Here is a 112,925-nt window from a genome sequence, read left to right on the forward strand (position 1 = left end):
GGTTGAACTCCTCGGCACAGCGCTTCCAGCCGTCGACGGTGGAGCCGTAGCGCCACGGCCCGGAGGCGGTGCCGATGTGGGGCAGGCCCAGGGCGGCGGCGTCGTCGAGGACCTGGTCGAGGTTCTGGGCGAAGGTGTACGCGGCGGGGTCGCTCGCGTAGTAGCCGACGTGACTGCCGATGGCCCGCAGCCCGTGGTCGCGGGTGAGCCTCTTCAGCTCGGCGAGGGTCAGCGCGCCGACGGCGCCCTGGCTGTAGCCGGCGTACTCGACCTCGTCGTAGCCGTACTTCTGGAGCTCCGCGAAGACGGCGGCGAAGCCGAGGGTGGCGACCTTGTCGCGCAGCGAGTACAGCTGGATGCCGAGCCGCCCGGGCGGCAGGACGGGGCGCCCGTGCCCCTGCCCCCGGGACGCGGGGTCGGCGGTGGCGGCCGCTGCGGCGGGGGCCGCGGCACCGAGGAGGGCGGCGGCGGTCGCGCCGGCGGCGACGCCGAGCATGTTGCGCCGGCTGAGCCGGTGGACGAGCTCGGGATCGGCGGCAGTGTCGGTACGGCCGGTGCGACGGATGCGACTCATCTGTGGATAACTCCTTGGCTGTCGTCGGGGTCTGCTTCACTGGAATCCGGTCGGGGCCTCACGCGACTCCGGCCAGCCTGAGCAGCAGGTTCTTCACATCGGTGGCCGCGACGCGGCCGCTTACGGCGCGGGGGGTGGAGCACAGAATGAGCGGACTTTCGTCCTCGCTCGTGGGGAGGCGGCCATGGCTGCCGCGAAGAGGTGACGGGTCGAGAGGGACGACCGCGAGCCGGTAGCGCATACCGAGCTTCTTGCGCGCGATCTCCTTGGCCGCCCTGATCCGGACGTACGGGTCGAGCGGGTCCATGAGCAGCTCGGCGGGGTCGTAGCCGGGCTTGCGGTGGATCTCGACGAGCTGCGCGAAGTCGGGGGCGCGGGCATCGTCCAGCCAGTAGTAGTACGTGAACCAGGCGTCGGGCTCGGCGAGGGCGACCAGCTCCCCCGAGCGCGGGTGGTCGAGGCCGTACTCCTTCTTGCCGTCGTCGTCGAGGAGCGCTTCGAGACCGGGGAGGTCCGCGAGCGCCTCCCGGACGGCCGGCAGGTCGCCGGGGCGCCGGACGTACACATGGGCGATCTGGTGGTCGGCCACGGCGAACGCCCGGGAGGCCATGGGGTCCAGGTACTCCATGCCGTCCTGGGTGTGGACCTCCAGGAGCCCTGCGCGGCGCAGTGCCCGGTTGATGTCGACGGGCCGGTGGACACGGGTGATGCCGTACTCGGAGAGGGCGACGACCGTGCGGCCCTCGGCCCGGGCGTCGGCGAGGAGCGGGGCGAGCACGGCGTCGAGCTCGGCGGCGGCGCGGAAGGAGCGCGGATCGTCGGGGCCGTGACGCTGGAGGTCGTAGTCGAGGTGCGGGACGTAGCAGAGGGCGAGGTCGGGGCGGCGGGTGCGCAGGATGTGACGGGTCGCGTCGACGATCCACCGGCTCGATTCGAGGTCGGCGCCGGGGCCCCAGAAGTGGAAGAGGGGGAAGGTGCCGAACTTCTCGGTGAGCTCGTCGTGGAGGGCGGGGGGCCGGGTGTAGCAGTCGGGTTCCTTGCGTCCGTCGGCGTAGTAGACGGGCCGGGGGGTGACGGTGATGTCGGTGTCGGCGCCCATGGCGTACCACCAGCAGATGTTGGCGACGGTGTAGCCGGGGTGGGAGCGGCGGGCGGCGTCCCAGAGACGGTCGCCGGAGACGAGGCCGTTGTGCTGGCGCCACAGCAGGACGTCGCCGAGTTCGCGGAAGTACCAGCCGTTGCCGACGATGCCGTGCTCGGCGGGGAGGGTGCCGGTGAGGAAGGTGGTCTGGGCGGTGCAGGTGACGGCGGGCAGGACGGTGGAGAGCGGGGCCTGGGACCCGGCGCGGGCGAGGGCGGACAGGTGCGGCATGTGCGGGAGGAGTCGTGGGGTGAGACCGACGACGTCCAGGACCAGGAGGGGGGTGGGCCGCTTGTCGGTCATGGCAGTTCCTTGAGGCCGAGGTCGGTCAGCAGGTCGCGGGCCAGGGTCAGTTCGGCGGCGATGCCGTCCGCGAGCCGGGCCCGGGTGCGGGGGCGCCGGTCGGGAGGGAGGGCCTGCCAGGTGTAGGTCTCGACCTCCAGGTGGCGGGTGCGCGGGTGCGGGCCGCCGACGAGGAGGGCGAGCGTGTCCCGGAGGACGGGCAGCGTGGAGGCGAGCGGAGGAGCGGGGGGAGCATGCAGGGGTACGTGGAAGTGGGCGCGCCAGGGCGTCGCGTCGGGGAGCCCGGGGGTGTCTCCGGGGTCGGGGCCGGGAGGTCGGGCGGGGCTCGCGCCCGAGGCTTGGGCGGGGCTCGCGCCGGGGGATTCGGCAGGGCTCGCGCCGGGGGATGCGGTGGGACTCTCGCCGGAGGTTGCGGCGGGGCCGTGGCTCCGGGTGGCGAGGGCTTCGGGGAGGTCGTCGGTGCCGCGCAGTCCGGCGGCGGTCCGGGTACGGGTCTGGTGGAGGAAGCGGGGTTCCGCGAAGGCGGCGAGCGCGGCCCTGACCTCGGGGAGATGCGGGTGCTCGGCGTGGAGCGCGGCGGAGAGCTGGGCCTTGGGGACGGCGATGCCGGCGGCGGCGAGCGACTCCAGGGCGGTGCGCGGGTCCTCGAACGAGGTCGCGAGATGGCAGGTGTCGAGGCAGACACCGATCCGGGGGCTGCGGAGGCCCGGTGGGGAGGTCAGGGCGGCGACGGCGTCGGCGACGGTCTCGACGGTGCAGCCGGGTTCCGGTTCGAGACCGATCCGGATGCTCTTCCCGGTGAGTTCCTCCAGGGCGTCGAGGCGCGCGGCGAGGGTGGACAGGGCGGTGCGGGCGGTGGCGGCGGCCGTGGCCGTCCAAGGGGTTCGCCAGCCGAGCGGCAGGGTGGAGACGGAGCCTTCGGTGACGTCCTCGGGAAGCAGCGCGGCGAGGAGCCGGGCCAGGTCGGTGGTGTGGGCGAGGCGTTCGGGGCGGGTCCAGTCGGGCTGGTAGACCCGGTACTTGACCTCGTCGGCGCCGAAGCCCTCGTAGGGGAAGCCGTTCAGGGTGACCACTTCGAGGCCCCGGCGGTCGAGCTCGGCGCGCAGCGCCCGGAGGGAGGCCGGGTCGGCGGTCAGGGAGTGCGCGGCGTCCCGGGCGAGCCAGAGGCCGATGCCGAGGCGGTCGCGGCCGAGCCGGCGGCGGACCGGCTCGCAGTGGTCGCGGAGCTGGGCGAGGACGCCGTCGAGGGTCTCGGCCGGGTGCACGTTGGTGCAGTAGGCGAGGTGGACGGTGGAGCCGTCGGGGTGCCGGAAGCGCATCCGTGGCGCCTCATTCCCCGCCGCGAAGGACCGAGTTGCCCTCGTGCAGGTCCGGTGGGGTGGGGAGGTCGAGGTGGAGGCGTCCGCTGAGGCCGTAGAAGGCGACGGGGTTGCGCCACAGGACCTGGTCGACGTCGTCGTCCGTGAAGCCGGCGACGAGCATGGCGTCGGCGACCGCCCGGGTCCTGAGGGGGTCGCTTCTCCCCCAGTCGGCGGCCGAGTTCACGAGAATGCGTCCGGTGCCGTACTCCTTCAGGATCGCGACCGTCCGGTGCTCGTCCATCTTGGTGTCGGGGTAGACGGAGAAGCCGAGCCAGGCGCCGCTGTCGGCGGCTTCCTTGACGGTCGTCTCGTTGAGGTGGTCGAGGAGGACACGGTCCGGGGGCAGGACGGACTCGCGGACGACGTCGATCGTGCGGCGCAGACCGGTGAGCTTGTCGCGGTGCGGGGTGTGGACGAGGGCGGGCAGACCGTGGTCGGCGGCGAGCTGGAGCTGGGCGGCGAGGGCCGTGTCCTCGGCGGGGGTCAGGGAGTCGTAGCCGATCTCGCCGACGGCGACGACGCCGTCCTTGGCGAGATACCGCGGCAGTTCGTCCAGGACGGGGACGCAGCGGGGGTCGTTGGCCTCCTTGGGGTTGAGGGCGAGGGCGCAGTGGTGGGTGATGCCGTGCTGGGCGGCCCGGAAGGGTTCCCAGCCGAGGAGGGAGTCGAAGTGGTCGAGGAAGGTGGCGGGCGAGGTGCGGGGCTGGCCGAGCCAGAAGGAGGGTTCGACGAGGGCGCGGACACCGGCGTCGTACATCGCCCGGTAGTCGTCCGTGGTGCGCGAGGTCATGTGGATGTGCGGGTCGAAGATGCGCATCAGGACTCCTCGGCGGGGGTGGTGAGGGCGAGGACGCGGGACAGACCGTCGGGGAGGGGACGGCCGGCGGCGGTGCGTTCGGCGGCGTGGTCGATGAGCATGCGGGCGAGTTCGGTGTCACCGGCGGCGCGCTCGGCGAGACCGGCGACGGCGGTGACGGGCACTCCGGTGAACAGGCACTTGAGGAGGGCGTGGCGCCAGGCGTGGGCGGGGAGGTGGGTGGCGGCGTAGGGGCCGAGGGCGGCGGCGATGAGGGTGGTGTCGTGGGTGCGCAGGGCGTCCTCGACGAGGGGCAGGGCCTCGGGGCCGGGGACGAGAGCGGGGAGGGCCAGGAGGACGGCGCGGCGTTCGGCCGCGGTGCCGTGGTGGTAGAGGCGGGCGAGGGTGTCGGGTCCGGCACCGGCGGCCCTGAGGAGTCGGGTGCGGGCCTCGTCCGCGTGCGCGGGGCCGCAGTGCCGTCCGGCGGCCACGAAGTACGGCTCCCATGCGGGGGTGCCGGTGGCGGCCTCGCCGAGGGCGGAGTCCAGCCAGGCGCGGGTGGGTTCGGTCAGCATGCCGGGGTCTCCTGGCGCAGGAAGGAGAGGGAGGAGCGGGCGAGTTCGGGGCCGGCGTGGGAGTGCCGGGGCAGTTCGACGACCGTCAGCCCCGGGTAGCCGGCGGCGGTGAGTTCCGCGAGGGCGGCCAGGACGGGCGGGAAGTCGATCTCTCCGTCACCGAACGGGAGGTGTTCGTGGACTCCGCGTCGCATGTCCTCGATCTGGACGTGGTGGATCCAGGGAGCGGCGGCGCGGACGCAGTCGGCGGGAGGGAGGGGTTCGAGGCACTGGCAGTGGCCGATGTCGAGGGTGAGACCGAGAACGGCGGGCGGGGGTTCGCCGAGGAGACCGCGCAGCTGGTGGAAGTCGTCGAGGGTGGAGAGGAGATGACCGGGTTCGGGTTCGACGGCGAGGGGCACGCGGGCGGCTTCCGCGGCTTCCAGTACGGGGGACAGTGAGGTGACGAGCCGCTTCCAGGCCTCGTCGGGCGGGGTGCCGGCGGGGAGGGTGCCGCTGAAGCAGTGCACGGCGTGCGCGCCGAGGTCGGCGGCCACCCGCACGGCCCGCAGGAGGAGGCGCACGCGGGCCGCGCGGTCCTCCGGGTCCGGGTCGAGCAGGGACGGCCCGTGCTTGCGGCGCGGGTCCAGGACGTAGCGGGCCCCGGTCTCGACGGTCACACCGAGCCCGAGCTCGCCCAGGCGCCGGGCGACCCGGGCGGTGCGGGCGACCAGGTCGGGCGCGAGGGGGTCGAGGTGCATGTGGTCGAGGGTCAGCCCGACCCCGTCGTAGCCGAGATCGGCGAGGAGCCCGAGGGCCTCGTCGAGGCGGAGGTCGCCGAGGCCGTTGGTGCCGTAGCCGAGGCGGAGGGCCGCCGGGCCGCCGCTGCCGTGATCGCCCCGGAAGGCGGTGCGGTCGGCCGGGCCCGAGTAGGGGGCCGTTCGGCTGTCGGCGCGGCCGGACGTGCCGAAGAGGGGGTGGGCTTGGACGTCGGCGCGGTCGGCCGGGCCCGAGCGGGGGGCCGTTCGGCTGTCGGCTCGGGCGGCCGGGCCCGAGCGGGGGTGGGCTGGGACGTCGGTGCGGGAGTGGGGGTGGGCGTGGGTCATGTCGGGCTCACCTTCCGGGCGAGGGCGCGGGCGGCCGGGATCAGACCGAGCAGCGCGAGCGCGGTCCCCGGCGCCCCGCCTCGGGCGGCGAGCGCGGCCTGGAGCGGGATCGTCGCCCGGATCCCGCCCCCGACTGCCCGCTCGGTGAGCGGCGCCGAGGGGTTGAGCGCGGCATGCAGGAGGAGGGTGGCGGGGGTACGGGCGTAGGCGAGGGCGAGCAACGGCCCGAGCCGACGGGAGAGGGGGGAGGCGGGCACGGGGAGGGTGGGGCGGGGGCGGGGGGCGGGGCGGGGGCCCCCGGGGGGAGGGGGTTCCGGGGTGGCATCGGTGCCGGGGGCCTTCGAGCCTCCCGAGGTCGCTCCGGCCACCGCCAGGGTCACGGCGAGTGCCGCGAGTGGAGCGCGGGTGGATCCGCCCCGGGTCTCGTGGCGGGAGACGGCGGTCACGGCGTAGGTGTGGGCGCCGAGCAGGGCGGCGGAGGGGAGGGCCCGGGCGGCGTGGAGGCCCGGTCGCGGTGTGGCGGTCGTCGAGGCGATCGCGCCGAGGAGGAGGTCGAGGGCGCGGGCGGTGGCCATGGTGGCGGGGCCGGCGGGGGTGTGCTTGAGGCCGAGGTCGTAGGCCCAGACCGTGGTGGCGAGGGCGGTGGCCGTCGCGAGGGCGGGGCGGCCCGCGCGGGAGGCGAGGCCGAGGCCGGTGAGGGTCAGGGCCGCCGAGGCGGCCAGGGCGGCGCGGGGTGTGATGCGGCCGGAGGGAAGGGGCCGGTGGGGGCGTTCGAGGGCGTCCTCCTCGCGGTCGGCCCAGTCGTTGAGGGCCATGCCCGCCTCGTACAGGCAGAGGGAGGCTCCGATGGCGCGGAGGGTGCCACGGTCGGGGCGGGCCCCGGCGGCGGCGGCTCCGGCGAGGGCGTCGCCGGGTACGGAGAGGAGTGCGGAGACGCGGAGCAGTTCCGCCCAGGCGTGTGACCTGCCGGTGGCACGGCCGCTGCTCGGGCGCCCGCTCCCCACGGTTCGCCCACTCCCCACGGTTCGCCCGCTCCCCACGGTTCGCCCACTCCCCACGGTTCGGCCTGTCCCCACGGTTCGGCCGCTCGTCGTGCCCCCGCTCCCTGCGGTTCGCCCACTCCCCGCGGTTCGGGCGGTCATCGGGGCTGGTCCTTCGGGGTGTGGTCGCTCAGTGTTCGACCGAAGGCGAGGAGCCGGTGGTACTGGTCGGCGAGGGAGGCCGGTGGGGTGCCTTCGGGGTCCTTGAAGTAGAAGGCGAGGTCGTGGAGGGGGCCGGTGAGGCCGGTTTCGTGGGCGCGGGCGGTGAGGCGTGCGAGGTCGAGGACGAGGGGTGCGGCGAGGGCCGAGTCACAGCCCTGCCAGAGGGTCTGGAGGATCATGCGGGTGCCGAGGAAGCCGTCGAAGGCGATGTGGTCCCAGGCGGTCTTCCACTCCCCCAGGGCGGGGACGTCGTCGATGTGGACCTGGCCCTCGACGGTGGTGCCGAGGGTGTCGGTGAGGACGCGTTCCTTGCCGGCGTTCTTCGCGGCGGCCGCGGCCGGGTCGGCGAGGGCTGCTCCGTCGCCGCCGCCGAGGAGGTTGCTGCCGGACCAGGCGCGTACGGTCAGGGCGCGCTGGCGGAACATCGGGGCGAGTACGGCGCGGAGGAGGGTCTGCCCGGTCTTGCCGTCGCGGCCCGCGTGGGGCAGTCGGCTCGTGGCGAGGGGTGCGGCGAGGGCGGGGTGGCGCAGGCCGGTGGAGGGGGTGAAGTTGATGTACGGGCAGCCGGCGCGGAGTGCCGCGGCGGCGTAGAGGGTGCTGGGTGGGAGCCCGGCGCCCCCCGACGCCGGCTCCGTGGAGGCCACATTGACGACCACGACGCGGTCCAGGCCAATCCTTCGGCGGAAGTCCGTCAGGTCGGCGGTGAAGGTGGTGATGAGCTGTTCGTCGGTGCGGGGGTCGCCGGGGACGGGTCCGCCGGGGCGGATCTCGCGGTCGGCGGCTTCGAGTTCGGTGGCGAGGGTGTGGGAGAGGCCGTGGGGGAGGACTCCGGCGGTGGTGAGCTGTTCGGCGCGCTTGGGGAGGGGGCAGTCGGTGGTGTCGTGGCCGCCGAAGACGAGGGAGGCGAGTGGGGGGAGGCCGGCGTCGGCGAGTTCGGGGGTTTCGGTGGCCATGCCGGTGGGTGGGTGGAGTCCGGCGACGAGGGCGGCGCAGCCGGCCACGGTGGTGGTGGCGACGGAGCCTCTCGCGCCGATGAGCCAGATTCCGGTGCGTGGTGTGGTGGTCACGTCGTCGGCCTCCCTCGGGGGAAAGGTGGGGTGGTGGCGGTGGGCGGGGGGTACGGCGCCTCCCCGCCCACCGCCGGCTGGTGGGGCTCCCGTCAGGAGGGGAGTTCCTTGATCCGGATGTCGCGGAAGGCGGCCTGGTCTGCGGCTCCGTGGTTCTGGATGCCGATGTGGCCGTCGGTGAGGCTGCGGGCCGGGTCGGTGTTGGTGAAGTCGTTGATCTTGATGCCGTTGAGGAAGACCTGGAGGCGTTCGCCCGTGACACGGATTTCGTAGGTGTTCCATTGGCCGGGCGGGCGGAGGGCCTGGTCGCGGGCCTTGAGGTTGGCGGACTTGAAGCCGTAGACGGCTCCGGTGGTGCGGTCGGGGGTGTCGGTGGCGTCGATCTGGATCTCGTAGCCGTTGTTCACGGCGGACCAGGGGTCGTCGCTGGCGGGGAAGCCGACGAAGATGCCGGAGTTGGAGTCGCCGGTGAGTTTCCAGTCGAGGGTGAGGGAGTAGGAGTGGAACTCCTTTGCCTGGTACCAGAGGAGGCCCATGCCGCCGGTGGAGCGGAGTTCGCCGTCGGTGACGTCGAAGGTTCCCGGTCCGGCCTGCTTCCAGCCTTCGCGGGTCTCGCCGTTGAAGAGGCTGCGGGTGCCGGTCTGGGGCCGGCAGTCGGCCTTGGTCCGGCCGGTGGCGTACTGGAGGCCGCCGAGGAGGTGCTGCCGGAAGGCGGGTTCGGTGTAGGACTCCTTGGTGTGGCCGCCTCCGGTGTAGAAGGAGCGGCCGCCGCCGTAGGTCTGGCACCAGGCGATGGGGTGGTCGCCCTTCATGGTGCCGCCCGTGTAGGTGGTCTCGTCGAGGGTGGCGAGGACGCGGGCCTGTCCGCGGGGGTTGGTGCGGTAGTTGTACCACTCGTCGGTGCGCTGCCAGGGGCCGTCGAGGTGGGCGGTGGCGGGGTGGTCGTGGTCTTCGGCGCGGACGGTGGCGGGCTGGATCTGGGGGTGGGACTGGAAGTAGGCGCCGACGAGTCCGCCGTAGAAGCCCCAGTCGTATTCGGTGTCGGCGGCCGCGTGGATGCCCATGTAGCCGCCGCCGGTGGAGACGTAGTTCTCGAAGGCGGTCTGCTGGTCGGTGTCGAGGACGTCGCCGGTGGTGGAGAGGAAGACGACGGCGTCGTAGCGGGCGAGGTTGGCGGTGGTGAACTGGCGGGGTTCTTCGGTGGCGTCGACGACGATGTCGTTGGCTGCGCCGAGTTCCTTGAGGGCGGTGACTCCGCTGGGGATGGAGTCGTGGCGGAAGCCGGCGGTCTTGGAGAAGACGAGGACGCGCTTGGTGGTGCGGTTGACCGGGGTGCTGGAGAAGGTGAAGTCGTCGAGGTCGTAGAGGGCGCCGGTGCCGCCCTTGAAGACGAGGAAGAGTTCGGTGGTCTTGCGGGGGAGGTTCCGCAGGGGGACGTCGATGTCCTGGAAGGTCTCCCAGCTTCCGGTGACGGGGACGGGTGCGGAGCCGTGGAGGGGGCCGGTGGGTGAGCCGGTGCGGACTTCGAGGAAGCCGCCGTTGCCGCCGGAGGAGATGCGGGCGGTGAGTTTGGTGGCTCCGTTGATGTTGTAGGGCTTGAAGGAGATCCAGTCGCCGTCGTTGATGTCACCTACGGTGCGTCCGCCGTTGGCCTGGGTCTTGTCGAAGAGGTTGACGCCGTTCTGGGCGTCGAAGTGCTCGGCCTGGCGGTGGCGGGGCTGGAGTTTGGCCTGGTCGTTGCCGGTGAGGGCGGCCTGTCCGCCGCCTCCGCCGTCGGTGTATTCGGCGTTGAAGACGGCGAAGATGTTGGCGTCGTCGTCGTGGCCTCCGTCGGCGGAGGTCTTGATGGTGCCGGTGCAGCCGTTGGCGGTGGTGACGGGGTGGCCGTGGCTGTCGTGGCCGAGGACGTAGGTGACCTTGACCTTGGCGCAGTCGATGGTGCCGTCTTCGGGGTCGGTCACCTTGACGGTGAAGGGGATGTCGTCGCCGAAGGAGAAGAGGGCTCCTTCTGCGGGGAGTTCGAGGGTGACCTTGGGTGCGGTGTTGCCGACGACGAGGTGGACGGAGGCGGAGCCGGTGCGGCCGCTCGCGTCCTTCGCGGTGACGGTCGCCGTGTAGGTGCCGTTCTCGCGGTACGTGTGGGTGGGGTTGGCGGCTGTGGAGGTGCTGCCGTCGCCGAAGTCCCAGGTGTAGGTGAGGGTGTCGCCGTCGCCGTCGGTGGTGCCGGCGGAGGAGAAGGCGACCTTCAGCGGGGCGGTGCCGGAGGTCTTGTCGGCGGCGGCCTCGGCGACCGGGGAGCGTCCGCCGGTGGCGTTCTCGATGCGGTAGAGGCCGGAGTTGTGGTCGCCGCCGAACCAGGCGGTGCCGTAGTCGAGGACGTAGAGGGCGCCGTCGGGTCCGAAGGCCATGTCCATGATCTGGGTGCCGGTCCAGGGGACGTCGTTGATGGAGGCGACGGTGCCGTCGGCGTCCTGGTCGATGCGCTTGATCCAGCGGCGGCCGAATTCGCCGGCGAAGAAGTCGCCGTCGTAGGCCTCGGGGAATTTGACGGGGGAGGTGTTGGCGGGGTCGTAGCGGTAGACGGGGCCGCCCATGGGTGATTCGGATCCGGTGCCGAACTCGGGTACGGAGCCGCCGTTGTAGGGGATCCAGGCGGGTTCGGCCGGGGGCAGGTCGACGAGTCCGGTGTTGTACGGGGATTCGTTCTTCAGTGCGGCGCAGTCGAAGGTGGCGCCGGAGGTCTTGGTGGCGAAGTCGTAGGCGACGTAGGGGTCGTTGTCGCCGGTGCAGAAGGGCCAGCCGAAGTTGCCGGGCTTGGTGACGCGGGCGAATTCGACCTGTCCGGCGGGGCCGCGCCGGGGGTCGGCGGCGCCTGCGTCGGGGCCGTAGTCGCCGACGTAGAGGATGCCGGTGGCCTTGTCGACGCTGAAGCGGAAGGGGTTGCGGAAGCCCATGGCGTAGATCTCGGGGCGGGTCTTCGCGGTGCCGGGGGCGAAGAGGTTGCCGTCGGGGACGGTGTAGGTGCCGTCGTCGGCGACCTTGATGCGGAGGATCTTGCCGCGGAGGTCGTTGGTGTTGCCGGAGGTGCGGCGGGCGTCGAAGGCGGGGTTGCGGCCGGGGCGGTCGTCCATGGGGGTGAAGCCGTCGGAGGCGAAGGGGTTGGAGTCGTCGCCGGTCGACAGGTAGAGGTTGCCCTGGGCGTCGAAGTCGATGTCGCCGCCGACGTGGCAGCAGATGCCGCGGGTGGCGGGGATGTCGAGGACCTTCTTCTCGCTGCTGTTGTCGAGGGTGAGGTCGGCGTTGAGTGTGAAGCGGGAGAGGCGGTTGACGCCGTCGTAGGGGGCGAGCTGTTCGGGGGTGCCGTTCTCGGGGGCGTCGCCTGCGGGGGTGTTCAGGGGTGGGGCGTAGTAGAGGTAGATGGCTCTGTTGTGGGCGAAGTCGGGGTCGAGGCCGATGCCCTGGAGGCCTTCTTCGTCGTGGGAGTAGACGGGGACGGTTCCGATGACGGTGGTGTTGCCGGCGGCGTCGGTGCGGCGGAGTTCGCCGCCGCGGTCGGTGTGGAGGACGCTGCGGTCGGGGAGTACGGCGAGGGACATGGGTTCGCCGACTTCTTCGCCGCCCTTGGCGAGGGTGACCTGCTGGAATGCCTCGTCGGCCGAGGCGGCCGAGGAGACCGAGGCGGCCGAAGCGCCCGGGGAGGCCGGGGCGGCGGGGGCGGCGTGGTCTTCCGGTTCGGCCGCGAGGCCCTGGGGGGCGCCGAGGGCGAGGAGTCCGATCGTGAGGAGGGCGAGGGTCTTCCTGGCTCGGAGTCGTTGTCTGTGCACGGATGTCCTCCGGAGTAGGGGTGTGCGGGTGTCCGGGGACCGGCGTGCGCCGTCACGCTGGTCGAGTGGGCCAGTTACGCCATGTACACATCAGGGACCGTAGCGAGGTTCGTCCACTCCGTGAACCCCTTGTGCACGCTTCCATCGAACTTTCCACCGCGAGAGGACAAAGACTCCCGCGGTGGTAGCGGGGGACGTCAGTCACCCCTCCCGAAGGCGGCGTCGAACGAGGCCGCCGGGGGGTCGAAGTCGTACTTCTTGAGGAAGGCGAGCGCCTCGGGCGCGCCCGTCAGCCGGTCCATGCCGGCGTCCTCCCACTCCACCGAGACCGGTCCGCCGTAGCCGATGGAGCGCAGCATCCGGAAGACGTCCTCCCAGGGCACGTCGCCGTGCCCGGCGGAGACGAAGTCCCAGCCGCGCCGGGGGTCGCCCCAGGGCAGGTGGGAGCCGAGCCGCCCGTTGCGCCCGTCGAGCCGCCTGCGGGCCTCCTTGCAGTCCACGTGGTAGATCCGGTCGCGGAAGTCCCACAGGAAGCCGACGGGGTCGAGGTCCTGCCAGACGAAGTGGCTCGGGTCGAAGTTGAGCCCGAAGGCGGGGCGTCTCCCGACGGCGTCCAGGGCCCGCTGGGTGGTCCAGTAGTCGTAGGCGATCTCGCTGGGGTGCACCTCGTGGGCGAACCGCACGCCCTCGGCGTCGAAGACGTCGAGGATCGGGTTCCACCGTGCGGCGAAGTCCTCGAAGCCGCGCTCGATCATGCGCTCGGGGACGGGTGGGAACATCGCCACGAGGTGCCAGATCGAGGAGCCGGTGAAGCCGACGACGGTGTCGACGCCGAGCGCCGCGGCGGCGCGCGCGGTGTCCGCGAGCTCGCGGGCGGCCCGCCGGCGTACCCCTTCGGCGTCGCCGTCGCCCCAGATCCGGGCGGGCACGATCGCCTGGTGGCGTTCGTCGATCGGATGGTCGCAGACGGCCTGCCCCACCAGGTGGTTGGAGATCGCCCAGCACTTCAGGCCGTAGGCGTCGAGGAGTTCGCGTCTGCCCTTGACGTACGCGGGGTCGGCGAGGGCCTTGTCGATCTCGAAGTGATCTCCCCAGCATGCGAGTTCGAGTCCGTCGTAGCCGAAGTCGCGGGCGAGCCGGCAGACCTCCTCCAGGGGGAGGTCGGCCCATTGGCCGGTGAAGAGCGTGAAGGGTCGTGGCACGGTCGGGCGCCTCCTAGCCGGATACGGGGATGGCGGGTACGGGGGTGTAGACGGCGCTGTTCCGGGCGCTGTCCTCCACGGCGGCCAGGACCCGCTGGACCTGGAGGCCGTCGGCGAAGGAGGGCGCCGGGGCGGTGCCGGTCGCGATGGCGTGGACCAGGTCGCGGGCCTGGTGGGCGAAGGTGTGCTCGTAGCCGAGTCCGTGACCGGGCGGCCACCAGCCCTCCAGGTACGGGTGGGCGGGCTCGGTCACGAGGATGCGGCGGAAGCCGGCGGAGACGGCGGGCTCGGTGTGGTCGTGGAAGGAGAGTTCGTTGAGCCGCTCCAGGTCGAAGGCGAGGGAGCCCTTCTCTCCGTTGATCTCCAGGCGCAGCGCGTTCTTGCGTCCGGAGGCCATGCGGGTGGCCTCGAAGGAGGCGAGGGCCCCGGAGGCGAGGCGCCCGGTGAACAGGGCGGCGTCGTCGACCGTGACCTGCCCGTACGCCTCCGATCCCGCTCCCCCGCCGAGACCGCCCGTGGTGGCGCCCGCGAGCCGCGGCCGTTTCCGTACGAAGGTCTCGGTGAGTGCCGAGACGCCGACGAGCGGCTCCCCCGCGAGGTGCTGGGCGAGGTCGACGGCGTGGGCGCCCAGGTCCCCGAGCGCGCCCGAGCCCGCGTGCTCGCGCTCCAGGCGCCAGGTCAGCGGGAAGTCGGGGTCGACGAGCCAGTCCTGGAGGTACGTGACGCGGACGTGCCGCAGTGCGCCGAGGCGGCCGTCCGCGACGAGGCTCCGGGCGTACGCGAGGGCGGGCACCCTGCGGTAGTTGAAGCCGACCATGGCGATCTGGCCTCGGGCGGCGGCGGCCTCGGCGGCCGCCGCCATCGTCTCGGCCTCGGCCACCGAGTTCGCGAGCGGTTTCTCGCACAGCACGTGCTTGCCGGCCTCCAGGGCGGCGACGGCGATCTCCGCATGGCTGTCGCCCGGGGTGCAGACGTCGACGAGCTGGACGTCCTCGCGGGAGATCAGGGCCCGCCAGTCGGTCTCCGCGGCGGCCCAGCCGTGCCGGCGGGCGGCGGCCCGGACGGCTGTGGCGTCGCGGCCGGCGACGGCGGCGAGGACGGGCCGCAGCGGGAGGTCGAAGGCGCGGCCCGCGGTGCGCCAGCCCTGTGAGTGGGCGGCGCCCATGAACGCGTAGCCGACCATGCCGACGCCGAGTGTCGGCGGTGCGGCCCCGCTCTCCGTCTGTTCCATACGGTTCCTCCGTTTCGTGGTGCGCGACGGGTCGTTCCCTGGGCCGGCGAGGTCAGTTGAAGCCGGTGGGGAGGTACTCGTCGACGTTCTCCTTGGTGACGACGGCCGAGTAGAGGGTGATCGAGGCGGGGATCTCCAGCTCGGCCATGCCGCCGATCCCCTTCTTCTGGCCGAGGGCGCGCGCGAGGTCGATCGCGGAGGCGGCCATGGTCGGCGGGTAGAGGACGGTGGCCTTGAGGACGCTGTCGTCGGCCTTGATGGCGTCCATGGCGGACTTGGCCCCGGCGCCGCCGACCATCAGGAAGTCCTTGCGGCCGGCCTGGGCGATGGCGCGGAGCGCGCCGACGCCCTGGTCGTCGTCGTGGTTCCACAGGGCGTCGAACTTCGGCTGCGCCTGCAGGAGTTGTGCCATCTTCGCCTGGCCGGACTCGACGGTGAAGTCGGCGGCCTGGCGGGCGACCTTGCGGATGTTGGGGTAGTTCTTGAGGGCGTCGTCGAAGCCCTGGGTGCGCTGCTTGGTGAGTTCCAGGCTGTCCATGCCGGCGAGTTCGACGACGGTGGCGTTCGGCTTGTCCTTGAGCTGTTCGCCGATGAAGCGGCCGGCGTTGAGGCCCATGCCGTAGTTGTCGCCGCCGATCCAGCAGCGGTAGGCCTGCGGGGAGGCGAAGATCCGGTCGAGGTTGACGACGGGGATGCCGGCCTTCATGGCCTGGAGGCCGACCTGGGTGAGGGCCTTGCCGTCGGCGGGGAGGACGACGAGGACGTCGACCTTCTTGTTGATGAGGGTCTGGACCTGGCCGATCTGGGCGGCGGTGTCGTTGGAGCCCTCGGTGATCTCCAGGGTGACGTCGCTGTACTTCTTCGCGCGCCGTTCGGCGTTCTCGTTGATGGCGTTGAGCCAGCCGTGGTCGGCCTGCGGTCCGGCGAAGCCGATGGTGACGGGGGTGCCGGGCTTGTCGTCGGCGGCGGGGGCGGCGCTCGCGACGGGGGCCTGGTTCTTGGGATCGTTGCTCGTACAGGCGGTGAGGAGGGCTCCGGCGGAGACGGCGGCGCCGCCGAGGAGGAGGTGTCTGCGGCTGGTTTCGGGCATGGCGGATCAACCCTTCGGGGGGGAGCTGCGGGGTGGGAGGCTCAGGCTTCGCTGTCGCGGACCGTGCGGCGCTGGACCAGGACGGCGGCGACGATGATCGCGCCCTTGGCGATCTGCTGGACGTCGCTCTGCAGGTTGTTGAGGGCGAAGATGTTGGTGATCGTGGTGAAGACGAGGACGCCGAGGACGGAGCCGACGATGGTGCCGCGGCCGCCGCTGAGGAGGGTGCCGCCGATGATGGCGGCGGCGATGGCGTCGAGTTCGTACAGGTTGCCGTTGGTGTTCTGGCCCGATCCCGCGAGCACGATCAGGAGGAAGGCGGCGATGCCGCAGCACAGGCCGGAGAGGAGGTAGAGGAGGAGGCGCTGGCGGCGGACGTCGATGCCGGCGAGGCGGGCGGCCTCGGGGTTGCCGCCGACGGCGATCGTGCGGCGGCCGAAGGTGGTGCGGTTGAGCAGGAGCCATCCGGCGGCGGTGACGGCGGCGAAGACGAGGACGAGCGGGGGGATTCCGAGGACGTAGGCGTCGGGGACGCCGAGGTCGAGGACGGACGGGACGGTGACGATCTGCGTCCTGCCGTCGGTGATCTGGAGGGCGAGGCCGCGGGCGGAGGCGAGCATCGCGAGGGTGGCGATGAAGGGGACCATCCCGCCGTACGCGACGAGGACGCCGTTCACCAGGCCGCAGCCGAGGCCGACGGCGACCGCGGTGAAGAGGATCCCGGCGAAGCCGAACTCCTGGGTGGCGAGGGTGGTGGCCCAGACGGAGGCGAGGGCGACGATCGCGCCGACGGAGAGGTCGATGCCGCCGCTGGTGATGACGAAGGTCATGCCGACGGTGACGACGCCGATGACGGAGGCCTGGGTGAGGACGAGTTGGAGGTTGGAGCCGGCGAGGAACTCGGCGGGCCGGGTGAGGCCGCCGACGGCGACCAGGGCGGCGAGGACACCGAGGAGGGACAGGTTGCGGACGTCGGCCCTGAGGCCCAGTGCGCGCCGGCGGCCGTCCCGGGCCGGTGCCTCGGCGGGGGTGGTGAGCGTCATGCCGTCGGGCTCCCTTCCATCACGAGGTCGAGTACGCGGTGTTCGTCGAGGTCGCGGGCGGGCGCCTCGTGGACGACCCGGCCCTCGCGCAGGACGAGGACGCGGTCGGCGAGGCCGAGGACTTCGGGGACCTCGCTGGAGACGAGGAGGACGGCGAGGCCGTCGTCGGCGAGGCGGCGGATGACGGCGTACAGCTCGGCGCGGGCGCCGACGTCGACGCCGCGGGTGGGTTCGTCGAGGAGGAGGACGCGGCAGCCGCGGAGCAGCCAGCGGGCGAGGACGGCCTTCTGCTGGTTGCCGCCGGAGAGGGTGCGGACGCGGGCGTCGGGGTGGTCGGGGCGGAGGGACAGTGCGCGGGTCGCGGTCCTGGCGGTGTCGCGTTCGGCGGTGCGGTCGATCCAGCCGGCGCGGGAGAAGCGGGCGAGGGAGGAGACGGAGACGTTGCGGGTGACGGATTCGAGGAGGAGCAGGCCCTGGGCCTTGCGTTCCTCGGGGGCGAGGCCGAGGCCGGCGCGGACGGCGGCGGGGACGCTGCCGGGCCGCAGGGGCCGGCCGTCGACGAGGACCCGGCCGGCGGTGGGTCTCCGGGCTCCGTAGACGGTCTCCAGGATCTCGGAGCGTCCGGAGCCGACGAGCCCGGCGAGGCCGACGATCTCCCCGGGGCGGAGTTCGAGGTCGAGTGCCTCGAACTCCCCTTTTCTGGCGAGGCCCTGGACGCGGAGGACGGGTTCGGCGGCGGGGGGTGCGGCGGGCCTGTCGGGGAAGACGTACGGGACGTCCCGGCCGGTCATGAGGGCGACGACCTCGCGGGTGGGGGTGGCCGCGGCGGGCAGTCCGCGGGCGACGGCGCGGCCGTCCTTGAGGACGGTGACGCGGTCGCCGATGCGGCGGATCTCCTCCAGGCGGTGGGAGATGTAGACGACGGCGACGCCGTCGGCGGTGAGGTCGGCGACGATCCGGAAGAGGTTGGCGACCTCGTCGGGGTCGAGGGCGGCGGAGGGTTCGTCCATGACGATGAGGCGGACGTCGTGGGAGAGGGCGCGGGCCATGGAGACGATCTGCCGTTGGGCGGCGGAGAGTTCGCCGACGCGGCGGGCGGGGTCGATCTCGGGGTGACCGAGCCGTTTCAGGAGGGCGGTGGTGGTGTCGTGTGCGGCGCGGGTGCGGACGAAGCCGGCGGTGGTGGGCTCGTGTCCGAGGTGGACGTTCTCGGCGACGGAGAGGCCTTCGACGAGGTCGAGTTCCTGGTAGATGGTGGCGATGCCGAGGCGGACGGCGGCGCTCGGGGAGCGGAGCCGGACGGGTTCGCCGTTCCAGGTGATGCGGCCGTCGTCGGGTTGGTGGGCGCCGGCGAGGACCTTGATGAGGGTGGATTTGCCGGCGCCGTTCTGGCCGAGGAGGCAGTGGACTTCGCCGGGGGCGACGTCGAGGTCCACGCCGTCGAGGGCGCGGACGCCGGGGAAGGTCTTGGTGATGCCTTCCATGGTGAGCAGGGGTGGTGGTTGTTCTGGGGCCATGACGAAGTTCCCCTCGGCGGGTGCGGGCGGCCGGCCGCACGGGTGCGGGCGGCGCCTGGGCGAGTGGGGTGGCGACGTGGGCGGGCGGGGTGCGGCCCGGGTGGGCGCGCACCACCGGGCCGGGCCGGCGGACTACACGGAGGTGTTACGCCGGGGAGAAGAGGTGGTCGCTGATGAGGCGGGCCGCGCCGGTGACGCCGGCGGTCTGGCCGAGTTCTCCGAGGACGATGGGGAGGTTGCCGGTGGCCAGGGGCAGTGACTGCCGGTAGACCTGGGTGCGGACACTGGCGAGGAGGTTGTGACCGAGGCCGGTGACGCCGCCGCCGATCACCACCAGACCGGGGTTGAAGAAGCTGACGAGTCCGGCGATGACCTGCCCGACCCGGTTGCCGCCCTCGCGGATGAGGGCGAGTGAGGTGGCGTCGCCGGCGGCGGCGGCCGCGGCGACGTCGGCGGCGGTGAGGTGTCCGGCCGCCGTGAGGCGGGCGGCGAGTTCCTCGGAGCGGCCCGCGCGGGCCGCGTCCTCGGCGTCGCGGGCCAGGGCGGCGCCGCTGAAGTGGGCTTCCAGGCAGCCGTTGTTGCCGCAGGCGCAGGGGCGGCCGTCGGGTTGGACCTGGATGTGTCCGATGTCGCCGGCGCTGCCCGTCGTGCCGCGGTAGACCTCGCCGCCGACGACGATGCCGCAGCCGATGCCGGTTCCGATCTTGACGCAGAGGAAGTCGCCGACGGAGCGGGCGACTCCGGCGTGCTGCTCCCCCATGGCCATGAGGTTCACGTCGTTGTCGACCATGACGGGGCAGCCGAGTTCCTGGCTGAGTGCCTCCCGTACGGGGAAACCGTCCCAGCCGGGCATGATCGGGGGTGCGACGGGGACGCCCTCGGGGAAGCGGACGGGTCCGGGGACGCCGATGCCGGCGCCGTCGAATCCTTCCGCAATGCCCGTGGAGCGGAGTTTCGCGGCCATCGACAGGGCCTGTTCGAAGACGGCGACGGGGCCCTCGCGGACGTCCATGGGGTGGTTGAGGTGCCCGAGCACCTCCAACTCGGCGTTGGTGACGGCGACGTCGATGGAGGTGGCGCCGATGTCGATGCCGAGGAAGCGGAGTTCGGGCGCGAGGCGGATGTTGTGCGAGCGGCGTCCGCCCCGGGAGGCGGCGAGGCCGTCGGCGACGACGAGGCCGGTCTCCAGGAGCCGGTCGACCTCGACGGCGAGCTTGGAGCGCGAGAGGTCGATCTGGTCTCCCAGCTGTGCGCGGGAGTTGGGTCCTCCGTCGCGCAACAGCCGGAGGAGCCGCGCCTGGTGCCGGTTGGCAGGTCGTGCCGTCATGCGCCTCACGCGCCCCTCCCTCTCGCACACGCTCGTGTTCGGGCTTTCGAGGGGAACGTAGCAGCGGCGTACCGGGGTGGGAAGAAGTTGAGCAGGAATCCACCCCGACTTTTTCCCGGTTGGGGACAAAGGCGGGGGCGTGGCGGGAGAAGGGGGTGGTCAGCGCACGTCGACGAGGCGGGCCGAGACCACCACGTTCCCCGCGTAGCCGTTCTCCTGGGTGAAGGTGCCGCCGCAGGTGATGAGCCGCAGTTCGGGGACGCCGGTGCCGCCGTAGACGCGTTCGGCGGGGAAGCCCTCCTTGGGGACGACCTCGACCCCGTACACGGCGAAGACGGCGGTCCTGCCGTCGCGGCGGGCGATCTCGACGCGGTGCCCCTTGGCGAGGGCGCCGAGGTCGTAGAAGACGGCGGGGCCGCCCGGGGTGTCGACGTGGCCGACGACGACGGCGGTGCCGCGCTCGCCGGGGGTGACGGCGCCGGTGAACCAGCCCGCGAGCCGGTCGTCCTCGGGCGGCGGGGCCTCGATCCAGCCGTCGGCGTCGAGCCCGACCGCGGTGACGGGCGCGTCGACGCGGACGGCGGGGACGCGGACGCGGACCGGGGGCGAGGCGGGCAGCGGATCGGGTACGGAGAGGGGGGCGAGGGCGGAGACGTCGGCCCGGGTCCCGTCGGGCGCGGCCGCGGCGAGCGGCTGCGGCGGGCCGTCGGCCCGGAACTCCTCCGCGCCGCCGCGCACGAGGTGCACGCCGACGAGCAGGACGACGGCGATGACGCCCCAGGCGCCGCGCCGTCCGGTGCCGTCCGGGCGCCCCGTGGCCTCGGCGCGTCCGGTGTCCTCCGCCCGTCCCGCCGGGTCCTCCGCGCGTCCCGTACCGTCCGAACGCCCCACGTCCTCCGCCCTCCTCGCTCCCCTGCGGTACCTCCCGTCGCGCTGCCCCGCACGTGCTGGCGCCCCTCCGCCCCGGACCTCGTCACACCGGGGCGGAGGGGCCGTTTCAGGGCCCCCGGGTCCCGGCCGTCAGGCGCGGCCGCCGGCGCGGCGGCGGGTGAGCACGACGGCGGCGCCGAGCGCTCCGGCGATGAGCAGGACGCCCGTGACCACCTCGGTGGTGCCGAGCCCGTCGGTGTCGGTGCCGGAGGCGGCGGTGGTTCCGTAACCCGCCTTCACGCCCTTGTGGGCTCCGGTGTGCGTGCCGGTGTCGCCGCCCTGGGCGATGGTGAGCGGGGTGGTGCCCCGCTCGCCCTTGCAGTCGAAGGTGATCTCGTACTGGGCTCCGGCCTTGGCGTCGACGTCGACGGTCGCGGTGCCCGGGCGGCCCTCGGTGAGGGTCACGGTGTCGAACACGCCGGAGGTGACGGTCACGGACGGCACTTCGCAGCCGTCGGAGGTGAGGGTGACGGTGCCGCCGGGGGTGATCGTCGCGGGGGTGACGGAGAAACCGAACGACGTGATGTTGTTGTTGCCGTCACCGGCCAGGGCCAGGGGCGCGGCCGACATGAGGGCGACGGCGCTGAGCAGGGCGGCGGAAGCGGCGCGTATCGCGCGCATGGCGGTCCTCCAGATCGCGCGAGGGCCCGGTCGCGGAGCGATTCCGCGTCCGGAAAGGGACGACCCTCACCGCGATCGAAGCTAGGTCCGCCCCCGGCGCGCCGCCACCGGGCTCCGCCGAACGGGTCACGGGGCCGGCCGTCCGGCGGACCGGGCGGCCTTGCTCCCGGCGGACCTTACGGGACGCGGACGACCTGTCCGGCGTACGAGAGGTTGCCGCCGAAGCCGAAGAGGAGGACGGGGGCGCCGGAGGGCAGTTCGCCGCGTTCGACCAGCTTGGCCAGGGCCAGCGGGATGGAGGCGGCCGAGGTGTTGCCGGAGTCGACGACGTCCCGGGCGACGACCGCGTTGACGGCGCCGATCTTCGCGGCGAGCGGCTCGATGATCCGCAGGTTGGCCTGGTGCAGGACGACGCCCGCGAGCTCCTCGGGGGCGATGCCGGAGCGCTCGCAGGTCTGCCGGGCGAGGGCGGGCAGCTGCTGGGTGGCCCAGCGGTAGACGGACTGGCCCTCCTGGGCGAAGCGGGGCGGGGTGCCCTCGATGCGGACGGCGTGGCCCATCTCCGGGACCGAGCCCCACAGGACGGGGCCGATGGCGCCGGTGTCGGTCTCGGTGGCCTCGACGATCGCGGCGCCGGCCCCGTCACCCGTGAGGACGCAGGTGGTGCGGTCGGTCCAGTCGGTGATCTCGGTCATCTTGTCGGCGCCGATGACGAGGGCGCGGCGGGCCGCCCCGGCCCGGACCGCGTGGTCGGCGGTGGCGAGCGCGTGGGTGAAGCCGGCGCAGACCACGTTGAGGTCCATGGTGGCGGGCGAGCCCATGCCGAGGCGGGCGGCGACCCGGGCGGCGGTGTTGGGCGAGCGGTCGATCGCGGTGGAGGTGGCGACGAGGACGAGGTCGATGTCGCCGGCGGCGAGGCCGGCGGCGGCGAGGGCCTTGCCGCCCGCGTGGGCGGCGAGCTCGTCGACGGGCTCGTCGGGCCCGGCGACGTGCCGGGTGCGGATGCCGACCCGGCTGAGGATCCACTCGTCGCTCGTGTCGACCAGCTCGGCCAGGTCGTGGTTGGTCAGCACCTTGGCGGGCTGGTAGTGCCCGAGCGCGGCAATGCGAGTGCCCGTCATACTCGGGACCCCCTAGGTGGTTCGTTCGTCCGGCAGGATCCCCCAGTCTTGCCAGCGACTGATCAGTAACAGGTGACGTAAACCACCAACATTCACCCGTACCGCTTGGCCGACCGTGACAAGGCCCCGGGCCCCGCACGGGTTCCCCGGCCGGCCCCGGACGCGCGTTCGGAGGAGGAGTGTGGCGGAGAATGGGGCGGTCAGGGCCTTCCCGGCCTTCCCTGCGGAGAGAATCGAGTGCGGTCACGATGGGACGGGTCACCGAGCGACGGCGTGTCCTGCGGATCAGGGGCGGTGCGGTCAACAGCCGGCCGGACACCCTGGTGGCGGAGGAGCCGCTGGAGATCCGGCTGAACGGGCGGCCGATCGCGATCACCATGCGCACACCGGGCGACGACTTCGCCCTCGCGGCCGGTTTCCTGGTGAGCGAAGGGGTCCTGGCGGCGGCGTCGGACGTGCGGAACATCGTGTACTGCGCGGGCGCCACGGACGACGGCCGGAACACGTACAACGTGGTGGACGTGCAGCTGGCCCCCGGGGTGACGGTCCCGGACATCACGCTGGAGCGGAACGTCTACACGACGTCCTCGTGCGGGCTGTGCGGCAAGGCGAGCCTGGACGCGGTCCGCACCACGGCCCGCTTCCCGATCGCCGACACTCCCCCGGTCCGGCTGACCCCCGAGCTGCTCTCGCTGCTCCCGGAGCGGCTGCGGGCCGCGCAGCGGGTCTTCGACTCGACCGGCGGGCTGCACGCGGCGGCGCTGTTCACGGAGGACGGCGAGCTGCTCGACGTACGGGAGGACGTCGGCCGGCACAACGCCGTGGACAAGCTCGTCGGGCGGGCGCTGCGCGAGGGGCTGCTGCCGCTGGAGCGGGCAGTGCTGCTCGTGTCGGGGCGGGCCTCGTTCGAGCTGGCGCAGAAGGCGGTGATGGCGGGGATCCCGGTGCTCGCCGCGGTGTCCGCGCCGTCCTCGCTCGCCGTGGACCTGGCCGCCGAGACGGGCCTGACGCTGGTCGGCTTCCTGCGCGGGCCGGACATGAACGTGTACGCGGGCGAGCACCGGATCGACGTGAAGGCTCCCTAGTTCTTCGGCGGGTCGATCATCTGGAGGGCGAGGGTGGCCGGTGGCGGGCTGACGCCGGGGCCGCCGGCCTCGGTCCAGGCGAGGACCTCGTCGAGGCAGTCGTCGTCCGCGCTCCAGCCGATCCAGGCGGCCCGGCCGCCCCGGCGCCGTCCCTCGGTGGAGGGCTGGACGACGAGGACGTTGGCCTGGGCGCAGGGACCGAGACAGTCGCTGGTACGGACGAGCAGGCGGCCCCCGGAGGCCGCGGCGGCCGCGCGCAGGCGGGCCAGCTGGCCCGCGTGGTCCATGCCCGGGTTCTTGCGGGGGTCGCCGCAGCAGCAGCCCCGGCAGACGACCAGGGAGCAGGGGCGGGCCCCGTACCGTATCGGGACCGGGGTCACTCGGGGCCGCCCAGGGTGATCGCGGAGGCGGCGGCGACCGTGCCGAGGCGCGGGAAGTCGAGGTCGACGGAGGCGCGGTGCTCGTCGGCGGTGAGGGCGGCCATGGCGTCCTCGGCGAAGACCAGCTCGTAGCCCAGGTCGCAGGCGGCGCGGGCCGTGGACTCCACGCCGAGGTTGGTGGCGATGCCGCCGAGGACCAGGGTGGTCGCGCCGAGTCCGGCGAGCAGCTCGTGGAGGCCGGTGTCCTGGAAGCCGCCGATGGTGCGCTTGACGACGACGTGGTCACCGTCCCGGACGAGGTCGGGGACGAGCTCGCTGCCGGGCGGCTGGGTGTCGACGTGGGGCCGCTCGACGCGGATGTGGACGACGGGCGCGCCGGCGTCCCGGAAGGCGTCGGCGAGGCGGGCGGACGCGGCGAGGACGTCGGTGCCGGGACGGGGGGCGAGGGGCAGCGCGACGATGCGTTCCATCAGGTCGACGAGGACCAGCGCGGTGCTGCCGGGATCGAGTGCGGGCATGGGAGCACCGTAGCGGCCCGGATGATCATCACGGGTGGGGCGTGGGCGTGATCCGGCCGACAGACCGCACCGGGGTCACGTGCCGGTCGACGGGACCTCGGGGGCGGGTACGGCTCCGGGGGCGGCGGCCGCCGCGGGCGTCCCCGGGATCCCGGCGGGCTCCGGATCGCGCGAACGGCGCTTCGCGATGACCGCGCAGACCATCAGCTGCATCTGGTGGAAGAGCATCAGCGGGAGCACGGCGAGGGAGGCCTGGGGGCCGAAGAGGACGCTCGCCATCGGCAGCCCGGCGGCCAGGCTCTTCTTGGAGCCGGCGAACTGGATGGCGATCCGGTCGGCCCGGCCGAAGCCGAGACGCCCGGCCCCGTACCAGGTCAGGGCCAGCATCAAAGCGAGGAGCACGGCCTCGACGGCGAGCAGCGTGCCGAGCCGCGCGGGGGTCACCAGGTGCCAGATGCCGGCGACCATGCCCTGGCTGAAGGCGGTGTGGACGACGAGGAGGATCGACCCCCGGTCGACGTGTCCGAGGACCTTCTTGTGGCGGACCAGGAAGGCTCCGACCCAGCGGCGCAGGATCTGCCCGGCCAGGAACGGCACGAGGAGTTGGAGCACGATCTTCAGGAGCGCGTCGGCGGAGAGGCCGCCCGCGCTGTTCCCGAGGAGCAGGGCCGCGAGCAGCGGGGTGAGGACGATGCCGGCGAGCGAGGAGAACGAGCCGGCACAGATCGCGGCGGGCACGTTGCCCCGGGCGATCGACGTGAACGCGATGGAGGACTGGATGGTGGACGGCACCAGACAGAGGAAGAGGAAGCCGCTGTAGAGCTGGGGGGTGAGGACGCCGGGCACGAGGCCGCGCGCGGCGAGGCCGAGGAGCGGGAAGAGCAGGAAGGTGGCGCCGAGGACGGTGAGGTGGAGCCGCCAGTGCTTGAGGCCGTCGAGGGCCTCGCGGGTGGAGAGCCGGGCCCCGTAGAGGAAGAAGAGCAGGGCGACGGCCCCGGTCGACGCGCCTTCCGTGACGCTCGCGGCGGCCCCGGAGGCGGGGAGGAGCGCGGCGAGGGCGACCGTGCCGAGCAGGGCGAGGACGTACCCGTCGACGGGCAGCCGGGACGGCAGGCGGAGGGGACGGCGGGCGGTGCGGCCGGTCGTGCGGGGGGTCATGGGCTCCACTGCTCTGTGTACTGCGGGGTGGGTCGCGCCCGTCCATCCTGCTCCACGGGCCGGTGATCGGGAATCCCGTACAGTGCTCTGACTGTCATCACGGTTCGCGATAGCCTCGGGGGGTGTACGAGCCCACCCAGCTGCGCACCTTCCTCGCCGTGGCCCAGACGCTGAGCTTCACGCGGGCCGCGGACCGTCTCGGGCTGCGCCAGTCCACCGTCAGCCAGCACGTGCGGCGCCTGGAGGAGGCGACGGGCCGTCCGCTGTTCGCCCGGGACACGCACCGCGTGGAGCTGACGGAGGACGGCGAGGCGATGCTCGGCTTCGCGCGCACGATCCTCCAGGCGCACGAGCGGGCGGCGGCCTTCTTCGGCGGGACGCGGCTGCGGGGGCGGCTGCGGTTCGGCGCGTCGGAGGACTTCGTGACGACGCGGCTGCCGGAGATCCTGGAGTCCTTCCGGCGCGAGCACCCGGAGGTCGACCTGGAGCTGACGGTCGAACTGTCCGGGACGCTCCAGGCCCGGCTGGCGGCCGGCCGGCTGGATCTGATCCTGGCCAAGCGGCGCGGGACGGAGAGCGAGGGCCGGCTCGTGTGGGAGGACACGCTCGTCTGGATCGGGGCGCCGGGGCTGCGGCTCGACCCGGACCGTCCGGTGCCGCTGATCCTGTACCCGCCGCCGGGGATCACCCGGGCGCGGGCCCTGGAGGCCCTGGAGGCGCAGGGCAGGGCGTGGCGGATCGCGTGCACGAGTTCCAGCCTGAGCGCGAACGTGGCGGCGGCCCGCGCGGGGCTCGGGGTCATGGCGCACACACGGGGCCTGGTGCCGCCGGGGCTCGTGCCGGTGCCGGCCCGCGCGGGGCTTCCGGAGCTCGGGGACGTGGGTTTCGTGCTCCGCAGGGGGCGCCGGGGCGGGGAGACCCAGGAGGCGGCGGACGCCCTCGCGGAGGCGATCCTGGCGGGCGGCGACCGGCTGCACCGCCCCCGCTGAGCGGACGGCGAGAAGGCGCCACCGGGGCGCTTCGGGTGCGGGGCGTGAGCGGCCGGTACAGATTCCGTGGAGATTCGCGCCCGCCGGACGTACCGTCCGGTCGGCAACGACCCCGGGACACCCTCGACTTGGCCGCCTCACCAGTCCTGACCTGTGAGAACGCGGAATGTCCCGGCTTGGTGAAGGCCCTCCCGCCGACCGGTCCCGTGGGGTACCGTCACCGGCGCCGTACGGAGTGCGACAACGGGCTTTTCCAGCCACCGGGCCGTCGAAGCCACCGAGCCGTCGAGGAGCAGGTCAGTGCGCGAGTTCACCGTGCCGCCCGTCGAGGCGGCGCCTCAGGTCGGCGGTCTGGCGGACGCCGTGTTCGAGCACGCCCTCGCCGATCCGGGCCGGATCGCCTTCGGCCGGAAGGGCCCGGACGGGGAGTGGCGCGACGTGACCGCGGCGCGGTTCCGGGACGAGGTCCTGGGCCTCGCGAAGGGACTGATCGCGGAGGGCGTGCGGTTCGGCGACCGGGTCGCGATCATGGCCCGGACCCGGTACGAGTGGACGCTCTTCGACTTCGCGCTGTGGACGCTGGGCGCGCAGCCCGTGCCGATCTATCCGACCTCCTCCGCCGAGCAGGTCTTCTGGATGCTGCACGACGCCGAGGTCACGGCGTGCGTGGTGGAGCACGAGGACCACGCGATGACGATCGGCTCGGTGATCGACCGGCTGCCCCGGCTCCAGCGGCTGTGGCAGCTGGACGCGGACGCGGTGGGCGAGCTGACGGCGGCGGGCACGGAGATCGACGAGGAGGTCGTGCACCGGCACCGGCGGGCGGTCACCCCGGAGACGGTGGCGACGATCATCTACACCTCGGGGACGACCGGCCGCCCCAAGGGCTGTGTGATCAGCCACGCGAACCTGATGTTCGAGACGGACATGGTGATGGGCCGCTGGGAGCCGGTGTTCCGCTCCCGGTCCGACGAGCCGGCCTCGACGCTGCTGTTCCTGCCGCTGGCGCACGTCTTCGGGCGGATGGTGGAGGTGGCCGCGGTCCGGGGCGGGGTGAAGCTGGGGCACCAGCCGGTGATGGCGGCGGCCGAGCTGCTGCCGGACCTGGTGTCGTTCCGGCCGAGTTTCGTGCTCGCCGTGCCGTACGTCTTCGAGAAGGTCTTCCGCGCGGCCCGCCGCAAGGCGGAGAGCGAGGGGAAGGCGGGCCCCTTCGACAAGGCCGTGGAGGTGGCGGTCGCGTACGCGGAGGCGCTGGAGCAGAAGGTCTTCGGGACGGGTCCGGGGCCCTCGGCGGCGCTGCGCGTGCAGCACCAGTTCTTCGAGAAGACGGTGTACGGCAAGGTGCGGGCGGCCCTGGGCGGGCGGGTGCGGCACGCGATGTCGGGCGGTTCGGCCATGGACCGCAGGCAGGGGCTGTTCTTCGCGGGCGCGGGGATCACGGTCTTCGAGGGGTACGGGCTGACCGAGTCCTCGGCCGCCGCCACGGCGAATCCGCCCGGGCGGACCAAGTACGGCACCGTGGGCCAGCCGGTCCCCGGGACGACGGTCCACATCGCGGAGGACGGCGAGGTGTGGCTGCACGGCGGCCAGGTCTTCTCCGGCTATCTGAACGCTCCGGAGGCGACGGCCGCCGTCCTCAACGACGGCTGGCTGGCCACCGGGGACATCGGCGCCCTCGACGCGGACGGCTATCTGACGATCACCGGGCGGAAGAAGGAGATCCTGGTGACCTCGGGCGGCAAGAGCGTCTCGCCCACCGCCCTGGAGGAGCGGGTGCGGGCGCATCCGCTGATCGCCCAGTGCATCGTGGTCGGCAACGACCGGCCGTACATCGCGGCTCTCGTGACGGTCGACCAGGAGGCGGTGGAGCACTGGCTCGCGATGCAGGGGCGGGCGCCGCTGTCCCCGGCCGAGCTGGTGCGCGATCCGGCTCTGGAGACGGAGATCCGGCGGGGGGTCGTGGCGGCGAACACGCTGGTCTCGCAGGCGGAGTCGATCCGGACGTTCCGGATCCTGGCCCATCCGTTCAGCGAGGAGCACGGGCTGCTCACCCCGTCGCTGAAGCTGAAGCGGAAGGCGATCGAGCGAGCGTACGCGACGGAGGTCGCGGCGCTGTACGGCTGAGGGAAGGCGGTGCGGGGGCCGGAGGACGGCGTGGCGGGGGCCGGAGGACGCGGGGCGGCACCGGAGGAGCGCGGCGCGGGGCGGGAGGGACGCGGTGGGGGCCGGAGGAATTCCGGGCGGTCCGTGATCGTTGACCGAGAGTACCCGGGTACCCGTATGCCCGGTACGACTCGTACGACCCGCGACGACGTAAGGATCCACCCGACGTGAGCACGGACAGCAACGTTCCCTCGGTCACCCTGAACAACGGCGTGAGCATGCCGCAGCTGGGCTTCGGTGTCTGGCAGGTGCCGGACGACGAGGCGACGGCGGCCGTGACGACGGCCCTGGAGGCCGGGTACCGCTCGATCGACACCGCCGCGATCTACGCGAACGAGCGGGGCACGGGCCGTGCCGTCGCCGACTCGGGGATCGCCCGCGAGGAGCTGTTCGTCACCACGAAGCTGTGGAACAGCGAGCAGGGCCACGACTCGACCCTCCGCGCCTTCGACGCCTCGCTCGACAAGCTGGGGCTCGACTACGTCGACCTGTACCTGATCCACTGGCCGGTGCCGGCGAAGGACGCGTACGTCGACACGTACCGGGCCTTCGAGAAGATCCTCGCGGACGGGCGCGCGAAGGCGATCGGCGTCTCGAACTTCCTCCCGGAGCACCTGGAGCGGCTGATCGGCGAGACCTCGGTCGTGCCGGCCGTCAACCAGATCGAGCTGCACCCGCAGCTGTCCCAGGCCGCGTCGCGCGAGGCGCACGCCCGGTACGGCATCGCGACCGAGGCGTGGTCGCCGCTCGGCCAGGGCAAGGGGCTCCTGGACGTCCCGGCGATCGTCGCGATCGGCCGCAAGCACGGGCGGACGCCGGCCCAGGTGGTGCTGCGCTGGCACCTCCAGCTGGGGAACGTGGTGATCCCGAAGTCGGTCACCCCCTCGCGCATCCGCGAGAACATCGACGTCTTCGGCTTCGAGCTGGACGCCGAGGACCTGGCGGCGATCGCCGCCCTCGACGAGAGCCGCCGTCTGGGCCCGAACCCGGCGGAGTTCAACGTCGGCGCCTGAAGGAGGCGGAGGGGGTGGGGCCGGCGCGGCGCGTCGGCGGTGCGCCGGCTCAGTAACCGTCCACGCCGAGCTCGGTGATCGAGGCGAAGAGGTGCTCCCACACCCCGGCGCCGGGCGCACCGTCGGTCAGCGGCCCGGCGTCCACCTCGGTCATCGCCCGGAGGAACGTCTTCACGCCCTCCTCCCCCGGGTACGGGTCCCAGCAGACGCCCATGTGACGGCGGACGCCCTCGAGGAACCGGACGAAGGACTCCAGGTCGCGAACGAGCGGGAAGACGGCGTCGCCGCCGGGGCCGTGGCTGCCGTCCGGCTGGCGCAGGCCGACGGCGCCGGTCCCGGGGTGGACGAGGACCTCCCCGGGGTCGCAGTACCCGAGGTCGAACTCCCCCACGCGCAACAGGCCCTCGGGGCCCGGGGCCAGCAGCTCGGCGGCGAGCGCGAAGGACGTGACGCCGGCCGCCCAGTGGCGGGGCAGTCCGGCCTCGGTGAGCAGCTCCCTGGTCGGTGCGTGCGTGAGGGCGGCGGGCAGCTCGGCCGCCGGGACGCGGAGCACCCCGGAGGGGCCGAAGACCCCGTCGAGCCGGGCCGCGGTGAGCGGTCCGTCCGTGTTCCTCGTGCCGGGCCGGAACCACGGACCGCCGTCCGTCGGTGCCGGGCCCGAGGAATCGGCCCCGCCCGTCGGCCAGTCGGCGAGAGCCGTGTCGTTCCGCTCCACCACCGCCACTCCGCGCGCGTCGAGAAAGACGTGGCGGCCGCCGTCCAGTGGGATCGGCTCCTCCCAGCCGTCGGGGCCGCGCAGCGCCCAGGACGCGTCGTCGGCGTCGAACAGCCAGGGCCCGTCCGGCTCGTGCTCCTCGTACGGTTCGGCCGTGCCCTCGGCGGGGGCGGGCCGGGGCCGGCCGGTGGCGAGGTCGAACCAGGCGTCCTCGCACCACAGGGCCCAGACCTTCAGGAGCGGGGTGCCCCCGGCCTCGTACACCTCGGCGGAGCGGTCGCCGCTGAGGTTCGGCGCGGCCTCGTGGGCGCCGACCGGCCGCCACCAGGCCCACACCGTCCGCCACGGCAGCCCCGGTTCGGCGGCGGCCACACGCTCGGCGTACTCCCGGTGGCCGAGGACGGTCGCCGCGAACTGCAGCCAGGAGGCGAACTCGGCGGAGGTCACCGGGGCGCTCCCGAACACCGCCTCGGCCTGGGTGAACACCTCGCGGCCGACGCCGCCTTGCTCCTCCGGCAGGGCGTCGATGCGGGCACGGAGCTCGGCGCGGTCGTGGCGCAGGACCTCGGCGGGGTCGTCGAGCAGGGTACGGAGATCGGGTTCGGTCACCCGCCCATCGTGCCGGCCGGCCGGGCCGGGAGGGGCGGCGGCCGGGGCCGTTGTCGTACCCGGGACGTAGGGTCGAGGACGGCCCCCGAGGGGTGCGGCGCGGTGCTGAGGACCGCGCGGCGCGGCTGCGCGGCGAGATGAAGGAGTCGGTACGGTGAGCGGTGCCCCGGAGCCCGTCGAGGCGGGCCTCTACCGGGTACGGAACGTGGCGAGCGGGCTGCTCCTGGAGGTGTACCAGGGGTCGGGCCGCAGCGGCGCGAAGGTGCAGCAGGGCACCGGGAACGGAACTCCCGGGCAGCACTGGCACATCACGCCCGTGCCGAACGGCGGCGGGCTCCACCACCTGGTCAACGCGGCGAGCGGCAAGCGGCTCGACGTCGCGAACGCGTCCACGGAGAACGGCGCCCCCGTCCAGCAGTGGAGGGCGAACAACTTCGGCGCGCAGGAGTGGATCATCGAGCAGGACCTCCAGTCGCCGGGGACCGTGGCCCTGGTGAGCTTCGTCAGCGGCCTCCTCCTGGAGGTCGCCGACGAGTCGACGGAGGACGGGGGCGGCGTCCGGCAGTGGGAGGACACCGACTCGCCGTTCCAGTGGTGGCGGCTGGAGCCGGTGTCCTGACCCGGACGGCTCGGGGGCTCAGCCCTTGCGGGCGGTGTGGACCGTGTGCGCGGTGAGGTGGAACAGGTCCGTGCGGTGGTGCAGGGAGAGCGGGTCGGCCGGGTCGAGCAGCCGGTCGAGCGTCTCCTTGTCGTCGGCGTCGAGCCGGGCCGCCAGACCGTCGCGCAGGCGACCGTAGTGGGCGAGGGCCAGCTCCCGGACGGCCGGGGCGACCGGCGCGGGAACGTCGACGAGGAACGTGCGGGTGCCGGCCGGGGTGAGGCCGGCGCCGGCGAGCAGGGCCCGCCAGTCGTCCGGCTCGTCCTTGGCCTCCGGGAGCTCGGCGCGCATCTCGCCGAACCAGGTGGCGTGGGCGGCGTCGAGCCGGGCTTCCAGGCCGGGCCTGCCGATCCCGATGTGCTGGGGCAGGTGCCGCCGGGGCAGACCGCCCTCGACGAGGACCATCAGGCCGCCGGGGTTCAGGAGGCCGGCGAACTCCGCGAGGGCGGCGCCCTGGTCGCCTATGTGGTGCAGGGAGTTGCCGGCCCAGATGAGGTCGGCGTTCCCCAGGGTGCCGATGTCCGCGGGGAGTTCGGCGTGGAGGGTGGAGACGCGGGCTCCGAGGCCGCGGGCCTCGGCGCGGGCCCGGGCCCGGGCGAGGAGCTCGGGGGCGCCGTCGACGGCGACGGTCTCGGCGGCCGGGAACGCCTCGGCGAGCAGGCCGGTCACCACACCGGGTCCGCTGCCGACGTCGAGGATCCGGCGGACGCCCTGGACCGGCGCGAGGGTGCCGAGCCAGGCGGCGGCCTCCCCGTAGGCGGGGCTCGCGATCTCGGCCTGCCGCTCCAGGAGCGAGGCCAAGTCGCTCCAGTCGAGGTGGGTGCCGTCGTGGTGGTGGCCGTGGCCCTGCTGGTGGCCGTGGCCCTCGCCGTGCGAGTGGCCGGGGTGGGACGCGTGATGCTGGCTCATGGCTCCCAGGGTGCGACGGGACGGCCGGAAGCGCGAGAAATGTTGCCGGTCTGGCAACAATGCACGGCACCCTCGCCCGACGTGATCTCCCGGTGCCGTCAGCCGCGCCCCCGGTGTTCCTGCGGGCTGATGCCCCGTACGCGTTTGAAGGCGGCGCTCAGGGCGAAGGCGCCGCTGTAGCCGACCTGGCGGGCGACGGACTCGACGGTGGCGTCGGTCTCGCGGAGCAGGTCGGCGGCGAGCGCGAGCCGCCATCCGGTGAGGTACGCCATCGGGGGCTCCCCGACGAGTTCGGTGAACCGGCGGGCGAGCGCGGCCCGGGAGACTCCCGACTTCGTGGCGAGCGAGGCGACGGTCCACGGGTGGGCGGGGTCGTTCTGGAGCAGCCGGAGGGCCCGGCCGACCACGGGGTCGCCCATCGCGCGGTACCAGGCGGGGGCCTCGGCGCCCGGCCGGGAGAACCAGGCGCGGACGGCGGCGATGAGGAGCAGGTCGAGGACCCGGTCGAGGACGACGCTCTGGCCGGGTTCGTCGCGGGAGATCTCCTCGTCGAGGAAGGGCATGAGGGGGCAGTTCCACACCTCGGCGGGCAGGTGCACCAGGCGCGGCAGGGCGTCGAGGAGTCTGCGGCCGACCTCGCCGTCCATGAGGTAGGTGCCGACGAGGACCGTGGTGCCGCCGTCGGGGGCGTTGCCCCAGGTGCGGACGCCGAGGCGCATGGACTGGGAGAGCGGCTCCCCGGAGAGGGTGGTGCATCCGCCGTCGGGGCCGATCCTGGCGTGGGGCGGGGCCTCGGGGGTGTGGGCGACGGTGTACGGCTCGGGGCCGCGGGCGATGGCGATGTCCCCGGGGCGGAGCAGGACGGGTGTCCCGGTGTCGGGGACGATCCAGGCCTCGCCGTCGGTCACGCACATGAGGCAGATCGGGGCCTCGTCCTCGATGCGCACGGACCACGGCGGCTCCATGATCATGCGGAGCAGGAAGGCGCCCTTGGCGCGTGGCCCGTCGAGGAGTCCGGCGAGTGCGTCCATGGTGGGCAAGCGTAGGGCGTCGGCGGGGAGTTCCTGAGACGGATGCGTAGGCGGGTGAGACGGCAGAGCATGGGCGGGCGGGGCTCCGGGCGGGAGTCTTGAGCCATGACGACGCACACGGACAACACCCAGAACCCGCTGAACACGACGATCCTGGTGACGAGCGCCACCGGCAAGACCGGGCGGCGGGTGGCCGAGCGGCTGGCCGCCCGCGGAGTGCCGGTCCGGGCCGGGTCCCGGACCGGGGCTACGGTCTTCGACTGGGAGGCCCCGGAGACCTGGGCGCCCGCGCTGCGGGGCGCGGACGCCGCGTACGTGGCCTACTACCCGGACCTGGCGGCCCCCGGCGCGGTCGAGGCGATGGACGCCTTCGGCCGGCTGGCCGCGGAGAACGGGGTCCGGCGGCTCACCCTTCTCTCCGGGCGCGGGGAGCCGGAGGCGGTCCTGGCGGAGGAGGCCCTGCGGGCGGCGGCGTCCGGGGTCGAACTGACCGTCGTGCGGGCCTCGTTCTTCGCGCAGAACTTCTCCGAGGGGCTGCTGGCGGAGGGCGTCGCGGAGGGTGCGGTGGTCTTCCCCGCCGGTGACACGGCCGAGCCGTTCATCGACGCGGACGACCTGGCGGACGTCGTCGTGGAGACCCTGACGGCGGACGGGCACGCGGGGCGGGTGCACGAGGTGACGGGGCCCCGGCCGGTGGGGTTCGCGGAGGTGGCGGCGGCGATCTCCCGCGCCTCGGGCCGTCCGGTGGTCTACCAGGCGGTGTCCCCTGCCGAGTACGCCGGGCTGCTCGCCGGGTTCGGGCTCCCGGCCGGCGAGGCGGAGTGGCTCGCGGCGCTGTTCGCGACGCTCCTCGACGGGCACAACGCCTCGGCGACGGACGGGGTGAAGCGGATCCTGGGCCGCGAGCCGCGCTCCTTCGCCGACTTCGCGGCGGAGGCCTGGGGCGGGCCGGAGGCCTGACGGTTCCGGTCAGGCGTACCGGCGCGCCAGGGTCCGTACGGTCGCGGCGATGCGGTCGCGGAGGTCCTCGGGGGCGAGGACCTCCACCTCGGCGCCGAGTCCGAGGAAGGTGTCGTGGGCGTGTTCGGGCGATTCGACGGGGAGGACGGCGCGGGTCCAGCCGTCGGGTTCGGGGGTGCCGGTGGCGGCGAGTGCCCGGGCGGCTGCGCCGGTGAGCCGGGCGGCGCCGCGCGCGGAGATCCGTACGACGGCCTCGCCCTGGTGGAGCCGCCGGTGGAAGTCGGTCCGGCTCGCCCGCCAGTGCGCGGCGAGGTCGAAGTCCTCGGGGAGGACGGCCTCCTCGTCGGTGACGGTGAGGGCGAGGATCTGGTCGACGCGGTAGGTGCGGGGTCCGGGCCCGGCGACCAGGTACCAGCGGCCCGCCTTGAGGACGAGACCGTACGGTTCGAGGCGCCGGTCGACGTCGGTCGGTTCCTTCCAGCGCCGGTAGCGGACCTCCAGGACGCGTCCGGTGCGGACCGCGTCGGCGACCTCGGGCAGGAACGGGGCCTCGGCGCCCTCGTCGTACCAGCCGGGGGCGTCGATGTGGAAGCGGGCGGCGAGACGGTCGACGTGTTCGCGCAGGGCGGCCGGGAGGGCCGCGCGGAGTTTCAGCCGGGCGTCGGCGAAGTGCGGGCCGAGTCCGAGTCCTTCGGCGGCCCCGGGCATGCCGGCGAGGACCAGCGCCTCGGCCTCCTGGGCGAAGAGGCCGGTGAGGCGGGTGCGGCTGCCGGGCAGGAGGCGGTAGCCGCCGCGGTGTCCGGCGTCGCCGTAGAGGGGCACCCCGGCGGCGTGCAGTGCCTCGACGTCGCGGTAGACGGTGCGGACGGAGACCCCGAGCTCCTCGGCGAGCCGTCCGGCGGTCATCCGGCCGCCGGTCTGGAGCAGGAGCAGGATCGAGAGGAGACGGCTGGACTTCACTGACACAAGGTGTCAGTGAAGGGTTCCTACAGTCCAGCCATGGCTTTCGCAGAGAAGAATCTCCTCGCGCTGCCGCCGGTCGAGATCGGCGGGCGGCACCTCAAGCGCTACCACGTCACCGCCGGTTCCGCGGGCATCGAACCGGAGGTGGAGGAGGCGGCGTACGCGCTGCTTCCGGAGCTGTTGCCGGAGCCGGACGGCACCCCGGCGGCGGGCTTCGTGGTGCTGCACCGGGGCGGTGACAGCGGCGCGTACCTCAATGTGTACAGCTGGGTGTGGGACAACGTGCTCCACTTCGGCGGCGGGGCCGCCGGCCAGCCCGCCCTGGACTGCCCGGACACCGATCCGACGCACTTCGTCCGGGTCGACCGGTCGTGGATCGGCTGTGTGTGGGAGCTCGATCCGCTCGGGCACGAACGGAACGCCTGGGTGCGGCACATGCTGTCCCCGGAGACGCCGGATCTGGCCGGCTACCTCGGGGACGCGCTGCCCTCCGGTCCGACGGGGGCGGGCGCGTGACACACCGCGGTTTCGACTTCCTCGACGGCGCGCGACGTGTGGGTGACGAACCGGGTGACGGAGTTCAGCCGCGCCTGACGAAGCTCGCGAGCCGGTAGCGGGGGTCGGCTCGGGGGCGGTCCTGGTCCGGGAGGGCGGCCAGCTCGGCGGCGAGCGTCTCGACGGTCGCCGGGTCGCCGTCGAACCAGGAGGCGAAGTAGCCGGCGCGCAGCTTCCGGACGGTGTCGCGCGGGGTGCTGCCCTGTCCGTAGCCGGTGAAGCGGGTGCCGGGGGCGGGGTCGAGGCCGTGGGCGGCCGCGGACGCGGCGATCAGGTCGCCCCGGTCGGAGGCCGCGGCGGACGAGCGGTACGGGCCGAGGACCGCGTCGATGTCGCTGCCGACGTCGTGGGCCGCGTCCTTGTCGACGGTGGCGACGAGGACGCCGCCGGGGCGCAGCACCCGGGCGGCCTCGGCGACGATGTCCGCCGCGAAGGGGACGAGGTGCAGCAGCCAGACGGCCGCGACGGCGTCCAGGGAGGCTTCGGGCAGCGGCAGCCGCCGGGCGTCGGCGCGTACGGTGCGGCCGGGGGCCCGGCCGGCGGCGACCCGCGCCATGGCGTGGGCGGAGTCGGCGCCGTAGACGCGCAGGCCGGGCCGACCGAGGCGCTCGGTGACGAGGCCGGTGCCGCAGGCGAGGTCGAGCAGGGTGCGTGCGCCGGGCGGGACGAGTCGCAGGACGGCTTCGGCGGCCGCCTCGGCCCGGGGCACGCCGCCGCGGGTCCGGTCGTAGTGCGCTGCCTCTGCCTCGTAGTCGAGCACGGTCTCCCCCATGCCCGTGATCCTAATGAAGGGTCAGTTCGCGCCGTGGCCCGGGGCGATCCGTTCGACGCGGTCGGCGAGTTCGAAGTCCTTCTCGGTGACGGCGCCGCCGGCGGAGTGGGTGTTCACGGCGAGGGCGACCGTGTTGTAGCCGAGGGTGAGGTCGGAGTGGTGGTCGAGCTCCTGCTGGATCTGGGCCACGTGGACGACGAGCGCGGTCGCCGCGAAGTGGTCGCCGAGCCGGTAGGTCCGGGTGAGCCGGTCGGCGTCGACGGACCAGCCGGGGAGCTCCCTCAGGCGGTCCTCGATCTCCTTCTGCGACAGCGGCTGTGTGGGCACGGCGGTGCTCCCTCCGGTCGGGTGGTGCGCGGGGTGACGGACAGGGGCCCCGGGGGAGAACTACCCGGGGTCCCCCTCTGGGATACCGTCTGGCCATGACAACTGTCGTGACCGACACGGGGGTGGGGCCGCTGCTGCGCGGGTGGCGTGAGCAGCGGAGGCTGAGCCAGCTGGAGCTGGCGCTCCGCGCGGACTCCTCGGCGCGGCACATCTCGTTCGTGGAGACGGGCCGTTCCCGGCCGAGCGAGGAGATGGTCCTGAAGCTCGCCGAGCACCTGGAGGTGCCGGTGCGCGAGCGGAACGCGCTGCTGCTCGCGGCGGGATACGCGCCCCGGTACGCGGAGTCGCCGCTGGACGCGCCGCGTCTGGAGACGCTGCGCTGGGGCATCCGGCAGCTGCTCGACGGGTACGAGCCGTACCCGGCGCTCGTGGTCGACGGCACGTACACGGTGGTGGCGGCCAACCGGGGGATCGAGCTGCTGCTCGGCGGCGTTGCGGAGCATCTGCTGACCCCGCCGATGAACGCGATGCGGCTCACTCTGCACCCGGAGGGCCTGGCGCCCCGGATCCGGAACCTGCGGGAGTGGCGGGGCCACCTCCTGGCCCAGATGGAGCGTCAGATCGCGCTGGCCCGTTCGGAGCCGCTGCGGGAGCTGTACGAGGAGGTGGCGGCGTATCCGCTGCCGGAGCGGGTCGACCCGGAGGACCGGCCGGACGCGGAGCCGTATCCGTACTTCGCGCTGCCGCTGCGGATCGAGCACGACGGTCGGGTGCTGTCGTTCGTGTCGTCGATCTCGACGTTCAACACGCCGATGGACGTGACCGTCGCCGAGCTGGCCATCGAGACGTTCCTCCCGGCCGACCCGGAGACGGTCGCGTACCTGCGGTCGCTCGCCGCGTCCTCGACGGGCGGCTGAGCCTCAGCGGGTCGCGGACGCGGCGGCCCTGAGGGCGGCCCACTGGAGTCCGGCGAAACCGGCGACGGTGGCCGCCTGCATCGGGGTCCACAGCAGGCCGGCGGTGGTCGGCTCCAGCCAGGCCACGAGGGCGACGACGCTGAGGACGGCCCAGAGCACGTTGGCGTCGACGACGAGCTTCACGGCGAGCGCCGGGGGCTGCGGGCGGCTCGCGAGCCAGGCGACGCCCGCGGCGAACACGGTGAGGAAGACGCCGAGTTCGAGGAGGAGTCCCGCGTCGACGCCGAGGAGTTCGCCGAGGGGACCGGAGGCGGTGAGGTAGGCGATCCCGTTGGCCCCGGTGACGACGGCGTCGAGGGCGAGGAAGCGGCGCACCGCGGACTGGGGCCGGGTGGTGCGGGCGAGGCCGGCGAGCAGGGCCTGGGACATGACGGATCACCCTCCATAGGGGACGTTCGTGCTGGCGGTGGGCCCGGAGCCCGAGCGGAGTGCGCCGCCCGGGTTCCGGTGTCCCCGAGCATGCCGGGCGGCGCGGAGGGGGTCGATTACGCCGGAGGTAATGACGGAGGTCATGCCGGTCTCCGGACAGTCGTGTCGTCGCATCTCCGGTGTGAGTAGTCTTCGCGCCGGGGTGGCCGGAACCGGCGCCCTCAAGGGGGAGGACGCAGATGGCGTGGAACAGGGAACGGGCCCGCATGGTGGCCACCGAGGACGATCACAAGGTGACGCCCGCGGAGCTCTTCTTCGACCTGGTGTTCGTGTACGCGATCACCCAGGTCACCGCACTCATGGCGGCCGCGCCCTCGCCGATGCGGATGGTGGGTGCGATGGTCGTGCTCGCGCTGCTGTGGTGGTGCTGGTGCGCCTTCGCCTGGCTGGGCAATGTCGTACGGGCCGATTCCGGCGCCCTGTTCGGCGTCCTCGTCACCGTCATGGCCGTCGTCCTGATCGTGTCCCTGGCCGTGCCCGACGTCTTCACGGACGCGCCGGGCGGGCTCTCGGTGCCCCTGGTGTTCGTGCTCTGCTACGGCGCCGTGCGCACCCTGCACCTGACCTCGTACTGGCTGTCCAGCCCGGGTGACGCCGCGCTGCGGGTCACCCTGCGGCGTACGGCCATGGCGTCGGTGCTGCCGCCGCTGGTGCTGCTGCTGATCGGCTGCGCGTTCGACGGGAAGGTCCAACTCCTCTGGTGGCTGGGGGCGGTGGCCGTCGACTACGGCGGCATCTACGTCACCGGTTCCTCCGGCTGGCGGGTCAACTCCCCCGGGCACTTCGCCGAGCGGCACGGCCTGATCGTGATCATCGCCCTGGGCGAGTCGATCGTCGCGATGGGCGTCGGCGTCTCCGGATTCCCCCTCTCGTACGCCGTGCTCGGTGCCTCGGCCGCCGGACTGCTCCTCTCGGCCGGGCTGTGGCGGCTGTACTTCCGGCAGCTCGGCGAGGCCGCCGAGCACCGTCTCACGGCGCTCGACGGCGACGACCGCACCCGCTTCGCGCGGGACGTCTACACCTTCCTGCATCTGCCGCTGGTCGCGGGGGTCGTGCTCTGCGCGCTCGGGATGAAGAAGGTCCTCCAGCAGGTCGCCGACACCGGGCACTACGGTCTCGCCGAGCCGCTGCACGGCGTCGTGGCCTGGTCGCTGACCGGGGGTGTCGGCGTCTATCTGCTCGGCGCCGCCGCGATCGTGCTGCGCACCTCCGGCCGGCGGCCTACCGCGCTGGCCGTGGGCGGGGTGTGCTGCCTGGCGGCGGGCCCGCTGGTCGGCCTCGTCCCGGCCCTGGTGGCCCTCACGGCCCTCGCCGCGACGGCCGCGGTCCTCGTGGGGCTGCACACCAGGCGGGGCGGGCGGACGTTCACGGCCGTGGAAGCGGCCTGAGGACCCGGGCCGCCCGGTCCGGCCCCCGGGGTCGGACCGGGTGTGACCTGCGTCGATACGCGCGTCGGGTCGGCCGTAGGCCGGTGGTCGGGCGTAAGCCGGTGGCCGGGCGCAGGCCAATGGTCCGGCGCAGGCCAATGGTCGGGCGGGAGTCGTGCGCGGACGGGTGCCGGTGGTCGGGTGGGAGTCGGGGCGCGGGTCCGGCGTGGGTCCGGCGGGGCGATCGGGGCTGGTGTTCCGGTCGGTCGAGGTCGTCGGATCGGCCTCGTACGTCCGGACACCCGTGCGCGAACCGGATTCTCGCCGTGGCCCGCGCCGGGCCGTCCGCCGGCCTCGCGGAGGTGTGCTCCGGGAGGCCGGTACCGGGGGTTCAGTGCCGGGTTTCAGTGCCGGGGGCCCTCCCGGCGGACGCCGTCCTCCCGGTGGGCGGGCGGCTCGGGCGTCCGGGCGGGCAGCTCGGAGGTCCGGGCCGGTGCCGGGGCTCCGGGCTCGGGGGCGGTGCGTTCGGTGCGCCGGGCGCGGGAGGCCTCGGCGCGCAGCAGGGCCTGGAGGACGGCGTACGGGTCGACGGGCATGGCGGAGCTCCTCGTGGTGCGGGGGTGATGTCGGGGGACTGCGGGGAGGCGGGGCCTCTCAGCAGCGCATCACCACGCACCGGAGCGCGTCGCCGCGCGGGGCGGGTACGGGGGTGGGGTCCGGGGTGGGGCGGGGGCCCTCGGGGCGGGGTCCGGGCCGGACGGGGCGGAGGCGCGTGACATGCCGTCGGGTCCGGCCGGGGAGTCCGGCCTCGGTGCCGGCCGGGTCGTGGGTCTCGCCGCCCGGGTCGGAGGCCGGGGCGGCGGTCGCGGCGCGCGTCTCTGCCGTGGGGGGTGTGCCGGCGGCCCCGGTGCCGAACAGGGCGGCGAGGACGAGGAACAGCGCGATCCACCGGTGCCTGCCCCGGTCCGGGCGTGCCCGGAGCCCCGCCGGGTCGGCGGGCGCGGCGGGCGTCTGGTGCGCGGGGCTCACGGAGATCCGTACTGCCCCGCCGGGGTCCGCGTGCGGCGCCCGGCGGCCGAGATCCGCCCGGGCAGCCTACGCGCGGCGCCCCGGATTCACCCCTGGGGGGCAGTGCGCTGCTTGCGGGCGGCCATCCACGCGTACACGAGCACGCCGGCGAAGAGGAACAGGACGCCCTGGTAGACGGCGGCGTAGCCGGCGCCGGCGACCAGCCACAGGGAGAAGCCGAAGGCGGCGAGGGCGAGGACGCCGTCGCGGGCGAGCCGGGCCCGGGAGACCTTCTCGGACTGTCCGGACAGCAGGAAGTAGATCTGGGCGGCCGTGGAGAGCAGGTAGGGCACGGTGGCGGTGAAGGTGGTGACGAGGACGAGGATCTCGAAGACGCCCTGTGTGCCGGCCGTGTAGTTGTAGACCGTCAGGAGAGAGGCGAGGACGACGGTGACGAGGACGCCGGCCGTCGGCACACCGCGCCGCTTGACCGTGAAGACCTTCGGGAAGAGTCCGTCGCGGGCGGCCGCGTAGGGGGTCTGGGCGCTCAGCAGGGTCCAGCCGTTGAGGGCGCCGAGCATGGAGACCATGGCCATGCAGGCGACGGCGGCGCCGCCCCAGGCTCCGCCGAACATGGCGTTCACGGCGTCGGAGAAGGGCGCGGTGGAGGTGACCAGCTTGTCGTGGGCGACGGTGCCGAAGACGGCGAGGGTGCCGAGCAGGTAGACCGCGGCGGCGCCGAGGGTGCCGAGGACGGTGGCGCGGCCGACGTTGCGGCGGGGGTCGCGGACCTCGCCGGCGCTGACGGCGGCGGACTCGACGCCGAGGTAGCTGAAGAGGAGGATCGCGGCGGAGGCGGAGACCGCGCCGAGCGCGCTCCCCTCCCCCGGGTGGAACGGGCCGAGGTTGGCGCTGTCGAAGAAGAACAGGCCGCCGACGGCGACGAGGATCAGCGGGACGAACTTGAGCACGGTCGCGACGATCTGCACCGCGCCGACGTAGCGGGTGCCGGCCAGGTTGGCGAGCGCGGGCAGCCACTGGAAGAGCAGCGCGGCGGCGATGGTGGCGGGCTTGGACTCGTGGACGGGCACGAGGACGTCGAGGTAGCCGACGGCGGCGACGGCGAGGGCGGCGTTGGAGACCCAGGCGGTGATCCAGTACGACCAGGCGGCGAGGAAGCCGGCGAAGTCGCCGAAGGCGGCGCGGGCGTAGACGTAGGGTCCGCCGGTCTGCGGGAGGCGGTGGGCGAGGCGGCCGAAGACGAGGGCGAGGGCGATCGCGCCGAGGGTGAGGACGCCGAAGGCGACGAGGCTGATGGTGCCGTAGGGGGCGACGGAGGCGGGCAGCAGGAAGATGCCGCCGCCGATGATGTTGCCCATGACCAGGGCGGTCGCGATGGGGAGTCCGAAGCGGCGGGCGTGCCGGTCGGCCGGCGCGGTGTCCGTGTCGGGTCCGCTCTGTGGAGTTGTGGTGGCCGTGCTCATGGGGTGGTGCGCCTTCCGTCGTGCAAATCCGGAACATCGTCCGGTAACGGCGAACAGGCGTCCAAATCAGTGGTTTTTGTCCTGCGCGACCGGGTCCTCAACCGGAAGAAGTGATTCCGAAGCGCCCGTGGACGGGGAAATCTCCAGCGGACCGAGCGGCACCTGCGGCCCCGAGGACTCGCGCAGCCAGCGCCGCAGCACCCGGTGCACGTGCTCCGCACCCACCAGCTCCTCCCCCGCCCCGACCGGCGGCGAGAGGTCCGGCGGCGAGAGCAGGAACGCGTGCGACTGCTCGCCGCCCAGACCGCCGTGCGAGCCGATCTGCTCCTCGAAGGCGTGCACGGTCCCCGTCGCCGGGTCGTACATGGAGTTCACCATGATGTCCGCGACGTGCGGGAAACCGTCCGTGCGCCGCACCGCCCGGGCCGCGCCCCGCCCGAAGACCGCGAGCGGTCCGTCGTCCGCGAGCTCGGCGACCGGCACCTCCACCCCGTCACGGGCGAGCACCACCGAGCCGTGCTCGGCGCTCGCCACGAGCACGAAGCCGATGCCCGGGTGGTGCGCGAGGGTCCGGAGCAGCGCCGGATGGCGGCGGTCGATCTCCTCCCGGGTCATCCGGTGCGGCACGTCGGGGAAGGAGACGAGACCCAGATTGCCGGAGGCGAGGACCACCGGCTCGGAGGGGCGGGCGGGCAGCTCCCGCGCCGACTCGCCGCTCTCGTCCACCGGCCGGTGCAGCGCGCTGCGCAGCGCGTCCCTGGCCGCGTCCCGCGCCTCCGACCCTCCCCCGGACTCCGTCTGGGGGTGCCCCCATCCGGTGCGCCGCACCCGGCGCGGCACCGGAAGCCCGCACCCGGCCCGTACGAGGTCCTTGAGGGTCAGTCCGTACGCCGACTCGAAGGTCTCGCCGGGGCTCTGCCCGTGGTCGGAGAGGAGCACGATCCGGTACGGCCGCGGGGCGTGCTCGGCGACGGTGGCGATGAGCGCGATCGCCCGGTCGAGGCGCGCGAGGACCTGGTCCGTGTCCTTGCCGTGCGGTCCCGAGTGGTGCGCCACCTCGTCGTAGGCCACGAGGTCGGCGTAGACGGCGGTCCGCCCGGCCAGCATGTCCCCCATCACGGCGGAGACCACGACGTCCCGCTCGACGACCGTCGCGAAGGCGCGGACGAAGGGGTACGTGCCGCCGCGCGAGACCCTCGGGGTCTCCCGGCGCAGCCGTGCCCGCGTCGACTGGTACATCTCGCGGACGCACTCGGTGACGAGCGATCCGGCGGTGCGGACGGCGTTGGCCGGGTCGGCGAAGTACGCGAAGTAGCCGGCCCGGGAGCGGTTGCGGCGACCCCGGCGGGCGGCCATCGACAGGACGAGGGCGAGCTGGTCGGCGCCGCCGCTGAAGAGGTTGCCCCGGGAGGCCCCGTCGACGGTGAGGAGACCCCCGTCCCCGGTGCGGCGCACGGCCCGGCGCTGGAGCTCGACGGCGCTCGCCGGGCGGTTCGACACCATGAGCCGGCCGGTGTCCTTCTCGTACCAGCGGAAGGCGGGCACGTCCTCGTTGGAGCCGTGCAGGATGCCGAGCTGGCTGGCGCCGGTCTGGCTGGACCAGTCGGTGCGCCAGGGGGTGAGCCGGTGTCCGGCGTCGAGCCAGCCCGCGACGGTCGGCATGAGGCCGTCGGCGACGGCTCCGCGCAGCACGTGGTGGCCGACGCCGTCGAGCTGGAGGAAGACCGTGCCGGGCACGGCCCCCGCCGTGTCGCCGGGGTCGCGGGGGCGGGTGCGGCCGGTGAGCCGGTAGAGCCGGCGCCGGTAGGCGTCGTCGTCGCGGACGGCGAGGGCCGTGGAGGTCGCGGAGGCGACGGCGGACATGACGGCGGCGACCACGACGGCGGTCTCGGGGTCGGCGGCGCCGCGCCCGTCGGGGATCAGCCACAGCGCGAGGAGCAGCAGCGAGCCGTTGAGGAAGAAGACGAGCACGCCGAGGACGAGGGCCGGGACGAGCAGCAGGGCCCGCACGACCACGGGCCAGACGAGCGCGCCGAGGAGGCCGAACGCCCCGGCGGCCCACGCGGCGGTGAGCGCCGTCCTGGTCAGGCTGTCACCGTCGGCGGACTGGAGCTCGAAGTCGGGGAGCAGTCCGGCGAGGAGGAGCAGGGTGAGCGTGGACACCGCCCAGACCACGACCACCCGCGTCAGTGTTCTGCCCGCGGACCGCCAGCGGTCGGCGCCACCCCATCGCCCGTCACCCACGCCCGCTTCACCTTTCGCACGTTTCCTGCCTCAAGCGTGGCACAACGGCCGCGATCGGGCGGGACGGGTGTGTCCCGGGGGCCCTGGCTGAGGGAGGGGGGTCAGGGTGAGGGAGGGATTTCAGGAGCCGTCGTATCCGGCGGTGGGCATCGAGAGCCTCCGGTGCACGCCCGCCTTGGCCGCCGTGTCGTACGGGGGTTCGTCAAGTCCGACGGTCTCCACCCGCACGCCCCGCCGCTCGCACTCGGCGCGGAAGCCCGGCACGGAGGTCAGCGCGCGGGCGAGGACCCTCTCGCTGGGGGCCACGAAGAGGTCCACCGTCCCGGCCTCCACATCGGCCCAGAGCTCCGCGTGGTCCGGGCGGATCCCGTAACAGAACAGCTGACGGGCCAGCACGTACCCCTTGTCGTCGGCCCAGCGGGCACACACCGCGTGCTGGCCGCGCGTGTCCACGAGGAAGGGGTCGGTGTCCAGCTCTTCGAGCGGGGTGAGGCTGGCGATCGCCGCCACCCGAACGTCGTCCATGCGCCGACCCTACTGCCGGAAGGTGACGCCCGAACATCCTCCGGAGCGCGCTCCGGACATTTACCCTCGTTTACGGAACGAGCACGCACGAGGGACGGCAGAAGGGCGGCATGCCGGTGGAGGTCACCTGGTGGGGCCACGCGACCTGCACGGTCGAGGACTCCGGGGTCCGCTTCCTCACCGATCCGCTGTTCGCACGGCGGCTCGCCCATCTGCGCCGGCGGCGCGGCGCCCTGCCGCCGCCCGAGGCCGCCCGCGCCGAGGCCGTCCTCGTCTCCCACCTGCACGCCGACCACCTCCACCTCCCCTCGCTCGCCCTGCTCCCGCCGGGGACGCGGATCCTCGTGCCGCGCGGCGCGCCGGCCGCCGTGCCCGGGCTGCGCCGGCTCGACCGGGGCGGGCTGCGGCTGACCGAGGTGGCGCCGGGCGACGCGGTGACGGTGGAGGGCGTGACGGTACGGGCCGTCCCGGCGCTCCACGACGGACGGCGGCTGCCGGTGGGGCCGCACCGCGCGCCCGCGCTCGGCTATGTCGTCGAGGGGGAGGCGCGCACGTACTTCGCCGGGGACACCGGTCTGTTCGACGGCATGGCGGAGGCGGTGGGCCCGGTGGACGTGGCCCTGCTGCCGGTCGGCGGCTGGGGCCCCTACCTCGGCCACGGCCACCTGGACGCGGGGCGGGCGGCCCAGGCGCTCGCCGCGCTGTCACCGGCGGCGGCGGTGCCGGTGCACTACGGCACGTACTGGCCGATCGGGCTCGACGGGGTCCGGCCGCACGAGTTCCACGCTCCGGGCGACGAGTTCGTCCGGCACGCGGCCCGGCTCGCGCCGAAGGTCGCCGTCCACCTCCTCGGCCACGGCGACCGGGTGCGGCCGGAGGTCGCGCGGTGACCCGCGGTCACGCCAGGTCCGGCCGGTCCGTGCGGCCGGGGGTCGCCCGGTGATCGGTGGTCTCACCGGCATGGTCATGGCGGTGCGCGAGCTGCCGCCGGAGTCGACCCAGCAGGCGGTCGGCTATCCCTCGCTGTTCCTGCTCGTGGCGCTCGGCGCGCTGGTGCCGGTCGTGCCGACGGGCGCGATCGTCAGCTCGGCGGCGGTGGTCGCCTTCCACCAGTCCTCGCCGCTCTCGCTGCTGTACGTCTTCCTGGTGGCGGCGTCCGCCGCGTTCCTCGGGGACACGGCGCTGTACTGGCTCGGGCAGCGCGGGGTCCGTTCCCGCAACGGCTCGCGGTGGCTCGCCGCGCTGCGGTCGCGGGTGACGCCGGACCGGCTCGCGCACGCGCAGGAGCGGCTCGACACGCACCAGGTGTCGGTGCTCGTGCTGTCCCGGCTGGTGCCGGCGGGCCGGATCCCGGTGATGCTGGCGTGCCTGCTCGCGGAGATGCCGCTGCGCAGCTTCGCCCGGGGGGACGCGGCGGCGTGCCTGGCGTGGGCGGCGACGTACCAGCTGATCGGGATCCTGGGCGGTTCGCTCTTCCCGGAGCCGTGGCAGGGAGTGGTCGCGGCGGTGGGTCTGACGGTGCTGATCAGCGCGGTCCCGGCGCTGTGGCGGCGGGTGCGGGGCACGCAGCGGGAGGCCCCGTCAGGGCACGAGCACCCGTGAGCCGCCGATCGGCAGGTCCCACAGGTCCTCGCGGGGCAGACCGGCCTTCTCCCAGGCGGCCCTGACCCGGGTGAGGGGTTCGAGGACCGGTTCGGAGGAGAGCACGAAGGTGGCCCAGTGCATGGGCGCCATCCGCCGCGCACCGAGGTCCTGGTGGGCGCGGACCGCCTCCTCGGGGTCGGTGTGGACGTCGCTGAGCCACCAGCGCGGGTCGTAGGCGCCGATCGGGAGCAGTGCCAGGTCGATGCCGGGCAGGCGGCGGCCGATCTCGGCGAACCAGTGGCCGTATCCGGTGTCCCCGGCGAAGTGGATCCGGCGCCCGGTCCGGTCGGTGAGCACCCAGCCGCCCCACAGGGAGCGGCAGGTGTCCAGGAGGGTGCGCTTGGACCAGTGGTGCGCGGGGACGAAGTCGAAGCGGACGCCGTCGAGTTCGGCGGCCTCCCACCAGTCGAGCTCGGTCACGCGGCTGAACCGGCGGCGGGTGAACCAGCGGCCGAGTCCGGCCGGGACGAAGACCGGGGTGTGCCGGGGCAGCCGCTTGAGGGTCGGGCCGTCGAGGTGGTCGAAGTGGTTGTGGCTGATGACGACGGCGTCGACGGGCGGCAGGTCCTCCCAGCGGACCCCGACGGGGGTGAGCCGGGCCGGTGTGCCGAAGATGCGGCGGGACCAGACCGGGTCGGTGAGGACGGTGAGTCCGCCGACGCGCAGGATCCAGCTGGCGTGTCCGGCCCAGGTGACGGCGAGGGTGTCGGCTCCCGCGGGCGGCAGCGGGCCGGGCTCGAAGGGCAGCAGGGGGATGTCGCGGAGGCCCTCGGGGCGGGGGCGTACGGCTCCTTCGCGGGCGAGGCGGGCCAGGGCCCGGACGCCGGGGAGGGGGGCGGTGAGCCGGTCGGCGAAGGTGCGGGGCCAGTCCTGCCGCAGCCGGCCGAGGGGCTGGAGGACGGGCGCCGGGACGGGGGGCGCGGGGACGGGGGGCGCGACCTGGCCGTGGTCGTACGGGGGCTGTCCGGCCCGGGCGGGAGGTGCCGTCCGTTCGGTCATCTGCGGACTCCGTTCCGCTCGTGCTCGGCGCAGCGTGGCGTGGTCGTGGGAGGTCTGCGTACGACCGGGGTGGCTGTCGTCGTTGCCGCCGTCGTCCTCATCGGAGTTCCTCCAGGGCCCCTCGGAAGCCCTCCAACGCGCGCGCCACGTGCGGCAGTTCCGTGGGGTCCGGCGCCGCCAGGGTCTCGGCGCGCTCCTCCTCGGTGGTTCCCAGGAACATGCCGGTGCCGAACCTGACGCGCAGCGCGCCGAGTTCGTCGCCGAAGCGGTGGCCGCCGGTCGCCGGGGCACCGAGGCGGGCGGTGAGGTGGCTCTCCAGTTCCAGGGAGTCGGTGACGCCCCGGGCGGCGAGCCCGGCGCGCAGCGGTCCGAGGTCGGCGTAGAGGTGGCGGCCGGCCTGCGGGGGCCGGGCGAGGGCTCCGGCGGCGAGGACGGCGCGGTACGCCGCTCCGGCGAGGCGTCCGTGGACGTCGGCGGCGCGCCGGGCCCGTTCGGTGATGTCCTCGGGTTCGTCGAGGGCGTGGGCCATCGCGGGGGCCACGGGCCCGGGGACGAGGGCTCCGAGGGCGGTGAGCACGTCGAGGACGCGGGCCCTGCGGTCGGTCCAGCGGTCGGCGCGGGACGGGTCGGTGGGCGGGAAGCGGGCGACGGCGCAGGGCCAGGCGGCGGGGGTGAGGGCGCCACCGAGGTCGGCGAGGACGGTGACGTCGTCGGGGCACATCTCGGCGGGGCTGAGCAGCACGGTGTCGTGCGGGTGGTGGAGGGTGTCGCGCCAGGTCTCGTCGCTGATGACGTGGAGGCCCTCGGCGACGGCGGCCTCGCAGGCCTCGCGGACGAGTTCGGGCGGGGGAACGGTGGCGGTGGGGTCGTCGGCGACGGAGAGCAGCAGGAGGCGGGGGTCGCCGCCCTCGGCGCGGATCCGCCGGACGGTCTCCAGGAGGGCGTACGGGTCGGGGACGCCGCCCGCCTCGGCGGGGGTGGGCACGTGGTAGGCGGGGCGGCCGAGGAGCCGGGCCTGCGGGGTCCACCAGGCGGGGCAGGGGCGGGGCAGCAGGAGGTCGCCGCCGTGGGCGGCGAGCAGGGCCAGGAGGAGGGCGGGGGCACCGGGAGCGGCCACCACGTCCTCGGGATGGGTGCGCAGGCCGCGGCGCCACCAGTAGCCGGCGGCGGCCTCGCGCAGGACGGGTCCACCGCCGGGCGGCTCGGGGGCGGTCCGCCCGGCGGCGGCGGCGAGGAGCCCGGCGAGGCCGGGCAGGACGGGGAGGCCGGTGTCGGGTGCGGGAGGCCCGTAGCGCACCGGGCCGCGGCCTTCCGGAGCCGTCTGCCGCATGTCCCGTACCTCCTGAGCACACGGGGGCGCCGGGCAGGCACCCCCGTGCCCTTTATACGAAGGTTCGGGCGGTTCCGCTCCTTCAGACGAGGGTGACCGGGTGACGCACGACCGCGTTGAAGAGGTACCCCTGGGTGTTGTGGACGGCCCGCTCGGGCTGGGTGTTGCCGGCGGCGTCGGTGGTGCGGGAGAGCAGCGTGACCTGCCCGGTGGCGTGCGGGCGCCAGGGCACGCTCCAGCGGACCCAGCCGTCGCGGCGCGGGGTGTCGTGGAGCCGGGCGTGCCGCCAGTGGGCGCCGCCGTCGGTGGAGACCTCCACGGTCCGTACGGGCGCGAGGGCGGACCAGGCGCGGCCGGTGAGCCGGTGGAGGCGGCCGGCCTCCAGGGTGGCGCCGAAGGGCAGCTGGTAGGCGGACTTGAGGGTCTGGCGGCTGATCGGGGCGCTCCCGCCGGCGGGGTGGGCGTCGCCGAAGAGGCGGTACCAGTCGGTGGACCAGGGCGAGGTGAGCGGCCGGGTGGAGACCTCGATGTCGCCGAGCCACTTGATCGAGGCGATGCCGACCCAGGAGGGCACGACGAGCCGGACCGGGTACCCGTGGTCGTACGGGAGCGGCTCGCCGTTCATCTCGTACGCGAGGAGCACGTCGTCGAAGGCCTTGGCGACGGGCAGCGGGCGGCGGACCCGGCCGAAGTCGACGCCGCCGGAGACGTGCGGGTCGTCGAGTCCGCGCGGCTGGAGGTCGACGGCGTCGTGGGCGATCCCGGCGCGCCGGAGGACGTCGGAGAGGCGGACGCCCCGCCAGCGGGCGGCTCCGACGGCGCCGAGGGTCCAGGGGGTGCCGGTGACCGGCTCGCCCTGCTGGGTGGCGTAGAGGCTGCGGCCGTTGCCGGCGCACTCGATGAGGGCCGTCCGGGTGACGGAGGGCAGGTCGCGCAGCCCGCCGTAGGTGAAGTGGACGGGGCTCCGGCCGTGGAGTCCGTCGCCCCAGAGGGTCAGCCGCCAGTCGGCGGCGTCGAGGACGGGGGTGGAGGTGTGGTTGCGGACGAAGAAGCGGTCGGCGGGGGTGAGGAGGCCGGTGTCCCCGAAGGCGTCGAACCGTGCCTCGGCGTTGGTGCCCCGGACGGTGAAGTGCTCGGGCGGGAGGGCCTTGACGATCCCGGGTGCGGCGAGCGGTACCGGTGCCGCGTGCGCGGGGGCGGCGGTGGCGAGCCCGCCGAGGGCGGAGACCGCCGGACCCGCTGCGAGCAGCTTCAGGAGGGAGCGGCGGGCGGGCGCGGGCGAGTACGGCACGGGACTCCTCGGCACGGGGAGGGGCGGGCCGCCGGGTGGCGGCGGGCCCACCCTAGGGGCGCGGGGGCGGCCGGGACGGTCCGTTCACGGTGCTGTCACACGAGGGTTCGTCAGGTCGGCGCGGCGCCTCCTGAATCCGCGGGCGGACCGGGCACCCTCCGGGCCAGAATGCGGCATGCCGATACGTGAAGCTCTTCCCGAGGACGCCGCGGCCCTCGCCGCCGTGCACGTCCTGTCCTGGCGGGCCGCCTACCGCGATCTGGTCCCCGCCGCCTACCTCGACGCCCTGGACGTCGAGGAGCGGGCCGCCGTGTGGCACGCCCGTCTCACGGCCCCGGACCGGGCCGCGGTGCTCGTGGCGACGGACGACGACGGGCGGGTGGTCGCCTTCTCCTGCTTCCGGGCCTGGCCGGACGAGGAGTTCGCGGCCGGGAGCACGGCCGAGCTCGCGGCGCTGTACGCCCTGCCGGAGGCCTGGGGCACGGGTGTCGGGCGGGCGCTGCTGTCGGCGTCCACGGAGGCGCTCGTCGCGGACGGGTTCCGGGCGGCGGCGCTCTGGGTGTTCGCGGGCAACGCGCGGGGCCGGAGGTTCTACGAGGCCGCGGGCTGGCGGCCGGACGGCACATCGGTGCGGGAGGAGACGGGCGGCCGGGTCCTGGAGGAACTCCGTTACCGGCGGGACCTGTTCGCCTGAACCTCTGTCCACATCTCAAGACACAGGTCTCACGATGCGGCCGCGCGGCATACGGTGGGGACACGCACCCACACCGAGGGAGTCGCTCCGATGACGCACGCCTCCGCGCAGCCCGCGGCCCATGAGACCGCCGTCTACACGCATGGCCATCACGAGTCCGTCCTGCGCTCGCACAGCTGGCGGACCGCCGCCAACTCCGCCGCCTATCTGCTGCCCGAACTGCGCGCGGGCCTGGACGTCCTGGACGTGGGCTGCGGGCCCGGCACCATCACCGCCGACCTGGCCGCGCTGGTCGCGCCGGGCCGGGTGACGGCGGTCGACGCGGCCGAGGACGTGCTGGCGAAGGCCCGCACGGTGGCTGCCGAACGCGGCCTGCAGAACGTCGAGTTCGCGGTCGCCGACGTCCACGCCCTGGACTTCCCCGACGACTCCTTCGACGTCGTCCACGCCCATCAGGTGCTGCAGCACGTCGGCGACCCGGTCCAGGCGCTGCGCGAGATGCGGCGGGTGTGCCGGCCCGGCGGGGTCGTCGCGGCCCGCGACAGCGACTACGGGGCCTTCGCCTGGTTCCCCGAACTGCCCGCCCTGGACGGGTGGTCGGACCTGTACCGCCGGGTCGCGCGCGCCAACGGCGGCGAACCGGACGCGGGACGGCGGCTGTTCTCCTGGGCCCGGCAGGCCGGCTTCACCGAGATCACGACGACGGCCGCCACCTGGTGTTTCGCCACCCCCGAGGAGCGGGACTGGTGGAGCGGCCTGTGGGCGGACCGTACGACCGCGTCCGTCTACGCCGAACTGGCCGTCGACGGCGGGCACGCGACCTCCGCCGAACTGACGGCGATCGCCGGGGCCTGGCGGGAGTGGGGCAAGCGGGAGGACGCCTGGTTCATGGTCCCGCACGGCGAGATCCTGTGCCGGGTGTCCTGACGTCTCGCCCCTTCCCCACCCGGAGGGCCGCGGGCCCGCCCGGCACACCGGGCAGGCCCGCCCCTCCCCCGCACGTCAGCTCGGACGCATCCGGAACTCGTAGGCGTCCGGCAGGAGTTCGTCGGTGAGCTCCGCCCAGACCTCGCCGAGGATCTCCGCACCCTCGCGCAGGTCCGCGACCTCGAAGCCCTCGTCGAAGACGGCGCGGGCCTCGCCCGGCCGGCCCTCGGCGAGCAGGATCCGGATTTCGAGCAGCCGGAAGGCGCCCCTCCCCCGGACCTCGGCCGGCAGCCGGGCCCACAGCTCCCGGGCGGGGCCCGCCCGGCCCGTGGCGAGCAGCGCCGCCACGCCCTCGCGCCCGAGAGCGGCGGCCACGGCCTCCCCCGCGTCGTGGCCGGCGTGCTCGTCGTGTCCGGCGTGCTCGGCGTGCTCGTCGTGGTCGGCGTGGTCGGCGAAGGCCTCCGCGAACCGTTCGGCGGCCCGCTCCGGGTGGCCGTCCTCCCGGTCGGCGACGGCCAGGCAGTACAGCAGGGGCCAGCGCACCTCGGCCCGGTGGAGTCCGCGCTCCCAGCTCCGTACCGCCTGGGCACGGTCACCGGCGTGCCACTGGGCGATGCCGAGGTGGTACTCGGTGGACGGGTCGGCCGGGGCGGTCTCCAGCATGTCCCGCCAGGGGTCGGCGACCAGCGGGGCGCCGGGGCCCGCGCCCTTCGCCGGGGGCGGCAGGACGCCGGTGCGCAGAAGCTCCCGCCACGGTTCCTGGTCCGGGCCGAGCGTCGACTCGGGGAAGGGCGTTCCGGGCAACGCGTGGCCCCCGCGCAGGACTTCGAGGGCTCCCCAGCCCGAGCCGGCCGCCAGGACGGTCTCCGGCTCGGCGTCCGCCGCACCCTCCCGCCAGGCGGTGTACGCGGCGTCGACGGCGGTCCGGGGAAGCGCCGCCGCCAGGCGCCCCTCGACCTCCGCGCGGGCGGCGGCCCAGTCGTCGCCGAGCGCCGCGGCGGGATCGGCGGCGAGCGGTCCGTACGCCTCCAGCCAGCTGAACTCCGCTCCGCCCGCGAGCTCCAGGTGCTCCAGCTGGGTGCGGGCGAGTCCCGCCTGTATCTCGGCGTAGCCGGGGGCGCCCGGCTCGGTCAGCCACTCCTGCCAGCGCCGGCCGCCGCGCTCCGTGCCCCACAGGAAGAGCTTGCGTCCGCGCAGCGGGTCGGTGGAGGTCTGGACGAGCCCCGCGCCGTCCGCGTCGAGGGCGGCGATCCAGCGGCGCTGCTCCTCGGGCAGGTCGTAGAAGAAGTCGGCGGCGTGGGCACCGTTGAGCGGGTACGAGAGGTCGGCGCCCTCCTCGGTGACGGGCACGGGGACGCGGTTCAGGCCGCGTTCGTAGCCGTGGTGCCAGGCCGCGTCGGCGGGCACGAGGACCCTGCGCTCCTCGGGGACGGCGATGTTGGACCACCAGTAGGCGGGGACCGTCCGCTCGTGGGGGTTGCGGATGCGGACGCCGACGAACAGGAAGTCGGAGCCCTCCGGGAGCCACAGGTCGACCTGGAAGGGCAGGTCGCGCAGGCGCTCCCACTCCCAGAGGCGGAGCATCGGGCCGCCGTCGGGGGCGCGGACGGTCGCCGCGTGGAGGGGCGAGCAGGAGAGGGTGGTGTGGCCGGTGGCCCCGATGTTCCACTCGATGCCGCCGGAGAACCAGGCGCCGTTGAGGGCGAAGGCGGCGGGCTGGAGGACGGGGTTGCGGTAGAGGAGTTCGCGTCCGGTCGCCTTGTGGTGCAGGGAGTGGACGCGCCCGCCGAGACCGGGCAGCACGGTCACCCGGAGCCGGTCGTTCTCGATCACGATCGTGTCGAGGTCCGCGGGGGTGCGCTCGCGGCCGTAGCCGTCGCGCACGGGGGCGGGGAGCAGGCTGCGCAGGGGCGCCCGTCCGATGCCCCTGGCCATGTCGCGCGGGAGCTCCGCGAGGGTCCGCGCGTCGACCGCGTGGGCCCCGGCGCCGGCGGGGGCCCGCAGTGCGGGAAGAGGGTTGTCCGGGCCCAACGGGGCCGCGGGCAGCGTCAGTACGGCACGTCGTACGGTCGTCATTGATCCATGGAACACGCCGGAGCCGGTCCTGACCAGGGGTTCTCCACGTCAGGCTTCGGCAAAGGAGCGGGGTGGGGGCGCCCGGATATTCCGGGCGAAGGCGGTGCGCTCCGCCGTAGTGTGGACGGTCGGCCCGCCGCCGCGGCGGGCGTGGACCAGGCACAGGGAGTACGAGGAATGGGCACGCAGCACACCTACCGGGTCATCGTGCGCGGCACGTTCGACGGTCTGTCGGAGGAGAGCCGTACCCGGCTGCTCGCCGAGGTGGACGCGCACGGGCTGACCGCGATGCAGTTCACGGAGGAGGGCTCGCTGGCCTACGACCGGACGCTGAAGCACTTCTCGTACCGCCTGGTCGTCGTCTCGGACGCCGAGGACGGCGACGAGATGGCGGGCGCGATCGCGGAGGACCGGGTGGAGACGGCCCTCGCGGAGCTGGGCCACGGGTACAAGGCGCTGCGCTCGACGGTGACGGACCTCGACACGATGAAGATCAACTACAAGCGTCAGTGACCGTCGGGCGCGGTGATCGCCCAGCGTTCGTGGTCCCGCCAGGCCCCGTCGATGTGCAGCATCGCGGGTGAGAAGCCCTCCAGGCGGAAGCCTGCGCGGCGGACGAGGGCGCGCGAGGCGGTGTTGCCGGGCTGGATGTTCGCCTCCAGCCGGTGCAGCTCCAGGGGCCCGAAGGCGTGCTCCAGGACCAGGCCCAGGGCCTCGGTCAGCAGACCGCGTCCGGCGGCGTGCGCGAAGGCGCCGTAGCCGAGGGCGCCGCTGCGGAAGGCGCCCCGGACGATGTTGTTGATGTTGACGAAGCCGGCGATCCCGCCGTCGGTGTGCTCGCACACCAGGAAGCCCGCGCGGGCCGGGTCCTCGATCAGGGTGCCCGCGTAGGCGGCGTACGCCTCGGGCGTGCACGGCGGGAAGAGCCAGGGGCGGTGGAGCTCCCGGCTCTCGCGGGCACGGGCGGTGAACTCCTCGGCGTCGGCGAGGGAGAAGGGACGCAGGCCCACGCGGGGCCCGGCGGCGAGGCAGGTGCCGGGGTCGTCGGACATGCGGCCAGGCTATGCGGACCGCGGGGGCGGCGCGTACGGCCACCGCTACGCGCGGCGCCGGGCGTCGCGGGGCGGGGCGGGGCGGAGGAGGCCCGGTATGCGTCGCGGGCGCGGGGCGGGCGGACTCCCGGTATGCGTCGCGGGCGCGGGGCGGGAGAACACCCTCGGTGGCGGGCGTCGCGGACGCGAGGTTGGCGGGGCGGACGCCCGGCGTGCGTCGCCGGCGCAGGGCGGGAGAGCGCCCTCAGCGGCGGGCGTCGCGGACGCGGGGCGGGCAGGTCTCCCCCTTGCGTACGACTCCGATCATGACCGTGGTCCGCCGGTCGAGCTCCGTTCCCGCCGCCGGGTACTGGGTGCAGACCTGCCAGCGCGGCGGCCACAGCACCCGCCGGTCGCGGCCGCTCACGTCGTGGACGTCGAGCCGGGTCCGGCGGTCCAGACGGGTGAAGACCTGCCACAGGCCCCGGCCGAGGAAGTCCGGCATCGGCCGTGTCCCGGGCTCGTCGCCGGCTTCGGCGGCCTCCTCCGCCGAGGAGGCGGCGACGGCCGCGAGCGCGAGCACCGCGCCGCCGAGCACGACGGCGGCCCGCCTCACTTCCGCCTCCGGTCGGCGAAGGCGTAGCCGCAGGCGGCGCCGAGGAGGGCGGTCGCGAGCAGGGCCAGGTAGAGCGCCATGGTGACTTCGGGGATCAGCAGGCGGATCTTGACCTCGCGGGTGTTCTCGAAGATGAAGACGAGGGTGAGGACCGCGACCACGATCATCGCGATGCGTCCCCGTGTGAAGGCTCCGGCGAACCGGGACGTGCCCCCGCCCGATGTCCGTGGCGTCTCCTTGGGACTCATGCCCGGCCCCTCTCCTCCGTCGTGCCGTCGGTCGTACCCGTCCACAGCCGTGGGACCAGAATGGGACGCGCGGCGCCTCCCCGTGACGGCGAGGAGAGCCGTACGGGTGACTTGTCAGACAACGTGGGCCGACTACCGTGGTGCGAGGACCGGCGGAGAGCGGGCCGGGGACGAGACGAGGAGGGGCCGTGGCGGTCAGCGGACAGCGGCGGCGACCGGTCGTGGCGCTCTACGAGCGCATCGCGGACGCCGTCCACGACGGCACCTACCCGCCGGGCTCCACGCTCCCGTCCGAGCCGAAGCTCGCCGCCGAGCTGGGCGTCAGCCGGCCGGCCCTGCGCGAGGCACTGCTGCTCCTCCAGGAGGACGGCGTCCTCACGGTCCGGCGGGGCGTGGGCCGGACCGTCAACGACCGGCCGCCCCGGCGCGGCTTCGAGCACGTCCAGCCGCTGGAGGAGCTGATCGGCGGGGGCGCCCCGCTGCGGGTGCGGGCGCTGCTCAGGTCCGTCGAGGAGCCGACCGACTTCACCACCCAGCACCTGCTCGCGCCCGCCCGCGCCGAGCTCCGGTTCTGGGAGTCCGTCCTGACCGGGGAGGGCGCGGCGGCGGCGCTGAGCCACGAGTGGGCGGCGCCCGACGCCCTGCTCGACCGGGTGCACCCGGAGTTCGCGCGGGCGCTGCGGGAGGCCGAGGCGGACTCCGGCGGTGCGGTCTCGATGCTCGCGGTCCTGGTCGCGGCCTCGCGGGAGACCGCCCTGAACGCCCACAGCGGCATCACGGCGACGCTGCTCGGGCGGCGGCGCGGGGAGCAGCTGGGCCGCCCGGCGGACACCCCCGCGGTCCTGGTCACCCAGGTCGTACGGGTCGGCGAGACCCCGGTCCTGGCCGCCAAGCACATGCTGCCGACGGGCACGCCCGCGCTGCCGGTGCTGCAGTCGCACTGAGCCCCGGACGACCCCGCCCCGGGGCCCGGGCGGCGCGGAGGCCCCGCCCCGCAACAGCCCCCGGCCCGCACCAGCACCAGCACCCACCCCGGCCCCGCACGAGCGCCCGCCCCCGACCCCGCACAGACGCCCGCTCCCCGCCCCGTACAGGCGCCCGTCGGGGTCGTCACAGCGGCTCGCGCGGCCGTGGCGTACACTTCCCCGCCATGCACTTGTCTGACAACCCTGCCACGCCTGCCGCCACCACCGTCTCCGAGTGGATCCGCCGGGCCCCCAAGGCCGTCCTCCACGACCACCTCGACGGCGGGCTGCGCCCCGCGACGATCGTCGAGCTGGCGCGGGAGTGCGGCTACACCGCGCTGCCGACCGAGGACCCGGCCGAGCTCGCGGTCTGGTTCCGGGACGCCGCGGACTCCGGTTCGCTGGAGCGCTACCTGGAGACCTTCGCCCACACCTGCGCGGTCATGCAGACCCGCGAGGCGCTCGCGCGCATCGCGGCCGAGTGCGCCGAGGACCTGGCGGCGGACGGCGTCGTCTACGCCGAGATCCGCTACGCCCCCGAGCAGCACCTGGAGGGCGGCCTCACCCTCGACGAGGTCGTCGAGGCGGTCAACGACGGCTTCCGCGAGGGTGAGCGCCGCGCCGGTGGCCGGATCACCGTCCGCACCCTGCTCACCGGCATGCGCCACACCGACCGCTCCCTGGAGATCGCGGAGCTCACGGTCGCGCACCGGGACAACGGCGTGGCGGGCTTCGACATAGCGGGCGGCGAGATCGGCAACCCGCCGGCCCGCCACCTGGCCGCCTTCCAGCACCTGAAGCGGGAGAACTGCCACTTCACGATCCACGCCGGCGAGGCCGTGGGCGCGGAGTCGATCCACGAGGCCGTGCAGGTCTGCGGCACCGAGCGGATCGGCCACGGCGTGCGGATCACGGACGACATCGCCGAGGACGGCACGCTGGGCCGGCTCGCCTCGTACGTCCGGGACAACCGCATCGCGCTGGAGGTCTGCCCGACGTCCAACCTCCAGACGGGCGCGGCGAAGGACTACGCCTCGCACCCGATCGACGAGCTGCGTCGCCTGGGCTTCCGGATCACGCTGAACACGGACAACCGGCTGGTCTCCGGCACCACCATGAGCGAGGAGTTCCAGCACATGGTGGACGCCTTCGGGTACGGCCCGGAGGTCTTCGAGGAGTTCACGGTCGCCGCCCTGGAGGCCGCGTTCCTGCCGCTGCCGGAGCGGCGGCGGCTCGTCGACGAGGTCGTCCGCCCGGGGTACGCGGCGCTGTAGGCCCTAGCCGACCCTCCCCTCCACCAGGGGGAGGGAGAGCGTCCCCGTGGACTCGGGGGCGCTGACGACGGTCACCGGCTTGATGCCCCGGTTGCCGGAGTACGCGGTGTCGCTCCCCGCGACGACGAACTCCAGCCGGTGGCCCGTCTCGTAGCGGTGGACGATGCCCGGCAGCTCGACGGTGAAGGGGCGGGTGACGTCGGGGACGCGCACCGGCGCGACGAGCCGGTTGACCAGGGTCTTCGTCCCGTCGGGCGCGATGTCGTAGAGCTTCGCGAAGAGGACGAGCCTGTCGGCGGCGTCGCCGGAGTCCTGGACGCGTTCGGTGGCCGGGGAGACGACCTGGAGGGTCGCCCTCGGCGCGCCGACGAGGTCGACGGGCTCGGCGAGCGGGGCGCTGGTCCAGCCGAGGTAGGTGCCGGGGGTGTCGTAGGGCCGGGGGTCGGGGAGCCCGATCGTCCCGGCGAGCGAGGACTCCGAATGACTGGTCGGGAAAAGCCAGTTGCTGTACTGGCGGGAGCCGCGGACGACCTTCGTACGGTTGTCGACGAGCTTGGCGTCGCCGGAGAGGTACAGCTTCTGGCTGAGCGCCGGGACCCGGTCCGCGGTGCCGTAGCCGCTCCGGCCCTCGCGGTACCAGGCGAAGGCGGGGCCGGTGTCCGCGGCGGCGTTCTTCCGCAGGTACCGGTCGAACCAGGCGAGGACGCGCTGTCCGACGTAACTCCCCTCCGGGTCGCCGAGGTCGAGTTCGCCCGGCCGCTGTCCCCCGCTGTGGCCCCAGGACTGCCAGATCATCCGGGTGTCGACGCCTCGCTCGCGCAGCCGGTCGTAGGTGGCGCGGGCCTCGTTGAGGTTGAACAGGCTGTCGGACTGGCCCTGGATGATCAGGGTGGGGGCGTCGACCCGCTCCAGGTAGGAGACCGGGGAGACGCCGCGGGCGTAGGCGAGCATCTTCTCGGTCGCGGCGGTGGGGAGACGGCCGGAGTTGAGCAGCTTCACGGTGTCGCAGGCGTCGGTGACGAAGTGCAGACAGCCGAGGGAGTTGATCCGGCTGGGGTCGAGCGAAGGGGCGAGCAGGGGCTGGCCCTCGCCGATGAGGTAGAAGCCGTTGGCCCACTGCCATTTGAAGACGCCGGGGGTGGCGCGGTCGGCGGCGTTGGGGGCGAGCGAGTAGGCGAGGTCGTTCCAGGTGATGAGGGGGACGAGGGCGTCGATACGGGGATCGACGGAGGCGGCGGCGAGTTGGACGGCTCCGCCGTAGGAGCCGCCGACCATGCCGACGCGCGGGTCTCCCGCCCCGTCCCGGGTGACGAAGCCGGCGCGGGTGCCGTCGTCGGCGGCGCGGGTCCCGGCGAGGAAGTCCACGAGGCGGGCGGCGGCCCGGCCGTCGGCCTCCGGGGCGTCGAGGGAGATCAGACAGCCGGACTTCCCGAAGCCGAGGCCGGAGTAGACGAGGCCGACGTAGCCGCGCTCGGCGAAGGCCTTGCCGATGGCGGCGGTGGAACCGTCGCTCTTGCTGCCGCCGAAGCCGTTGGTGGCGAGGACGGCGGGCGCGGGGTGGGCGTCGTCCACGCCGGCCGGCCGGTAGAGGTCGGCGTCGACCGCGCAACTCCTGCCGCCCGCCTCGACGGTGAACCGGAGCGGGGTGACGGTGTAGGAGGCGCCGGGCCCCTCCGCACCGGCGGCGGGGACGGCCGACACGAGCGGCGCGGCGAGCACGGCCGCACCGGCGACGAGTGCGAGGACCTTGCGGGATCGGGGCACGGCACGGGACACAGAGACCTCCACGCTGAGGACGACGCCGAGAGACCCACCGCACCTACCGCCTGGTAGGCACCGGGCAGCGCCCATGCTGTGACACGTGTCATAACCTCGTCAACGCGCCGGACCAAGGTTGTTGACGGAGATTCAGTGAAGGCGGCGCACCCCGCCCCGGTGGCCGGGTCCTGCCGGTCGTCGCGTGTTCCTCGATGGGAGAATGGCGGTATGACAGGCGCTGAGGAGTTCAAGCCCGAATCGGAGCGGGTGACGCGTGCCCTGCGCGATCAGATCATCGACGGGACCCGGGCACCCGGCAGCAGGCTGGTGGAGCGGGAGATCGCGGCCGAGCTGGACGTGAGCCGGCTGCCCGTCCGCGACGCCCTGCGGGACCTGGTCGCGGAGGGTCTGGTGACGCCGCGCCCGCGCACCTGGGCCGTGGTCCGTGAGTTCACCGCCTCCGACATCTCGGACCTCGGCGAGGTCAGGTCCGCCCTGGAGATCCTCGGCTTCCGGCTCGCCGCACAGCGCCGCACCCGGGCCGGGCTCGCCAGGCTCCGCGCCGACCTCGACGCCGAGCTCGCGGCCGCGGCCAAGGGCGACGGCCAGGCCGCCCGGCGGGCGGCGGCCGACTTCCACGAGACCGTCACGGAGCTGGCGGACAACGCCCTGCTCAGCGAGCTCAACGCGACGCTGCGCAGCCGGATGCGCTGGATGCTCGGGCAGCACGACGACTTCGCCGTCGTGGCCGAGGAGCACGCGGAGCTGTACCGGGGGATCGAGGCGCGGGACGTGGAGCGCGTCGAGAGGCTGGCGCTGCGCCACCTGGAGACCAGCCGGGACGAGGCCGCCGCGCACCACCGCAGGACGGCGCCGGAGTAGGAGCCCGTGCGCCGTCGACCTTGCCGGTTCGCGAACGAGCGAGCGGGCGATCAGACGGTGTTGCCGGAACGTGCGGCGCCGCCGCGCTCCTCGCAACCGGCGCCGGCGTGACGGACCGCGCCCCCCGCCCTCGGCCGGCGCGACGGCAGCGTACGCGTCGGAATCGGGCGGGCGCGGCGCCCGCTCAGCGCAGGGCCGGTACGTCCAGGGTGAGCGTGCCGGTGTCCGCGTCGAGTACGGCGGGGACGCCGAGCGGCACGGTCCGCGCCGTGGGGCTGTGCCCGAAGCCCATCTCCTCCACGACGGGCACGCCGAGGCCGCCCAGCCGGTCGGCGAGGACCGCCCGCACCTCCTCGTAGGGACCGCACTCCTCCCAGGAGCCGAGGCCGATGCCCGCGACCCCGTCGAGCCATCCGGAGCGGAGCAGTTGGGTGAGGATGCGGTCGAGGCGGTACGGCTCCTCCCCCACGTCCTCCAGGAACAGGAGCCCGCCGCGCGCCGAGGGCCGCCCGTGCGGGGTGCCGAGGTCGGCGGCGAGGAGGCTGGCGCAGCCGCCGAGCGTCACGCCCCGGGCGCGGCCGGGCACCAGGGTCCGTGCCGTCTCCGGGGCGAGCGTCCGGACGGATTCCGGCTCGAGGAGGGTCGCGCGCAGCGACTCCTGGGTGGCCGGGTCCGACAGGAACGTGCCGGCGGCGACCATCGGTCCGTGCAGGCCGGCGAAGCCGGCGCGGACGGCGAGGGCCTCGTGCAGGGCGGTGACGTCGCTGTAGCCGACGAACGCCTTGGGCCCGGCGGCCCGGATCGCCGCCCAGTCCACCAGGTCCGCCATGCGCTGGGCCCCGAATCCGCCGCGTGCGCAGAGCACGGCGGAGACCGTGGGATCGCACCAGGCCTCGGTCAGATCGCGGGCCCTGGCCCGGTCCGCGCCCGCGAGGTGGCCGAGCGTGGGGTGGCTGTCCAGGACGTGCGGGGCGACCACCGGTTCGAGACCCCAGCCGCGCAGGATGTCGAGCCCCGCCGCGAGCCGCTCCTCGGGGACGGGCCCGCTGGGGGCGACGACGGCGACCCGTGCCCCGGGCCGGAGCCGCTCGCCCCGGGCCAGGGCGTCCACCGGGGTCACGAGCGGTACTCCAGGGCCGGCGCGTCCGGGCGTTCGATGCCGAAGACCCGTACGTACAGGGAGAGTTCGGCTTCGAGGGCCCGGACCATGGTGTCGTCCCTCCGGAAGCCGTGCCCCTCCCCCTCGAAGGCGAGGTAGGCGTGCGGGACGCCCCGGCCGGCCGTGCGGGCGAGGAAGCGCTCGGCCTGCGCGGGCGGGCAGATGACGTCGTCGAGGCCCTGGAGCAGGAGGAACGGGGCCGTGACGCGGTCGACGTGCTCCAGGGGCGAGCGCTCCTTGTAGCGGGCGGGCACCTCGTCGAGGGGGCCGATCAGCCCGTGGAGGTACTGGGACTCGAAGTCGTGGGTCTCGTCGGTGGCCCAGCCCCGCAGGTCCAGGATGGGGTAGATGATCGTCCCGCAGGCGTACACGTCGGTGGAGACGAGGGACGCGGCGGCCGTCCAGCCGCCCGCGCTGCCGCCGCGCACGGCCAGTCGGGCCGGGTCGGCGGTGCCCTCGGCCGCGAGCGCCGCCGCGACGGCCGCGCAGTCCTCGACGTCGACGACGCCCCACTGCTCGCGCAGCCGCTCCCGGTACTCCCGGCCGTAGCCGGTCGAGCCGCCGTAGTTGACCTCGGCGACGCCGATGCCGCGCGAGGTGAAATAGGCGATCTCCAGGTCGAGGACGAGCGGGGCGTGTCCGGTGGGTCCGCCGTGCGCCCAGATCACGTAGGGCGGCAGCTCGCCCTCGGGTCCACTGCGCCCGGGGTGGTGCGGCGGGTACACCTGCGCGTGGATCTCCCGTCCGCCGGGGCCGGTGAAGGTACGGATCCGGGGCTCGGGGAGGTACGCGGGGTCGACGGCCTCGGTGTGGGCGGCTCCGACCACCCGGCTGCGACCGGTGCGGGTGTCGAGCTCGACGAGCTCGTAGGAGCGGTGGGGCGAGGCGGCGACGCCGACGACCCGGGTGCCGTGCGCGGCGAGGGTGGAGGCCCACTCCGTACGGGTCCCGCCGGCGTCGACGAGGGCACGGCGCTCGGGGTCGAGGATCCCGAGGGTGGTGGTGCCCCTGCCGTGGACGACGGCGATCAGCCCGTTCTCCAGGGGCGCGAACCAGCGCAGTCCGATCTTCCAGAGCGGGCCGCCGAACTCCTCGGCGCGGGGGCAGAGCGCCTCCGGTTCGGCGAGGGCCCCGTCGGCGTCGACCTCCGCGCGGTAGAGGTTCCACCAGCCGGTCCGGTCGCTGACGAGGAGCAGCCGGCCGGCGGCGTCCCAGTCGACCTGCGGGATCGACTCCGCGGGTCCCCCGGCGACGGTCCGGGCCTCGCGGAAGGTGCCGTCGGGGTTGACCTCGGCGAGCTGGACCTCGGTGCCGTCCCAGGGCATCCGGGGGTGGTCCCAGGCGATCCAGGCCGCCCGGCGGCCGTCCGGGGAGAGCCGGGGGCCGGTCACGAACCGGTGGCGCCCGTCGGAGAGCTCACGGACGGCGGTGCGGTCGTCGGCGGCCGAGCCGTCGAGGGGCACGGCGGCGAGGACGCGGCGCACATCGGTCGGCGCGGGACCGGTGAACTCCTCCAGGACGCACCACACCTCGCCCCGGTCCGGGTGGATCACCGGGTCCACCCAGCGCAGTCCGCCGCCGACGGCGGAGACCGGGGTGAGCGGCCGGGGCCGGGTGCCGGGGGCGGCGTCGGGCTCGTGGGCGTAGAGCCGCTGGTCGGTGAAGTGGCAGAACACGGCGAGCGGTCCGCCGGTGGGGCGGGCGACCGCCGCCCAGGGCTGCCCGCCGTACTCGACGACCCGGCTGCGGACGTTCCACGGGGCGGGCAGCAGGCTCTCCTCGGTGCCGTCGGCGCGCCGCCGGACGAGGGCGCGCCGGCCGCCCTCGGCGGGCCGGGGCGCGGTCCACCAGAGTTCGTCGCCGACGGCGCCGAGGTACTCGGGCCGACCGTCGCGGGCGGCGGCGAGCGCGGCGCTGACGGGTGACGGCCAGGTGCCGTGGGCGGCCGTGGTCGTGGCCATGTCTGTTCCCCCTGTCACGGTTCCGGTCCCCCTCTGTCCTACGCGGACTTCAGATAGTGGTCGAGCACCCGGACGCCGAAGTGCAGGGCGTCCACCGGGACGCGCTCGTCGACGCCGTGGAAGAGCGCTCCGTAGTCGAGGTCCGGGGGCAGCCGGAGCGGCGAGAAGCCGTAGCCGGTGATGCCGAGCCGGGAGAACTGCTTGGCGTCGGTGCCGCCGGACATCGTGAAGGGCACGACGTGCCCGGCGGGGTCGAAGCGCTCGACGGCGGCCCGGAGCTTGGCGAAGGTCGGCGAGTCGACCGGGGCCTCCAGGGGCACCTCGCGGTGGTGGAACTCCCACTCCACGTCGGGCCCGGTGAGCTCGTCCATGGTCGCGGCGAACTCCTCCTCGGCGCCCGGCAGCATCCGCCCGTCGATGTGGGCGACGGCCTGGCCCGGGATGACGTTGATCTTGTAGCCGGCGTCGAGCATCGTCGGGTTGGCGCTGTTGCGGACGGTCGGCGCGACGAGGGCGGCGGCCGGTCCGAGCTTGTCGAGGAGGAGGTCGACGTCGAGGTCGGGGGCGCTCGTGTCGACGTCGATGCCGTACAGCGCGGCCAGTTCGGTGAGGGCCGCGCGGACGGTCGTGGTGAGGCGGACCGGCCAGGTGTGGGTGCCGATCCGGGCGACGGCCGTGGCGAGGCGGGTGACGGCGTTCGCCGTGTTCACCTTGGAGCCGTGGCCCGCCCGGCCGTGGGCGGTGAGCTTGAGCCAGGCGGTGCCCCGCTCGCCGGCCGCGATCGGGTAGAGGGTGGTGCCGGGCTGCGGGTGGAAGCTGAACGCCCCGGATTCGCTGATGCCCTCCGTACAGCCCTCGAAGAGCGCCGCGTGCCGGTCGGCGAGGAAGCCGGAGCCGTCCTCGGCGCTGGCCTCCTCGTCGGCGGTGTAGGCGAGGACGATGTCCCGGCGGGGCCTGATGCCGTGGCGGGCCCAGGAGCGGACGACGGCCAGGACCATCGCGTCCATGTTCTTCATGTCGACGGCGCCGCGCCCCCAGACGACCCCGTCGCGGACCTCGCCGGAGAAGGGGTGCACGGTCCATTCGGCGGGGTCGGCGGGCACCACGTCCAGGTGGCCGTGGACGAGGAGTGCCTCGGCCGAGGGGTCGGTGCCGGGGATCCGGGCCACCACGTTGGTGCGGCCGGGTGTCCGCTCCAGGAGGGTGGGCTCGATCCCGGCGTCCGCGAGCCGCTCGGCGACGTACTCGGCGGCCGGCCGCTCGCGGCAGTCGCCGCCGCCCCGGTTGGTGGTGTCGATGCGGATGAGCTCGGAGGTGAAGGTGACCACCTCGTCGAGCGCCGTCGTGTCCGGGCCCCGGACCTCCTCAGCCATACTGCTCCTCCACCGCGGCCGAGACGATGGTCGTGACCGCCTTGAACGTGCGAATTGCCTCGTACATCGTCTCGCTGGTGTACGCGACGCGCCGCTCGCCGCTCCGCGCCACGCCGGGAACCACCGTGGCGGCGGCGCCCAGGTGCTCGGCGTCGAACTCCAGCTCCACGGTGAACGGGCCGCCCCGGACCGGCTCGTGCCGGACGGCGAGCGCGGCGCCGGTCTTCGCCGCGGCGCGGATGTCGGCGGCGGTCCTGGCCGGGGGGCGGCACACCGCCGCGTACCGCGAGACGTGGTCCTTGACGGCGACCTTGGGGGCCTCCGGCGCGTACCCGAGGGCGTCCTCGCAGGTCAGGTCGTCCCCGGTGACGAGGACGACGGGGACGCCGTACTCCGCGACCACGTGGGCGTTGAGCACGCCCTCGCTCGCCCGCTCGCCGTTGAGCCAGACCCCGGTGATGGAGTTCGCGAGGTAGGTGTGCGCGAGGACGCCCTCCGCACCCGCGCCGGTGTGGTAGCCGACGAAGGCGATGCCGTCGACGTCCCCGTGCTGCACGCCCTCGACCATCGAGAGCGACTTGTGCCGGCCGGTGAGCATCTCGGCCCGCTCGTCGAGCCGCTCCAGGAGCAGGTTCCGCATGGACGAGTGCGCCTCGTTGATCAGGACCTCGTCCGCGCCGCCGTCGAAGAAGCCGAGCACGGCGGCGTTCACGTCGGAGGTGAACATCGCGCGGCACCGCTCCCACTGGGGCGTACCGGGCAGCACGTCGGCGGGCCAGGTCACACCGGTCGCGCCCTCCATGTCGGCGCTGATGAGGATCTTCATGCCTGGCACCGTACGCGCCGCCCGGCCGCCCTACCACCCCTGTGGATAACCGCCGTTGGAGTGGACCACTGGCACCCGCCGGAAGGCGGTACGGAACATCCGGCCGGTTCCGGATACCCCCGGTCGGGGAGAATCGGTGTCCGCACGGCGGCCCGGCGCGCCACCCCATCGGCGGTCCTCGAATCGGACGAAACATCGCCAAGGGGTGCGTATAGGCTGTCGGCCGCAGTTGTCGTTGTCGACCTTCCGGAGAGCCCTCGGTGACCATCGCCTTCACCCCGTCCGAATCCGCGCCCGTGGAGACCGGGCCCGTCGTCGTTCCCGAGCCCGCCGGGCCCGTCATGGCGGCGGAGCCGGAGTTCTGGGAGCCGTCGGCCCCGGGGCCCCAGGAGGCCCCTGCACCCCAGGAGGCCCCCGAGCCCCACGCCGAGGACGGCCGGGACCACGACCCCGTCGTCGTGCGGGACGCCCGGGACTTCGGCGTCTACGCGCGGACCGGTGGCTGGGCGTTCGCGCTGAAGGTGGCCCGGAGCGTCCGGCCCGGCGGGCAGGCCGCCGAGGGGACGGCCCGGACCAAGGTCTCGGCGAAGGCCTTCGCCGAGCTCGCCGGGTGCTCCCCGGAGCGGGTCATGCGCTACTACAAGGCCTGGGACATGGCGGCCGACGACGGTCTGGTCCCGCAGTTCGAGGTGCTGGTCCCGGGCGAGGACATCGAGCTGCCGGACGCGGACGTCTGGCTCTCGTACTACACCTCCCGCAACAGCGCGTCCTCCGTGCGCGGCCAGGCGATCAGCGCGGCGGCCGAGGCGGAGGGCATCCGGCCGACGAAGGCCCTGGAGGTCGCGGAGAACCCGACGGCGCTGCGGGCGGCGATCCTCGCCGACCCCGGGACGGCGGAGGCCGCGCGCGGGGCGCTGCTCGACCGGATGAAGGAGGACCCGGCCCTCCAGACCGAGATGGCCCGGGCGATCGCCCGTACCGACGACCTGAAGAAGGCGGTGGCGAGCGAGGCGAAGGCGGCCGACCGCATCGGGTACGTGCGGCAGATCGTCGAGAACGGCCAGATCAGGACCCCCGCCGGGCAGACCGTGGAGGCGCCGGCCGAGCTGCGGGCCGAGGCCGAGCGGCACCTGTCGCTCCTCGACGAGCTGGACGACTCGGAGGAGGCGGGCGAGTGGGCCGGCGAGGCCTACGACACGGTGAAGGGCCTGGTCGCCAAGGCGGTCGAGGAGGATCCGGCGCTGCGCGTCCAGGAGCGGCGGACGAAGTTCTACAACAGCCTGCAGAAGGCGACGAAGGTCTTCGAGGAGCTGACGCTGGACGAGGTGATGGAGGAGGACATCTACGAGGCGGACATGCTCCAGCGCCTCGAGGCCCTCCAGGAGGCGATCGGCACCTGCATCAGCGCGCTGCGCAAGGCCACGACCACCTCCTGAGGGCGGTCGGTCAGTCCTCGTGGCCGAGCTGGAGGTCGCGCTCGGTGCGGCCGCCGCCGGCCACCTGGAGGACGGTGGCGACGGGCGGGTACCCGGCGGCGATGACCGTGTACTCGCCGGAGGACAGGTCGATGAAGCGGAAGGTGCCGTCGGCCCCGGTGGTGAGGGTGTCGACGACGTTGCCCGCGGCGTCGAGGAGGGTGACGCGGGCGTCCTCCACGGGCCGCCCGCCCCCGGCCCTCACGGTGCCGCGCAGCACCGCTCCGCCGGCCAGTTCGATGTCCTGGCGGGTCTCGCGGGAGGCCTGGACGCTCACGGGGAGGGCGGCGGGCCGGAAGGCGGGGGCGCTGGCGGCGAGCGTGTACTCGCCGGCGACCAGTTCGCCGATCACGTATCCGCCCTCGCGCCCGCTGCGGGTGGAGGCGACGACCTCGCCGCGCACGTCGGTGAGGGTGACGGCCGCGTCACGCACGGGCGTGCCGTCGGCGGTGACGACGCTGCCCGCGAGCCGTCCGGCGCCGCCGAGGACGACGTCGAGCTCGACCGGCCGGTCGCCGACGGTGACGGAGACGGCCTGCGGCTGGTGTCCGCCGGCCGCCGCGATCAGGACGTACGCGCCGCCGCCGGGGACGCTCAGCGCGTACCGGCCGTCCTCACCGCTCGCGCCGCGGCCGATCTGCCGCCCCTGGACGTCGATGAGGGTGAGCGCGGCCCGGGGGACGCGGCTGCCGTCGTGGTGCTGGACGACACCGCAGACGGGCACTCCGGAGTGCACGGGGGTGGCGGCGGGGGCCGGGGCGGCGTGGCGGGCGTGCGGGACCGCCTGGGTGACACCCGGGTCGGTGACCCCGGTGGCCTCGGCGAGGGGGCTGTGGTGGGACACCAGCGGTTTCTCCTTGAGGAAGAAGGCGAGGACGAGGCCGAGCACGAGGACCGGCACCAGGTAGAGGAAGATCCGCGGCATCGCGTCCGCGTACGCCTGGATGTACGCGTCGCGCAGGGCGGGCGGCAGGCTGTGGACGGTCCCCGGGGTGATCGACTCGGGCGGCGGCGGTGACGCGGAGCCGCCCTGCGCGAGGACGCCCGCGAGCCGGTCGCCGAGGGCATCGTCGAGCCGGGAGGCGAAGAGGGTGCCGAAGACCGCGGCGCCGATGCTGCCGCCGATCTGGCGGAAGTAGGTGTGGGCGCTGGTGGCGGTGCCCAGGTCAGCGGGGCGGACGGAGTTCTGCACGGCGAGCACGAGCACGGGCATGACCAGGCCGATGCCGGTGCCGAGGACCGCCTGCCAGAGGCTGTGCTGGAGGCGCGGGGTGTCGGTGTCCATGCGGGAGAGGAGCCACATGCCGAGGACGGAGACGGCCCCGCCGACCACCGGGTAGATCTTGTAGTGGCCGGTGCGGCTGATGAGCTGGCCGGAGACGACGGAGGCGATGACGATGCCGCCCATGAGGGGCAGCATCAGGAGGCCGGACTCGGTGGCGCTGGCGCCCTCGACCATCTGCAGGAAGCTGGGCAGGTAGCTGGCGGCGCCGAAGAGCGCGATGCCGACGACGGCTCCGACGAGGGCGGTGACGGTGAAGACGGAGTCGCGGAACAGCCGGAGCGGGATGAGGGGTTCGGGCGCGAAGTGCTCGACGACCAGGAAGAGCAGGGTCGTTCCGGCGGCTCCGCAGGCGAGGGCGAGGATGACCCGGGAGTCCCAGGCGTACTCGGTGCCGCCCCAGCTCGTGAGGAGGACCAGGCAGGTGGAGGCGGCGGCGAGGAGCAGCGCGCCGAGGACGTCGAAGCGCGCGCGTGCGGTGGGTTTCGGGAGCTTGAGGACGGCGGCGACCACGGCGAGGGTGACGAGCCCGAAGGGCACGTTGAAGTAGAAGCACCAGCGCCAGGAGACGTGGTCGGTGAAGAAGCCGCCCAGCAGGGGTCCCGCGACGGAGGCGAGGCCGAAGGCGGCGCCGATCAGTCCCATGTAGCGGCCGCGTTCCCGGGCCGGGACGATGTCGGCGATGATCGCCTGGACGCCGATCATGAGGCCGCCGGCGCCGGCGCCCTGGATCGCGCGGAAGGCGATGAGCTGGTCCATCGTGCGGGACCAGCCGGCGAGACCGGAGCCGATGACGAAGACGACGATCGCGAAGAGGAAGACGCCCTTGCGGCCGAGGAGGTCGCCGAGCTTTCCGTACACCGGCAGGCCGATGGTGGAGGTCAGCAGGTAGGCGGTGATCGCCCAGGACATCCGGTCCAGGCCCTGGAGTTCGCCGACGATCTTCGGCAGGGCCGTGGCGACGATCATCTGCTCGAGCGCGGCGAGGAGCAGCGCGAGCATGAGTCCGCAGAAGACGAGCCGGACGCGGCGGGGGTCGAGGCCGGCGGATCCCGGCCCGGCCGGTGGCGCGGGGTCGGCGTGCGGTCCGTCCGGGGCGAACGGTGGCGCGCCTTCCCCGGCGTCCTCGACGCCTTTGACCATCGTGATCGCACCCACGTGTCTGCTCCCGTCGTCGCGGCGTCTGCGCCGCGCCATTCTTCGCATTGCACGCGAAGGGGGAGCAAGTCGGGCGGTACGGGAGGACGGTGGCGGCCCGAGGGGTCAAACCCCCCTACGGGGCGGCGCACTTGGGTCGCTCATCAGCGCGTTTGCGAGAAGGCCCGCGCCCCCCGGTGCGCGGGGGCGCCGGTACGGGGGGTGCGGGCGATCCACTCGAATCGGTGAACGCTCCGGGCGTTACTTCTCGACCTCGTCCGCCAGCTTGGCGAGGACGGCGTCGTAGATGCGGCCGAGACCCTTGGGCGCGAAGGTCTTCTCGAAGAAGCCGCCGATGCCGCCGGCGCCGTTCCAGACGGTGGTCACGACGGCTCGGGACTTGCCCTCGCCGGCGGGGGTCACGGTCCAGGTGGTGACCATGGAGGAGTTGCGGTCCTTCTCGACGAGCTGCCCGTCGGTGGGCTCGGTGACCTCCAGCAGGCAGTCGCGGACGCGCTTGCTGGTGGCCTGGAGCTTCCAGTGGACGAGGGTGCCCTCGCCGTCGCCGCCCTCCCGCACCTCGTACTCGCTGAAGTGCTCGGGGAGCACCTTCTCGCGCGTACCGCTGTAGTCGGCCAGCGCGTCGAACACCGTCTCCGCGTCCGCGGCGATGATCCGTTCCGTGGTGGCCTCGACCTGCGCCATTGACTTCCTCCAGCTCGATGATTCCTCGGGGGTGTGGGCCAAGCGAACCACGTGGGCTCCGGGGGGCGAAATCCGGGTTGCGACGATCAAGGGAACAGATGTTCTATTCTGAGCGAACGGTCGAGCCCGAGCCACCGAGGAGGCGTCCATGCGCTGGGACAATCTGGGCGACACCCCTGCCGCCCCCGCCGACATCACTCTGTTCGGCACGGACGCGGTCACCACCCGCACCTTCGACACCCCCGAGTTCCGGGGCATCACCTTCCACGAGGTCCGGGCCCGCTCGATCCTGAACCGGGTGCCCGGCGCCTCCCGGATGCCCTTCGAGTGGACGGTCAACCCGTACCGGGGCTGCACGCACGCGTGCGTGTACTGCTTCGCCCGCAAGACCCACAGCTATCTCGACCTCGACACCGGCCTCGGCTTCGACTCCCAGATCGTCGTCAAGATCAACGCCCCGGAGCTCCTCGCCCGGCAGCTCGCCTCCGCCCGCTGGCAGGGCGCGCACGTCGCCATGGGCACCAACGTCGACTGCTACCAGCGCGCCGAGGGCCGCTACCGCCTGATGCCGGGCATCCTCACGGCCCTGCGGGACCGCGCCAACCCGTTCTCGATCCTCACCAAGGGCACCCTGATCCTGCGCGACCTGGAGCTCCTCACCCAGGCCGCCCGGGTCACCGAGGTCGGCATCTCCGTGTCCGTCGGCTTCACCGACCAGGAGCTGTGGCGGACGATCGAGCCCGGCACCCCCTCGCCCCAGCGCCGCCTCGACGTCGTCCGCACCCTCGGCGAGCACGGCATCGACTGCGGGGTCCTGATGGCGCCCGTGGTGCCCTTCCTCGGCGACCGGCCCGAGCAGCTGCGGGCGACGGTCCGCGCGATCGCCGAGGCCGGCGCGAGCTCGGTCACCCCGCTCGTCCTGCACCTGCGGCCGGGCGCCCGCGAGTGGTTCATGACCTGGCTGCGCGCCCACCACCCGGGCCTGGTGCGGCGGTACGAGCGGATGTACGCGGACGGGGCCTACGCGCCGACCTGGTACCAGCGGCGGATCACCCGTCAGGTGCACGAGCTGGCGGCCGAGTTCGGCATCGGACCCGCCCACCGGGGTGCGACACGCCGGATCCCCGTGCCGGAGGAACCCTCCCTGGCGGCCGCCCCCGAGCAGCTCACCCTTCTCTGAGCACTCTCCTGCGATCATCGGACCGGTCAGCTGACACGCCGTCGGATCCGCCTCCGTTCGGGTCAACTCTCGGCGAAACAGGTCCTCTCCACGCCGGTTCGGGACACAAACGCCCTATGACCCCACGCGCAGGAATGCTGATCGCCGCTGGAGCGCTGGTCGCCGGGACGGTCACCGTCCTGCCCGCCGCCCCGGCCGACGCCGGTGAACCGACCCCCCGCCCCCTCGCCCCGCTCGCCTGGACGGACTGCGCCACGCAGGCGTACCCCCGGCTCCAGTGCGCCACCCTGAAGGTGCCGCTCAACCACGACGACCCGGCCGGGCGGAAGATCACCCTCGCCCTCACCCGGGTCCCGCACACGGCCGGGACCTCCCAGGGCCCGCTGCTCGTGAACCCGGGCGGGCCGGGCGGCAGCGGGCGCGGCATGGCCGGGTACGTGGCGGCCTCGCTGCCCCCGAAGGTGGCCGCCGAGTACGACGTGATCGGCTTCGACCCGCGCGGGGTCGGCAAGAGCGAGCCCGCGCTCGACTGCAAGCCCGGCCACTTCGCGCCGGTGCGGGCGGACTCGGTGCCGAGCGGGGCCGCGGCCGAGCGGGCCGCCGTCGAGCGGGCGCAGTCCTTCGCCCAGGCGTGCGGCAGGAAGTACGCGGACGTGCTGCCGTACATCGACACCGTGAGCACCGCCCGGGACCTGGACGCGATCCGTCACGCGCTCGGCGCGCCGAAGATCAACTACCTCGGGTACTCGTACGGCACCTACCTGGGCTCGGTGTACGCGCGCCTGTACCCGGACCGGGTGCGGCGGATGGCGCTCGACTCCGTCGTGAACCCGCACGGCGTCTGGTACGAGGACAACATCGCGCAGGACTACGCCTTCGACACCCGGCACAAGGACTTCATGGCCTGGGTGGCCCGGCAGAACGCCGTGTACAAGCTGGGCAGCGACCCGGCGGCGGTCGAGGCCGCCTGGTACCGGATGCGCGACGCCCTGCGCGCGACCCCGGCCGGCGGCAAGGTCGGCCCCGGCGAGCTGGAGGACACCTACCTGCCGGGCGGGTACTACAACGGCTACTGGCCCAAGCTCGCGAGCGCCTTCGCCGCGTACGTCAACGACGCGGACCCGAAGCCGCTGACGGAGGCGTACGAGCGGTACGGGGAGGCCGACGCGGCCGCCGACAACGGCTACTCGGTCTACACGAGCGTGCAGTGCCGGGACGCGGGCTGGCCCCGCGACTGGAACGTCTGGCGCAAGGACAGCTGGGAGGTGCACGCGAAGGCGCCGTTCTCGACCTGGAACAACGCCTGGTACAACGCCCCGTGCGCCTTCTGGCCGGTGGACTCCCTGACCCCGCCGGACGTGACCAACGACCAGCTGCCGCCGGTCCTCATCCTCCAGGCCACGGACGACGCCGCGACGCCGTACGAGGGCGGGGTCGCCCTGCACCGTCTGATGCGCGGCTCCAGCCTCGTCGTCGAGGAGGGCGGCGGGAACCACGGGGTGACCCTCGGCGGGAACGACTGCCTCGACGGACACCTCGCCGCCTACCTCGCCACGGGCAAGGTCCCGCGCGGCGAGGACGGCGCCGAGGTGGACGCGTTCTGCGCCGCGCTCCCCGAGCCCGAGCCGGAGCCCGTGACCGCGGCGGCGCCGGCGACGACGACGCCGGAGAAGAGCGGCAGGCGGGCGGGCGCCGTGCGCGCGGAGCCGGCCGGCGTCGCCCTCCACGGCCTCCTGGGCCACGTCCGCTGACGGCCCTCCGAACCGACGGTGCCCGCTCCCCGCAAGGGGTGGCGGGCACTGTCAGTGGCGTGCGCGAGGATGTGGGGCATGACGAGCCACCTCACCCACGTGCCCGCCCCCGACGGCCTCGCACCCAGCCCGCAGTACAGCCACGTCGTGTGGGGCACGGGCCGGTTCGTCGCGATATCCGGGCAGTGCGCCCTCGACGCCTCCGGCGCGGTGGTCGGGGAGGGCGACGCGGTGGCCCAGGCCCACCAGGTCTTCGCGAACCTGGAGCGGTGCCTCGCGGCGGCCGGCGCGGGCTTCGGGGACGTCGTGAAGCTGACCTACTTCGTCACGGACGTGGCCCACCTCCCGGCGGTGCGGGACGCCCGGGACGCCCACTTCGCGGGCTCGCCCCTGCCCGCGAGCTCGGCGGTGCAGGTGTCGGCGCTCGTCAGGCCGGAGCTGCTCGTGGAGATCGAGGCGTTCGCGCTGGTACCGGAGCAGGCGGGCGCGGCAGCCGGCGAGACCGGGGCGGGGCTCCGTCTGGTCCCCTGACGCCCACGCCCGGGGTCAGCCGGCCGGGTCGAGCCGGGTCAGCGACCGTCCGGCCGCGGCGCCGAGCCGGGGGTGCGGGAGCGCGGCCTCCAGGGCGGGGCGGGCGCGGGGGTCCCCGAGGGTGCCCAGACCCTCGACGCAGGCGAGGCCGACCCGCCAGTGGGGGTCGTCGGCCCGAAGTCGCCGCCCGAGGACGGTGATCAGGGCGGGCACGGACTCGGGGGCGCGGAGTTCGGCGAGCAGCCGGACCGGCAGCAGGGCGTAGGCGACCCGGAGTTCATTGGTGGCGAGGGCCGCGGCCGCGCGCGCGGTGCGCGGGTCGCCGAGCCGGGCCAGGGCGTGGGCGGCGGTGACGCAGCGCTCGGGGTCGCGGTGGTTGAGCAGGAGGACGAGGGCCTCGAAGGCGCGCGGGTCGCCGGCGACGCCGAGGGTGTAGGCGGCGATCTCGCGGGCCCAGAGCGGCTGCCCCGGTGCGGTGAGGACGCGGTGCAGTTCCTCGGGATCGTCCGTCGCGGCGAGTTCCTCGAATGCCTCCGGGACTTCTCCGGTGTCATTCTCGATCTCGTCCCGCAATCGATCGATCATCGAGCAGAATTCCGGATCCTCGGAGATTTCCATGAATCCGACCCTATCCGCGATCCAGATCACATTTTCCCAACTTCCCGGGACTGGCGCGCTCGTTACCGGCCGGTTAGTCTCAGGTGAGCGGGCACCACCCGCACTTCGCACAACGGCCTGGTGACGCAGCCGTTGTGTTCGCTAGTCGGTTCGGCAGTTTCGACGTGGCTCCGGGACAGAGTCCGTCGCCCCTTTTCCAGGGCACCGCCCTGCTTTCCCGGGCACCGCCCTCGCACTTTCCCGCGCCCTTTCGTGCGCGCACTGCCCTCAGTCGTCACTCTTCCTCTGGAGTCCCCTGATGGACACCCCTCTCTCCACCATCGCCGTCGTCGGTCTCGGCACCATGGGCACGGGTATCGCCGATGTCCTCGCCCGGGCCGGCCGCGAGGTCATCGGCATCGACATCAGCGACACCGCCGCCGCCCGGGCCGTCGCGGCCCTGGAGGCCTCCACCGCCCGTGCGGTGGCCCGCGAGCGGATCACCGAGGAGGAGCGGCAGGACGTCCTGGCCCGCTTCCGTACCTTCTCCGACCTCCACGCGGCCGCCGAGGCCGACCTCGTCATCGAGGTCGTGCCCGAGTCGTACGAGGCGAAGCAGGAGGTCTTCCGGGCCCTCGACGGGATCGTCCGGCCCGACGCGATCCTGGCCACCGGCACCAACGCCCTCTCCGTGACCCGGCTCGCCGCCGACTCGGCGCACCCCGAGCGGGTCCTCGGTCTGCACTTCTTCGCCCCGGTCCAGGCCATGAAGCTGGTCGAGGTGGTCTCCTCCGTGCTGACCGACCCGCGGGCCGTCGACGCCGTCACCCGGCTCGCCCAGGACCTCGGCAAGGAGCCCGTGGCGGTCGGCGACCGGGCCGGCTTCATCGCGGACGGGCTGCTCTTCGGCTACCTGAACCAGGCCGCCGCCATGTACGAGGCCAAGTACGCCTCCCGCGAGGACATCGACGCGGCGATGAAGCTGGGCTGCGGCCTGCCGATGGGGCCGCTGGCGCTGCTCGACCTGATCGGCGTCGACACGGCCCGTACGGTCCTGGAGGCCATGTACGCGGCCTCGCACGACCGGCTGCACGCCCCCGCCCCGATCCTCAAGCAGCTCAGCGAGGCGGGTCTGACCGGCCGCAAGGCGGGCCGCGGCTTCTACACGTACGCGGCGCCGGGCTCCGCCGAGGTCGTGCGCGACGCGCTGACCCCGCTCACCTCGGCCGAGGCCGGCACGGGCCGCGAGATCCGCTCGGTCGGCGTCGCCGGCTCGGGCACCATGGCCTCCGGCATCGCCGAGGTCTTCGCCAAGGCCGGGTACGCGGTCGTGCTCGCCGCCCGTTCCCAGGAGAAGGCGGACACCGCCAAGGCGCGGATCGCCAAGTCCCTGGCCCGCTCGGTCGACAAGGGCCGGATGACGGGCGAGGCGCGCGACGCGACGCTCGCCCTGATCACCCCGGCCGGCACCCTGGACGCCTTCGCCGACGTCGACCTGGCCCTGGAGGCGGTCGCCGAGGACCTGGAGATCAAGCAGGAGCTGTTCGCGCGGCTCGACAAGATCTGCAAGCCGGGCGCGGTGCTGGCCACCACGACCTCCTCGCTGCCGGTCGTGGCCTGTGCCCGCGCCACCTCGCGCCCGCAGGACGTCATCGGGATGCACTTCTTCAACCCGGCGCCGGCGATGAAGCTGGTCGAGATCGTCCGCACGGTGCTGACCGGCGACGACGTCCACGCGACCGTCCGCGAGGTCACCACGAAGATCCGCAAGCACCCGGTGGACTGCGGCGACCGCGCCGGCTTCATCGTGAACGCGCTGCTCTTCCCGTACCTGAACAACGCGATCAAGATGGTCCAGGAGCACTACGCGACCCTGGACGACATCGACGCGGCCATGAAGCTGGGCGGGGGCTACCCGATGGGCCCGTTCGAGCTGCTCGACGTGGTCGGTCTGGACGTCTCGCTCGCGATCGAGCAGGTGCTGCACCGCGAGTTCCGCGACCCGGGCCTCGCCCCCGCCCCGCTCCTGGAGCACCTGGTGGCGGCGGGCTGCCTGGGCCGCAAGACGGGTCGCGGCTTCCGCGAATATGCCCGACGCTGAGCCCCGCACCGCCGGCTGGGGCGGTCTGCTGAGTCCCCCGGGCACCGCCGGTTCCCCGGGGGCCTCCCCGCCCCCACCTGGGCACACTCCCACTCCGATGCAGTACGTTCGGACCATGCCCAAGGCCGCGAAGACACCCCGTGCCACGTCCCCGTCCGACGCTCCGGAGAGCACGGCCGGCACTCGTGCCGCCGCGCAGCGGCTCAAGATGCGCCGGGAGCTCGCCGCCGCCGCGATGGAGCTCTTCGCGACCAAGGGGTACGAGGCGACGACCGTCGACGAGATCGCGGCCACGGCCGGGGTCGCGCGGCGGACGTTCTTCCGGCACTTCCGGTCCAAGGAAGAGGCGATCTTCCCCGACCACGACGACACCCTCGTGCGGGCGGAGGCGGTGCTGAACGCGGCCCCGCCGCACGAGCACCCGCTCGACACGGTGTGCCGGGGCATCAAGGAAGTCATGAAGATGTACGCCGGGTCCCCCGCGGTCTCCGTGGAGCGCTACCGACTGACCCGTGAGGTGCCGACCCTGCGGGAGCGGGAGATCGCCTCGGTGGCCCGCTACGAGCGCCTCTTCACCCGCTATCTCCTCGGGCACTTCGACGAGCGGGACCACCACGACGGCAACGACGACCCGCTGCTCGCCGAGGTGGCCGCCTCCGCGGTCGTCACCGCCCACAACCACGTGCTGCGCCGCTGGCTGCGGGCGGGCGGGCAGGGTGACGTGGAGGCCCAGCTCGACCACGCCTTCGCGATCGTCCGGGAGACCTTCGGCACCGGCATAGGCGGCCGGCCGCTCTCCTCCGCCGCGCAGGCCGGACAGGCGGCGCAGGCCGAGCAGCCGGGGCAGGCAGGGCAGCCGGGGCAGGCAGGGCAGGCGCAGGCCTCGGCACAGATCGCCGGCCCGGCCGAGCCGGCGCCCGTCGCCCGGGTCTCCACCACGGGCGACGTGGTGGTCGCCGTGGCCCGCACGGACGCTCCGCTCGACGAGGTCATGCGCACGATCCAGCAGGCGCTCCAGAAGGCCTGAGCACCGCTTCACGAAGAGGGCCGCCCCCGGAATCCGGGGGCGGCCCTCTTGGTGTTCCCGCAGCTCACGGGCCATTTCGATCGATCATCGCTCATCCGTGACGGGCAGATTGCATCTGAGTGAAATTGTTGGCACGCAGTGCCTTGTCAGGTGACACGCCGTGCCATACGTTGATGTTGTCCGGGCGGCCGGCGAGCAGAGATCACCTCGTTCGCCGGCTGTCCCCACAAGCCAACGGCTCGTGCGCCCGGACGCCTGCGTCACAGGCACCCTCGCGCTCCACCACACAGCGCCGCCACCGCACCACCGCGCCGAACCGACGGCACACCTCCACAACAGCACGTACCGCCGTAACCCTCAGGCGTCCCTCCCTCAGGACGCTCACCGCCGGAGGCAACCCGTGAAGGAAATCCTGGACGCGATCCAGTCCCCGGACTCCACGTCCGCCGACTTCGCGAACATCAAGCTCCCCGAGTCGTACCGGGCCGTCACCGTCCACAAGGACGAGGCGGAGATGTTCGCCGGCGTCGAGAGCCGCGACAAGGACCCGCGCAAGTCGCTCCACCTCGACGACGTGGCGCTCCCCGAGCTCGGCCCGGGCGAGGCGCTCGTGGCCGTCATGGCGAGCTCCGTCAACTACAACTCGGTCTGGACCTCGATCTTCGAGCCGGTCTCGACCTTCGGCTTCCTGGAGCGCTACGGCCGGCTCTCCGAGCTCACCAAGCGCCACGACCTGCCGTACCACGTCATCGGCTCCGACCTCGCGGGCGTCGTCCTGCGCACCGGCCCGGGCGTCAACGCCTGGCAGCCCGGCGACGAGGTCGTCGCCCACTGCCTCTCGGTCGAGCTGGAGTCCTCGGACGGCCACAACGACACGATGCTCGACCCCGAGCAGCGCATCTGGGGCTTCGAGACCAACTTCGGCGGACTCGCCGAGATCGCCCTCGTCAAGTCCAACCAGCTGATGCCGAAGCCCGGCCACCTCAGCTGGGAGGAGGCGGCGGCCCCCGGCCTCGTCAACTCCACCGCCTACCGCCAGCTGGTCTCCAACAACGGCGCCGGCATGAAGCAGGGCGACAACGTCCTCATCTGGGGCGCGAGCGGCGGACTCGGCTCGTACGCCACGCAGTTCGCCCTGGCCGGCGGCGCCAACCCGATCTGTGTCGTCTCCTCCCCCGAGAAGGCCGACATCTGCCGCTCCATGGGCGCGGAGGCGGTCATCGACCGCAACGCCGAGGGCTACAAGTTCTGGAAGGACGAGAACACCCAGGACCCGCGCGAGTGGAAGCGCTTCGGCTCCAAGATCCGTGAGCTGACCGGCGGCGAGGACATCGACATCGTCTTCGAGCACCCGGGCCGCGAGACCTTCGGCGCCTCCGTGTACGTCACCCGCAAGGGCGGCACCATCACCACCTGCGCCTCGACCTCGGGCTACATGCACCAGTACGACAACCGCTACCTGTGGATGTCGCTGAAGCGGATCATCGGCTCGCACTTCGCCAACTACCGCGAGGCGTGGGAGGCCAACCGCCTGATCGCCAAGGGCAAGATCCACCCGACCCTGTCGAAGGTCTACTCCCTGGAGGAGACCGGCCAGGCCGCCTACGACGTCCACCGCAACCTCCACCAGGGCAAGGTCGGCGTCCTCGCCCTCGCGCCGCAGGAGGGCCTGGGCGTGAGCAACCCGGAGCTCCGGGCCCAGCACATCGACGCCATCAACCGCTTCCGGAACATCTGAGGTCCCGAAGATGACAGAGCGCCAGAAGGACCGGCCGTGGCTCATGCGGACGTACGCCGGTCACTCGACCGCCGAGGCGTCCAACGAGCTGTACCGGCGCAACCTCGCCAAGGGTCAGACCGGCCTCTCGGTCGCGTTCGACCTGCCGACGCAGACCGGGTACGACCCCGACCACATCCTCGCCCGCGGCGAGGTCGGCCGGGTCGGCGTCCCCGTCTCGCACCTCGGTGACATGCGCCGGCTGTTCCAGGACATCCCCCTGGAGCAGATGAACACCTCGATGACCATCAACGCCACGGCCATGTGGCTTCTGGCGCTCTACCAGGTGGCCGCCGAGGAGCAGGGCGCGGACATCACCAAGCTCCAGGGCACCACCCAGAACGACATCGTGAAGGAGTACCTGTCGCGCGGGACGCACGTCTTCCCGCCCGGCCCCTCGCTCCGCCTCACGACGGACATGATCGCGTACACGGTCAACCACATCCCGAAGTGGAACCCGATCAACATCTGCAGCTACCACCTGCAGGAGGCCGGGGCCACGCCGGTCCAGGAGATCTCGTACGCGATGGCGACCGCGATCGCTGTCCTCGACTCGGTCCGCGACTCCGGCCAGGTCCCCGAGGACCGCTTCGGCGAGGTCGTCGCCCGCATCTCCTTCTTCGTGAACGCGGGCGTCCGCTTCATCGAGGAGATGTGCAAGATGCGCGCCTTCGGCCGCATCTGGGACAAGATCACGCTGGAGCGGTACGGCATCGAGAACGCCAAGCAGCGCCGGTTCCGCTACGGCGTCCAGGTCAACTCGCTCGGCCTGACCGAGGCCCAGCCGGAGAACAACGTCCAGCGGATCGTCCTGGAGATGCTGGCCGTCACCCTCTCCAAGGACGCCCGCGCGCGTGCCGTGCAGCTCCCGGCCTGGAACGAGGCCCTCGGCCTCCCCCGGCCCTGGGACCAGCAGTGGTCGCTCCGCATCCAGCAGGTGCTCGCCCACGAGTCCGACCTGCTGGAGTACGAGGACATCTTCGCCGGCTCGCACGTGATCGAGGCCAAGGTGGAGGCCCTCGTCGAGGAGTGCCTGACCGAGATCGACCGGATCCAGGAGATGGGCGGCGCGATGGCCGCCGTCGAGTCCGGCTACCTCAAGTCGCAGCTGGTCTCCTCGCACGCCGAGCGGCGCGCCCGGATCGAGGCCGGCGACGAGAAGATCGTCGGCGTCAACATCTTCCAGTCGACCGAGGAGAACCCCCTCACCGCCGACCTGGACACCGCGATCATGACGGTCGACCCGGCGGTCGAGGCCCGGGTCACCGGCTCGCTGAAGACCTGGCGCGACAACCGCTACCAGCCGCCGTTCAACCACCCGCGGCCCTGCAAGGCCCTGGAGCGCCTCAAGGAGGCCGCCAAGGGCACGGACAACCTCATGGAGGCCACCCTGGAGTGCGCCCGCGCCGGGGTCACCACCGGCGAGTGGGCGGGGGCCCTGCGCGAGGTGTTCGGCGAGTTCCGCGCCCCGACGGGCGTCTCCTCCGCCCCGGTCGCCGTGACGGCCGAGGCGGGCACGCCGCTCGCGCTCGTCCGCGACAAGGTGGCCCGGACCGCCGAGGAGCTGAACTGCGGCCGGCTGCGGCTGCTCGTCGGCAAGCCCGGCCTGGACGGGCACTCCAACGGGGCCGAGCAGATCGCCGTACGCGCGCGTGACGCCGGTTTCGAGGTGGTCTACCAGGGCATCCGGCTGACCCCCGAGCAGATCGTCAGCGCCGCCCTGGCGGAGGATGTGCACTGCGTGGGTCTGTCGATCCTCTCCGGCTCGCACGCCGAGCTGGTCCCGGACGTCCTGGAGCGCCTCCGCGAGGCGGGCGCGACCGATGTGCCGGTCATCGTCGGCGGCATCATCCCCAACGCCGACGCCGCAGAACTGAAGCGTGCGGGTGTCGCCGCCGTCTTCACACCGAAGGACTTCGGCATCACGGAGATCATCGGCCGTATCGTCGACGAGATCCGCACAGCTCACAAGCTCAGCCCCCTTGAAAGTACGGAGGTCCCCGCATGACCAGCCCCGTGAACCGGCTCCGCCCCCGCCGCTCCTGCCTGGCGGTCCCCGGCTCCAACCCGCGCTTCCTCGAGAAGGCCCAGGGCCTCGCGGCCGACCAGGTCTTCCTGGACCTGGAGGACGCGTGCGCCCCGCTGGCCAAGCCCGAGGCCCGGCACACCATCGTGAAGTTCCTGAACGAGGGCGACTGGACCGGCAAGACCCGCGTGGTCCGCGTCAACGACTGGACGACCCACTGGACCTACCGTGACGTCGTCACGGTCGTCGAGGGCGCCGGCCAGAACCTCGACTGCATCATGCTGCCGAAGGTCCAGGACGCCCAGCAGATCGTCGCCCTCGACCTGCTGCTCACGCAGATCGAGAAGACCATGGGCTTCGAGGTCGGCAAGATCGGCATCGAGGCGCAGATCGAGAACGCCCAGGGCCTGACCAACGTCAACGCGATCGCGCAGGCCTCCCAGCGCGTCGAGACGATCATCTTCGGCCCGGCCGACTTCATGGCCTCCATCAACATGAAGTCCCTCGTCGTGGGCGAGCAGCCGCCCGGCTACCCGGCGGACGCGTACCACCACATCCTGATGAGCATCCTGATGGCGGCCCGCGCCAACAACCTGCAGGCGATCGACGGCCCCTACCTGCAGATCCGCAACCAGGAGGGCTACAAGGCCGTGGCGCAGCGCGCCGCCGCCCTGGGCTTCGACGGCAAGTGGGTGCTGCACCCGGACCAGGTCGCCGCCGCGAACGAGATCTTCTCGCCCTCGCAGGAGGACTACGACCACGCCGAGCTGATCCTCGACGCGTACGACTACTACACGTCCGAGGCCGGCGGGAAGAAGGGCTCCGCGATGCTCGGCGACGAGATGATCGACGAGGCCTCCCGCAAGATGGCCCTGGTCATCTCCGGCAAGGGCCGCGCCGCCGGCATGCAGCGCACCAGCAAGTTCGAGATCCCGGAGGCCTGAGAGCGATGCAGTTCGGCCGTACCTACGAAGAGTTCGAAGTCGGTGCCGTCTACAAGCACTGGCCCGGAAAGACGGTCACCGAGTACGACGACCACCTCTTCTGTCTGCTGACGATGAACCACCATCCGCTGCACATGGATGTGAATTACGCCGAGAACACGACGGACTTCGGAAAGAACGTCGTCGTCGGCAATTACATCTATTCGCTGCTGCTCGGCATGTCCGTGCCGGACGTCTCCGGCAAGGCCATCGCCAACCTGGAGATCGAGTCGCTGCGGCACGTGGCGCCGACCTTCCACGGCGACACGATCTACGGCGAGACCACGGTCCTCGACAAGACCCCGTCGAAGTCGAAGAACGACCGCGGCATCGTCTACGTGGAGACCAAGGGCTACAAGCAGGACGGCACCCTCGTGTGCGTCTTCCGCCGCAAGGTGATGGTCCCCACCGAGACGTACATCAAGGAGCGCGGCGGCGAGCAGCCCGGCCGCCCCGAGCTCAAGGAACAGGGGAAGTAGTCATGGCGCGACTCGCCCAGACCCACGGTCTGACCGATGTCCAGCAGGAGATCCTCGCCACGGTCCGGGACTTCGTCGACAAGGAGATCATCCCGGTCGCGACGGAGCTGGAGCACCGCGACGAGTACCCGCAGCAGATCGTCGACGGGCTCAAGGAGCTCGGCGTCTTCGGCCTGATGATCCCCGAGGAGTACGGGGGCCTGGGCGAGTCGCTGCTCACCTACGCGCTGTGCGTGGAGGAGATCGCCCGTGGCTGGATGTCGGTCTCCGGCATCATCAACACGCACTTCATCGTGGCGTACATGCTCAAGCAGCACGGCACCCAGGAGCAGAAGGAGTACTTCCTTCCGCGGATGGCGGCCGGCGAGACCCGCGGCGCGTTCTCGATGTCGGAGCCGGGCCTCGGCTCGGACGTGTCGGCGATCACGTCGAAGGCGGTCAAGGACGGCGACGAGTACGTCCTCAACGGCCAGAAGATGTGGCTGACGAACGGCGGCACGTCAACGCTGGTGGCCGTTCTCGTCCGAAGTGACGAAGGACACCCGGAGGGCACGGCCCCCCACAAGTCGATGACGACCTTCCTCGTCGAGAAGGAGCCCGGCTTCGGAGAGGTCCGCCCGGGCCTCACGATCCCCGGGAAGATCGACAAGATGGGTTACAAGGGCGTCGACACGACCGAACTCATCATGGACGGACTGCGCATTCCGGCCAATCGCGTACTCGGCGGGGTCACCGGCCGAGGGTTTTACCAAATGATGGACGGCGTCGAGGTCGGCCGCGTGAACGTGGCGGCCCGTGGTTGCGGTGTCGCGCAGCGTGCTTTCGAACTGGGTGTCTCATATGCCCAGCAACGTCACACTTTCGGCAAGGCGATCGCCCAGCACCAGGCGATTCAGTTCAAGCTGGCCGAGATGGCTACCAAGGTCGAGGCCGCGCATGCCATGATGGTGAATGCAGCACGCAAAAAGGACTCCGGGGAACGAAACGACCTCGAAGCAGGGATGGCGAAGTACCTCGCCTCCGAGTACTGCAAGGAGGTCGTCGAGGATGCCTTCCGCATCCACGGTGGATACGGGTTCTCGAAGGAGTACGAGATCGAGCGTCTCTACAGGGAGGCGCCGATGCTGCTCATCGGTGAAGGTACCGCCGAGATCCAGAAAATGATCATTGGTCGTCGGCTGCTCGAGGAGTACCGATTCCAGGGTTGATTGTCGCTTTTGAGTCGGTTCGGCCGCGAAGAAGATCACACCCTGTGTTCGTCTTCCGGCCGTCGACTCGGTTCCTGGCTTGCCCAGTTGCGCCCCGCAACCGATAGCATCGCCGGAAAGCCGCCGTCCCCCGTTGCCAGTGCGGCATCATCCGCTACGAAGGTCATCCATGCCCCACAGCCAAACCTCTGCACACCGCGACAGCCTCTCCGGCGTACGCCTCGCGCGCGGAGCATCGCCGTGGCTCCTCCCGACCGTCGCCACCGCGGCGCTCAGCCTCGTGCGCGCGCGCAAGTCGAGGCGTGCCGCGGCCATCGCCGTGCCGACCACCGCGCTCGCGGCCGGCATGCTGTGGTTCTTCCGCGACCCCGAGCGCGAGATCGCTCAGGGCCGGGTCATCTCCCCCGCCGACGGTGTGGTGCAGAGCATCATGCCGTGGAAGGACGGACGCACCCGGGTCGCCATCTTCATGAGCCCGCTGAACGTCCACGTCAACCGCGCGCCGCTGGCCGGCACGGTGACGTCCGTGGAGCACATCCCCGGCGGGTTCGTCCCGGCGTTCAACAAGGAGAGCGAGAACAACGAGCGCGTTGTCTGGCACTTCGACACCGAGCTCGGCGACATCGAGATGGTCCAGATCGCGGGCGCCGTCGCCCGGCGGATCGTGCCGTACATCCCCCAGGGGACCAAGGTCGAGCAGGGTGACCGTATCGGTCTGATCCGCTTCGGCTCGCGCGTCGACATCTACCTCCCCGAGGGTGTCGAGGTCGCCGTCGAGGTCGGCCAGGCCACCACAGCGGGGGTGACTCGCATTGACCGTGATTGATCCCGACACACGGGCTGCCGACTGGGTCGCCGACTCCGAGACGGAGACGGCCGAAGAGGCCGAGGAGATGCCGCTGTCGCTGAGGCTGTCCATAGCGGACGCCCTCACGCTCGGTAACGCCACGTGCGGCTTCATGGCGGTGTACTTCACCACCACCGGCATCCTCATCCCGCACCTCACGGGCAGCAGCGAGACCGGCATGGCGCGCAACAGCGCCGCCACCGCCGTGATCCTGATGCTGGCCGCGGCGATCTTCGACCTTTTCGACGGCATCGTGGCGCGCAAGCTCCGCAGCTCGCCGATGGGTGCCGAGCTCGACAACCTGTCGGACCTGATCAGCTTCGGTCTGGCCCCGGCCTACTTCGTGCTCGTGTACGGCATGGTCGCGGACGACGCGCAGCAGAAGGTCTCGGCCGTGGCCGCGATCGTGGTGCTGCTCGCCGTGGTGCTGAGGCTCGCGAGATTCTCGTGCGTGACGATGAAGGACGGCATGTTCCAGGGCATGCCGAGCCCCTTCGGCGCGCTGACGGTCGTCTCGATCGTGCTGCTCGAGCTGCCCTTCATCCCGACGCTGCTCGCGATCATCGGAGTGGCGTGGCTGATGGTCAGCCGGGTCGAGTACCCGAAGCCGCGGGGCGTCCTCGCGGTGGCGATGCTGAGCTGGATCGTCGGTGCGATGGCCATGCTGGCGGCCTGGGCGTTCGACGCCCCGGGCGGGGCGTTCCTGCTCCAGACCGGCTGCGCGCTCCAGGTCGTGCTGGGCGCCGTGATCCCCCTCTTCGCGACGGCCCGCCGGGTGAACACCTTCCGCGGCAACCGGCGTGAGAGCCGGGAGGCGCGGGCGGCCCAGCTGCCGTAGCGGACAGCGTACGAAGGGCCCCGGGAGGCGAACCGCCTCCCGGGGCCCTTTCGCGTGCCCGACCAGGGCCTGTCTAGCCCAGGCGCTTGTAGTAGAGCGTGGTGGCGCGGAGGGTGCCGGCCGGGTCGGCGGCGAAGTCCGGGATCGTCCCGGCGGCCGTCCAGCCCGCGCCCCGGTAGAGGTGCTCGGCGGGGCTGTCGGTCTGGGTGTCCAGGACGAGCAGCCGGAGGCCGGTGGCGGCGGCGTGGGCCTCGGCGGTGGCGAGCAGACGGCGCCCGAGGCCCCGGCCGCGGGCCGATCGGTGCACGAGGAGCCGGGCGATCTCGCCGCGGTGCCGGCCGTTCTCCGCGTCGGCGCGGACGAGGGTGACGACGCCGGTCGGGCGCCCGTCCGGGCCGAGGGCCGCCCACACGTCCCGTACGCCCGCCGCCGCCTCCTCGGCGACCCCCGACCACCAGGAGACCGCCGCGACCCGGTCCAGCGGCGCCAGGAAGCCCACGGAGGCCCCGCCGTCCACGGCGTCCACGAGCAGGGCGGCGAGGCCGTCGGCGTGGGCCCGTACGACGTCGGGGGACAGCCGCTCGACGACGTCGAGCGGCTTCTCCAGACAGAGGAGGTCCGGCCGGCCGTCCCAGGGCTCCACGGTCGCGAAGCCGAGGCTCCGGTAGAGGGCCAGCGGTTCGTCCCGCCAGGACCAGACGGTGAGGCGCACGGCGGGCGCTCCGGACGCGGCGGCCCGGCGCAGCGCCTCGGCCATGAGCGCCCTCGCGAGGCCCTTCCGCCGGGCCTCGGGCGCCACCCAGAGCCGCTTGATCTCGGGGGCGCGGCCGTCTCGGGGGGCCTTGAGGACGACGCAGCCGGCCGGGGCGTCGGCTCCGGACGGCGTGGCGAGCAGGACGGTGTCGGCGGCGAAGGCGCCCGCCGGGTCCTCCGCCTCGACGCGGTATACGGCCGGGAGGTCGGCCGCCGTCTCCACCGCCGTCCCCTTCTCGGCCTGGTTGACCAGATGGTAGGCGGCGAGCAGGTCAGGGAGGTGCGGGTGGGAGCGGTTCTCCTCGATGTGTGCGGTCATGGGCAGAGCTTCACACCGGCGTGTTTCGGGGAGGTGAAGAACTCCCCGGGCCGGGCCCGGGGCGCGGTCGGCGCCCCGGGCCCGGGTCTCTCGGACGGGTCCCGCCCGTCAGGGCGTGTAGGTCTTCGCCGCGTCCGAGACGAAGGGCTGCCGGACCGTGCGCATGCCGCCGGGGACGGACTTGTCCGGCTGGATGATGACGGACTCGCGGGACGACGGTGCCGTCGGGTCGCCGAGGTCGTGGGTCATGCCGAAGCCGGCGTCGTGGGCGTTCAGGGAGAGGAGCGCCCTGTCGACTCCCTCGCGGGTGAGGTCCTTGTCGAGGCAGGCCTTCTTCAGGGCCTCGCCGAAGACGCTCGCGGCGGTCCAGCCGGCGACGATGCCGTTGTCGAGGCCGTCGTCCGGGTAGGCCGCCCGGTACTCCGCGACCAGCTTCTTCGCGGTCGGGGTGTCCGCGCCGATGGGCAGGCTCGGGGAGGCGAACCAGTACATCTTCTCCAGGGCGGGCCCGGCCTGGGTGCCGAGGAGCTGCGGGGCGAAGGCCGAGTTGTTGCCGACGACCGGGACCCTGAGGCCGGTCGCGGCGGCGACGCCGACGAGGGAGGCGGCCTGGCGGGGGCCCGCGCTGATGACGACGGCCTTGACCCCGGCCTGCTTGAGCGCCGCGACCTGCGCCGACATGTCGTTGTCGGTGGGCTTGATCTTCTGCTCGACGACGGTCAGGCCCGCCTTGCCGGCCGCGTACTTCGAGCCCTTCAGGGCGTTCTCGCCGTAGTCGCCCTCGAAGTAGACGTGGCCGAGCCTGTCGCCCGCCTTGAGGCCCTTCTCTTTCAGCAGGAAGTCGACGGCGTTGATCGTCTCGACGTCGTAGGTGGCGCCCAGGACCCGGATGTACGGGGAGCCGAGCAGCGAGGCCGACCAGGCCTGCGGCAGCACGAGGCCCTTGTCCTGGGCGTCGACCCGCTGCTTGACGGCGGCGACGAACGGGGAGCCGATGAACTGGGTGTAGCCGACGACCTTCGGCTCCAGCTCGGTGTAGGCCGCGAGCGCCTTCTGCGGGTCGTAGCCGTGGTCGCGGACGGTCAGCTCCAGCTTCCGGCCGCAGATCCCGCCGGCGGCGTTGACCTGCTTCACGTACAGCTGCTGGGACTGGGTGACGCTCTTGCCGAGGGTGGCGTACACGCCGGTCATGTCGGTGAGCGCGCCGAGCGAGATCGTCCCGTCGGTGACGCCCTCCCCGGTCTTCACCCCGCCCGCTCCGGTCTGCTTGCCGTCGCCGCTCTTCGCCTTGGAGCTGCATCCGGCGGCGGTGAGGGCGACCAGTGCGGCGAGCGCGGCGGCCAGGCCCCGCACGGCCTGTCGTCTGTGGTTCATCGTGCCTCTCCTGAGGGTTCGGTCGACTTGGGGGTCTCGGGTGTCCGGGCGGCGAGGCGGACCAGGCCGCCGGGCAGGAACAGCACCACCGCGACGACGGCGGCGCCGTACAGATAGCGGGCGGCCTCTCCCGGCGCGATCCCGCCCGTCCCTGGGGCGGAGACCAGGGGAAGGGCGTCGCTGTACCGGGTGAGGAGCTGCGGCAGGAGGGAGACGAAGACGGCTCCCGCGACCGCGCCGGCGACCGAGCCGAGACCGCCGATGACGATCATGGCCAGGTATTCGAGGGAGAGCGCCATGCCGAAGTACTCCGGCACCGTGCGCTGGAAGACCAGGGCGAGCAGGACGCCCGCGAGGCCCGCGTACATGGAGGACAGGACGAAGACGGCGGCGCGGTGGCGGGCCACGGGGATGCCCATGACCCCGGCGGCGATCCGGTGGTCCCGGATGGCGTTCATGGCGCGGCCGGGGCGGCCCCGCAGCACTCCCCTGGCGAACAGCACCCCGCCCAGGAGCAGCGCGAGACCGAGGTACCAGAGCTTCTCCACCGCCCCGAACGGCACCTGGGCGACGAGGAGTTCGCTGTCGTCGAAGGTGAGGCCGAAGAGGGTGAGGGGCGGGACGGCGCGCCCGTTGTAGCCGCCGGTGAGGTCGTGGGCGTTGAAGAGCACGTGCTGGCCGATGAAGATCAGCGCGAGGGTGGCGATGCCGAGGTACGCGCCGCGCAGCCGGCCGGCGATGGGGCTGAACACCCCGCCGGCCAGGCCCGCGAGGGCGACGGCGAGGACGGCGGCGAGCCAGCCGGGCAGGCCGAGGCCGGCGAGGCCGTCGGTGCCGTCCCCGGCGAAGGCGCAGTAGCCGTAGGCGCCGACGGCGAGGAAGAAGGCGTGGCCCATGGAGAGTTGGCCGGTGGCGCCGGTCAGCAGGTTGATCCCGAGGGCTCCGAGGGCGGCGGCCATCGCGAACAGACCGGCCTGGAGCCAGAAGCGGTCCAGGTAGAAGGGGAGGACGGCGAGGACGAGACCGGCGGCGGTCCACGCGTACGCCCTGGTGGGGACGGCCCGGAGCCGGGCGGACCGGAGCGTCTCAGACACGGGCGGGCTCCTTCGTGCCGAAGAGACCGGCGGGGCGGATCAGCAGCACCGCGACCATCACCAGATAGGGGGCGAGGTCGCCGATCCCCCTGCCGAGGAAGGCCAGGTCGCCCTGGTAGCCGGTGGCGAGGGACTCGGTGACGCCGACGAGGAGGCCGCCGACGAGGGCTCCGGTGGTGGAGTCGAGGCCGCCGAGGATGGCCGCCGGGAAGGCCTTGAGGGCGGCGAGCGAGGTGGCCCGCTCCAGGCCGGGGGTCGGGAAGACGGTGAGGAACAGCGCGGCGACGGCGGCCAGTCCGCCCGCGACGGCCCAGGCGCCGAGGGAGACCCGGCCGAGCCGGATGCCCATGAGCGCGGCGGTCTCCTGCCTCTCGGCGGCGGCGCGCATCGCGACGCCCCAGGAGGTGTACCGGAAGGCCAGCAGGAAGGCGGTGATGAGCAGGGCCGCGGCGAGGAGGGCGGCGATCCGGGTCTCGGCGATCGTCACCGGTCCGACCGTGACGACGGCGTCCCCCCAGGGGTCGCCGAGCGCGAGGATGTCGGTGCCGATGCGCCGGGTCAGCTCGGTGGCGAGCAGGATGTCGACGCCGATCGTGACGATCGCGAGGACGCTGTGGTCGCCGCCGCGGTGGCGGCGCATCACGAGGAACTCGACGGCTGCGCCGACCAGCGCCGCGCCCGCGACGCCGGCGAGCAGGGCGGGCCAGAAGCCGATGTCGTCGTGGAGGACGGCGGTGACGTAGCCGCCGGCCAGGAGGAGGGAGGCGTGGGCGAAGTTGACGACCTCGGTGGCCCGGAAGATGACCACGAAGCCGAGGGCGATGAGGGCGTAGATCGAGCCCAGGGAGACGCCGTTGATCAGGAACTCGGCGAAGGTGCTCACGCGGCGGACTCCTCTCCGAGGTAGGCGCGGACGACCGCCGGGTCGTTCTGGACGTCGGCGGGGGCCCCGTCGGCGATCCGGCGGCCGAATTCGAGGACGGTGACGGAGTCGGCGAGCCGCATCACGAGCCCCATGTCGTGCTCGACGAGGAGCACCGAGATGCCGAGGCTGTCGCGGACGCCCGCGATGACGGAGGCCGTACGGCGGCGCTCGTCCGCGGTCATGCCGGCGACGGGCTCGTCGAGCAGGAGGAGCTCCGGCTCCATGCAGAGCGCGCGGGCGAGTTCGGCGAGCTTCTGCTGTCCGTACGGGAGGGAGCCCGCGGGTCGCGCGAGCTGCTCCTCCAGGCCGACGAAGGCGGCGATCTCCCGGACCCTGGCCCGGTGGCGGGCCTCCTCGCGGGCGGCGGAGGGGAGCCGGAGCCCGGCCGCGAGGAAGCCGGTGCGGGTCAGCCGGTGGCGGCCGAGCATGAGGCTGTCCTCGACGGTGGCGCGGGGCGGCAGGGCCAGGTTCTGGAAGATCCGGCCGACGCCGAGGCCCGCGATCCGGTGCGGGGGCAGGGCGGTCAGCTCGTGCGGGCCGAGGCGGACGGAGCCGGAGGTGGCCCGGTAGACGCCGGAGAGCACGTTGAAGCAGGTGGACTTGCCGGCGCCGTTGGGGCCGATGAGGGCGTGGACGGTACCGGGCCGGACGGTGAAGCCGACGCCGTCGAGAGCGGTGAGCCCGGCGAACCGGACGGTCAGGTCCCGTACGTCGAGGGCGGGCGGGATGCGGGTCGCGGTGCGGGGTGTCGGGTCGCCGGTCATCGGGCCTCCTCCCAGCGGGACAGGAGCGGGTGGGCGGTGGCGGCGCGGGCCGCGTCCTCGGCGGCGTCCTCGTCGACCACGCCCAGGTAGCGGCGGCGCACCTCGTCGGAGGCGGCGAGTTCGGCGGCGGGACCGGAGAGGGTGACCTCGCCGACCTCCAGGACGTACGCGAGGGAGGCGAGCCGCAGCGCGAGCGCCGCGTTCTGCTCGATCAGGAGCACCGCCGTCCCCTGGGCGTTGATCTGGCGGACGGCGTCCGCGATCCGGGCCGCCATCAGCGGGGCGAGACCGAGCGACGGCTCGTCGAGGAGGAGCAGGCCGGGCCCGGCCATGAGGGCGCGGCCGACGGCGAGCATCTGCTGCTCGCCGCCGGAGAGCAGCCCGGCCGGCTGGCGGGCGCGGTCGGCGAGGACCGGGAAGAGCTCGTGCACCCGGCGCAGGGCGGCGGCCTTCGCGGTCCGGCCGCCGCGGCTGCCGAGGGCGCCCGCGCGCAGGTTGTCCTCGACCGTCATCCGGGCGAAGACCTGCCGTCCCTCCGGCACCTGGGAGACGCCGGCGGCGACGACCCGGTCCGGCGGCAGTCCGTCGAGCGGCCGGCCGTCGCGGCTCACCGTGCCGGAGACCACGGCACCGCCGTGGAACCGCAGGGTGCGCGAGACCGCCCGCAGCAGTGTGGACTTGCCGGCGCCGTTGCCGCCCAGGACGGTGACGACGGCACCCGCCGGCACGGTCAGCGACACCCGTCGCAGCGCGTGCACGGGCCCGTATCCCGCCGTCAGGTCCGTCACCTGAAGGGCGGGTGCGGTACCTCCCATGGCTCCCCTTTCCCCGGCCGCGGTGGTCACCCGGCCGTCCGGTGGCGCTCACCCCAGCACCGCGCCGGACCGCGCGTCCACGTCCCGCGTCCGAAACGCTGCCGGTGACCAGCGGGCGCGGCGGGAGGCTGTGCATGCGCACAACGCTGCGCGTCAGGGCTGTGCCGGGGGGCGGGGGCGGTGTTGGCTCCGGGCATGGGACGGCGCAGAAGGCGGACCGGTGACGACTGGAAGGTGCTCGCCCAGGCGTGCACGGCGCTCCTGGAGCGGGTGCCGGAGCTGGTGGACGAGCACCTGAGGGAACTCCACGCGTACGAGCCCGCCTACGGGCGGATCCTGCCGTACGACCAGCACTGGCAGGAGGCGCGGGAGGCGATGCGGATCGGGATCGAGATGATCTCGGCGCCGCGCAACTCGCCGCGGCGGGACCTGGAGCACGCGGACGGGATGGGACGGCGGCGGGCCGCGCAGGGCATGCCGCTCGACCTGGTCGTCCACGCCTACCGGCATGCCGGTCATCTGGTGTGGGACGCGCTGATCGAGGGCGCGGGGGCGGACGCGGCGCAGCTGGCGGCGCTCATGCAGTCGGCGACGATCGTCTGGTCGGCGGTGGACGCGCAGGCGGACACGGCGTCGGAGGCGTACCGGGCGGCGGAGCTGGAGCTGCGGCGCCGGACGGACGAGCAGCTCCAGGCGCTCCTGGACGCGCTGCTCCAGGGCCGGCGGTCGCCCGAGCTGGTGTCGCGGGCGGCGGCGGGCCTGGACCTGCCGGAGCAGGGGCGGTACGCGGTGGTGGTGCTGCGCTACGACCGGCGGGAGGAGCGGGAGCCGTTCCACCGGCAGGTGCGGGGCGAGGGGGTGCGGTTCCTGTGGCGGATGGGGGCCGACGGCGAGCTGGGGGTGGTGGCGCTCGCCGGGGACACCGGTCTGGACGCGCTGTCGGAGCTCCTCGACGGGCGGTGCCCGGGGCCGGGCGGGATCAGTCCGGTCGTGGTGGGCCTGGCCGAGCTGGGCCGGGCGCGGCGCCTCGCGGAACTGGCCCTGCGGACCTGCCCGCCCGGGAGCCGCGAGATCGTGCGCCTGGACCGGCGCCTCGCGGGCGCGCTGGTCGTGGGCCAGCCGGAGATGGCGAGCCTGCTGGTCTCGGACGTCCTCGGCGGTCTGCTCGAACTGGACCCGGCGGACCGGGCGGTGCTCCTGGAGACGCTGGACGCGTGGCTGGACTGCGAGGGGTCGGCGGGGCGGGCCGCGGGGCGGCTCTACTGCCACCGGAACACGGTCTTCAACCGGCTGCGGCGGCTGGAGCAGCTGACGTCGAGGTCGCTGTCCCGGCCGCGGGACCTCACGGAGATGACGCTGGCGCTCGACGCCTTCCGGCTGACGGCCCCGGGCGGTCTCGTGTGACGGCCCGGGGCGGCTCGGGCGACGCGCAGTCCGAAGGGAGCTGCCAGGATGGGCCCGTGACGATCACTGTGGGCATACGTACGGACCGCACCCGCCACCGGGGCCTCGGTCAGGTGCTGTTGGCCGGAGGGGCCGCGGCGGGGGTCGCGTGCCTGGTGGGGCCATGGCTCGCCGAGTCGTCGGGGCTGCTGGTCCTCGCCGGCGCCTTCGAGTACCGCTGGCCGAGTTTCCTCGTGGCGGCCGTGCTGCTCGGCGCGGCGGTGCGGCTGCTGACGGACCGGCAGGCGGTCCGGACACCGGTGATCGCGGTGTGCGCGGTGGCGGTCGTCGGCGCGGTGTGGTTCCGGCTGGTCCTCTTCCCGGTGGTCGGCGCCGCCTGGGAGGAGACGGGCCGGACGCCCGCGCCGGGGGGCGTGGACCGGTACCTCGTGGTGGAGGAGGGTGCGGCCATGATCGACCCGCTCTGGCGGGTGTCGGTCGTCGACGGGTCGGGGCTCGGCGCGCAGATCTGGCGCGTCGCCCACTTCGACGGCGACACCGCCGATGGCGCGTTGTCCCGGGTCACCTGGTCGGGGCCGGACGCCCTCGTCCTCACGACCGCGGACGGCGAGGCGACGACCGTCCGTCTCGATCCGCGCACCGGGAAGCCGGAGCGGCAGCTGTCCAGGCCGTAGGACCGGGCTCGCCGTACCGGCCGGGAAGGGTTCCCGCCGGTACGGTCGGTGTGCCGTCGCCGGTGCTACGCGAGGAAGTCCCGGGCGATGTCCGACGCCACGTCCTCCAGGAGCGGGCCGGCGTTCGCGATGCACTTCGCCGTGTCCGGCTCCAGGGCCGTGAGGGGGTACGCGCGGCGGATGCCGGCCGTGCCCAGGGCCTCGGGCGGCAGGGCGAGGCGGCCGCAGACCGCGACGACCTCCTTGCCTGCGGCGCGGGCGGCGGCGGCGACGCCGGCCGGGGCCTTGCCGTGGAGGGTCTGCTCGTCGAGTGAGCCCTCGCCGGTGATGACGAGGGTGGCGCGCTCCAGGGCGGGGGCGAAGCCGAGGACCTCCAGCATCAGCTCGATGCCGGGCCGGAAGCTCGCGCCGAGGATGAGCGCGCCGTAGCCGATGCCGCCCGCGCCGCCCGCGCCGGGCGCGACGGCCGCCTCGGCGGCCTTGGGGCCGATGGCCTTCTCCAGGACGGTGGCGAAGTGGGCGAGGGCCGCGTCGAGGGTGCGGACGTCGTCCGGGGTGGCGCCCTTCTGCGGACCGTAGACGGCGGGGGCGCCCTTGGGACCGGTGAGCGGGTTGTCGACGTCGCTCGCGAGGATCAGGTCGACGGAGGCGAAGCGGGGGTCGAGGCCGCTGAGGTCGGCCGTGGCGAGGTCGGCGAGGGGCGCGCCGCCGGGGCCGACGGGCTCGCCGGCCGCGTCGAGGAAGCGGGCGCCGAGCGCGGCGAGCATGCCGGAGCCGCCGTCGGTGGTGGCGCTGCCGCCGACGCCGAAGACGAGGGTGGTCGCGCCGGCGTCGAGGGCGGCGCGGAGCAGTTCTCCGGAGCCGTACGTGGTCGACGTCAGGGGGGCGAACACGCCGGGCGGGAGCAGCTGGAGGCCGGAGGCCTCGGCCATCTCGACGACCGCGGTGGTGCCGCGCAGTGCGTACGCCGCGGTGACCGGCTCGCCGAGCGGGCCCGTCACGCGGACCTCGCGCCGTTCGAAGCCGGCCGCGACGGCCGCCGCGACGGTGCCGTCGCCGCCGTCCGCGACGGGCAGTGTCTCCACCGTGACCTCGGGGACGACCCGTCGCAGTCCTGCTGTGACCCGCTCCGCGACCTGTACGGCCGTGAGCGAGCCCTTGAACTTGTCGGCCGCCACGAGCACGTGAGCGACCTGAGTTGCTGCTCCGTCCGTCACCTTGCATCCCTTGCTTTCGAACGTGCAGTCGCGCCGAGGCTGACCCTATCCGCACGGCCAGACGGCGTGCCACCCCCTGATAAAGCGATATTCCGCACCATAGTGGGGTCACATGAGTACGGAAAAGATCGTTCCCGATGGCACGCCCGACGGCAAGGTCATCGGGATCGGGATCGTCGCGGTCGTCGCGGTCGTCGGCTGGGCGGCGCTGGGCGAGGATTCCTTCGACAGCGCGTCCTCCTCCGCCCTGAAGTGGGTGCTGGCGAATTTCGCCTGGCTCTTCGTGGTCGCCGCGGACACCTTCCTGGTGCTGTGCGTGGTGATCGCGGCGAGCCGCTTCGGCCGGATCAGGCTGGGTGCGGACGACTCGGAGCCGGAGTTCACGAACCTGGCGTGGATCGCGATGATGTTCAGCGCCGGGATGGGCATCGGTCTGATGTTCTACGGGGTCGGGGAGCCGCTGACGCATTTCCTGTTCCCTCCCCCGGCCAGCGGGGTCGCGCCGGGGACGGGCGCGGCGGCCAGGACGGCCCTGGAGTACTCGTTCTTCCACTGGACGCTGACCCCGTGGGCGATCTACGGCATCGCGGGCCTCGCGCTCGCGTACGCGGGCTTCCGCAAGGGCCGGGGGAACCGGCTGAGCTCCGCCTTCGTGCCGCTGATGGGCGCGCGCCGGGCGGATTCCTGGCCGGGAAAGGCGATCGACCTGCTCGCGGTCTTCGCGACGGTGTTCGGCACGGCGACGAGTCTGGGGCTCGGCGCGCTCCAGGTCGCCGAGGGGCTGAACCTGACCATGGACGTGGAGAACACCACGGCCACCCAGCTGATCATCATCGTGGCGCTGTCCGGGGCGTTCGTCCTGTCCGCGTTCTCCGGCCTGCACAAGGGCGTGAAGTGGCTGTCCACGCTGAACATCGTCCTCGCGGCCTGTCTGATGCTCTTCGTGTTCCTGCTCGGCCCGACCGTCTACATCCTGGACACGATCCCGGCCTCCGTCGGCGGCTATCTGCACGAGCTGCTGCCGATGGCCAGCCGTACCGGCGCCTTCACCGACCGTGAGTGGCTGGGCGCGTGGACGATCTTCTACTGGGCGTGGTGGCTGTCCTGGGCCCCGTTCGTCGGCACCTTCATCGCCCGGATCTCGCGGGGCCGGACGATCCGCGAGTTCCTGGTGGGGGTGCTGCTCGTGCCGTCGGGGGCGACGGTGGTGTGGTTCTGCGTGATGGGCGGGACCGCGATCAGGCTGCAGTCGACGGGCGCGGCGGACCTGGCGACGGCGCTGAAGGACGGCGCCGAGGCCTCGCTGTTCGCGATGCTGGAGGCGCTGCCGATCGGGACGGTGACCTCGGTCGTCGCGATGCTCCTGGTGATGACGTACTTCATCACGAGTGCGGACTCGGCCTCGCTGGTGATGGGCTCGCTGACGAGCCGCGGCTCGCTCCACCCGCCGACCTGGCTCGTGGTGACCTGGGGCGTCCTGATGGCCGCGGTGGCGGCGGTGCTGCTCGTGGCGGGCGGTCTGAAGTCGCTGCAGACGGCGACGATCCTGGTGGCGCTGCCCTTCGTGATCGTGATGCTGGTGCTGTGCTTCGCGCTCCTGAAGGAGCTGCGGGAGGACCCGGGGGCGGGCCCGTCCCGGCAGCACGCCCTGCACGGGCTGCGGGACGCGGTGCGCACGCTGGTCGGGGAGGCGATGACCGAGCAGGGCGCCGACCGCCACCACGGGCCGCGGCGGGCGGCGGAGGACCGTACCGGGACGGAGCCCCCCGAGGGCCGGAACTGAGGGCCCGGCGCGCGCCGGTCCCCGGGATTCGGTACACCGGAGGTATGGGGTTCGCACGCGGGGAGCTCGGGGACCGGATCCTGGGCGGCTGGACGGGCCGGATCGCCGGGAACATGCTCGGCAAGCCCGTGGAGCGCGGCGACCACTGGACCCGGGAGCGCATCGACGCGTATCTGCGGCTGGCCGGGGCGCTCCCGCTGACGGACTACCTCCCTCCCCCGCCGCCGGGGGCGGCGGGCTTCGAGCTGCGGCCCGAGTGGGAGCGGTGCGTACGGGGCGGGATCGACGGCAGCTGCCGGGACGACGACGTCGACTGGTCGGTCCTGGGGCTGCACCTCCTGGAGACGTACGGCTTCGCGTTCACGACCGAGCAGGTCGGCGAGGAGTGGCTGCTGCGGCTGCCGTACCTGCAGACGTTCACGGCGGAGCGGGTCGCCTACCGGAACCTCGCCGACGGGCTGCGGCCGCCGCTGACGGCCACGTACGACAATCCGTACCAGGAGTGGATCGGGGCGCTGATCAGGGCCGACGTGTACGGCTGGACCTGCCCGGGCGACCCGCGCCGCGCCGCCTCGCTCGCCCGCCGCGACGCGGTCCTCTCGCACACCGGGAACGGCGTGTACGGGGCGATGTGGGCGGCGGCCCTGATCGCGGCGGCCTTCACCGCGCCCGACGTGCGGTCGGCGCTGGAGACGAGCCTGGAGCGGGTGCCGGCGAGCAGCCGGCTGGCCCGGACCGTACGGGGCACGATCGCGCTGTACGAGGCGGGGCTCGGCTGGTCCGAGACGCTCACGGAAGTGACCGAGCGGACGGCGGGCCTCGGCTGGATCCACACCGTCCCGAACGCGGCCGTCCTGACGGCCGGACTCCTGTACGGCGAAGGGGACTTCACCCGCACGATCACGCTGACGGTGCGCGGTGGCCTGGACACCGACTCCAACGGGGCGACGGCGGGCTCGGTCGCCGGAGTCCGCTGCGGCGCGGCCGCGATCCCGCCGCAGTGGTCGGAGCCGCTGCGGGACCGGGTGCGCAGCGCGGTCTTCGGCTTCGACGGCGTCCGCATCGGCGAACTGGCGGAACGGACGCTGAGGTTGGCCGAGCGGCCGAGATGACGGCCGGCTCGGCGGGGCTCAGCCCTGCGGGGGCTCCGGCGGGACGATCTCGCCGGTGCGCTGCGGTTCGTCCCGGCTGACGGCCCGCGCCTCGGTGCGGTGGCCGCGGGCGATGTAGTCGCGGACCACTGCCTCGACGGCGTCCTGGGGGTTGCCGATGCCGGACAGAACCATGACTTCCACGACGAGTTCGGCGTCGAGACCGATGTTCACCTTGGCCATGGCGGGAACCTAGCACCGGGAAACCCGCTCGCGGGAGCGGTTCCGCGGTGCCTAGGGTCCTCGTATGACGATGGTCGCGATCTTCACTGGCGCCGGTGTCTCCACGGACTCCGGCATCCCCGACTACCGGGGTCCGAACGGCATGTGGCGGCAGGACCCCGGGGCCGAGCAGCTCGTCACGTACGGGCCGTACATGGCCGACGCGGAGATCCGCCGCCGCTCGTGGCGGATGCGGCTCGACGGTCCGGTCCTGGATGCCGAGCCGAACGTGGCGCACCGCGCGATCGCCGCGTACGAGCGGACCAGCGGCAACCCGCTGCGGGTGATCACGCAGAACGTGGACGGACTGCACCAGGCCGCCGGGGTCTCCGCGCGGAAGGTCCTCGAACTCCACGGCTCGGCACGGTCGGTGGTGTGCACGGCCTGCCACGCGCGCTCGGCGATGGCGGAGGCGCTCGACCGGGTGCGGACCGGTGAGGACGATCCGGCGTGCCGGGCGTGCGGCGGGATCCTGAAGCCGGCGACGGTGATGTTCGGGCAGCGGCTCGATCCGGTGGTGCTGGGCAACGCCATGTCGATCGCCAAGGCCACCGAGGTGTTCGTCGTGGTCGGCAGCAGCCTCCAGGTCCAGCCGGCGGCCTCCCTCGCGGGGATCGCGGCCGAGCACGGCGCCCGGCTGATCATCGTGAACGCCGAGCCCACCCCGTACGACCCCGTCGCGGACGAGGTGGTGCGCGAGCCGATCGGCACGGCACTGCCGGCGCTGCTCGACCGGCTCCGCTAGAACAGGGCGGCCGGTTCCGCCGTTCCCGATTCGAAGGCGAGCAGTCGCTGCTTGCGGTCCAGGCCGCCGCCGTAGCCGGTGAGGCTGCCGCCCGCCCCGATCACCCGGTGGCAGGGGACGATGATGCTGACGGGGTTCTTGCCGTTGGCGAGGCCCACGGCCCGGGAGGCGCCGGGGTTGCCGAGTTCCTCGGCGAGTTCGCCGTACGTCCGGGTCTCCCCGTACGGGATGCGCAGCAGCCCTTCCCAGACCCGCAGCTGGAACGGGGTGCCGATCAGGTTCAACGGCAGGTCGAAATCGGTGAGTTCACCCGCGAAGTAGGCGTCGAGCTGGCGGATCGCCTCCCCGAAGGGGCGCGGGTCGGGCTCGCCGAAGGTCTCCTCCGGCGGGCGGTGGCGCTGGCCGGTCATGTGGACGCGGCTGAGGACGCCGTCGACGGCGACGAGGGTCAGCGGGTCGTACGGGCTGTCCACGACGGTGTGCTGGATGGCGGGCATGGGAGGGGTCCTCACGGTCCTTTACGCGGGCAGATGGTTGATCGGGTGGTCGTCGGTCGCCCAGAGGTACTGGACGGCGTAGGCGCGCCAGGGGCGCCAGTGCGCGGCGCGGGCGGTGAGCGCGGCCGGGGTGCCGGGCAGTCCGAGTCCTTCGGCGGCGCGGCGGACGCCGAGGTCGCCGGGGAGGAAGGCGTCGGGGTCGCCGAGGGCCCGCATGGCGATGATCTCGGTGGTCCAGGGGCCGAAGCCGGGCAGGGCGAGCAGCCGGGCGCGGGCCTCCTCGCGGTCGTCGGCGGGACCGAGCGGGAGCGAGCCGTCGGCGAGGGCCCGCACGAGGGTGAGGAGGGTGGTGCGGCGGCTGCGCGGCAGGGCGAGGGTCTCGGGGTCGAGGGCGGCGAGCGCCTCGGGGCCCGGGAAGAGGTGGGTGAGTCCGCCTTCGGGGTCGTCGACGGGGACGCCGTGCGCGGTGACCAGGCGGGCGGCGTGGGTGCGGGCGGCGGCGGTGGAGACCTGCTGGCCGAGGACGGCCCGTACCGCGAACTCGGCGGGGTCGACCGTCCCGGGCACCCGGCGGCCGGGCGCCTTGTCGACGAGCGGGGCGAGCAGCGGGTCGGCGCGGAGCCGCTCGTCGACGGCGACGGGGTCGGCGTCGAGGTCGAGGAGGCGACGGCAGCGGCTGATCGCGTTCGTGAGGTCGCGCGGGTCCGTGAGGGACAGCCGGCAGGCGATGTGGCCGTCGCGCGGGGCGAGGGCGACGATGCCGTGTCCGTACGGGAGGCTCAGCGTCCGCCGGTAGGCACCGTCGCGCCATTCCTCGACGCCGGGGACGGCGGTCGCGGCGAGGTGCCCGAAGAGGTTGGAGGGTTCCAGGGGGGCGCGGTACGGCAGCCGGAGGCTGATCACGCCGGGGGTCGCGGCGGCCCGGACCGGTGACCGGCGGGCGGCGCGGGCGCGGAGCTCGCCGGGGGTGAGGGCGAAGACCTCGCGGACGGTGTCGTTGAAGGTGCGGATGGAGGAGAAGCCGGCCGCGAAGGCGATCTCGCCGAAGGGCATCGAGGTGGTCTCGATGAGGAGCCGGGCGGTCTGGGCGCGCTGGGCGCGGGCCAGGGCGAGCGGTCCGGCGCCCAGTTCGGCGAGGAGCTGGCGCTCGATCTGGCGGGTGGACCAGCCGAGCCGCCGGGCGAGGCCGGGGACGCCCTCACGGTCGACGACGCCGTCCTGGATGAGCCGGACGGCGCGGGCGACGGCATCGGCCCGGACGTTCCACTCGGGGGAGCCGGGGCTGGTGTCGGGCCGGCACCGCTTGCAGGCCCGGAAGCCGGCGCGCTGGCAGGAGGCGGCGCTGGGGTGGAACTCCATGTTCTCGGGCTTGGGCGGGACGGCGGGGCAGCTGGGCCGGCAGTAGATCCGGGTGGTGCGGACGGCGGTGAAGAAGACGCCGTCGAAGCGGGCCTCCTTCGACTGGACGGCCCGTACGCAGCGCTCGGTGTCGGTGTGCATGGTTCCAGGATCGGGGACGGACGGCTCGCGGGCTGGCGAGAAAACGACATCGACGTCCGCCCCCGGTCAGGGCGGGGTCAGCCGGTGACGGTCCGGTAGTGGGTGGTCAGCCGGCCGTCCTCGCCGAGGACGTGGAAGGCGAGGCCGGGCGGCAGGTCGAGGTGGACGTGCGGGTTCTCGGCGCCCGGGCTCTCCCAGGGGAGCCGGAGGGCGGAGACGACCCCGGGTGCGACGAGGAGCGGGCGCCCGGCGAAGGTCGTGGCGGCGGCCGTGTGGGCGTGGCCGGCGAGGAAGGCGGTGAGGTGGGGGTGGCGGTCGGCGAGCGCGGCGAGCCGCTCCTCGCCGAACTGCCGGATCCCGTCCACGTACGGGGTGTGCAGCGGGACCGGCGGGTGGTGGAAGGCGACCAGGACGGGCACCTCGTGCGGGGTGGCGGCCAGTTCGCCGTCGAGCCAGGCGAGCGTCTCGTCCTCCAGGAGGCCCTGGTCCTCGCCGGGTACCGACGAGTCGCAGAGGGCGATGACGAAACCCGCGCCGCGGAGCACCTGGTTGACGGGGGCGTACGGGCGCGCCGCGGTCGCTTCGGGGAGGGTCTGCCCGGGCAGGAGGCCCTTGCGGAAGGCCGCGCGGTCGTCGTGGTTCCCGGGGCAGACGAGCAGCGGGTGGCGGGAGGTCAGCAGTTCCCGCGCCACCGCGTACTCGTCCGGGGCCCCGTGGTCGGCGACGTCACCGGTGACGAGGACGGCCGCCAGGTCGTACGGCAGCTCCTCCAGGTACCGCAGGACGGCGCGGGTGCGGTCCGCGCTGCGCTGCTCGCCGTCGATGTGGACGTCGCTGACGTGGGCGATGACGATCATGCGGCCGGACCTCCGTGGGTGCGCGGGAAGGGGCGTTCCCGCGACCGTACGGCGGTCACGGCCGGGCCGGGAAGGGCCGCTTCGGGACCGGTGGACCGCTTCCCCCGCCGCCTACTCGAAGCGGGTGGTGTCCCCCGCGCCGCGCCGGACGATCTCGGGCTCGCCGCTGGAGAAGTCGACGACGGTGGTGGGCTCGGTGCCGCAGTCGCCGGAGTCGAGCACCGCGTCGACCTGGTGGTCGAGCCGCTCCTTGATCTCCCAGCCCTGGGTCAGCGGTTCGGCCTCGTCGGGCAGGAGCAGGGTGCTGGAGAGCAGGGGTTCGCCGAGTTCGGCGAGGAGCGCCTGGGTGACGACGTGGTCGGGGATGCGGACGCCGACCGTCTTCTTCTTGGGGTGGAGCAGCTGGCGCGGCACCTCCTTCGTCGCGGGGAGGATGAAGGTGTACGCGCCGGGCGTGGACGCCTTGACCGCGCGGAAGACGTCGTTGTCGATGTGCACGAGCTGGCCCAGCTGGGCGAAGTTCGCGCACATCAGCGTGAAGTGGTGCCGGTCGTCGAGGTCGCGGATGGTGCGGATGCGGCTGATGCCGTCGCGGCTGCCGAGCCGGGTGCCGAGCGCGTAGCAGGAGTCGGTCGGGTACGCGACGAGCGCCCCGTTCCGGATGGAGTCGGCCACCGCGCCGATGGTGCGGGGCTGGGGGTTGTCGGGGTGCACGTCGAAGTACTTGGCCATGGGCCCAGTCTATTTTCGCAGGCTCCGCCATACGGCCTTCGCCGCGTTGTGCCCGGACATGCCGTGCACGCCGGGGCCGGGCGGGGTCGCGGAGGAGCAGAGGAAGACCGCCGGGTGCGGGGTGGCGTAGGGGCGGAGGGAGAGCGTGGGGCGCAGCAGGAGCTGGAGCCCGCGGGCCGCGCCGCAGGCGATGTCCCCGCCGATGTAGTTGGCGTTCCGCTCGGCGAGCACGGCCGGGCCCGCGGTGGCGCGGGCCAGGACGCGGTCGCGGAATCCGGGGGCGAAGCGCTCGATCTGACGCTCGATCGCCTCGGTGAGGTCGCCGCGCCAGCCGTTCGGCACATGGCCGTACGCCCAGAACACGTGCTTGCCCTCGGGGGCGCGGGAGGGGTCGACGAGGCTGGGCTGGGCGGTGATGAGGAAGGGTGTCTCGGGGGCCGTGCCGGAGGAGGCCTCGCGCAGGGCGGTGCCGATCTCGCCGGCGGTGGGGCCGATCTGGACGGTGCCGGCCCGGCGGGCCTCCTCGGCGGTCCAGGGCACGGGCCCGTCGAGCGCGTAGTCGATCTTGAAGGCGGCGGCGCCGTACTTGTAGTGGTCGTAGTGCCCGCCGAAGCCCGCGATCCGGGCGAGGGCCCTGGGCGAGGTGTCGAAGACGTAGGCGCGGGCCGGCGGCAGGTCGTCGAGCCGCTTGACCTCGAAGTCGGTGTGGACGGCGCCGCCGAGGTCCTTGAGGTAGGCGGCGAGCGCGTCGGAGATCGACTGCGAGCCGCCCCGGGGCATCGGCCAGCCGCCCGCGTGCGCGGCCAGCGCGAAGACCAGGCCGACGGCGCCGGTGGCGATGCCGTCGAGCGGCGCGATGACATGGCCGACGAGTCCGGCGAAGAGCGCGCGGGCCTTCTCGTCCCGGAACCTTCGCATCAGCCAGGTGGACGGCGGGAGTCCGGCGAGGCCGAAGCGGGCGAGGGTGACCGGGTCACGGGGCAGCGCGGTGAGCGGCAGCTGCATGAAGTCGCTCGCCAGGGTGTCCCACTTGCCGTGGAAGGGGGCGACGAGCCTGCGGTACGTCCCGGCGTCGCGCGGGCCGAAGGAGGCGGCGGTCTCGGCGACGGAGCGGGCGAGCACGGCGGCGGTGCCGTCGTCCCAGGGGTGGGCCATGGGCAGTTCGGGGTGGAGCCACTCCAGTCCGTACCGGTCGAGCGGCATCGTCCTGAAGACGGGCGAGCCGGCGCCGAGCGGGTGGACGGCGGAGCACGGATCGTGCCGGAAGCCGGGGAGGGTGAGCTCCTCGGTCCTGGCGCCGCCGCCGACGGTGGACTTGGCCTCGAAGACGGCCACGGAGAGGCCGCGCCGGGCCAGTTCGACGGCGGCCGTCAGTCCGTTGGGCCCGGCCCCCACGACGACGGCGTCGAGCATCGGCGTCTCGTTCGTCACCTTCGGACTCCTTCGTCGGCCGATGCCAGGGCTCCCAGGATAGGCGGGTGGCGAACGGCGCCTCACGCGCCCCCGAGGAGCGTCCGGATCCGCTCGGCGGTCGCCGCGTCACGGGCGGTCGTGAACGGCAGCGCGTTCCCCCCGGCGATCCGGAAGGGCTCCCCCGCGATCGTGGTGGTCGCGCCGCCCGCCTCGGCGACCAGGAGGAGTCCGGCGGCGTGGTCCCACGCGTACTCCCAGCTGAACGCGGTGCCGTCGAGCGCTCCGCGCGCCACGGCGAGGTACTCGAGACCGGCGGAGCCGCAGGGGCGCGGGTGGACGCCCTCGACGGTCAGACCGAGCAGCGCCCGCTTCTGGTCCGGGGTGGTGTAGTCGGGGTGCGATGTGGCGACCTCGAGGGCCGCGCCGGGCGCCGGCGAACCGGACCGTATCGGCTGCCCGTTGAGCGTGGCGCCGTGCCCGCGCACGGCGACGGCGAACTCCTCCAGGGCGGGGGCGAAGGTCCAGGAGGCCAGGATCTCGCCGTGGTGGGCGAGGGCGACGAGGGTGCAGAAGGCGGGGTCGCCGTGGACGAACTGGCGGGTGCCGTCGACGGGGTCGACGATCCAGACGGGGGCGTCGCCGCGCAGCGCCGCGTACACGGCGGGGTCGGCGTGGACGGCCTCCTCGCCGACGACCACGGAGCCGGGCAGCAGGGCGGTGAGGGACGCGGTGAGATGGGCCTCGGCGGCCCGGTCGGCGACGGTGACCAGGTCGTGCGGCCCGTTCTTCTCGACGATGTCGTCGGCCGCGAGCTGCCGGAAGCGCGGCATGATCTCGGCGGCGGCCGCCTTGCGGACGGCCTCCTCGACCTCGGTCGTACGGCCGCCGAGGACGTGCTCAAGGAAGTCTTCGATCATGCCTCCAGCTAAGCACGGGGGGCTGACAACCGGAATGCCGCACTTGTCACCCGCTGTTTCCCCGGGGAGTACCCTTTGGCCGAGTTCACCCCTTACATGCAGGGAGGGTTCCCGTGCACGGCGCGTACCACGGCGAGTACAAGGTCCCCGGCGGAAAGCTGGTGGTCGTCGACCTCGACACCGAGGACGGGGTCCTGCGGAACGTCCGGGTCGCGGGCGACTTCTTCCTGGAACCGGACGAGGCGATCCTGGCGATCGACGGGGCCCTCGAAGGCGCTCCGGCCGACACGGACGCCCCGGGGCTCGCCGCGCGGATCGACGCGGCGCTCCCGCCGGGCACGCACATGTTCGGCCTGACGTCGGAGGGTGTCGGGGTCGCGGTCCGGCGCGCCCTCGCCCACGCCACGGACTGGACCGACTACGACTGGCAGCTGATCCACGAGCCGCCGCAGTCCCCCGCGCTGCACATGGCGCTCGACGAGGTCCTGACGGCCGAGGTGGCGGCCGGCCGGCGCCCGCCGACCCTGCGGGTCTGGGAGTGGGGCGCCCCGGCGGTGGTGATCGGCAGCTTCCAGTCCCTGCGCAACGAGGTGGACCCGGAGGCGGCGGAGCGGCACGGCATCCAGGTGGTGCGCCGGATCAGCGGCGGCGGGGCCATGTTCATCGAGCCGGGCAACACGATCACGTACTCGCTCTCGGTCCCCGACGCCCTGGTCCAGGGGCTGTCCTTCACCGACAGCTACGCCTACCTCGACGACTGGGTGCTCGGCGCGCTCGGCGACATGGGCGTCCGGGCCTGGTACCAGCCGCTCAACGACATCGCCACGGACGCGGGCAAGATCGCGGGGGCGGCGCAGAAGCGGCTCGTGGCCGGTGAGGGCGCGGTCCTGCACCACGTGACGATGGCGTACGACATCGACGCGGACAAGATGACCGAGGTGCTGCGGATCGGCCGGGAGAAGCTCTCCGACAAGGGCACGAAGAGCGCGAAGAAGCGCGTGGACCCCCTCCGCCGCCAGACCGGCCTCCCGCGCGAGGCGGTGATCGAGCGGATGATCGCGTCCTTCCGGAACCGCTACGGCCTCACGGAGGGCATCCTCACCGAGGAGGAACTGACCCGTGCGAAGGAGCTGGCGGAGACCAAGTTCGGCACGGCGGAATGGACGTCCCGCGTGCCGTAGCCCCCGGCGAGGGTGACCGCTCACCGCCCCGTTCGTTGATGCCCACGCGGGCCGTGACGGACGTGCGGAAACGTCTCCGCACACCGCCGGCCCCGAGAACACGGCGTCGACGGTACGGAGATCAGGTGGGACGGGCGAGGAAGCTCATGGCGGCGGTCGCGGGAGCGGTGATGGGGGTGTGTCCCCTCGGCATCGCACCACCCGCGTCCGCGGTCGTCGGTGGTCAGGAGGCGCGGCCCCATCAGTACCCGTTCATGGTGGGGCTCGTGGACCTGGCCGAGCGGCGGGTGATGTGCGGCGGGGCGCTGGTCGGCGACCGGTACGTGCTCACCGCCGCGCACTGTCTGACCGGCTCGTACAGCGACACCGCGCGCGTGGGGGTGCTCCTCGGCGACCACGACCTGACGCGCGGGGACGACAGCCCGAACGCCGTGCTCGCGACCCCGGCCTCCTTCCTCCCGCACCCGGACTACGACCCGGCCACCCAGCGCGACGACATCGCGCTGGTCCGGCTGGCCGAGCCGGTGGTGTCCGGCCGTGACGTGCGGCCGGTCGCCCTGCCCGCCCGGTACGCCCACGGCACCTTCGACCACACGCAGGTCGAGGCCCCCGGCTGGGGCGCCACCTCGTTCGGGGGCCGTACCTCCGACGTCCTGCGGACCGTGGTCCTCGGCACCATGAGCAACCCGACGTGCGGGGCCCGGGGCATGTCCCAGGTCACCGCCGCCCAGCTCTGCACGTACGCGCCGGGGCGGGACACCTGTCAGTACGACTCGGGCGGCCCCCTGGTCCACACGATCGCGGGGACGCCGTACCTGGTGGGTCTCGTCTCGTACGGGAAGGGGTGCGCGACCGACACCCCCGCCGTGAACACCCGGGTCTGGTCCTACCTCAGCTGGATCGGGAGGACGGCCGGGCGGCTGCCCCGCGCCTCATGAGGACGGTGTGGATGAGGAGCGCGGCGGCGAGGCCGACGGCCCAGCCGTAGTCGGCGAGGGGCTTCAGGAAGGGGATCAGCCCGTCCTCGGGGAACGGGCCGGTCCCCGGCGCCGAGTGGGAACCGCCGACCGCGAGGACGCCGCCGACCAGGAAGGCGAGGACGGCCACCGGGTTCCAGCCTCCCCGGTACCAGTAGGGGCCGTCGGCCCGGTAGAGGCCTTCGAGGTCGAGGACGGTGCGGCGGACGAGCCAGTAGTCGGCGATGAGGATGCCGGCGACCGTGCCGAGGAGGCCGCCGACCAGGCCGAGCCAGGTGAAGATGTACAGCTCCGGGGTGGCGGTGAGCTTCCACGGCATGATGAGGACACCGACGACGCCGGTGATCAGCGCGCCCGTGCGGAAGTTCACCAGCCGCGGGGCGAGGTTGGCGAGGTCGTACGCCGGGGAGACCACGTTCGCCGCGAGGTTCACCGACAGGGTGGCGACGAGCACGGTGACCAGGGCGAAGAGCAGACCGAAGACGTTGTCGGTCTTCGCGGCGAGCGCCACCGGGTCCCAGACGGGTGCCCCGTACACGGCCTGCGAGCCGGAGGTGACGAGCACCGACAGCAGCGCGAACAGGGTCATGGTGGTGGGCAACCCGAGGGTCTGCCCCAGGACTTGTGAGCGCTGGCCCGCGCCGAAACGGGTGAAGTCCGGGATGTTGAGGCTCAGGGTCGCCCAGAAGGCGATCATGCCCATGAGGGCGGGGAAGAAGACGGGCCAGAAGTCGGCGCCCCAGCCCAGCTTCGACGGCTGGTCGAGGAGCGGACCGAGGCCGCCGGCCTTCACCGTGATCCACACGAGGAGGGCGAGCGCGCCGACGATCACGAAGGGCGCGGCCCAGTTCTCGAAGCGGCGCAGGGCCTCCATTCCCCGGTGGATGACGGCGAGTTCGAGCGCCCAGAAGAGGACGAAGCAGAGCCACAGGGTCCAGGGCTGTCCGCCGATCCTCGACGCCTCCGCCCAGCCGCCGCCGAAGACCTTGTCGAGCAGCACGAAGACGCCCTGGCCGCCGATCCAGGTCTGGATGCCGAACCAGGCGCAGGCGACGCCGGCGCGGACGAGAGCGGGCAGGTTCGCCCCGCGGAGCCCGAAGGAGGCACGGGCGAGGACGGGGAAGGGAATGCCGTACTTCGGTCCGGCGTGCCCGGTGAGCAGCATCGGCACGAGGACGACGACATTGGCCAGGGCGATGGTGAGGACGGCCTGCTTCCAGTCCATGCCGAGGGCGACGAGACCGGAGGCGAGCATCCATGAGGGGATGTTGTGGGCCATGCCGACCCAGAGGGCGGCGAAGTTGTACGTGGTCCAGCGTCGCTCGGCCACGGGGACGGGGAGCAGGTCGTCGTTGACGAAGCGGGGGTCGGCGGGGGCCGTGCCGGGCGTGAGCTCGACGGGGCCGGCACCGGGGCCGGAGGGGCCGGGTCTGCCGGAGGACGCGGTTGTGGTCATGGACGGAACCCTTCGTTCGGGGGACGGAACGAGGCCGTGCGGGGCGTGGGGTTCTTGACCGTGCGGAGTCTTGTCCCGCGGGGCAGGGGCGTCAAGGAGGCGGAACGGCCCGATCACCTGTTCAGCGGGCTCCCTCCACGGCGCGGGCGTTCATGTCCGTATTGCGTGGGCGTTTGACAGGGCGCGCTCCGCGTGATGAACAATCCCCCCTGCCGTGATCCGACCGGAATGCGGCTCGAAGGACCGTAGGGGGCTCAGAGGTGGCAACGCTTTCGGCGATACGGGCCCTGCTGGGCGAATCCCGGTTCAACTGGGCGGACCCGGCGCCGTGGACCGCACTGGAGCGGGAGCTCGGCGTCCAGTTCCCCGCCGACTTCCGCGAGATCGTCGACGCCTACGGTTCGGTCGTGATCAACGGGCAGTTGTATCTGCAGCACCCCGCCCCTCGTCTTCTGCACGATCTGGGAACGATGATCAGGCAGGATCTGGAGTTCTGGCGCGAGGAGGACATGGCCGAGTTCCTGCCGGATCCGGCAGGGACGAACCCCGGTGAACTGCTGCCGGTGGCGACGGCCACGACGGGGGAGATGATCTTCCTCCGAGTCCCCGAGGAGCCCTCGTCGCCCTGGCGCGTCCTGGTCCAGGAGATGGACAGCCCGTCGTGGACTCTGTACGACATGACGTTCGGCGCGTGGTTGCTGGCGTATCTCAAGGGCAGGGACGTGACGCTGTGCGCCCGCGACCGGGCGCCCGACGGCCCGACCTACGAGTTCCTTCCCCAGCACCCGGCACGCTAGTCCGTGCGGCCCGTCGCCGCGACCGTCACCCCGAGGCCGATCATCGTCAGCCCGCCGACGCCGCCGACCATGGCGAGCCGCCGGGGCGAGCCGGCGAACCAGTTCCGGGTGGTGGCCGCGACCAGACCCCACACGCTGTCCGAGGCCACCGCGACGACGTTGAAGACGAGGCCGAGGACGAGCATCTGCAGGGTCACGTGCCCCTGGTCGCGGTCGACGAACTGGGGCAGCACGGCGGCGAAGAACACGATCGTCTTCGGGTTCGCCACGCCGACCGCGAACCCCTCCCACAGGGTGCGCAGACTGCCGTGCTCCGGTCCGTCGCCGGTGAACGCGGCCTGCAGCGAACGACGCTGCCGCACCGCCTTGACCCCGAGATAGACCAGGTACGCGGCTCCCACGAGCTTCAGCGCCGTGAAGACGAGGACCGAGCGCTCGACGACGGCCCCGACCCCGAGCGCCACGGCCACGACGAGCACATAGGCCCCGAGCGAGTTCCCCGCGACCGTGGTCAGCGCGGCGCGGCGCCCCTGGGCCAGGGCCCGTCCGATCACGAACAGCACGCTGGGGCCGGGTATGACGATCAGCAGGAAGGACATGGCCGCGAAGGCCAGCAGTCGGTCGGTGGACACCATGACCCCATGAAACAGGGAGAGGTGCGCGTCCGCAGCCCTTTCCGGCCCGGAACTAGCCGTTGACGGCGGGGATGATGTCGGAGCCGTACGCGTCGATCGTCCCCTCGCGGTTGTCGTGCATGTTGTAGACGGCGAACTGGTCGACGCCCAGGCTCTTGAGGTGGCGGAGCTTCTCGATGTGGGCCTCGGCGGGGCCCAGCAGGCAGAAGCGGTCGACGATCTCGTCGGGGACGAACTCGGTGTCGGGGTTCCCGGCGCGGCCGTGGTGGCTGTAGTCGTAGCCGTGCCGGTCCTTGATGTAGGCGGTGAGCTCCTCCGGGACCATGTCGGAGTGTTCGCCGTACTTGGCGACGAGGTCGGCGACGTGGTTGCCGACCATCCCGCCGAACCAGCGGCACTGGTCCCGGGCGTGGGCCAGGTCGTCCCCCACGTACGCGGGGGCGGCGACGCAGACGGTCAGGGCGTCGGGGTCGCGGCCGGCGTCGGCGGCGGCCTGGCGGACGGCCTTGACCATCCACTCGGTGAGGAAGGGGTCGGCGAGCTGGAGGATGAAGCCGTCGGCCTTCTGCCCGGCGAGCGCGAGCGCCTTGGGTCCGTACGCCGCCATCCAGACGGGCAGCTTGCCGTTCTTGATCCACGGGATGTGGATCGGACTGCCGTCGACGGTCGCCTCGCGGCCCTCCGCGAGGTCGCGGATGACGTCGATGGCCTCGCCGAGGCGGGCCAGGGTGTTGGGCCTGCGGCCGGCGACGCGCATGGCGGAGTCGCCCCGCCCGATGCCGCAGACGGTCCGGTTGCCGTACATGTCGTTGAGGGTGGCGAAGGTGGAGGCGGTCACCTCCCAGGTGCGGGTGCCCGGGTTGGTGACCATCGGGCCGACGTGGAGCTTGGTGGTGTGTTCGAGGATGCGGCTGTAGATGACGAAGGGTTCCTGCCAGAGCACGGCGGAGTCGAAGGTCCAGCCGTAGCGGAATCCGTTGCGCTCCGCCCGGCGCATCAGCCCGACGACCTCTGAGGCGGGCGGGTCGGTCTGCAGGACGAGTCCGAAGTCCAACGTCGTTCTCCTAGTTCAGGTACTGGCAGGTGGAGCGGGGGGTGAAGGCGCCGTGTCCGGCGCGGCCGGTGAACTTCCGCTGGTCGATGACGGGTTCGCCGCGCGAGAGGACCGTCTCGACCTGGCCGGTGACCGTCTTCCCCTCGTACGCGGAGTAGTCGACGTTCATGTGGTGGGTGGCCGCGGAGATCGTCTGGCGGGCGTGCGGGTCGTAGATGACGATGTCCGCGTCGGAACCGGGCGCGATCGTGCCCTTCTGCGGGTAGAGGCCGAACATCCGGGCCGGGGTGGCGCAGGCGATCTCGATCCAGCGGCGGCGGCTGATGTGCCCGTCGACGACGGCCTGGTGGAGGAGGTCCATGCGGTTCTCCACCCCCGGCAGGCCGTTGGGGATCTTGGAGAAGTCGCCGCGGCCGAGGTCCTTCTGGCCCACGAAGCAGAAGGGGCAGTGGTCGGTGGAGACGACCTGGAGGTCGTTCGTCCGCAGCCCCCGCCACAGGGCCGCCTGGTGCTCCTTGGGCCGCAGCGGAGTGCTGCACACGTACTTGGCGCCCTCGAAGTCCGGCTCCGCGAGGTTGTCGGTGGAGAGGAAGAGGTACTGGGGACAGGTCTCGCCGAAGACGGGCAGCCCCTTGTCACGGGCGGCGGCGATCTCGGCGACGGCCTCCTCGGCGGAGACGTGGACGACGTAGAGCGGGGCTCCGGCGACCCGGGAGAGCTGGATCGCGCGGTGGGTGGCCTCGGCCTCCAGGAGGGCCTTGCGGACCTCGCCGTGGAAGCGGGGGTCGGTCTCGCCGCGGGCGAGGGCCTGCTCGACGAGGACGTCGATGGCGATGCCGTTCTCGGCGTGCATCATGATCAGCCCGCCGTTGTCGGCGGAGCGCTGCATGGCGCGCAGGATCCGGCCGTCGTCGCTGTAGAAGACGCCGGGGTAGGCCATGAAGAGCTTGAAGGAGGTGATGCCCTCCTGGACGAGCCGGTCCATCTCCTTGAGCGTGTGCTCGTTGACGTCGGAGAGGATCATGTGGAAGGCGTAGTCGATGGCGCAGTTGCCGTCGGCCTTGGCGTACCAGGCGTCGAGCCCTTCGCGGAGGCTGTGGCCGACGCTCTGGACGGCGAAGTCGACGATGGTGGTGGTGCCGCCCCAGGCGGCGGCGCGGGTGCCGGTCTCGAAGGTGTCGGAGGCGAAGGTGCCGCCGAAGGGCAGTTCCATGTGGGTGTGGGCGTCGACGCCGCCGGGCAGCACGTAGCGGTCGGTGGCGTCGATGGTCCGGTCGGCGGTCCAGCCGGCCGCCACGTCCGAGCCGTGGGCGGCGAGGGCGACGACGCGGCCGTCCTCGATCAGCACGTCGGCGTGGACTTCGTCGGCGGCGGTGACGACGAGACCGCCGCGGATGAGGGTGCGGGTGCTCACGGGACTTCTCCCCTGCGAACTAGAGGTTTCGGAGGGCCTGTTCGAGGATCGCGGCGCCTTCCTCGGCCTCGGCGACGGTGAGCGAGAGCGGCGGGGCGATGCGCAGGGTGCTGGTGTTGTGGCCGCCGCCCTTGCCGATGAGCAGGCCGTTCTCGCGGGCGGCCTCCAGGACGGCGCCGGCCGCGTCCGGGTTCGGGCGGTCGGTGCCCGGCTCGGTGAGCTCGATGCCGATCATCAGGCCGCGGCCGCGGACCTCCCGTACCGCCTCGACGCCCGCGGCGGCCGCCCGGACGCGTTCGATGAGGAGGCCGCCGACGCGGCGGGCGTTGCCCTGGAGGTCGTTCTCCAGGAGGTACGCGAGGTTGGCGAGGCCCGCGGCCATGGTGACGGGTGAGCCGCCGAAGGTGG

104 protein-coding genes and 2 pseudogenes (2 of these 106 running past the window's edge) are annotated in these 112,925 nt (G+C 73.4%); 38 read left to right on the plus strand and 68 right to left on the minus strand.

The features are described from left to right. The 19 genes and pseudogenes from IE237_RS20365 to IE237_RS20450 all read right to left on the minus strand — a co-directional run. Positions 1-574, minus strand: the 5' portion of a protein-coding gene (locus IE237_RS20365) for a sugar phosphate isomerase/epimerase family protein (protein WP_189803473.1). The gene continues 497 nt to the left of window position 1, outside the view; 574 of the gene's 1,071 nt are visible here — the first part of the coding sequence; the start codon lies at positions 572-574; its stop codon lies beyond the left edge, outside the window. A gap of 58 nt (positions 575-632) precedes the next feature. Then, the gene (locus IE237_RS20370; protein WP_189803474.1) at positions 633-2,018 is read right to left on the minus strand and encodes an alkaline phosphatase family protein; all 1,386 of its coding nucleotides are present in this window, start codon (positions 2,016-2,018) and stop codon (positions 633-635) included. Continuing rightward, positions 2,015-2,299 (minus strand): annotated as a pseudogene (locus tag IE237_RS41520) (metabolite traffic protein EboE); the annotation flags it as partial. The gene IE237_RS20370 and the pseudogene IE237_RS41520, both read right to left, overlap by 4 nt. 144 nt (positions 2,300-2,443) lie before the next feature. Continuing rightward, positions 2,444-3,337: pseudogene (gene eboE / locus IE237_RS20375) on the minus strand (metabolite traffic protein EboE); the annotation flags it as partial. A 10-nt stretch (positions 3,338-3,347) separates the two neighbouring features. After that, the gene (locus IE237_RS20380) at positions 3,348-4,196 is read right to left on the minus strand and encodes a TatD family hydrolase (RefSeq protein ID WP_189803476.1); all 849 of its coding nucleotides are present in this window, start codon (positions 4,194-4,196) and stop codon (positions 3,348-3,350) included. Beyond that, on the minus strand, positions 4,196-4,750 hold the full coding sequence (locus IE237_RS20385) for an EboA domain-containing protein (RefSeq protein ID WP_189803477.1): 555 nt from the start codon (positions 4,748-4,750) through the stop codon (positions 4,196-4,198). Before IE237_RS20385 ends, IE237_RS20380 begins: the two co-directional genes overlap by 1 nt. Next, entirely contained in the window at positions 4,744-5,835 is a 1,092-nt protein-coding gene (locus tag IE237_RS20390; RefSeq protein ID WP_189803478.1) for a sugar phosphate isomerase/epimerase family protein, read from the minus strand. Before IE237_RS20390 ends, IE237_RS20385 begins: the two co-directional genes overlap by 7 nt. Beyond that, the gene (locus tag IE237_RS20395; RefSeq protein WP_229842786.1) at positions 5,832-6,839 is read right to left on the minus strand and encodes an SCO3242 family prenyltransferase; all 1,008 of its coding nucleotides are present in this window, start codon (positions 6,837-6,839) and stop codon (positions 5,832-5,834) included. Before IE237_RS20395 ends, IE237_RS20390 begins: the two co-directional genes overlap by 4 nt. 134 nt (positions 6,840-6,973) lie before the next feature. After that, a complete protein-coding gene (locus tag IE237_RS20400) occupies positions 6,974-8,104 on the minus strand; it encodes an inositol-3-phosphate synthase (protein WP_189803480.1) in 1,131 nt (376 codons plus the stop codon). 92 nt (positions 8,105-8,196) lie between these two features. Beyond that, complete coding sequence (locus tag IE237_RS20405; RefSeq protein WP_189803481.1) at positions 8,197-11,928, minus strand: ThuA domain-containing protein; 3,732 nt, start codon at positions 11,926-11,928, stop codon at positions 8,197-8,199. 197 nt (positions 11,929-12,125) lie between these two features. Further along, on the minus strand, positions 12,126-13,130 hold the full coding sequence (locus IE237_RS20410; RefSeq protein ID WP_189803482.1) for a sugar phosphate isomerase/epimerase family protein: 1,005 nt from the start codon (positions 13,128-13,130) through the stop codon (positions 12,126-12,128). A gap of 13 nt (positions 13,131-13,143) precedes the next feature. Further along, the gene (locus IE237_RS20415) at positions 13,144-14,361 is read right to left on the minus strand and encodes a Gfo/Idh/MocA family protein (RefSeq protein WP_189803483.1); all 1,218 of its coding nucleotides are present in this window, start codon (positions 14,359-14,361) and stop codon (positions 13,144-13,146) included. 52 nt (positions 14,362-14,413) lie between these two features. Next, a complete protein-coding gene (locus tag IE237_RS20420; protein ID WP_189803484.1) occupies positions 14,414-15,451 on the minus strand; it encodes a substrate-binding domain-containing protein in 1,038 nt (345 codons plus the stop codon). Positions 15,452-15,492: 41 nt separating this feature from the next. Then, positions 15,493-16,494, minus strand: coding sequence for an ABC transporter permease (locus IE237_RS20425; protein WP_189803485.1), 1,002 nt, complete (start codon positions 16,492-16,494; stop codon positions 15,493-15,495). After that, positions 16,491-18,011, minus strand: a complete 1,521-nt coding sequence (locus IE237_RS20430) for a sugar ABC transporter ATP-binding protein (RefSeq protein ID WP_189803486.1) — start codon at positions 18,009-18,011, stop codon at positions 16,491-16,493. Before IE237_RS20430 ends, IE237_RS20425 begins: the two co-directional genes overlap by 4 nt. A 145-nt stretch (positions 18,012-18,156) precedes the next feature. After that, on the minus strand, positions 18,157-19,338 hold the full coding sequence (locus IE237_RS20435; protein ID WP_189803487.1) for an ROK family transcriptional regulator: 1,182 nt from the start codon (positions 19,336-19,338) through the stop codon (positions 18,157-18,159). 159 nt (positions 19,339-19,497) lie between these two features. Further along, the gene (locus tag IE237_RS20440; protein ID WP_189803488.1) at positions 19,498-20,229 is read right to left on the minus strand and encodes a class F sortase; all 732 of its coding nucleotides are present in this window, start codon (positions 20,227-20,229) and stop codon (positions 19,498-19,500) included. Between the two features lie 129 nt (positions 20,230-20,358). Further along, complete coding sequence (locus IE237_RS20445; RefSeq protein WP_189803489.1) at positions 20,359-20,889, minus strand: hypothetical protein; 531 nt, start codon at positions 20,887-20,889, stop codon at positions 20,359-20,361. A gap of 176 nt (positions 20,890-21,065) precedes the next feature. Next, complete coding sequence (locus tag IE237_RS20450) at positions 21,066-22,010, minus strand: beta-ketoacyl-ACP synthase III (protein ID WP_189803490.1); 945 nt, start codon at positions 22,008-22,010, stop codon at positions 21,066-21,068. 248 nt (positions 22,011-22,258) lie between these two features. Between IE237_RS20450 and fdhD the strand changes: the two genes are divergently transcribed. Next, complete coding sequence (fdhD, locus tag IE237_RS20455) at positions 22,259-23,095, plus strand: formate dehydrogenase accessory sulfurtransferase FdhD (RefSeq protein ID WP_189803491.1); 837 nt, start codon at positions 22,259-22,261, stop codon at positions 23,093-23,095. On the opposite strand, the gene IE237_RS20460 is transcribed toward fdhD, so the two are convergent. The 3 genes from IE237_RS20460 to IE237_RS20470 all read right to left on the minus strand — a co-directional run bounded on the left by IE237_RS20460 (position 23,092) and on the right by IE237_RS20470 (position 25,151). Further along, a complete protein-coding gene (locus IE237_RS20460; protein ID WP_189803492.1) occupies positions 23,092-23,475 on the minus strand; it encodes a (2Fe-2S) ferredoxin domain-containing protein in 384 nt (127 codons plus the stop codon). The genes fdhD and IE237_RS20460 overlap by 4 nt on opposite strands. Beyond that, positions 23,472-23,993, minus strand: a complete 522-nt coding sequence (locus tag IE237_RS20465) for an isochorismatase family protein (protein ID WP_189803493.1) — start codon at positions 23,991-23,993, stop codon at positions 23,472-23,474. Before IE237_RS20465 ends, IE237_RS20460 begins: the two co-directional genes overlap by 4 nt. Before the next feature lie 75 nt (positions 23,994-24,068). Next, on the minus strand, positions 24,069-25,151 hold the full coding sequence (locus IE237_RS20470) for a bile acid:sodium symporter family protein (RefSeq protein ID WP_189803494.1): 1,083 nt from the start codon (positions 25,149-25,151) through the stop codon (positions 24,069-24,071). Between the two features lie 122 nt (positions 25,152-25,273). On the opposite strand from IE237_RS20470, the gene IE237_RS20475 reads away from it, so the two are divergent. From IE237_RS20475 to IE237_RS20485, 3 genes are all read left to right on the plus strand, one after another. Next, entirely contained in the window at positions 25,274-26,140 is an 867-nt protein-coding gene (locus IE237_RS20475) for a LysR substrate-binding domain-containing protein (RefSeq protein WP_189803495.1), read from the plus strand. Between the two features lie 300 nt (positions 26,141-26,440). After that, positions 26,441-28,264, plus strand: coding sequence for an AMP-dependent synthetase/ligase (locus IE237_RS20480; RefSeq protein ID WP_189803496.1), 1,824 nt, complete (start codon positions 26,441-26,443; stop codon positions 28,262-28,264). Between the two features lie 257 nt (positions 28,265-28,521). Further along, entirely contained in the window at positions 28,522-29,316 is a 795-nt protein-coding gene (locus IE237_RS20485; RefSeq protein WP_189803685.1) for an aldo/keto reductase, read from the plus strand. 49 nt (positions 29,317-29,365) lie between these two features. Here IE237_RS20485 and IE237_RS20490 read toward each other — a convergent pair whose 3' ends face one another. Beyond that, entirely contained in the window at positions 29,366-30,640 is a 1,275-nt protein-coding gene (locus IE237_RS20490) for an SUKH-4 family immunity protein (RefSeq protein WP_189803497.1), read from the minus strand. 154 nt (positions 30,641-30,794) lie between these two features. Here IE237_RS20490 and IE237_RS20495 point away from each other — a divergent pair, with 154 nt between their 5' ends. After that, on the plus strand, positions 30,795-31,259 hold the full coding sequence (locus IE237_RS20495; RefSeq protein ID WP_189803498.1) for an RICIN domain-containing protein: 465 nt from the start codon (positions 30,795-30,797) through the stop codon (positions 31,257-31,259). An 18-nt stretch (positions 31,260-31,277) separates the two neighbouring features. Here IE237_RS20495 and IE237_RS20500 read toward each other — a convergent pair whose 3' ends face one another. After that, positions 31,278-32,207, minus strand: coding sequence for a class I SAM-dependent methyltransferase (locus IE237_RS20500; protein ID WP_189803499.1), 930 nt, complete (start codon positions 32,205-32,207; stop codon positions 31,278-31,280). A gap of 98 nt (positions 32,208-32,305) precedes the next feature. After that, positions 32,306-33,238, minus strand: a complete 933-nt coding sequence (locus IE237_RS20505; protein ID WP_189803500.1) for an AraC family transcriptional regulator — start codon at positions 33,236-33,238, stop codon at positions 32,306-32,308. 105 nt (positions 33,239-33,343) lie between these two features. Here IE237_RS20505 and IE237_RS20510 point away from each other — a divergent pair, with 105 nt between their 5' ends. After that, positions 33,344-34,198, plus strand: coding sequence for a Rossmann-fold NAD(P)-binding domain-containing protein (locus tag IE237_RS20510; protein ID WP_189803501.1), 855 nt, complete (start codon positions 33,344-33,346; stop codon positions 34,196-34,198). Positions 34,199-34,207: 9 nt separating this feature from the next. On the opposite strand, the gene IE237_RS20515 is transcribed toward IE237_RS20510, so the two are convergent. Next, positions 34,208-35,158: a helix-turn-helix transcriptional regulator gene (locus IE237_RS20515; RefSeq protein WP_189803502.1), complete on the minus strand. Its 951-nt coding sequence runs from the start codon at positions 35,156-35,158 to the stop codon at positions 34,208-34,210. Positions 35,159-35,197: 39 nt separating this feature from the next. Between IE237_RS20515 and IE237_RS20520 the strand changes: the two genes are divergently transcribed. Then, a complete protein-coding gene (locus tag IE237_RS20520; protein ID WP_189803503.1) occupies positions 35,198-35,677 on the plus strand; it encodes a hypothetical protein in 480 nt (159 codons plus the stop codon). Between the two features lie 64 nt (positions 35,678-35,741). On the opposite strand, the gene IE237_RS20525 is transcribed toward IE237_RS20520, so the two are convergent. Beyond that, positions 35,742-36,488 carry a class I SAM-dependent methyltransferase gene (locus tag IE237_RS20525; protein ID WP_229842787.1) on the minus strand — a complete coding sequence of 249 codons (747 nt, stop codon included), beginning with the start codon at positions 36,486-36,488 and terminating at the stop codon, positions 35,742-35,744. 21 nt (positions 36,489-36,509) lie between these two features. Next, complete coding sequence (locus tag IE237_RS20530; protein WP_189803504.1) at positions 36,510-36,815, minus strand: 4a-hydroxytetrahydrobiopterin dehydratase; 306 nt, start codon at positions 36,813-36,815, stop codon at positions 36,510-36,512. A 95-nt stretch (positions 36,816-36,910) separates the two neighbouring features. Here IE237_RS20530 and IE237_RS20535 point away from each other — a divergent pair, with 95 nt between their 5' ends. Beyond that, positions 36,911-37,732, plus strand: a complete 822-nt coding sequence (locus IE237_RS20535) for a helix-turn-helix domain-containing protein (protein ID WP_189803505.1) — start codon at positions 36,911-36,913, stop codon at positions 37,730-37,732. A 3-nt stretch (positions 37,733-37,735) separates the two neighbouring features. On the opposite strand, the gene IE237_RS20540 is transcribed toward IE237_RS20535, so the two are convergent. Further along, the gene (locus IE237_RS20540) at positions 37,736-38,161 is read right to left on the minus strand and encodes a hypothetical protein (protein ID WP_189803506.1); all 426 of its coding nucleotides are present in this window, start codon (positions 38,159-38,161) and stop codon (positions 37,736-37,738) included. Positions 38,162-38,400: 239 nt separating this feature from the next. Between IE237_RS20540 and IE237_RS20545 the strand changes: the two genes are divergently transcribed. Continuing rightward, positions 38,401-39,609: a low temperature requirement protein A gene (locus IE237_RS20545; protein ID WP_189803507.1), complete on the plus strand. Its 1,209-nt coding sequence runs from the start codon at positions 38,401-38,403 to the stop codon at positions 39,607-39,609. A 383-nt stretch (positions 39,610-39,992) separates the two neighbouring features. On the opposite strand, the gene IE237_RS20550 is transcribed toward IE237_RS20545, so the two are convergent. From IE237_RS20550 to IE237_RS20570, 5 genes are all read right to left on the minus strand, one after another. Next, on the minus strand, positions 39,993-40,184 hold the full coding sequence (locus tag IE237_RS20550) for a hypothetical protein (protein ID WP_189803697.1): 192 nt from the start codon (positions 40,182-40,184) through the stop codon (positions 39,993-39,995). Positions 40,185-40,242: 58 nt separating this feature from the next. Next, entirely contained in the window at positions 40,243-40,617 is a 375-nt protein-coding gene (locus tag IE237_RS20555; protein ID WP_189803508.1) for a hypothetical protein, read from the minus strand. A gap of 86 nt (positions 40,618-40,703) precedes the next feature. Beyond that, positions 40,704-42,080: an amino acid permease gene (locus IE237_RS20560; protein ID WP_189803509.1), complete on the minus strand. Its 1,377-nt coding sequence runs from the start codon at positions 42,078-42,080 to the stop codon at positions 40,704-40,706. Between the two features lie 66 nt (positions 42,081-42,146). Beyond that, entirely contained in the window at positions 42,147-44,324 is a 2,178-nt protein-coding gene (locus IE237_RS20565; RefSeq protein ID WP_189803510.1) for a phage holin family protein, read from the minus strand. Positions 44,325-44,444: 120 nt separating this feature from the next. Beyond that, on the minus strand, positions 44,445-44,849 hold the full coding sequence (locus tag IE237_RS20570) for a hypothetical protein (RefSeq protein ID WP_189803511.1): 405 nt from the start codon (positions 44,847-44,849) through the stop codon (positions 44,445-44,447). A 110-nt stretch (positions 44,850-44,959) separates the two neighbouring features. Between IE237_RS20570 and IE237_RS20575 the strand changes: the two genes are divergently transcribed. Both IE237_RS20575 and IE237_RS20580 read left to right on the plus strand, forming a co-directional pair. Further along, the gene (locus IE237_RS20575) at positions 44,960-45,739 is read left to right on the plus strand and encodes an MBL fold metallo-hydrolase (protein WP_189803512.1); all 780 of its coding nucleotides are present in this window, start codon (positions 44,960-44,962) and stop codon (positions 45,737-45,739) included. 70 nt (positions 45,740-45,809) lie between these two features. Next, positions 45,810-46,451: a DedA family protein gene (locus tag IE237_RS20580; protein ID WP_189803687.1), complete on the plus strand. Its 642-nt coding sequence runs from the start codon at positions 45,810-45,812 to the stop codon at positions 46,449-46,451. Here IE237_RS20580 and IE237_RS20585 read toward each other — a convergent pair. The 3 genes from IE237_RS20585 to IE237_RS20595 all read right to left on the minus strand — a co-directional run bounded on the left by IE237_RS20585 (position 46,431) and on the right by IE237_RS20595 (position 50,113). Next, on the minus strand, positions 46,431-47,492 hold the full coding sequence (locus tag IE237_RS20585; protein WP_189803513.1) for an MBL fold metallo-hydrolase: 1,062 nt from the start codon (positions 47,490-47,492) through the stop codon (positions 46,431-46,433). The genes IE237_RS20580 and IE237_RS20585 overlap by 21 nt on opposite strands. A 97-nt stretch (positions 47,493-47,589) precedes the next feature. After that, on the minus strand, positions 47,590-48,822 hold the full coding sequence (locus tag IE237_RS20590; RefSeq protein ID WP_189803514.1) for an aminotransferase class I/II-fold pyridoxal phosphate-dependent enzyme: 1,233 nt from the start codon (positions 48,820-48,822) through the stop codon (positions 47,590-47,592). 82 nt (positions 48,823-48,904) lie between these two features. Beyond that, positions 48,905-50,113, minus strand: a complete 1,209-nt coding sequence (locus IE237_RS20595; protein ID WP_189803515.1) for a sulfite oxidase — start codon at positions 50,111-50,113, stop codon at positions 48,905-48,907. 175 nt (positions 50,114-50,288) lie between these two features. On the opposite strand from IE237_RS20595, the gene IE237_RS20600 reads away from it, so the two are divergent. Next, positions 50,289-50,807, plus strand: coding sequence for a GNAT family N-acetyltransferase (locus tag IE237_RS20600; RefSeq protein ID WP_189803516.1), 519 nt, complete (start codon positions 50,289-50,291; stop codon positions 50,805-50,807). 90 nt (positions 50,808-50,897) lie between these two features. After that, positions 50,898-51,734: a methyltransferase domain-containing protein gene (locus IE237_RS20605; RefSeq protein ID WP_189803517.1), complete on the plus strand. Its 837-nt coding sequence runs from the start codon at positions 50,898-50,900 to the stop codon at positions 51,732-51,734. Positions 51,735-51,809: 75 nt separating this feature from the next. Here the strand turns inward: IE237_RS20605 and IE237_RS20610 are convergent, their stop codons facing one another. Further along, positions 51,810-53,810: a DUF5107 domain-containing protein gene (locus IE237_RS20610; RefSeq protein ID WP_189803518.1), complete on the minus strand. Its 2,001-nt coding sequence runs from the start codon at positions 53,808-53,810 to the stop codon at positions 51,810-51,812. 177 nt (positions 53,811-53,987) lie between these two features. Here IE237_RS20610 and IE237_RS20615 point away from each other — a divergent pair, with 177 nt between their 5' ends. Beyond that, entirely contained in the window at positions 53,988-54,323 is a 336-nt protein-coding gene (locus IE237_RS20615) for a DUF6204 family protein (protein ID WP_189803519.1), read from the plus strand. Here the strand turns inward: IE237_RS20615 and IE237_RS20620 are convergent. From IE237_RS20620 to IE237_RS20630, 3 genes are all read right to left on the minus strand, one after another. Further along, on the minus strand, positions 54,317-54,862 hold the full coding sequence (locus IE237_RS20620; protein WP_189803520.1) for a GNAT family N-acetyltransferase: 546 nt from the start codon (positions 54,860-54,862) through the stop codon (positions 54,317-54,319). The two genes, IE237_RS20615 and IE237_RS20620, sit on opposite strands and share 7 nt — an antisense overlap. A gap of 244 nt (positions 54,863-55,106) precedes the next feature. Further along, on the minus strand, positions 55,107-55,457 hold the full coding sequence (locus IE237_RS20625) for a hypothetical protein (RefSeq protein WP_189803521.1): 351 nt from the start codon (positions 55,455-55,457) through the stop codon (positions 55,107-55,109). Next, complete coding sequence (locus IE237_RS20630; RefSeq protein WP_189803522.1) at positions 55,454-55,705, minus strand: DUF1049 domain-containing protein; 252 nt, start codon at positions 55,703-55,705, stop codon at positions 55,454-55,456. Before IE237_RS20630 ends, IE237_RS20625 begins: the two co-directional genes overlap by 4 nt. A 188-nt stretch (positions 55,706-55,893) precedes the next feature. Between IE237_RS20630 and IE237_RS20635 the strand changes: the two genes are divergently transcribed. Beyond that, positions 55,894-56,649, plus strand: a complete 756-nt coding sequence (locus IE237_RS20635) for a GntR family transcriptional regulator (protein ID WP_189803523.1) — start codon at positions 55,894-55,896, stop codon at positions 56,647-56,649. A 206-nt stretch (positions 56,650-56,855) separates the two neighbouring features. Beyond that, a complete protein-coding gene (locus tag IE237_RS20640) occupies positions 56,856-57,944 on the plus strand; it encodes an adenosine deaminase (RefSeq protein WP_189803524.1) in 1,089 nt (362 codons plus the stop codon). Between the two features lie 3 nt (positions 57,945-57,947). Here IE237_RS20640 and IE237_RS20645 read toward each other — a convergent pair whose 3' ends face one another. After that, positions 57,948-59,720 carry a CocE/NonD family hydrolase gene (locus tag IE237_RS20645; RefSeq protein ID WP_229842788.1) on the minus strand — a complete coding sequence of 591 codons (1,773 nt, stop codon included), beginning with the start codon at positions 59,718-59,720 and terminating at the stop codon, positions 57,948-57,950. A gap of 210 nt (positions 59,721-59,930) precedes the next feature. Here IE237_RS20645 and IE237_RS20650 point away from each other — a divergent pair, with 210 nt between their 5' ends. Then, the gene (locus IE237_RS20650) at positions 59,931-60,584 is read left to right on the plus strand and encodes a GntR family transcriptional regulator (RefSeq protein WP_189803526.1); all 654 of its coding nucleotides are present in this window, start codon (positions 59,931-59,933) and stop codon (positions 60,582-60,584) included. Between the two features lie 184 nt (positions 60,585-60,768). Here the strand turns inward: IE237_RS20650 and IE237_RS20655 are convergent, their stop codons facing one another. The 4 genes from IE237_RS20655 to IE237_RS20670 are packed head-to-tail and all read right to left on the minus strand — an operon-like array spanning position 60,769 to position 65,903. Then, positions 60,769-61,704, minus strand: a complete 936-nt coding sequence (locus tag IE237_RS20655; RefSeq protein WP_189803527.1) for a S66 peptidase family protein — start codon at positions 61,702-61,704, stop codon at positions 60,769-60,771. Beyond that, positions 61,701-63,704: a prolyl oligopeptidase family serine peptidase gene (locus IE237_RS20660; RefSeq protein ID WP_189803528.1), complete on the minus strand. Its 2,004-nt coding sequence runs from the start codon at positions 63,702-63,704 to the stop codon at positions 61,701-61,703. The genes IE237_RS20655 and IE237_RS20660 overlap by 4 nt, the downstream gene beginning before the upstream one ends. 38 nt (positions 63,705-63,742) lie before the next feature. Beyond that, a complete protein-coding gene (locus IE237_RS20665; RefSeq protein ID WP_189803529.1) occupies positions 63,743-65,077 on the minus strand; it encodes a M20/M25/M40 family metallo-hydrolase in 1,335 nt (444 codons plus the stop codon). Continuing rightward, positions 65,070-65,903 carry a M55 family metallopeptidase gene (locus IE237_RS20670; protein ID WP_189803530.1) on the minus strand — a complete coding sequence of 278 codons (834 nt, stop codon included), beginning with the start codon at positions 65,901-65,903 and terminating at the stop codon, positions 65,070-65,072. The genes IE237_RS20665 and IE237_RS20670 overlap by 8 nt, the downstream gene beginning before the upstream one ends. Positions 65,904-66,163: 260 nt before the next feature. Here IE237_RS20670 and IE237_RS20675 point away from each other — a divergent pair, with 260 nt between their 5' ends. Further along, complete coding sequence (locus tag IE237_RS20675; RefSeq protein WP_189803531.1) at positions 66,164-67,339, plus strand: hypothetical protein; 1,176 nt, start codon at positions 66,164-66,166, stop codon at positions 67,337-67,339. Between the two features lie 10 nt (positions 67,340-67,349). Here IE237_RS20675 and IE237_RS20680 read toward each other — a convergent pair whose 3' ends face one another. Beyond that, the gene (locus tag IE237_RS20680; RefSeq protein ID WP_189803532.1) at positions 67,350-69,818 is read right to left on the minus strand and encodes an MFS transporter; all 2,469 of its coding nucleotides are present in this window, start codon (positions 69,816-69,818) and stop codon (positions 67,350-67,352) included. Positions 69,819-70,058: 240 nt separating this feature from the next. Then, the gene (locus IE237_RS20685; protein WP_189803533.1) at positions 70,059-70,502 is read right to left on the minus strand and encodes an SRPBCC family protein; all 444 of its coding nucleotides are present in this window, start codon (positions 70,500-70,502) and stop codon (positions 70,059-70,061) included. A 148-nt stretch (positions 70,503-70,650) separates the two neighbouring features. Here IE237_RS20685 and IE237_RS20690 point away from each other — a divergent pair, with 148 nt between their 5' ends. From IE237_RS20690 to IE237_RS20700, 3 genes are all read left to right on the plus strand, one after another. Further along, on the plus strand, positions 70,651-71,682 hold the full coding sequence (locus tag IE237_RS20690) for an Rv2578c family radical SAM protein (RefSeq protein WP_189803534.1): 1,032 nt from the start codon (positions 70,651-70,653) through the stop codon (positions 71,680-71,682). 116 nt (positions 71,683-71,798) lie between these two features. Beyond that, positions 71,799-73,433 carry an alpha/beta hydrolase gene (locus IE237_RS20695; RefSeq protein ID WP_189803535.1) on the plus strand — a complete coding sequence of 545 codons (1,635 nt, stop codon included), beginning with the start codon at positions 71,799-71,801 and terminating at the stop codon, positions 73,431-73,433. A gap of 78 nt (positions 73,434-73,511) precedes the next feature. Beyond that, the gene (locus tag IE237_RS20700) at positions 73,512-73,964 is read left to right on the plus strand and encodes a RidA family protein (RefSeq protein WP_189803536.1); all 453 of its coding nucleotides are present in this window, start codon (positions 73,512-73,514) and stop codon (positions 73,962-73,964) included. 15 nt (positions 73,965-73,979) lie between these two features. Here IE237_RS20700 and IE237_RS20705 read toward each other — a convergent pair whose 3' ends face one another. Beyond that, complete coding sequence (locus IE237_RS20705) at positions 73,980-74,582, minus strand: HEAT repeat domain-containing protein (RefSeq protein WP_229842789.1); 603 nt, start codon at positions 74,580-74,582, stop codon at positions 73,980-73,982. 298 nt (positions 74,583-74,880) lie between these two features. Here IE237_RS20705 and IE237_RS20710 point away from each other — a divergent pair, with 298 nt between their 5' ends. The 9 genes from IE237_RS20710 to pssA all read left to right on the plus strand — a co-directional run bounded on the left by IE237_RS20710 (position 74,881) and on the right by pssA (position 85,847). Next, positions 74,881-76,662, plus strand: coding sequence for a 3-hydroxyacyl-CoA dehydrogenase family protein (locus tag IE237_RS20710; RefSeq protein WP_189803538.1), 1,782 nt, complete (start codon positions 74,881-74,883; stop codon positions 76,660-76,662). 115 nt (positions 76,663-76,777) lie between these two features. Next, entirely contained in the window at positions 76,778-77,689 is a 912-nt protein-coding gene (locus tag IE237_RS20715) for a TetR family transcriptional regulator (RefSeq protein WP_189803539.1), read from the plus strand. Between the two features lie 400 nt (positions 77,690-78,089). Next, on the plus strand, positions 78,090-79,427 hold the full coding sequence (gene ccrA / locus IE237_RS20720) for a crotonyl-CoA carboxylase/reductase (protein ID WP_086824724.1): 1,338 nt from the start codon (positions 78,090-78,092) through the stop codon (positions 79,425-79,427). Between the two features lie 10 nt (positions 79,428-79,437). Then, the gene (locus IE237_RS20725; protein WP_189803540.1) at positions 79,438-81,474 is read left to right on the plus strand and encodes a protein meaA; all 2,037 of its coding nucleotides are present in this window, start codon (positions 79,438-79,440) and stop codon (positions 81,472-81,474) included. Continuing rightward, on the plus strand, positions 81,471-82,436 hold the full coding sequence (locus tag IE237_RS20730; protein ID WP_015037486.1) for an HpcH/HpaI aldolase/citrate lyase family protein: 966 nt from the start codon (positions 81,471-81,473) through the stop codon (positions 82,434-82,436). The genes IE237_RS20725 and IE237_RS20730 overlap by 4 nt, the downstream gene beginning before the upstream one ends. A 5-nt stretch (positions 82,437-82,441) precedes the next feature. Continuing rightward, positions 82,442-82,954, plus strand: a complete 513-nt coding sequence (locus tag IE237_RS20735; RefSeq protein ID WP_015656728.1) for a MaoC family dehydratase — start codon at positions 82,442-82,444, stop codon at positions 82,952-82,954. A gap of 2 nt (positions 82,955-82,956) precedes the next feature. Beyond that, positions 82,957-84,162 (plus strand): acyl-CoA dehydrogenase family protein, encoded by a 1,206-nt coding sequence (locus tag IE237_RS20740; protein WP_017236794.1) that lies wholly within the window; start codon positions 82,957-82,959, stop codon positions 84,160-84,162. A gap of 169 nt (positions 84,163-84,331) precedes the next feature. Then, on the plus strand, positions 84,332-84,988 hold the full coding sequence (locus tag IE237_RS20745) for a phosphatidylserine decarboxylase (protein WP_073812552.1): 657 nt from the start codon (positions 84,332-84,334) through the stop codon (positions 84,986-84,988). Beyond that, a complete protein-coding gene (gene pssA, locus IE237_RS20750; protein ID WP_189803688.1) occupies positions 84,981-85,847 on the plus strand; it encodes a CDP-diacylglycerol--serine O-phosphatidyltransferase in 867 nt (288 codons plus the stop codon). Before IE237_RS20745 ends, pssA begins: the two co-directional genes overlap by 8 nt. A gap of 73 nt (positions 85,848-85,920) precedes the next feature. Here pssA and IE237_RS41525 read toward each other — a convergent pair whose 3' ends face one another. The 6 genes from IE237_RS41525 to IE237_RS20780 all read right to left on the minus strand — a co-directional run bounded on the left by IE237_RS41525 (position 85,921) and on the right by IE237_RS20780 (position 91,891). Beyond that, positions 85,921-86,919 carry a GNAT family N-acetyltransferase gene (locus IE237_RS41525; protein ID WP_189803541.1) on the minus strand — a complete coding sequence of 333 codons (999 nt, stop codon included), beginning with the start codon at positions 86,917-86,919 and terminating at the stop codon, positions 85,921-85,923. 108 nt (positions 86,920-87,027) lie between these two features. Continuing rightward, complete coding sequence (locus IE237_RS20760) at positions 87,028-88,293, minus strand: ABC transporter substrate-binding protein (protein WP_189803542.1); 1,266 nt, start codon at positions 88,291-88,293, stop codon at positions 87,028-87,030. Next, the gene (locus IE237_RS20765; protein ID WP_189803543.1) at positions 88,290-89,387 is read right to left on the minus strand and encodes a branched-chain amino acid ABC transporter permease; all 1,098 of its coding nucleotides are present in this window, start codon (positions 89,385-89,387) and stop codon (positions 88,290-88,292) included. Before IE237_RS20765 ends, IE237_RS20760 begins: the two co-directional genes overlap by 4 nt. Next, positions 89,380-90,270 carry a branched-chain amino acid ABC transporter permease gene (locus IE237_RS20770; RefSeq protein ID WP_189803544.1) on the minus strand — a complete coding sequence of 297 codons (891 nt, stop codon included), beginning with the start codon at positions 90,268-90,270 and terminating at the stop codon, positions 89,380-89,382. Before IE237_RS20770 ends, IE237_RS20765 begins: the two co-directional genes overlap by 8 nt. Beyond that, positions 90,267-91,076 carry an ABC transporter ATP-binding protein gene (locus tag IE237_RS20775; protein WP_189803545.1) on the minus strand — a complete coding sequence of 270 codons (810 nt, stop codon included), beginning with the start codon at positions 91,074-91,076 and terminating at the stop codon, positions 90,267-90,269. Before IE237_RS20775 ends, IE237_RS20770 begins: the two co-directional genes overlap by 4 nt. Continuing rightward, positions 91,073-91,891, minus strand: a complete 819-nt coding sequence (locus tag IE237_RS20780) for an ABC transporter ATP-binding protein (RefSeq protein WP_189803546.1) — start codon at positions 91,889-91,891, stop codon at positions 91,073-91,075. The genes IE237_RS20775 and IE237_RS20780 overlap by 4 nt, the downstream gene beginning before the upstream one ends. Positions 91,892-92,086: 195 nt before the next feature. On the opposite strand from IE237_RS20780, the gene IE237_RS20785 reads away from it, so the two are divergent. Together IE237_RS20785 and IE237_RS20790 are read left to right on the plus strand one after the other, a co-directional pair. Beyond that, positions 92,087-93,295 (plus strand): PucR family transcriptional regulator, encoded by a 1,209-nt coding sequence (locus IE237_RS20785; protein WP_189803547.1) that lies wholly within the window; start codon positions 92,087-92,089, stop codon positions 93,293-93,295. 56 nt (positions 93,296-93,351) lie between these two features. Next, positions 93,352-93,969, plus strand: coding sequence for a hypothetical protein (locus IE237_RS20790; protein ID WP_189803548.1), 618 nt, complete (start codon positions 93,352-93,354; stop codon positions 93,967-93,969). Positions 93,970-94,034: 65 nt separating this feature from the next. On the opposite strand, the gene IE237_RS20795 is transcribed toward IE237_RS20790, so the two are convergent. Next, on the minus strand, positions 94,035-95,186 hold the full coding sequence (locus IE237_RS20795) for a glycerate kinase (RefSeq protein WP_189803549.1): 1,152 nt from the start codon (positions 95,184-95,186) through the stop codon (positions 94,035-94,037). 112 nt (positions 95,187-95,298) lie between these two features. On the opposite strand from IE237_RS20795, the gene IE237_RS20800 reads away from it, so the two are divergent. Both IE237_RS20800 and IE237_RS20805 read left to right on the plus strand, forming a co-directional pair. After that, on the plus strand, positions 95,299-96,969 hold the full coding sequence (locus IE237_RS20800) for a BCCT family transporter (RefSeq protein ID WP_229842790.1): 1,671 nt from the start codon (positions 95,299-95,301) through the stop codon (positions 96,967-96,969). Between the two features lie 44 nt (positions 96,970-97,013). Continuing rightward, a complete protein-coding gene (locus tag IE237_RS20805) occupies positions 97,014-98,081 on the plus strand; it encodes an ADP-ribosylglycohydrolase family protein (RefSeq protein ID WP_189803550.1) in 1,068 nt (355 codons plus the stop codon). An 18-nt stretch (positions 98,082-98,099) separates the two neighbouring features. Here the strand turns inward: IE237_RS20805 and IE237_RS20810 are convergent, their stop codons facing one another. Then, positions 98,100-98,303 (minus strand): type II toxin-antitoxin system VapB family antitoxin, encoded by a 204-nt coding sequence (locus IE237_RS20810; RefSeq protein WP_189803551.1) that lies wholly within the window; start codon positions 98,301-98,303, stop codon positions 98,100-98,102. A gap of 64 nt (positions 98,304-98,367) precedes the next feature. Here IE237_RS20810 and IE237_RS20815 point away from each other — a divergent pair, with 64 nt between their 5' ends. Beyond that, on the plus strand, positions 98,368-99,087 hold the full coding sequence (locus tag IE237_RS20815) for an SIR2 family NAD-dependent protein deacylase (protein WP_189803552.1): 720 nt from the start codon (positions 98,368-98,370) through the stop codon (positions 99,085-99,087). Here the strand turns inward: IE237_RS20815 and IE237_RS20820 are convergent. The 6 genes from IE237_RS20820 to IE237_RS20845 all read right to left on the minus strand — a co-directional run bounded on the left by IE237_RS20820 (position 99,084) and on the right by IE237_RS20845 (position 105,003). Then, positions 99,084-99,584, minus strand: coding sequence for a methylated-DNA--[protein]-cysteine S-methyltransferase (locus IE237_RS20820; protein WP_189803553.1), 501 nt, complete (start codon positions 99,582-99,584; stop codon positions 99,084-99,086). The genes IE237_RS20815 and IE237_RS20820 overlap by 4 nt on opposite strands. Positions 99,585-99,605: 21 nt before the next feature. After that, positions 99,606-101,084, minus strand: coding sequence for an AlkA N-terminal domain-containing protein (locus IE237_RS20825; protein ID WP_189803554.1), 1,479 nt, complete (start codon positions 101,082-101,084; stop codon positions 99,606-99,608). A gap of 77 nt (positions 101,085-101,161) precedes the next feature. Continuing rightward, complete coding sequence (locus IE237_RS20830; RefSeq protein WP_189803555.1) at positions 101,162-101,941, minus strand: metallophosphoesterase; 780 nt, start codon at positions 101,939-101,941, stop codon at positions 101,162-101,164. A 111-nt stretch (positions 101,942-102,052) separates the two neighbouring features. After that, positions 102,053-102,673, minus strand: a complete 621-nt coding sequence (locus IE237_RS20835; RefSeq protein ID WP_189803556.1) for an L-threonylcarbamoyladenylate synthase — start codon at positions 102,671-102,673, stop codon at positions 102,053-102,055. A 9-nt stretch (positions 102,674-102,682) separates the two neighbouring features. After that, positions 102,683-104,086, minus strand: a complete 1,404-nt coding sequence (locus IE237_RS20840) for a phytoene desaturase family protein (protein ID WP_189803690.1) — start codon at positions 104,084-104,086, stop codon at positions 102,683-102,685. 80 nt (positions 104,087-104,166) lie between these two features. After that, complete coding sequence (locus IE237_RS20845) at positions 104,167-105,003, minus strand: inositol monophosphatase family protein (RefSeq protein WP_189803557.1); 837 nt, start codon at positions 105,001-105,003, stop codon at positions 104,167-104,169. Positions 105,004-105,116: 113 nt separating this feature from the next. Here IE237_RS20845 and lplAB point away from each other — a divergent pair, with 113 nt between their 5' ends. Both lplAB and IE237_RS20855 read left to right on the plus strand, forming a co-directional pair. Beyond that, entirely contained in the window at positions 105,117-106,184 is a 1,068-nt protein-coding gene (lplAB, locus tag IE237_RS20850; RefSeq protein ID WP_189803558.1) for a lipoate-protein ligase LplAB, read from the plus strand. A gap of 125 nt (positions 106,185-106,309) precedes the next feature. Beyond that, on the plus strand, positions 106,310-107,122 hold the full coding sequence (locus IE237_RS20855; protein ID WP_229842791.1) for a serine protease: 813 nt from the start codon (positions 106,310-106,312) through the stop codon (positions 107,120-107,122). Here the strand turns inward: IE237_RS20855 and IE237_RS20860 are convergent. Continuing rightward, a complete protein-coding gene (locus IE237_RS20860; protein WP_189803559.1) occupies positions 107,076-108,617 on the minus strand; it encodes an NCS1 family nucleobase:cation symporter-1 in 1,542 nt (513 codons plus the stop codon). The genes IE237_RS20855 and IE237_RS20860 overlap by 47 nt on opposite strands. A gap of 260 nt (positions 108,618-108,877) precedes the next feature. Between IE237_RS20860 and IE237_RS20865 the strand changes: the two genes are divergently transcribed. After that, positions 108,878-109,414, plus strand: a complete 537-nt coding sequence (locus IE237_RS20865) for an SMI1/KNR4 family protein (RefSeq protein ID WP_229842792.1) — start codon at positions 108,878-108,880, stop codon at positions 109,412-109,414. Here the strand turns inward: IE237_RS20865 and IE237_RS20870 are convergent. The 4 genes in view from IE237_RS20870 to IE237_RS20885 are tightly spaced (at most 52 nt apart) and all read right to left on the minus strand, a layout consistent with a single transcriptional unit that may run on beyond the window. Continuing rightward, positions 109,411-110,049, minus strand: coding sequence for a LysE family translocator (locus IE237_RS20870; protein WP_189803560.1), 639 nt, complete (start codon positions 110,047-110,049; stop codon positions 109,411-109,413). The genes IE237_RS20865 and IE237_RS20870 overlap by 4 nt on opposite strands. Positions 110,050-110,101: 52 nt before the next feature. Continuing rightward, positions 110,102-111,103, minus strand: coding sequence for a TIGR03842 family LLM class F420-dependent oxidoreductase (locus IE237_RS20875; protein WP_189803561.1), 1,002 nt, complete (start codon positions 111,101-111,103; stop codon positions 110,102-110,104). 10 nt (positions 111,104-111,113) lie between these two features. Further along, positions 111,114-112,517: a dihydropyrimidinase gene (gene hydA / locus IE237_RS20880; protein ID WP_189803562.1), complete on the minus strand. Its 1,404-nt coding sequence runs from the start codon at positions 112,515-112,517 to the stop codon at positions 111,114-111,116. A 19-nt stretch (positions 112,518-112,536) separates the two neighbouring features. Beyond that, positions 112,537-112,925 carry the final stretch of an aspartate aminotransferase family protein gene (locus IE237_RS20885; RefSeq protein ID WP_189803563.1) on the minus strand. 892 nt of this gene lie beyond the right edge of the window, so 389 of the gene's 1,281 nt are visible here — the last part of the coding sequence; its start codon lies off the right edge, out of view; it ends in the stop codon at positions 112,537-112,539.

It is taken from the genome of Streptomyces tanashiensis (genome assembly GCF_014648895.1).
In the GTDB taxonomy this organism is placed as follows: Bacteria; Actinomycetota; Actinomycetes; order Streptomycetales; family Streptomycetaceae; genus Streptomyces; species Streptomyces tanashiensis.

Coding starts and splice junctions, on each gene's coding strand:
- IE237_RS20705 (WP_229842789.1), bottom strand. CDS start 74,582: ATGGAAATCTCCGAGGATCCGGAATTCTGCTCGATGATCGATCGATTG.
- IE237_RS20390 (WP_189803478.1), bottom strand. CDS start 5,835: ATGACCCACGCCCACCCCCACTCCCGCACCGACGTCCCAGCCCACCCC.
- IE237_RS20835 (WP_189803556.1), bottom strand. CDS start 102,673: ATGGCCAAGTACTTCGACGTGCACCCCGACAACCCCCAGCCCCGCACC.
- IE237_RS41525 (WP_189803541.1), bottom strand. CDS start 86,919: ATGACCGCACACATCGAGGAGAACCGCTCCCACCCGCACCTCCCTGAC.
- IE237_RS20780 (WP_189803546.1), bottom strand. CDS start 91,891: ATGGGAGGTACCGCACCCGCCCTTCAGGTGACGGACCTGACGGCGGGA.
- IE237_RS20505 (WP_189803500.1), bottom strand. CDS start 33,238: ATGGACGCACTCGCCGGACTCCTCGACGGGCCACGCGCCAAGGGCGCC.
- IE237_RS20870 (WP_189803560.1), bottom strand. CDS start 110,049: ATGGTGTCCACCGACCGACTGCTGGCCTTCGCGGCCATGTCCTTCCTG.
- IE237_RS20825 (WP_189803554.1), bottom strand. CDS start 101,084: ATGCACACCGACACCGAGCGCTGCGTACGGGCCGTCCAGTCGAAGGAG.
- IE237_RS20775 (WP_189803545.1), bottom strand. CDS start 91,076: ATGACCGGCGACCCGACACCCCGCACCGCGACCCGCATCCCGCCCGCC.
- IE237_RS20510 (WP_189803501.1), top strand. CDS start 33,344: ATGACGACGCACACGGACAACACCCAGAACCCGCTGAACACGACGATC.
- IE237_RS20735 (WP_015656728.1), top strand. CDS start 82,442: ATGCAGTTCGGCCGTACCTACGAAGAGTTCGAAGTCGGTGCCGTCTAC.
- IE237_RS20420 (WP_189803484.1), bottom strand. CDS start 15,451: ATGCCCGAAACCAGCCGCAGACACCTCCTCCTCGGCGGCGCCGCCGTC.
- IE237_RS20610 (WP_189803518.1), bottom strand. CDS start 53,810: ATGACGACCGTACGACGTGCCGTACTGACGCTGCCCGCGGCCCCGTTG.
- IE237_RS20815 (WP_189803552.1), top strand. CDS start 98,368: ATGACGATGGTCGCGATCTTCACTGGCGCCGGTGTCTCCACGGACTCC.
- IE237_RS20695 (WP_189803535.1), top strand. CDS start 71,799: ATGACCCCACGCGCAGGAATGCTGATCGCCGCTGGAGCGCTGGTCGCC.
- IE237_RS20525 (WP_229842787.1), bottom strand. CDS start 36,488: ATGGGGGAGACCGTGCTCGACTACGAGGCAGAGGCAGCGCACTACGAC.
- IE237_RS20800 (WP_229842790.1), top strand. CDS start 95,299: ATGAGTACGGAAAAGATCGTTCCCGATGGCACGCCCGACGGCAAGGTC.
- IE237_RS20730 (WP_015037486.1), top strand. CDS start 81,471: ATGACCAGCCCCGTGAACCGGCTCCGCCCCCGCCGCTCCTGCCTGGCG.
- IE237_RS20745 (WP_073812552.1), top strand. CDS start 84,332: ATGCCCCACAGCCAAACCTCTGCACACCGCGACAGCCTCTCCGGCGTA.
- IE237_RS20415 (WP_189803483.1), bottom strand. CDS start 14,361: ATGGAACAGACGGAGAGCGGGGCCGCACCGCCGACACTCGGCGTCGGC.
- IE237_RS20500 (WP_189803499.1), bottom strand. CDS start 32,207: ATGAGCCAGCATCACGCGTCCCACCCCGGCCACTCGCACGGCGAGGGC.
- IE237_RS20485 (WP_189803685.1), top strand. CDS start 28,522: ATGCCGCAGCTGGGCTTCGGTGTCTGGCAGGTGCCGGACGACGAGGCG.
- IE237_RS20590 (WP_189803514.1), bottom strand. CDS start 48,822: ATGCGGCAGACGGCTCCGGAAGGCCGCGGCCCGGTGCGCTACGGGCCT.
- IE237_RS20715 (WP_189803539.1), top strand. CDS start 76,778: ATGCCCAAGGCCGCGAAGACACCCCGTGCCACGTCCCCGTCCGACGCT.
- IE237_RS20605 (WP_189803517.1), top strand. CDS start 50,898: ATGACGCACGCCTCCGCGCAGCCCGCGGCCCATGAGACCGCCGTCTAC.
- IE237_RS20385 (WP_189803477.1), bottom strand. CDS start 4,750: ATGCTGACCGAACCCACCCGCGCCTGGCTGGACTCCGCCCTCGGCGAG.
- IE237_RS20435 (WP_189803487.1), bottom strand. CDS start 19,338: ATGACGGCACGACCTGCCAACCGGCACCAGGCGCGGCTCCTCCGGCTG.
- IE237_RS20760 (WP_189803542.1), bottom strand. CDS start 88,293: ATGAACCACAGACGACAGGCCGTGCGGGGCCTGGCCGCCGCGCTCGCC.
- IE237_RS20570 (WP_189803511.1), bottom strand. CDS start 44,849: ATGGACGACGTTCGGGTGGCGGCGATCGCCAGCCTCACCCCGCTCGAA.
- IE237_RS20630 (WP_189803522.1), bottom strand. CDS start 55,705: ATGAGTCCCAAGGAGACGCCACGGACATCGGGCGGGGGCACGTCCCGG.
- IE237_RS20820 (WP_189803553.1), bottom strand. CDS start 99,584: ATGCCCGCCATCCAGCACACCGTCGTGGACAGCCCGTACGACCCGCTG.
- IE237_RS20830 (WP_189803555.1), bottom strand. CDS start 101,941: ATGATCGTCATCGCCCACGTCAGCGACGTCCACATCGACGGCGAGCAG.
- IE237_RS20580 (WP_189803687.1), top strand. CDS start 45,810: ATGGTCATGGCGGTGCGCGAGCTGCCGCCGGAGTCGACCCAGCAGGCG.
- IE237_RS20380 (WP_189803476.1), bottom strand. CDS start 4,196: ATGCGCATCTTCGACCCGCACATCCACATGACCTCGCGCACCACGGAC.
- IE237_RS20370 (WP_189803474.1), bottom strand. CDS start 2,018: ATGACCGACAAGCGGCCCACCCCCCTCCTGGTCCTGGACGTCGTCGGT.
- IE237_RS20550 (WP_189803697.1), bottom strand. CDS start 40,184: ATGCCCGTCGACCCGTACGCCGTCCTCCAGGCCCTGCTGCGCGCCGAG.
- IE237_RS20660 (WP_189803528.1), bottom strand. CDS start 63,704: ATGGCCACGACCACGGCCGCCCACGGCACCTGGCCGTCACCCGTCAGC.
- IE237_RS20685 (WP_189803533.1), bottom strand. CDS start 70,502: ATGGCGCAGGTCGAGGCCACCACGGAACGGATCATCGCCGCGGACGCG.
- IE237_RS20640 (WP_189803524.1), top strand. CDS start 56,856: ATGCACTTGTCTGACAACCCTGCCACGCCTGCCGCCACCACCGTCTCC.
- IE237_RS20740 (WP_017236794.1), top strand. CDS start 82,957: ATGGCGCGACTCGCCCAGACCCACGGTCTGACCGATGTCCAGCAGGAG.
- IE237_RS20560 (WP_189803509.1), bottom strand. CDS start 42,080: ATGAGCACGGCCACCACAACTCCACAGAGCGGACCCGACACGGACACC.
- IE237_RS20700 (WP_189803536.1), top strand. CDS start 73,512: ATGACGAGCCACCTCACCCACGTGCCCGCCCCCGACGGCCTCGCACCC.
- IE237_RS20810 (WP_189803551.1), bottom strand. CDS start 98,303: ATGGCCAAGGTGAACATCGGTCTCGACGCCGAACTCGTCGTGGAAGTC.
- IE237_RS20785 (WP_189803547.1), top strand. CDS start 92,087: ATGGGACGGCGCAGAAGGCGGACCGGTGACGACTGGAAGGTGCTCGCC.
- IE237_RS20670 (WP_189803530.1), bottom strand. CDS start 65,903: ATGAAGATCCTCATCAGCGCCGACATGGAGGGCGCGACCGGTGTGACC.
- IE237_RS20650 (WP_189803526.1), top strand. CDS start 59,931: ATGACAGGCGCTGAGGAGTTCAAGCCCGAATCGGAGCGGGTGACGCGT.
- IE237_RS20425 (WP_189803485.1), bottom strand. CDS start 16,494: ATGACGCTCACCACCCCCGCCGAGGCACCGGCCCGGGACGGCCGCCGG.
- IE237_RS20535 (WP_189803505.1), top strand. CDS start 36,911: ATGACAACTGTCGTGACCGACACGGGGGTGGGGCCGCTGCTGCGCGGG.
- IE237_RS20520 (WP_189803503.1), top strand. CDS start 35,198: ATGGCTTTCGCAGAGAAGAATCTCCTCGCGCTGCCGCCGGTCGAGATC.
- IE237_RS20615 (WP_189803519.1), top strand. CDS start 53,988: ATGGGCACGCAGCACACCTACCGGGTCATCGTGCGCGGCACGTTCGAC.
- IE237_RS20445 (WP_189803489.1), bottom strand. CDS start 20,889: ATGCGCGCGATACGCGCCGCTTCCGCCGCCCTGCTCAGCGCCGTCGCC.
- IE237_RS20725 (WP_189803540.1), top strand. CDS start 79,438: ATGACAGAGCGCCAGAAGGACCGGCCGTGGCTCATGCGGACGTACGCC.
- IE237_RS20710 (WP_189803538.1), top strand. CDS start 74,881: ATGGACACCCCTCTCTCCACCATCGCCGTCGTCGGTCTCGGCACCATG.
- IE237_RS20575 (WP_189803512.1), top strand. CDS start 44,960: ATGCCGGTGGAGGTCACCTGGTGGGGCCACGCGACCTGCACGGTCGAG.
- IE237_RS20430 (WP_189803486.1), bottom strand. CDS start 18,011: ATGGCCCCAGAACAACCACCACCCCTGCTCACCATGGAAGGCATCACC.
- IE237_RS20585 (WP_189803513.1), bottom strand. CDS start 47,492: ATGACCGAACGGACGGCACCTCCCGCCCGGGCCGGACAGCCCCCGTAC.
- IE237_RS20840 (WP_189803690.1), bottom strand. CDS start 104,086: ATGCTCGACGCCGTCGTCGTGGGGGCCGGGCCCAACGGACTGACGGCC.
- IE237_RS20545 (WP_189803507.1), top strand. CDS start 38,401: ATGGCGTGGAACAGGGAACGGGCCCGCATGGTGGCCACCGAGGACGAT.
- IE237_RS20860 (WP_189803559.1), bottom strand. CDS start 108,617: ATGACCACAACCGCGTCCTCCGGCAGACCCGGCCCCTCCGGCCCCGGT.
- IE237_RS20845 (WP_189803557.1), bottom strand. CDS start 105,003: ATGATCGAAGACTTCCTTGAGCACGTCCTCGGCGGCCGTACGACCGAG.
- IE237_RS20465 (WP_189803493.1), bottom strand. CDS start 23,993: ATGCCCGCACTCGATCCCGGCAGCACCGCGCTGGTCCTCGTCGACCTG.
- IE237_RS20665 (WP_189803529.1), bottom strand. CDS start 65,077: ATGGCTGAGGAGGTCCGGGGCCCGGACACGACGGCGCTCGACGAGGTG.
- IE237_RS20540 (WP_189803506.1), bottom strand. CDS start 38,161: ATGTCCCAGGCCCTGCTCGCCGGCCTCGCCCGCACCACCCGGCCCCAG.
- IE237_RS20600 (WP_189803516.1), top strand. CDS start 50,289: ATGCCGATACGTGAAGCTCTTCCCGAGGACGCCGCGGCCCTCGCCGCC.
- IE237_RS20805 (WP_189803550.1), top strand. CDS start 97,014: ATGGGGTTCGCACGCGGGGAGCTCGGGGACCGGATCCTGGGCGGCTGG.
- IE237_RS20690 (WP_189803534.1), top strand. CDS start 70,651: ATGCGCTGGGACAATCTGGGCGACACCCCTGCCGCCCCCGCCGACATC.
- IE237_RS20450 (WP_189803490.1), bottom strand. CDS start 22,010: ATGACGGGCACTCGCATTGCCGCGCTCGGGCACTACCAGCCCGCCAAG.
- IE237_RS20470 (WP_189803494.1), bottom strand. CDS start 25,151: ATGACCCCCCGCACGACCGGCCGCACCGCCCGCCGTCCCCTCCGCCTG.
- fdhD (WP_189803491.1), top strand. CDS start 22,259: ATGGGACGGGTCACCGAGCGACGGCGTGTCCTGCGGATCAGGGGCGGT.
- IE237_RS20620 (WP_189803520.1), bottom strand. CDS start 54,862: ATGTCCGACGACCCCGGCACCTGCCTCGCCGCCGGGCCCCGCGTGGGC.